Genomic DNA, 96909 nt, shown 5'->3' on the forward strand with positions numbered 1-96909 from the left:
CTTCTCTCCAATATCGATGATGCACTCCGCATTGCGGTTTTTCAGGTCGATTTGAATGAGGGACGTAATCCCGATCGGTCGATTGGTTTGGCTGTCTACGATCATGTAGCTCTTCGAGGAGCTTGCATGCAGGATGACTTGATTCACAAACCCGTTCGTATCGTCCCAAGTATAGACATCCATAGACGGACTCGTTGTCCGCATGACTTCCACGTCATTTCTCCACGTGTGGTAGACGTCCACATCCTCCCCCGTCATTTTTCTCAGATAGATTCTCTCTGATTGAAACAACATTCTTCTCCCTCCTTATTGCACCGGTCCCAGCATCGCTCTCAATGAAAACAACAGTGCTTCCATCTGCTCGGACACCTTCGTTTTCTCTGCCCCCAAATGCGCGGTATCCAGCATAAGTCCGTCGATAACCGAAATGAGATAGCGAGCGATTGCCTCCGGTGAAAGCTGTGGCTTGAACTCACCTGTCGCTGTCCCATGCGCGAAGAAAGCTGTCAGCACATCTACCATTTTTCATAACGAGTCGTGATGTATGGATAGCTCTGTTGCTTTTGCTGGTCTTTTAGGGACAGGAAAAACTCTGAGTTGGCTTGGGACAGTGTCTCTTCGATTTTCTCGATCTCGCCCTGCTGTTTGTTAACCCATTTGGTGATTTGGTGCCAAGACGTTTCGCCAGCAACAGGAGCGAAAAACTGTACATCCTGTTGATCCTCGAATTGCAGCAGTTCCAAATATAAGTGCTCCAGGTTATCAAAGTAGGCGTACAAGGCTCCCCGCGATACACCAGCCTCGTCCATAACGTCTTGCATGGTGGCCCGTGTATAGCCTTTTGTGATGAACACACGTTTTGCCGCGTGTAGCAGTTCGATTTTCTTTTTGGTTTTGTATTCGTCGCTTACTTTTGGGGCCATGGGGTTTGGGTCTACCTCCTTTGAACAAAATATACACGAATGTCGTTTTTGTTAGTTAGATTATTATAAACGACACTACTGTCGTTTTTCAACTCCTCATGATTTCTTTCAACGAGAATAGCCGCATGTCCAATCATTGGAAAAACCATGGCATATCCTGTGTTAGATTGTCATGAAAGGATGGGGCATTCTTGAAAAGAAAAAAATCGAAGGGTTTCAAGAAAGTCAACGGACGCTTGGTACACTATGGCACTTATCAGGATTATCGCATAGACCTAGACAATCGCCTTAGAGAGGAATGTAAGCAGATGAATCCAACTGATCCAAGTGGGGCTAATTGTTGTTACCATTGTTCTAAATGTGCCATCTATGGGAATCGCTATGGTGACTATGACTGTAGCGTCTGTAATAATTCCGTTGATTGTAGGGGCGGGTAAACAGCGTTCGAAGTATAAAAACGCGAAAAAAGCACCCTGCGTCACCAGTAACAGTGATCCATGGTGCTAAAATAGCAAACTTGCTCTATTGCGTCCGATCCGGTATGACAAACGACACCGTAGTTCCTTCGCCAGGCTTACTCGTGATGCGCAAGCCCTTCCCGTACATTTGCGTCAGTCTCCGATTCGTGTTGGACACGCCGATTCCGCCCCTTTCCTTCTTCGACAAGTCGAGAATTTGCCGCACAGTCGCTTCCTCCATCCCGATACCGTCATCCTTCACCTCAAAAAGGGTGGCGTTCTTTTGCCGGACGATGCGGATATAGAGAGTTCCCCCCTCTATTCGGGTAAGAAGACCGTGGTTGATGGCATTCTCAACCAACGGCTGAATGGTCAGTGGCAGGATGAGAAGATCGATATCAGACTCAACCTCCCACACGATCTGTAACCGCTCGCCAAATCGTTCCTTTTCAATGTAAAGATACGCTTGGACGAGCTCCAGCTCATGGGAGAGTGCAACTTGTTTTCCTGTATTCAAAAAGTCGAAACTGATATGCAAGAAGGCGATAAACGCATCCCCGAGTTTACGCATTTTCTCCATATCAATGTCACTCAACGCCATAATCGAGCTAAGTGTGTTGAACAAGAAGTGCGGGTGAATCTGCGCCTGCAAGTAGGCAGCCTCCATGCGCAGTCGTTCATCGACTGTTTGCTTCAGCGTCGTCAACGACCAGACACGATATTTCAGCTCCATGCCGTCGACTGGTTTGCATACATAGTCATTCGCACCAGACAAATACCCGGTGTATATATCCTCAGACTGGCTACGCGCCGTTAAGAGCAAGATCGGAAGCTCTGAAACAGAGAAATGCTCCCTGACCTTTTGCGTCAGCTCATAGCCCGACATATGCGGCATCATGACATCGATGATAAGCAAGTCCCACTGCTCTGTAAACAGCAGATCGAGCGCGTCTCTTGGCGATGTGCACGTAGTGATTTGATAATGGGAAGATGAGAGCATTCGATCCAGCACCCTTAGGTTAACCGGGTCGTCATCGATCGCTAATATGTTTGCCTTTCTATCAACAGATGCATGCGCAGCCGTTTGCTGAAAAGCCAAGATATCTGGGGCTTCACTATGCCTCATCTGGTTGATAGCCATTACTTGATTGTTCTTATCCATCTGCTCCACAAATTGACTCTCTGCTGCTCTCATCTCATCTGTACTAACCACGGGCAGCCAGAAGCTAAATACGGAACCTTTTCCCGGTTCAGAGTCGACTTTCAGCTCGCTATCATGCAGCTCTACCAGCTGTGTACAAATAGCAAGACCCAGGCCGATTCCTCCTCCATCGTTCGTTGCTTGTGCTCCCTGCTCATACGGCAAAAAGATACGTGCCTTGGTCTGCTCATCCATCCCGTTTCCTGTGTCGGATACATAGATTGCCACCTGTCCGTCCACGATCTCAGCAGAAACGACGACAGATCCTTCTTCCGTGAATTTTAGTGCATTGTGAACAAGATTGAACAGAATCTGGACTAACCGCTTTTCATCTGCCAAGATTGGCGGGATGGACTCTGGTATGTCCATTTTCAGTTGAACAGGCTTGCCTTCTACCATATAGGTGAGCATGCTGATGATGCCGGAAACAACCGATTGAATATGCAACGGCTTCTTCTGCAACACGATATGCTTGTCCTGCAACCGTACGACATCTAGTAAATCGTCCAGTAAATGCGACATTCTGCGGCTAATCGTGATTAAGAGCTCCATATCCTGCGTACTGCGACCGCCCATGACATGCCTTTCATTGTTAACGACAGTCTGGGCGATATTCATGATGCCGTGCAATGGTGTTCTCAGTTCGTGAGAAGTATGGGCGAGAAACTGGTCTTTGAGCTTGTCGGCTTCTTTCAATTGCTCCGTTAGCTTTGCCTTTTCCGCTGAATTGCGAAAGAATCGCTTGAACCAATAGGCAGAGAAACAAACAAGAGCCGCTATCAGATCGAGCGGATAATAAACGTACTTGATGTCTATGATTTGATATTCCATGATTGCTGACCAAATGACATTGGAAAAAATACTCGTTGCAGCAATGAGCAGAAACACAGCATCATTCTTGTTTTGCATGAGCATACTGCTGATCCGGAAAACAAACAGCAATAACGGACCTAAATAAAGAATGACCAAAAATGGCGTTCCAGCTAAAAAGTACACCCATTGTGCTGTTCCCAGTATGATGACTGCCGAATAAAGACTGAGCACGGAAAGATATGCCCGAAACGGCTTGGAGTATTCTTTCTCTTCCTGATCAGATAAACTTCTGACCAATAATATCATCAGCAAAGGCTGCCATATGTAGGCGAGCACTTCCACCTTGAATGCCCATGTATAATCGATCGGGAGCCAAAGTTGCAACAGATTGTCATAATCAGAAACAGTCTTTATCCCCACGCAGGAAAGTAACAGAAAAAACACCAGAAACTCTTTGTGGCGAGCATTCAATACATACAGAATGCCTGCATACAAGCCATGTAGCAATAAGATGAGGAAGGTTGTCATCTGAAAGCCGATAGAATACCACCGTTCGTTGTCAACAGCGGCCTGCGACCCGAAGTAAATCGATCTGACGATGCCCCCTTCGATTGGATTATGAAAGTTGGCCGTTCGGACAAGCACTTCAATGACCTTTGCATCACCTGCAATGTACGTAGCCGTGAAGGATGCCTTCCGCGGCGTGTACTCTTCCGCTGTTGTCGCAGGTACTCCGACTCTGGCTAATATCTCTCCGTTAACCTCTACGGTAGAAGATGCTTCCACTTCCGGAACCCATAAAGTGTATGGCTGATTTAGTGGTTGATCGACCAAAATCCGTAAACGGTATGTTCCATAGCCATACGGTGACGGAGCCTCCCGGGAAAAAGCGCTACTCCAATTGCCAGGCACTTGAACGTATTGTCGTTCGTCATTCGATGATTGCTTAAAATCTTCATGTGTGATGAAAGAATCGGGGAAAAACTCCCATTCCCCATCCAGTGAAATGGACGGGGAATTTTCAAAGTCCCACCCGCGCATATCAATAACCCCTTGAACCACAGGCGGATGTTCTGGAAACACATGAAACGAAAACCAGAACGTTCGAAGACCTAGAAGAAATGCTAGAAACAAGAGAAGAATCACAAGATGCTTACTAATGAGTGCTTTTGAATGACTCCGATTATAGATGCTTTGCTTTATCATAGTAAGATCATCTTTCGACACGATTCGTATTATCCCTTGTCAAATTACAGTTCACCTAATCCTATTTTTCTTACACAAACTGCCTGCTATCGTTATTCCGCCCAAACCGATAGATGGCGATCAAGGCAAAAACCGTAGCGAATGCGAGCAAAATAGCTATGTTCAAATACATGCTCCCCAGACTGTACCCTTGTTGAAGCTTATTCACCGTATCGAGCAACCAATGCTGGGGCAAGAATGTTGAAATTTTGCGCACGGTGTCCGGCATGATTTCCATGGGAAAGAAGCAGCCAGCCAAGAGGCACGTCGGTAATATGATCAGGTTGGAAATCGCTCCGGCACCTGCTCTACTCTTCGCAAAGGCAACAGTCATCAGAGAAAGTGCGATTGCCCCCAGTGCGAACACGAACAGCGGCAGAATCATTTGACCATACGAGACGCCTGCATCTATGCCAAAGACGTTTTTCATGACGAGCAAGGTCACGATGATTTGCAGCAGCAAAATAAACATGCTGACGATAATATTCGAGAATACATAGGATCTAGCCGACATTGGCGAAGAAAGGAGTCGCAAAAAAGTACGATTTTCTTTTTCTTTTAAAATGATCTCCGACATGTTCACCGCTGAAAACATCATGAACATAATGAGGAAACCAATCGATTGATTCGTCATACGCGTTACATTCGAGGTGTCTTGAAGCTCTACGGTATTGAGCTTGTAGCTTTGCTCGTGAAATGCCGTATACAGGTTCGTGAACTTAGCCTCATCCGCTTGTGCCGCTTTTCCAATCGCGGCAAGATTGCCGATATAACTGTGCAGCATGGCCTTCACGTAGGCAGTAACCTGTTCACCTTTTACTGAAACCATATTCAAGTGTGCTGGCGCCCCCTTCCGAACACTAGCAGCATACCCTGACTCGAAAACAATTCCGCTATCCAGCTCACCAGAAACGATTTGTTCACGCATCGTTTGTTCGTCGATGACTGTGACCTTGATATGATTCAATCTCTCGATAAACTGGATCGTGTCTTGCGTGATCACCTGGTTCCCATCTTGATTAATGATTCCGACATGGATCGTGCCGCTGCCTGCATTGCTGTAGAGGGTGAAAGACAGCAGAACCCCTGCGATCGGCAAACCCAAGTAGGTGAACCAGCTTTTTTTACTACGAAACGTCTCCATCAAGGTTTTCCGAATTAGCCAAAGCATTTCACTCATACAAAAGCCCCCTCCCTTCTGCGCATCGTAATTACAGAAATGATGATAAACGCCGTGGCAATGCTCACATTCATCGCAATCGCAAACCATGCGCCTCTCGGATTGTCCGTGTAAATGATTTGCATCAGACCTGTATTCGCCCATTGAAGGGGAGAGAATTTGGACAGAAGGCTGAAGATACCAGCTGATTGATCAACAGGAAAATAAGCACCGCCTACAAAGGAAGCGACTTGCGTAAAAATATTGTTGATTGCTCTTACCCCTTCACCTTTGAAAAGAAAGCTGATCCCCAGACCCAGACTGACCGCAAGCAACACCTCTGTCAAAAGTATGAGGATCACCATTCCGTAGTGGTTGCCCCAATCTGCTTGGAACACGAACTTGCTGACTAAGAACACGACGAGTACGAAAAACATATTGACGAACGTACTGCCGATAATTTTTCCGGTAAAAATGACACCTTTGCTGACAGGTGCTGCCATTAATCGTGTGGACGTTTTGTTTGTTCGCTCCTTGGTGAACAAATAACTTGCAGATAACATCGAGTAGAGCGCAATCATGGTCGTCATCGCAATCGCGTAATAGTCGATTGCCCCCGGTTTTTTATTTGGATTCAAGGTCGTTTCATGAATAAAATCATTGTGCTGTCCGTAACCCTTGACGATTGCCGAAGCAGATTCGGGATCTATCTGATAAGCTGCAGATGCGAGCGAGTACCGATCTGCAAAAACGGTTAGCATCCCCGCAAGGATGTTGCTTCCTATCGCATTCTTGCTGCTTCCATAAAACGCAATCCCCGTATCACTGACGACTGCGTACCCTGTATAGCGATCCGAGCGAACTTCCTCCTGCCCATCCATGCCTGAACTTACTGGAGCGACCTCCACTCCTTTATCACCCAATGCTTCTATAAACGAGTTCCACGCCGTAGTCATTTGCACATTCGTCCCGTTGCTTTTATACAGCAAGCGCATATCTCCTACGGTCCTCGTATCGTCGAATGCATTGGAAAGGGCGGAACCTAATATCAGCATCAAGATGATGGGAAGTGCTAACATAAACATAAACGTTCTCTTTTCGCGAAGGCTGGACTTGATTTCTTTTATAGCGATACTCCATATATTCATGGCAAAGCCCCTCCTCTAGTCTCGCAAGTTTCGACCGGTTAAGGTCAAGAACACCGTCTCCAGATTCGGCGCTTGCTCTTCAACGGAGCGGATTTCTACCTGATCCTTGATGAATTGCTGAATGATCCGGTTCAGGTTGTTGATCTCCGTTTTCGATACGATTTTGATCGTATTCTCTTCTTGAAGCACCGCATTCACACCAGGAATCGCCTTAATACCTTCGAGGTTTAACGGTTCATCTGCCCGGACGCCAATCCAAATTTCCTTTGCGTCAGTAATAATCGCTTTTAGCTCCTCCTTCGATCCTTCCGCGATGACTTTTCCATGGTCAACGATGGCAATACGGGTGCAGATTTCTTCGACTTCCTCCATATAATGGCTCGTATAAATGATCGTGCAGCCCATGTCGTTTAGCTTGCGTACCGAATTCAAGATATAATTGCGCGAATGAGGGTCAATCCCGACAGTAGGTTCGTCCATGATGATCAGCTTCGGCCGATGGGCAATGGCGCAAGCGATGTTTAATCGGCGCTTCATCCCGCCAGAAAAGTTTTTGGGAAAGCTAGTAGCTTTGTCACCGAGACCGACGAATTCAAGTGCCTCTTCCGTCCGTTCGCGAAGCAGTGATCCACGCAGTCCGTACAAACCAGCAAAAAACCTCACATTTTCATAAGCAGTCATATCCTCGTAGATGGCGATATCTTGTGGTACGATACCGATGTTCATTTTGGCGAATTTGCTGTGTTTCTCAATGTTTTTTCCCAGCAGGGTAATCTCACCCTTTGTTACGCGCAACAGAGACGCGATCATATTGATGGTCGTGCTCTTTCCCGCTCCGTTGGCCCCCAAGAAACCAAAAATTTCTCCCTCACGCACATTCAGAGACATATTGTCGACGGCGACGAAATCACCGAATTTTTTCGTTAACTGACGAATTTCCAATACATGACTCACGTAACTCACTCCCTTCGTGGCTATGTCTGCATTGTAATAAAAAAGGATGCCCCTATGTCAGTGCATAAGTTCATCCCTCGGCACATGAGAATTCTCATGTTGTTTCTCATGATCTTTTTCATTCGTTGCGATAAGGCAGCAGTGTGGTCACGCTAAAGCCTCGCGTACCATCTACAACCACCGTTCCACCAGCGGAAGCAGCTCTCTCCTCCATCCCGAGAATGCCAAGCCCTTTTACAACCTTTTCTGCGCCGGCCCCATTGTCTGTGACCACTGCTTTTATGAATGTATTCAGCACCCGTACCTCTAGGGAAATCACTGTCGCCTTCGCATATTTGAGTGCATTCGTGACCGCTTCCGTCGCATTTTGCTGGATGATTTTCCATTGAATCGGTGTAATGACGTCAATGTCCCCGTCAAAAGTAAGCGTGGCTGTCACTGTCTCTCTCGCAGACAGCTCATCGACAAACAACCGGAGTCGATTGATTCCGAGCTCCTCCGGCCGAGGCTTCACATCCTTAAGTGTCACTCTGATTCGCTCCAGCCCTTCCTTCGATATTGCGATCGCATTACGGAGCAGCTCGGATGCCTTGTCCGGATCAGTCGCCATCAGCAGTCGCGACGCTTCCATTTGTATCAGCGCACCTGCAACCGCATGCCCCACATCGTCGTGAATTTGTTGGGAAAGGCGATTGCGCTCTTCTAGTTGAATGGTATAGGCTGACTGTCGGAAATACTCATGATTTTCGTTTAAGGTACAGGTCAACCTGTATAGATCCTCTCTCTGCTTCTCCCGTTCCGCCTCCAGCCTGCCAAGCTTATTTGTCAACATACTGCCGCATCTGTACAGAAAAAAGCTGAGCAAAGCCGTTAATAGAAACAAGGGCACCCATTCAGGCGGTACGATGAAAAATGGCAACAACATACATAAAAATACAACCACCGGCTGCTTACCTGCTAAGAATGCTAGCTCCAAAATATTGATTGGCAAGAGAAGGAGAAACAACGGATCCAGTATGAGTCCACTCGCTATCACGAACAGGATGGATAGCCCAACAAACCATTGCTGATCATTCTTCTTTTTCATCTTTTTCATGATGAGAATAGTGAGATTAATAGCCAGATACAATAAGTACACAAGAATTTGCCACGGGTCAATTTCAGAAGTGGGATGAGCAAGAAAAGAAGTCACGATGATAAACCCAAGCACCGCTGCCTTATTAGCCATTGTCCATAACTCCATCGGTGGTAACTTCCTTTCAATCAGACATGTTCGTTTCGCCCGTCAAATAATAGATGGCGATCTGCGTGCGGTGTTCAAGCGCTGTTTTATTCAAGATGGAAGTTATGTAATTCGCAACTGTTCCCTCGGAAATAAACAGCTTCTTGGCGATTTCTTTGTTCGATAGCCCTTTAGCAATCTGCTTCATGACATCGAGCTCCCGTTCCGTAAATAAGCTTTGATCAATTTTACTTTCGGTAGGGTTGGCTGCTTTCGCTTTGGATGGAGCGGTAGCAGACACGGCATCCGTCGCATTCTTCTCTGTATTCAGGTTCATTTTGATCTTATCCAGAACGACATCCTGTAGGACATGATGGTTGTTATAGACACTCTTGATGGCATCTCGAATGCGGTTGGGATCATTGTTTTTCAATAAATAACCGCGTGCCCCCGCTTGAATGGCTTCAAGAACAAATTCGTCATCGTCGAATGTGGTCAAAATGAGCGGTTTGACCGTAGTCTCGGCAGTCAGCACACGAGTCGCTTCCACTCCATTCATGTTCGGCATCCGAACGTCCAAGAGCGCGACGTCTACCTCGTTCTGTTTACAAAACATCACCGCCTCGACCCCATCCTCCACAATTCCGACTACTTCAAACTCCTCGAAGCTCGTCAGGATGATTTTCATGCCTTCCCGTATAAACGAATTGTCGTCTGCGATCAACACTTTGATTTTCAAAGCAGCTTGCCTCCCGTCGAACAAACCCTCGACCGCATAAAGAGCGGACGTATATATTTTCCCCAATATTACCACTGTCTCGCTTTGCTTCACAATTGTAGAATCTCGCCCCCAATTGTTCTCGCTTTCAGGTCACATATGGAAAAATTAACACTTCGAAAATATATAGACACGAATGCGCTGCGTCAGTATGATAAATTACCTAAGCCCTCGTAACAACATACCGGGGCCAATTTTTTGAATGGAATACTCTATGGAGGGGAATTTGTGGAAACAGCACAACTAAATAAAACGGCTTGGAACACTGGAGCATATCAAGCGTGGCTAAAACGCTTTGGAACACCTGTTGAGGCAGCGGTCAAAATTAAAGAAGACCCCCAAAAGCGAATCGGTAAAGTATATGAGCACATGGGGGATATTCGCGGCAAAAAGATTATCAATTTACTCGGTTCAAATGGAAACAAAGCCGTTGCTCTTGCCTTGTTAGGTGCCGACGTGACCATCGCCGATTTCTCTTATGAGAATGAGCAGTACGCCAAAGAACTGGCTGCAGCTGCCGATGTTGACCTGACTTACATCGTTTCGGATGTATTGCAGCTACCTCCAGATGCATTGTCTGGTGAGTATGATCTCGTTTTTATGGAATTCGGTATTCTTCATTACTTTTTGGACTTAACCGAATTATTCCAGGTAGTCAACTCGCTCCTGCGAAAAGGCGGCATGATCGTCCTCCAAGATTTCCATCCGGTATCCACAAAACTCATCTCCTCCCGCGGAACGACTGCTACTATCCGCAAACATAAAGTAACAGGCGATTATTTCGACACCTCGCTTGAGGAAAAGGAGATTGCTTTCTCCAAATTCCTTTCGAACGGAATGAATAACACTGAATCAAAAGTAATGTTACGCAATTGGACATTAGGGGAAATTGTAACAGCCATTGCAAGCAAAGGGCTGTGCCTAAAAATGCTGGAAGAGCTCCCGAACCTTTCCTCGGAAGTTTTTGACAAAGGAATCCCGAAAACCTTCACGATTATCGCCGAGAAATTATAACGAAAGTTTGCCATCATCTTAATAAATTCCAAATACCGAACAGAGGAGACTTTCCCTCCTCTTTTCTTTTACTCACTTATAGACTGACGGTCAGTCATATGGTAATCTGTATCCAACCACTTACTGACAATCGAAGGAGGCGCCGATGAAAAGAATCGTGAAAGACCCCACAACACGGCGAGCAGAAATATTGGAAGCCGCCGGGGAGCTATTTCGAAATCAGGGTTATGTCCATACAACCGTAGATGCGATCATTCAAAAGGTGGGCGTAGCGAAAGGAACCTTTTATTACTACTTCAAATCGAAGGAAGAGATCCTCGAAGCATTTGTCCAGTCCATGGTCGATACGCTTTGCGAAGAATATAAAAAAATCTCAGATGACTCTGCCTTAAGTATCATGGAGAAGGTTCGCCAGATGCTGCGCAGTCAAAGACAACCTATCGACAAGCAAGCCGAATGGATGGAAAGCTTGCATCGCCCTGAAAATAGAGAGCTTCACGAGCGTCTGAACATCGCCATTATCTTGAAAATTGCCCCTGTCCTTGCGCAAGTCATTGAACAAGGAAATAAAGAAGGTGTCTTTCATGTCGAGAATGCCTTGGAGACCGTTCAATTTCTCCTCGCTGGCTCGCAATTTTTGTTGGAATCCGGCATTTTTCATTGGGAGCAAGAGGAACAGACCAAACGATTACAAGCCATGCAGGTGATTATTGAAAGGTCACTAGGAGCTGCGCCGGGGTCCTTCTCGTTTCTGTAGTGGATGAAAAGGAGGAAAGACAATGATCGCTCATGATAAAGCCTTTCGCAGATTCCTGATCATTTGGTCAGGGCAACTGTTTTCAGCTATCGGAAGTGGACTTACCGCTTTTGCCTTGGGTGTATTTGTTTTTCAGCAGACCCAGTCTACCATGAGCTATTCGTTAATCATTCTCTTTTCTTTTCTCCCTTCTTTCCTTTTACTTCCCTTTAGCGGTGTGCTGGCAGACAGATTTGACCGCAAGAAAATGATGATCATTGGCGATATTGGTTCCATAGCTGGTGTCTTGTTCATCTTGCTTGTCATGCTGTCCGGGCGTTTGGAATTATGGCACATCTATTTGGGCGTCGGCATCAGCTCGATCTCTGCCGCTATTCTAAACCCAGCCTTTAAAGCAGCCGTTTCTGATCTGGTTCCGGAAGAGATGTACTCACAAGCAAGCGGGCTTATCCAACTAGCCAGTTCAGCTCAATATCTTATTTCTCCACTGGTTGCAGGGTTTCTTCTCAGTGCTTTTGATATCCAGCTCGTCTTACTCATCGATATGATGACCTTCCTTCTAGCTATTGGCGCCGTGCTGATCATTATGAAACATGATGCCACTCCCCAGAAACATGAAAGACAAAGCTTTTTCCACGAAATGTCTGAGGCCTTCCGCTATCTCCTTTCAAAGAAAGGGGTTTTCTCGCTAGTGCTGTTAATGTCTGTCGTGTGCTTTTACATTGGGCTGCTTCAATCGCTTTTTGGGCCTATGATGCTGACATTAACTGATTCCAAGACGCTCGGTATTGCCCTCTCTGCATCTGCATCGGGTATGCTCATCAGCAGCCTTTTGATCGGACTTTTCGGTATGGGAAAGAGCAAGGTGTTCATGCTCGCCTTCTCTCTCGTATTTGCTGGGTTGTTTTATGCCCTGATGGGTGTGTTCACTTCCGTTTGGCTGATTATGGTTTTTGGCTTCCTCTTTTTTACAACGCTTCCCTTTGTAAACACGAGCCTTGAGGTTCTCATCCGAACGAATGTCGAGAATGAATGGCAAGGCAGAGTATGGTCGATGATCACGGCTATTTCGCAAATCGGGTTCGTACTGGCATTTGGATCGGCTGGATTTTTGGCGGATCATGTATTCAATCCGTTATTTGATCCAGATCGATTGCTTGGGCAAACGGTCGGGCCCATCATCGGAACGGGGCCTGGCAGGGGGATTGGTTTTGTGTTTATCGTCTCGGGGATACTTGTTTCGTTTCTTGGAATGATGATCGGGCGTGTGAGGAAGATTCATGAGCTGGAGCAACAAGCATTGGAAGTGAGAAGAACATAGACGAAAATAGATAGCATTTCTCATTCGCTCACGAAGCTATGGGATCTGCTATCTTTTTTGTGTTTTACCAGCACTTTTGCCCATGACTTTGTGGGAGGATAACGGCATTTGCCACTTTTCTGCGCCTGAAAACAAGCTTTTTTCCCCTATAGTTAGTCCAGTCATGTCCAAGCGATATTCATAAAATATAGTAACAAGCAACAAGGAGGTGGATGTATGTCTTGTGGTTGTAAAGATCGTGAAAAGGAACACGAGATTGAAAAGGATTGTGACAGAGACATAGAAAAGGACATCGACAGAGACTTTGACGAAGATTTTGACCACGACCATGATCGTTGTGGTTGTCGCCACCGCCGTCGTCGTCGCTGCCGTTTTTGTAACTTTTTCCGTCGCCGTCGTCGCCGCTGTCGTTTCTGTTTCTTCCGTTGTCGCCGTCGCCGTCACCGCCGTTGTTAGTAGTATCATTCAAATGAAAAAAGAAACGTCCGAATCGTATGACTCGGACGTTTTACTTCGTTACACTCCAAACCGCTGGCGATACCCACATCTCTTACATAATTCCTCGACAGCTTCCCTGCGAGAAAATCCTTCTACCAGATTATTGGCCCGCTCGCCATCCACAATATCAGTGAAAGAGGTCTGATTAATATTCCCTAGATTAATAACCCCTTCCCCATCGAGACAGCAAGGCACAACCGTTCCATTTTCGAGAATCGCCGCCTGCGTGCGTAGGCCATGGCAAAAGCCTTTTCCATCATCCTCAGGCGCTGTCAGACTCGGCCACTGGAATTCGTAATCTTGGTTCAAATAAACGCGGTCATCGATTTTTACCCCGCTGCCCGGCACTACTTTTTCTTCAATTCGATAGTCCAGCCCAAATTCTTTCTCAATCACTTCAAGCGTCTGGCGGTTTCTACTCTTTTGAATGTTCGTGGCGTTATCCTGTGTCAAATTCCACAGACGGAAAGAAAAAATCACTTGATGCTCCTGCGCTTCCCGAACAAAGGAGAGAATTTCCTGCAAATAACCTTCGCGGTCGGTTGAGCCGATATGTCCATCAAAGCTGTGAAGTGAGAAGTTCATTTGTCGGAGTGCAGGCTTACCCAGCAATTTATGCCGATTTTTCGCAATCAGCGTACCATTTGTGGTGATATTGACCTTGAAGCCTTTCTCATGACTGATATCGAGCAGCTCATCAATTTTGGGATGGAGAAGCGGTTCCCCTTTGACGTGCAAATAAATGTAATCGGTGTGCGGTTTGATCTCATCCAGCCTTTTCGCAAAGTCTTCTACTTTAATAAAACTTTTACTGCGCTCCGTTGGCGGACAAAAGGTACAGGCGAGATTGCAAACGCTGGTGATTTCTATATAGACTTTCTTAAATGTTTTCAAGATGTTTTCCCCATTCCAGATGCCTATGATTGATCATACCCATCATAGTAACATAGGAGGGCTTTTACGGGTAACGGTGTATTCTGGTGAAGGGGCAACATTCATCCCCTTCCTTTTTCATAGTCCTCTTTTAACATTCCGTAAATCTCCACATCCACAATCCCTTTGCCCGACCATAGCGTCGCTTGTCTAAGCGTTCCTTCCTTCATGAAGCCATTGTTCAACAATACTTTCTTGGAGCTCTCATTCGGAGGCATCACTTCCGCCTGTATTCGGTTGACGTTGACATCCATAAACAAAAAGTGGAGCAATATGTTTACTGCTTCCGTCGCAATCCCTTTTCCCCAATGCGCTTCGGACAAGAAGTAGCCAATCGTCACCATGCTTACCTTTTGATGAAAGTCGAAAGCTTCCATAATGCCAAGCAAATGATCGGGGGTATCATTGGCGAATATTCCCCATTTGATCTTCGATTTTTTCAAATAGTCTCTCTCAAAATGCCCGATCATGTTTTTCACTGTCGCTTTATTATGCTTGGGGATAATCCCACAGTAGGCAAATACACGGTCATTGCTGTAGATTTCAAATACTTCATCCAAATGCTGCTCTTCGATTTTCTTCAATGTGAAACGATCTGATTTTAAAATGGGAAACTGGTTAAAAAGTACGTCAGCGTTCATGGTTTCAACTCCATCCTTTTGAGATTACCTAACTTCTTAATTTTTCCAACATGACTCTTTTTCCTTCTTATGCACCTCATAGAAAAAAGGTATGGAAGCTTGCCCCCATACCTGCATCATTCATTTTAAGGAGGGCATGGATTACTCCAGCCCTCGTACTTCTTTCTACTATTTCCTCTAAATGAGCATCCCTGCAATCGCTGCGCTCAACAAATTCGCCAAGGTTGCTGCAACTACTGCACGTAAGCCCATCTCCGCAAGGTCTGATCTTCTTGACGGAGCAAAGCCACCCAAGCCGCCAATGACCATAGCCAGCGCAGCTAGATTGGCAAAGCCGCAAAGGGCGAAGCTGATGATCACAACGCTTTTTTGCGACAAATTCGCGATCTCAGGTGCAAAAGCCGTGTACGCGACAAATTCGTTGAGGACAATCTTTTGCCCGATGAAAGAACCGGCTTTTAGCGCTTCCTCCCATGGGACCCCGATCATAAAGGCAATTGGCGCGAACAGGTAGCCTAAAATGTGCTCGAGCGTCAACGCTTCGAATCCCACTAACCCGCCAAGCCAACCAATAATCGAGTTCAGCAAGAAAATCAACGAGATAAATGCGAGCAACAGTGCACCGACACCAGCAGCTACTTTTAACCCATCCGAAGCTCCACGAGCTGCCGCGTCAATAACGTTTCTGGACTCCGTATCTTTCATTACTTCTATACGTTCCACTCTGTGTGGCTGTTCCGTTTCCGGCATCATTAGTTTCGCAAGCAACAGACCACCCGGCGCTCCCATGAATGCTGCGGCTAGCAAATATTCAATCGGAACACCAAGCATCGCATACCCACCAATAACCGAGCCCGAAACGCACGCCAATCCACCTGTCATTACAGCAAACAGCTCGGACTTGGTCATTTTCTCAATATAAGGCCTTACGACAAGTGGTGCCTCAATCGGACCCAAGAAAATATTTGCAGAGGCTGACATGGATTCGGTTTCGCTCGTTTTGAGCACACGAGACAAAAATCCACCGATGATTTTCGTCGCCCACTGCATGATTCCGAGATAATACAGGACCGAGATCAGGGAAGAGAAGAAGATAATGATCGGCAAAACTTGCAGAGCAAACGTAAAGCCTGCGTTCTGTGCACCGAGTATCCCGCCAAACAAGAACTGAATTCCGGCATTCGTCGAGTCAATGATGCTTTGTACAATCGACGCCAAGTACTCCAGAAGCTTTTTCCCAAAATCCCATTTCAGTACGACTAAAGCAAAAATAAACTGAATCGCAAACGCACCAATGACCGTTCTCGGATTGATCGCTCTCCGATTTTTCGAAAACGCAATGGCTATCAAAAAAATTCCCAGGATGCCGAGAACTCCCCAAATGTATTGCATGAACATATCCTTTCCTTATCGCCAGCTGTGTCGATATCTAAGATGACTTGCTTTGTTCTAGTTCGCTTTTTTCGCTAATTCTGTTATGTAATCAAAAAATGCATCACGATTTACGTCATACACCACATGTACAGGGCGTCCATCAGCCGTCTCAACAGTTCGGCCTTGGCTTGCCCCTTCTGTAATCACGTTGCTGTTAACCGTTTGTACCTTTACAAGATCACTATTGCCAACAAACGCTGTGGTTAATACATCCCACAGGTAGTAAGTCGAGTTGGTCGAGAAATGTACAAGCGGCGGCACCATTGCATAGCATTGACCCAAGAAATCCACACCGATATGCTTGCGCGCTTTTGCCCAGCGCTCACGAACATCCAATGTCAGTGGGACTTGGTTCGTGCTCTCCAGTGCGACCAAATCAATCTCAATTCCGCTTTCCCATACACGAGCAGCTGCTTCCGGGTCCCAGAATACGTTCCACTCTGCTGTTCCATCGTGCTCAGGCTCATGCACGTTGCCTTCTTCGCGGAATGTTCCGCCCATCCACACTAGGCGCTCTACTTTTTCTTCGATGGTTGGATCGATATCCAATGCACGCGCAAGGTCAGTCAAAGGACCAGTAAACAGCAAGGTCGTTTTTCCTTCCGTTGCACGCAACGTTTCAATAATGTGAAGATGTGCAGGCTTGTCTGCTACTGGTGTAATCACTTCTCCTGATTCATTGAGCAAGGGTAGTGCGTCTACATAAAAGGCATGCATGCGCCAGTCCTTTGGAAAAGGATTTTTCCCGCGGGAATTGGACTCTGCTACATCCAAACCGCCTTTACCGAAACGATCAATGATTTTCCGGCTGGCAAACATCGCTGGTTCCAAGTAACAATCCGCTGGAATGACGGATACCCCCGTCAGATTCACATTGTCCATTTGGAGCAGCAAGAATAAAGAAATTAAATCATCAACGCCGCCATCATGGTTAAAGTAAATGTTTTTCTTCATCATTATTATCTCCAATCTCATACATGAACTTGTAAGAAGTACAATGAAACCACTATTATTTGGAACCCTTCAAAAAATAATACTAAAGTTTCACTAAAAAATATATAACCATTATGAACAGCACCGCTAATGAACGAAAAAGAGACTATCCTCTAGTAGAAAATCTACTTTCGCGATAGCCTCTAAACCACTTTATTTGTTTAACAGATGGAAAACTTGCTCGACGTCTTTGTCACCTCTTCCTGAAAGATTAACAATCAGAATCTGCTCTGGTGAAAGAGTGGGGGCCAACTGCAAGGCATAGGCAATGGCATGTGCGCTTTCCAAGGCGGGAATGATCCCTTCTGTTCTCGATAGTTCTTGAAAAGCCGCCAACACTTCTTCATTTGTCACCGTGTAATATTCCGCTCGTCCACTGACTTTTAGCTGGCTGTGCTCTGGACCAATACCAGGGTAATCCAACCCGGCCGCTATCGAATACGTTTTTTGAGGCTCTCCATTTTCGTCCAGCAATACGAGGCATTTAAAACCGTGAATGACGGCTGGAACCCCTTTGGTCAAGGTAGGTGCCTGATCAGGCTCAACACCAATCAGACGTACGGATGGTTCCTCTATATAATGGGCAAAAGCCCCAATCGCGTTGCTGCCACCGCCAACAGCAGCGATGACCGCATCCGGCAACCGACCTTCTTTTTCTACGATTTGTCGTTTGGATTCCTCACTGATAATCGCTTGGAAATACTTAACCATTGTAGGGAACGGATGCGGACCAACCGCAGATCCCAATAAGTAGAACGTGTTCTGATAGTTTTCAACCAAATCATTCAGCGCTTCATCCACCGCGTCCTTCAATCTTCCTTGCCCTTTGGACACCGCAATCACTTTTGCCCCTAAAAGCTCCATCCGAAACACATTTAACGCTTGTCTTTTCGTATCCTCTGCGCCCATATAGATCACGCAATCCATGCCAAACATCGCGCAAACAGTCGCGGTAGCAACTCCATGCTGTCCTGCACCCGTCTCGGCAATAATACGCTGTGCACCCATTCGTTTTGCCAGAAGGATTTGCCCGATGACATTATTGATTTTGTGGGCACCCGTATGGTTTAAATCTTCCCGCTTTAAATAAATTTTGGCACCGCCGAGTTTTGCGCTTAAATGACGAGCAAACGTCAACGGATTTTCCCGACCGATATATTCTTTCAGATAATACTTGTACTCTTCGATAAATTCCTCGTCGTCTTTATACCTTTCAAATTGTTCATCCAAATAGTCCAATACTTCCTGCAATTGTGGAGGTACAAAGCTTCCTCCGAACTCACCGAAATACCCCTTTTTTGTCTGTTCTGTCAACGACATTCTCATCTCTCCTCAACTATACTGGTCCTCAATCCTTCCTTGCATTTTATAAGATCAAAAGAACGTGTGTCAATTTAGTTTTATGATTATTCAGAATTCGCTGGTTTGTTGGTAACATTTACAAAACCATCATTTCAGCTTCATATTATCCCAATATAGATCGGGTAGTCTAACAAAAGTGATTCATTACGTCGTTTGTTCATTCGGAGGGATATGATGAAGATTCGTTTTCAAAAGAAAAGCTTGCTGGTCGCAACAATTGCGGCTCTATCCTTGATCGGCACACAAGGAGCAGGTGCAACTCAAAATGTAGCGGGAGCACCAGTAGTAGCAGAAATTCATGAATGGAAAAATCCTCCTGCGCTCACTGAGGGTATTAAGGAAGGCGGCTTCTCCGGTCTGGTGCATCTTCCTAACGATCCTCCTTCTATCTTTTATACATTGGCTGACCGTGGACCAAATGGGCAATTCGGCAAAGACGAGCTGCGTACGTTCCCTGACCCAAACTACACACCACGTATGTACAAAATCAAAGTAGAGAATGGAAACATTCACGTTTTGGAAACCATCAAGCTGCGTTTGCAACAGGGCAAGATCAACCCTTTTACGAAAACTGCCTATATCAGTGGATTGCCGAACCTCGCTGGCCCTGATGAAGTTCCTTACGATGTAACGGGAACCAAAAAGCTCAGTTACGATCCAGACGGTCTGGATTTGGAAGGCATCGCTTACAATCCGATCGACGATACTTTTTGGTTATCCGACGAATACCGCCCATCCATCATTCAAGTAAAGCGTGACGGCACAATCTTGGGCCGCTATGTACCAAAGGGCAGCAAAGAAGCCTTGCTTGCCTCAGGGGCAAAGATGGAGATTTTTGACACGCTGCCAGCCGTCTATTCCAAACGCATTGCAAACCGTGGCTTCGAAGGTGTCACCATCTCGCCAGACGGCAAGTTCTTGTATACTTCGATCCAAAGTCCGATGGCACTCCCTGATAAAAAGACAGGCGAAGCTTCCCGTAATTTGCGCATTTTGAAGATGGACCTCGCCACCAAAAAAGTTGTAGGCGAGTACATGTACATCGCAGAGAACGCAAAAGACTTCGTGAAAGTGAAACAAAAAGACGTCGTTATCAGCGACTTGGCCGCACTCAGTCAGGATGTTTTACTAATTGACGAGCGAGACAAAAATGCCGGTGCAGACGCACAGCTTAAGCGTATTTACAAAGCAGACTTTTCGAAAGCAACCAATTTACTTGGTACGTCAACAAGTGAGCATGACCTCGAAAAACTCACCGTTGCTCAAGTGAAAGAGAAAGGAATTGTGCCTGTTTCCAAGGAATTGCTGGTGGATGTAGCCAAGCTAAACTATCCGCATGAAAAGCTGGAAGGCTTGGCGATTGTGGATAAAAATACGATTGCCATTGTGAATGATAATGATTTCGGCGTCGATGGCTATGATGAGAAGGGTAAGATTAAAATTAATAGCAATCCAACGCAGATGTATGTGATTAAAGTTGGTAAGGATTTGAAATAAAAAGCAAAAGAAGAAGTCCTGCACTTTCAAAAAGTGGCAGGGCTTCTTTTTGTCATAAATCTAGGACTCTCAAAAAATGGACTACCTCGCTTGATACTTGTCTATTACCTTTCTCTTCCTTTCAGCATTATATATAGAACATGAAAGGAGGGAATGCGATGAGTAATAACAAGTGTGCAGAAAAAGCAATTGAGGAAACCACTGAGATTCTAGTAAAATTCCAATCCCGCCTAAAACATATAAGAAAAGAGAGCGAAGAAGAAGCAGAAGAATCAAACTCTCTTATCAATGAGATCCAGGCATTAATCGCACAAGCATTGCTTACGTAGATAAGAAAAGGGGGTACGGCCCATGAGTCCCAGTCTTTGCAAAGAATTAGAAGCAATAAAGAAAAACATTAAAACAGTCACGCATGAATTCCTGCACGAGGCAGACGAAATAGAAGATGACTTCGAGGATATTAACGAACAATTACGACAAACACTAGCCGTCATTCGACAGCTGTTGACATAAGGGGGGGAAACATTTTGCTCACTGATTTTCAAAAAAGCCTTTTGGTAGACATTTTTAATACAACAACAAGCATTCGGGCAACACAAAGAGCGATTATCGCTTTAGAAAGACAAGCTACTTTCGGTTTCGCGGTGCTACTCTCTATACTGACTAATCCAAATAAAGAGCCGAGCGAAAAAGAAGATGAACTAGTCGCCCTCACATTCGCCCTCAGTGGTCTGGTCAGTCAAATCAGATCATTACGCGAAGAATTAGAAGGACTCCAAGTAGACTTACAGCTAGAGACGAACGCACTGGCAAGGACCATTATGTTAGCTGACACACTTGATGTTCCTGATGTTGAAGTTCCTAATGTTCCTGAGTCAAATCAATAAGCCTAAAAAACAGATCCAACATTTTATGGATCTGTTTTTGTGGTTGAAAGCTATCTTCGTATCATCTTTCGAATATACATGGGCAAATACGCTGCCAGTATCATTGGGATAAACAGCTTTACTTGGAATATCATGATTAAAATCAATAATACGGCTAGTGGCTTTTGGAGTACTGCACTTGTGAGGGAAGTAGTGACGATAGCGACCGATGTTACTGGATCGATTGGAAATAGCATTGACATTGCGTATCCGATGCTTACCCCTGCAAAAATAACAGGAAAGATATGCCCTCCACGCCAACCAGTGGCTAAACAGATCTCTGTTAAGAACAATTTAACAATACCGATTGCCACTAACAAATAAATGGACATATCGCTCCACTCTGCAACTAAATCTGTCAACTGATGCTCCCCCGAAAATAAAGTAATCGGAAGAATAGTTCCGATTACTCCGAGTACTACCCCACCGATAACAGCTTTTATTAGCTTATACTTTTCAAGTGGTTGGAGTATCGTAGGGAGAACATATCCAAAAATCTCATATAGCTTTCCGAGCAAGATTCCTAAAAGGATCAATGGAATAATAGCTATGATTTCATGTCCGCCTAATGTTGCTGGACCAAAATCCGCTAACGAAAATTGTCTGTTATCGATTTTGGATAAAAGGATAAATACAAAAAAACCTGCAACAGTTGTCAATGAATAAACCAGTGTTTTTATCAGCTTAATACGTCTGGAATCTTCTCTATCTTCAAAGAATGTAGACGCTCCATATAGAGGTGTCCTAAAGATCATGCCAATGGTAGCCTCTATACTATACTCAATCATAATATCTCCATGTTCATTAAAGACTGTTTTTTTCTTGACGAAGGATTTAATGACATCTCCTGCCCATGTGGCAAGCCCTCCCACAATGCCAACCAAAGCCGCCTCGGGCCCCAGACTAGCCCCAAAAGAAAGGACACAAATTGCCGTTAGAGCGCTCTTATATCCTGAACGGTAATCAATCCTTTTTGTTTCCTTGAATTCTGCAACAACATCATCCATTTTACGTGGGTAATTACCAAAGTACTTTTGACATAAACCTACCAAAACACCTCCAACGATACATACGAGTAAGGTCCAATTTTCAACAGCCATCACATTCGGCAAATCAACCCATAAGAAGTGAGTCGTTAATGAAACAATCGCTAAAAAACTCCATGTTAGAAGCCCTGTAACGCCTCCTACTACAAGGCTATACAGAATCAAATTACGATATCCTACCAAGTTCATTTTTTCTATTGCCCCATTTCGAACTGAATTCTGCTCTTGACGCTTTTTTGGCGCATGTGTAGGGTCGATCCTGATTATTATTCCTTACTATTTTGATGTCATGCGAATCCACAGGACGGGCATTTTCCACCTTTGTACTAAGGTGTAAAAAGGGCCGTCCCACTATAGTGGAACAGCCCTATTCAACCCTTTGCTTCTTCTATAACGAGGTCCAAGTGCCTTCCAGCCACTGCTCAAAATCAGCACCTTTTTCGCCCTCATATGTATCATAGATATCGCTTCTCATTTTTTGCAGTTTCTCTTTGAACTCTTCAAACGTATGATCTTTTGGCAAGCTTTTCTTAATTCTTACCAAGGCTTTCGTTGCTCCCTTGATCAAGTCGCCTTTTTTCTGAGCAGGTAATCGAACACCTTCCCCAAAGGCTTTCAGTTTATGAAAAGCAGTCTCTTGCACTTTGTACACCGTATCATTTTCCACGATGCGCTTCAGTAATTGAATCGTTTGCTCATGCTTCCACTGCCCTAATTCTTCAACAGCCTCTAAGCGCTCTCTCCAATTCGATGTTCGATTAGCAGCTTTCTTTAAGTCCTCAAAGTTTAGGGGAAACTCGTTTTTGATTTCAGTATTATTCAATCGAATCTATCTCCTTCTGACTATCATCCTTCTATTATGACACTACGTCACGCGAATAACACCACCTGATCACATATAATTTCCTCGAAACTAGGTCTGTTCCCGTCATCCTATGAATAAAATGAACGGAATTTCGCCAGTTCACCTGTCTTCTATCCATCGAGAGGAAAATGGAGGGGCTTTTATGCAAAATGGGAAATGGATGTCGGCAGAGCAAGAGGATGCTCCTCGTTGTGCTGGGAGTATTTTTACTTCATCAACGATAAGCAGGTGGCAACAACTTTCCCAGACGGCGGAATAGATGCACTTACTTGCAGTAAAGATACATGTTTGACGTAACGGAAAATCGTATACGTTCAAAGTTAAATCAGCAAACGAACTGAAGATCAACGGTGGAAAGTTTATCAAGTATACACCCTCCACTGGGCTGAAGCTTCAGGGCAAGTACGAGTCTTTCAGCTATTCCTCCAACGTTCTTGGTACTGGATATGCAAGCTCGATCACCTATGTATTCAATAAAGACGGTACCTTTGTGGACAGCAGCTTCGTAGGCGTCACCACAGATGGTTCCAGTACAGGAGATAATTCGGGCGCTTCTACTCGCGTCGGATCAGAGTCCAAAACATCCGGAACCTATCAGATCGTAAACTATACTCTCTCTAACCTATAAGGATGGCAACACGAAAAAGCTTCTATTTTTCCTGCCTGAACAGCCAAATCCCAAAATGCTGCGCATTGGCGGTCGAGACTTTTTGCTTGCGGATGGTAGAGCCGCGAAACCTCAGCCTCCTGAACCGCCTTATGCAGATTTTCTCACCACCAAAAAGATGGCCAAGGAACAAGTACTCTTTTCCTTCAAGCCAAACAAAAGCGATCAGTACGACAACATCAAAATTACACTGCAAGGCTATCAATGGGCCAAGCTGACGATTGATTTGCCCGATTCCAAAGCCACTGTAAAAGCAGCAAACGGATTGACCCCCACAGTCAGGGATGAGTTAAAAACAGGTGAAAGTGTGGAGACTGTGGTTCGGTCCGTTGCTCAACCTCAAAGGCCAAGACGTGCTTCAAGAGGAATGGTTCGATTTCAACCTATGGAAAAAGTTATAGAAAAAAGCTTCTCGCCTCTCATGATGAAGGAGGCAAGAAGCTTTTCATTTTCAATCAGGCACGAACATCTCCATGATACGTCTTGCAGCTTCTTTGTATCCGCCAGCGTTACGCAAGGAGTCTCCTACCTGCATCGCACGCTCTTTATAGATAGATTGGTTCAACACTTGCAACAAAGCATCCTTCAAAGCTGTCGGTGTAAGCTGCCCTCTATCTAACATAATCCCCGCTCCCAGCTCCTCCACCCGCTTCGCCACAATCGGTTGATCGGAGCTTAATGGAATCATGACGAGTGGCACATGAAAATAGAGAGCCTCACTCGTACTGTTCATGCCAGCATGGGTAATAAAAGCATCGGCTTGCTGGAGTACTTCCAGTTGAGGAACGTAAGGCTCAATGATGAAGTTGGGTGGAATATGGTCTCCAAGCGACTCGAGCTCTGTATCTTTTCCGCAAGACAGTACGAATTGAGCCGGGATATCTTGAAAGGCTGCAAAGCACAGTTTGTACAATTCCACATCTTTGGTCAAAATACTGCCCATGGAAATGAATACGACCTTATCGTGTGGAGAGCGAAGCTTTTCAAACGGAAAAGAAGGAGCATCCGGACGCGAAGCAATCGAAGGTCCTGTAAAAATGTAGCTATCGTCCAGCTTGTCAGCATCTGGCTGGAATTCACGGCTGGTAAAGACAATCTTCATGTGCCCATACTGGCGGGTAATATCTTCAATGGCAGGTACAGCTACGTTGCATACACGAGCAATGCTCTGTGCTGTCTGCGTCACTCGTTCATAAAGTGCATCCACATCTACATCACTTGCATCAAACACTTCAACAATATGACTGAGCGGTTCAGCAAATGCCAGGTTGGTTACGGAGCAGATCGTCGGGATTCCTAACTTCTCCCCTAAAATCGCCCCTCCCCAACCGAACAAGGAGTCAAAAATCAGGTAATCAAATGAATCGTTTTCTATCTGCCGGAGAATCTCTGGAATGTGGGGTTCAATAATACCTCGCAGCATAAAATCGGTGAAATGAAGCGGGTGATTAAATTCTGTTGGGTTAAAACCTAAATCACGAGATACTTGTTCATCCAATTGATAAGCGCGAAATTGCGCTCCAGTCTGGGCAAGCCTATCCCGATATTCTTCTGAACACATATAGACGACTTCTTCTCCGTTGTCGACTAGCTGCTTCACTAATCCCAATGTAGGATTCACGTGACCATCTGCTGGAATCGTAACATACAATACGCGTGCCACTACCTCCACCTCCAAAAGAATATCTAATTAGAAAATGTTTCCATTTCATTATAGGCCAGATGGTTGGTGAAAATGGCTAAATTCCAAATATTTCATAATTTGTTCGATATTTTATATGAAGATGTTTAGTATTGTGGATAAACCCTTATATTCCAATGGTTTCGGAAACACAAAAATCCCTCCAGCCATCATTTCCATGTGAAGGGATTTCCATCCGTTTTATTAAATTTGGAAACCCCCGAAGGCCCGATGTCTACAAGGAGTTTAACTTCTGTACTTTTTTGAGATATTTAAAATATTCCTCTCGAAGCGGATGCTTTTTACTCAACCACGGTTTACTATCTTCCCCCGTGTAGTGAATAATGGCCGGGTCTATTCGCAGGTTGCTTTTATAAAGATGCTTGGACTGATAATTCCACTTCGTATCGAGTTGAAGCCAATTATCATGAAGAATCGCATTCATCGGATCTTGACTAGGATAACGAATAAGACTTTGGTTCTTTTTCATGTAATCCATAATCTTTTTTGTAATGTTATGCTCTCTCCATTTTTTCAAATTCATGACTAATACTCCCGCATTAAAGTAATCACAGTCATCCGGGATAGACAGGTCGACATGTCTTAATTTGTTTAGCCCTTGCCAAGAATCCATCACCGCTGCAAGGAAATGTCGATCGACTTTTGTGTTCCATAATGGAGTGATGTCCTTTTTAATAACGATATCACTGTCCAAATAAATCACTTTTTCAACTTCTTTGTCCAGCAGGTCTGGAATAGAAATTCGATGATAGGTTTCCTGCGTAAGATGATCACGGACGAGGAATCCATCATATAGGGTCGGATCAATAGTTACATAGTTGATTTGAGCATGGAATCGTTTAACAGTTTTCGTTAAGATGGATTTATTTTCCCCTGAGACTTGACTGTCAATAACGTGAACGATGACTGGGTTTTTAGAAACCTTATTTTCAAAAAGGGAATATAACATGACTGCGAGATGGATAGCAAAACCATCATTAACGGCTGTTACAATATGAATCGTGCCCACTATTCTCCCACCCCATATCCTTATTAAGCTATATATACACACTATTCATGGACAGCGTTGGTTTGTGTGATGAAAATACCTAATTATTTCTAGGTGGGAGCACAATTCACAGCTGTAACCCTCCGCTGATGCGGCTTTTTTCTGTGATCGATCAGAAAACCGTTATACGACTAGAGCATGTTCTATCCATCCCCATAAAATATATAAGCTGTGAGAACGACTCGAATTCGGCAATGACCTTATCTCATAAGTAACGGTATGAGGGTAATTTGTCCAAGCTCCAAACAGGGAACAAGAAAGTACCTATTTAAAAGGGTGATGAAATATGATCTCCTTTGTGGTTGGGAGAGGTATGGGCCATCTCGGTAGATGCATTAGCATAACGGAAAAATTGCAGCAACACCATCTTCCCATTCACGTGTTTGCCTTTCGGGAAACACATGGCTATTTATCGAAAAACCTGCACAATGACGTCCAGTTAAACGCCTTTAAATCTAAAAAATTCGAGGATGGTAAACAAACCACACTATTAATAAATGATTGGCGCTCCGATGTGCCTCGATTTCGCAGTGAGGGGAAAGTCGGTGGAAACACAAAGCTCGTGACCCTCTATCACAGTGACTTTATCATCGGTAAAAATGATTCTGCTCCCATGCAGGAATATAAAAATCGCATTGTAGAAATCGCCAATCAATCCGATATCTTTCTGCACATGAATCTTATACCGCCTAAGCAGATCCATCCGCAAATGAACTGCATCTATATCCCTATTCCTTTAATCACCAGGGAAATCAGCCAGTCACCGGAAGAAGTAAGACGCATGTTAGGCCTTCAGCGGAACGAGTCGTTTATTCTGGTTCACATGGGTGGCGGACTCGCTAACCGTTATGAACAGATCGTGAAGTGGTATGATCAAATAAACTCACTTGCCGGTCGTTATCGATTTGTTATAGCTGGGCAATTGGCAGATGAAGATTACCCATTCGATGAAAGAATCATCAAAGCCCCTCTCATCCCGAATGGCAAAAATCTTGTACAGGCGGCCAGTCTGGTCATTAGCAAACCGGGCATGGGCATTTTAGGAGATTGCATCTCTACAGGAACGCCATTGCTTTTCCTTCCGCCAGATGATGCGGAACGCGAGCAAAAAATAGATATGCTGCGAGAAATAGTCAATAGTGATCAGGTATCGATCCAGGAACCGGAAGAGATTGTACCAAAGATCGAGTATGCTTTAGCAAATAAAGAGGTCATTCAAAAAAGATTTCGTCTCATCCCTACCAACGGTGCTGAGGTCGCAAGCAAAATTATCGAAATGGCATACCGGATCCCGCTCTCGAAATTGACAAAAAGACGGGAAGATCTCTTGCGCTTGACTCCCTATCGCTCATTTGGAAATAAGGACTGATGACTTTGAAGCAAACAAGGAGGACTGTCTTAGGTAGAAGATCATTTTCTACTTAAGACAGTCCTCTTACTTTCGTTCATTTCCACGCTAAATTTGCTGAGATGGGAATCGCTCTACTCTCCTTCTAAGGTGCAGGGGCAGCGGTGCTGAATAATCACTTTGGTAGAGTTCTTAGTTTGGTAGCCGCTCTTTCGCGTTGTTCTGCGAGGGGGCGGCTTTTTCTAATAGAGCTTCAATGAATCTCTGTAATCATTTGCGTATACTCAATTCTAGCTCTCTGCCCATTGCTTAAAAAACTCAAGTATTTCATTCAAGTTTTTTTCGGACCACCAAATGCCTCAAAACATCCGTCTTTCAATCTGCAATGTATCCAATCATTCTCGGTTCTTTCTACAACATAATTCTGAAAGGGTCTCTTGTTCTCCAGGGGAGTATCTTGTAGATTAACCTTTATTGACCACCCCGGATTATCAATTGTACAGATCGTTATTCCGTAACCATGCTCCCAGTCTTCATCACAATTGGATGAGTAATAATTTTCTAACCATTTTATTAACTCCATTCCTAAATCCGTCCTTTATAGGATTATTTTGGTAAACTAAAAATAAATTACTAAAGGTCGTGATTTCTTGAACAGTGGATTTTTAAAACAATGGTGCCTCGAACATGATGTTGAAACCAGATCAATCAATGCATTTTGGTATTGTTTTAGGAACTACCAGTGTGAAGACACCGAAGAATTCAAATCAGTATTTGGTGAAGAGTTTAAAGAGGAAGATTTAACTGTCGCACTAAAGGAAGTAGCTCTGTTAATAGATAGATGGGACAATGACGCAACATATACGGCTATATCTTACGGATTTGATTACGTTGTCTCCTATGTCCCAATTGTCTTTAAAGAGAAGAAGCTTGGCTGGTATAGACTATTATTTAACCTTGAGGGAGAGATTTTTGATGATTTCTTCATCATTGATTAATTTACACAAAAACATCATCGACCCGGCCCTACACTGATTACCAATATATTTGTTAATGCTGAAGCATTTTCGCTTCGTTACCGTATTCTTCTATGAGGTGATTCCATTGCCATTATTCGCTACTATTTGGTTTCTATCAGTTGCTACATGTATTTATATGGCTCTCATAGAGGATATCCCTGGTCATGCAGAAAAGTGGATTGCATTGTTTGCAATCGCAACTTCAAAAATGATGTGGTCTGATCTTAAAAGATGGTTGGCATTAAGAAAAAGTGGTAAAACAGACTCTTCGAAAGGACCTGTCTAACATAATCAAGTCGTCCCTTCGGAATTTATAAAGATCGTTCTTAGTTTGTTAGCCGCTCTTCGCGCTGATCTGCGAGGAGTGATTTGAAGCGTAACAAATCCGTTTCATCTACAATATAATATGCCTAGAACAATCTAAAGAGGTGAGCCGATGGCAGTCGTAAAAGCCAGGAGCAGTGATATTGACATGTTGGCAAGGTTGCTTCGAGCCGAAGCTGTGGGTGAAGGCGAAATGGGTATGCTCCTTGTTGGAAATGTTGGCATTAACCGAATCAGAGCGAATTGCTCCGATTTTAAAGGAATACGGACCATTCCCCAAATGATCAACCAGCCGCATGCGTTTGAAGCTCTGCAACATGGTATGTACTACCAAAGATCTAGAGATAGAGAACGCCGTCTGGCACGACGGGCTGTGAATGGGGAGCGGCATTGGCCGGGCAAGTTCTCCCTCTGGTATTTTCGTCCGGGAACTGCGCAAAATCCCCTGCCTTGTCCGCCAACCTGGTATAATCAGCCGCACGTAGGACGATACAAACTTCATTGTTTTTATGAGCCGACCGCGCAAGAATGTGAAAATGTATATAATACTTTTTAATATTATGGGCGAAAACAGCCCAGCCATTACACTGCCCCAAGCGAAAAAAGGGGCAGTTTTTTTATAAGCTCGCGCAGGAATGTGATCATGCATGATTCGTGTGTAATACGCTGGTCACATTCATAGGTGTCGTCTGCCCAATCATTGTTTTTCGATTGAACATACACTGTTGAGAATTCATTGTAAAAGGAGTGATTAGTATATGGCATTTAGACCACCTTTAGGGCCACCTCCGGGTCAGCCGCCAGGAGCACAGCAACTACCACAGCCGTTAACTCCTCCCCCATCGTTCATCCCTCCACAACCCGCTCCCTTTAGAATTGATCCAGGAGCTATTGAAGGTTGTATGTTTCGTTTTACGTATCTTTGGCTGGTAAATGGAGAGCAATTCTGGTTTTTCCCCGTTTTTATAGGTTCTAGATCGGTTGCTGGGTTTAGATGGACGGGGAGGTCTTGGAGACAAACTGGCTTTGATTTACGGTTAATTATTGCATTTACATGCTAAGTCACGGCTCCCTTCTCTTTTACAACGATCCGCTCAACAGGATACGTATACTTTGAAATGGGCAACACAGACTAGGAATTTATTCAACCTGTCGCGCGATTTCATGGGCTGCACGATCTTTGTCTTTAACGTGCAGCCTATTTAAGCTGCGTACAGTAATTGTTGAATACGATTCTTCAAATCTTTATCTCCATAACTAGTTTGTTAATAAAAATAGTAAGAGATGACTTTTTATGGCCAATGACAACAGTCATTCAGGAAATAACAACAATCGTGGTGGTACAAGCATGCAACGCTGTCACATGTGTGGAGTAGACGGTATGAACAAACTGTAAGACATGCCCCACTATATACTTTTTCTGGATAAACCTAAAGATTATTTCCGAAACTGCCGATATAGTTAGTATTCCGGAAAATATTTACTGTGAGCATATATAATTGACGTCATGCTCACATCTCAAAGGAGGATATCTTATGAAGAAACGAAATCATACTAGCATTTTCAAATTAATCGCTAGTCTATCTGTTATTTTCGCTACTGCAAATTATCCAGTTGTCTCTTTTGCCGAAACAGCTGATTCTAGTTCAGTCAGTGAAACAAGCAACGCCGATGACATTAATACCGGTATTGCAGACTTAGACTATGATAATACCGAAGTTTTAGCAGTAAGTGGTGATGAGATTGATAGTTTTGTTCCAAAAGAAGGAATCAATCCAAAAGGTAAGTTTATCGTCATAGAACGTAAGAAAAAGTCACTTGCAACTTCTCCAGTCGATATTTCCATTATTGATTCTATGACTAATCGCACTTACCCAGGAGCATTACAACTTGCCAATCAAGCTTTTACAGAAAATAAACCTAGTGTATTACTGGTACCAAGAAAACCTTTGACTATTAGTATTGATTTACCAGGTTTGAAAAAGGAAAATTCAATTACTGTGGATAATCCAACATACGGTAATGTGTCTGGAGCAGTAGATGAGCTTGTTTCTAAATGGAGCGATGAGTATTCATCAACACATACTTTACCTGCGCGATTGCAGTATGCAGAATCAATGGTTTATAGCAAATCTCAAATCGGAAGTGCGCTGAATGTTAACGCGAAATATCTTGATTCTTCATTAGGAATTGACTTTAATGCGATTTCTAGTGGAGAGAAAAAAGTGATGGTGGCGGCATATAAACAAATTTTTTATACGGTAAGTGCGGAACTGCCTAACGATCCATCCGATCTTTTTGATGACAGTGTTACTTTTAAAGATTTAAAACGTAAAGGGGTAAGTGATCAATCCCCACCTGTTATGGTATCCAATGTAGCTTATGGTAGAACCATTTATGTAAAATTAGAAACAACCTCTAAGAGCAAAGACGTAAAAGCAGCATTTAAAGCCTTGCTTCAGAATAAAGGCAGTGTAGAAACGAATGCCGAGTACAAGGATATTTATGAAGACAGTTCCTTTACTGCTGTAGTATTAGGCGGAGATTCACAAGAGCATAACAAGGTTGTTACAAAAGACTTTAGTGAAATCCGTAATATCATTAAAGATAATGCGGAATTTAGCCTAAAGAACCCAGCATATCCAATTTCATATACAAGTGTTTTCTTAAAAGATAATTCAATTGCTGCCGTTCATAACAATACAGATTATATTGAGACTACAGCTACAGAATATTCGAAAGGTAAAATATCGCTTGGTCATTATGGCTGGTATGTCGCTCAATTTGATGTATCCTGGGATGAAGTTTCCTACGATGAAAACGGTGAAGAAGTACTCACACATAAAAAGTGGGAAGGAAGCAACCAAGACAGAACAGCTCCTTTCAATACAGTCATTCCTCTGCCACCTAATGCAAAAAATATAAGGATTTTTGCGAAAGAATGTACCGGCCTTGCTTGGGAATGGTGGAGAACCGTTATTGATGAACATAATGTTCCATTATCTAGTGAGATTAAAGTTGAAATTGGTGGAACGACATTAAACCCAACAGGTGGCATTACATTTAATTAGTTGTAAAAATAAACGGCTGAAACCCTTTTTATTAAGGACTTCAGCCGTTTTTCTTTTTCTTATTCCGATGCAGGGGAAAAGGGCAATATGCGCTACTGCCCTTTTCCCCCTCTTTTTGGTTATATGAAATCGCTTCGATACTTTGAGTTATAAAAAAACAGAGAGGGTTTCCCCTCTCTGTTCCCTTGTCCACAAAATATTTCATTATTTCGAAACGAACAGGGAGGGTAACAGTTGCATCATTTCATTCACATGCGGTGATTCTCCAAACATGAGATGCTTGTTCCAATCTTCCGTGCCAAGTTGCCTATCACCCATTTTGATAAAACACAAACCTCTCCGATAGTAAATATCTTGTTCGTCTGCATCAGAAAACGCTAAGGCCTCTGTATAATCGGAAATGGATAATTGCCACTCCTCCTGTGCTTCATAGACCCATGCACGGTTGTAAAGGACGGTTGCATTTTTCTCTAGTGCAATAGCTTCAGTTAGATCAGTTATGGCCCTGTCATACTCCCCCATCTCATAGTACAGGACAGCCCTATTTGTCCAAGCGGCCATCATTTCCCTATCCTTGTTTAGGGCAGCGGTAAACGTTTTTAGTGCTTGATCATTATTGCCATCCGACATTTCAATTAACCCTAGTGTACACAGGAGCCGCGCATGATCAGGCTCTATTTCTAAACCGAATTCAGCATCTTTTCGGGCCATTTCGAATTTCTCCACTTGATACAATAATGTAGCTCTGTTAAGTAATCCATCAAGATTTTCGGGGTCTATATCAAGCAAGTAGTCATAGTCCGCCATTGCTTTCTCCACATCTCCAAGACGATTGAAGGCAGTAGCTCGATTGAAATAAACCTCTGGAAACGGAGGACTAAGCTTTATCGCTTGGTTATAATCTTCAATGGCTTCATCCAGTCGCCCCATTCGGCTATAAAGGTTTCCACGATCAAAGTAATATTCTGGATAATTGGAATCAATCTGTATCACTTGGCTAAATGTTTCAGCTGCTTCTTCAAACCTTTTTAAAGCTACGTAAATCAGCCCTTTATTATGAAGCAACACCGAGCGATGCAACATATGTTCATCAGGAGCAAGATCCTGATTTAACCTTTGCCATCCTTCCGTAACCAATCGAAGCGCTTCTTCAGGATTATCCATATGTAACTCTACTAAAGCCAATCCATTTTGGTTAAATACTTGTTGAAATGCACGTTCTTTTTCATCTTCAATCAATTCTGCAAAATCAATGGCTTTTTGTATCCATTCTTTCGCCTTCTCGTGTTCTCGTTCTCGGTGATGCCTCGTATAGTACATCGAAAATCCATATGAAATTTGCATATGAACTCTAAAATCATCAGTGTTTGCGTACACTTCTCCTAAAAGCGTCGGTATATCATCAGTTTCACCCAATGCAGCCAGAGACGTAGCCATTTTCATTGTAAAATACCGGCTATTATCAAATTCGCTGCTCCAATTCGTCAGTTTCCGGCCACGTAGGCTCATATCGATAGTCGCATCGTAAAAACCCATGTTAATGCTATAACTAACTGCTTTAAACAACGCTTCGCTTGCTGATTTCTCAGAAGTACCTCGCTCCAGATGAAACGGAATGGCGCCTAAGTGCAGTGACCACTGCTCTTCTTTTATAAGAGATTCTGCCCGCTCTTCGTGAAGGCTCTGACGAATTTCAATAGGAGTTGCTTCATAGGCGATCAATTCCTGCTCACAATCTGATGTGCAGTCAGAAATTATGTATCGTTTCGTTAGCTCAAGTCGCTGTTCGTCAGATAGACTTACTATCCCCATATCTTGTTCGATGTCAGAAAGAATAGTAGTAGGCTCCGTATACGTTTGTAACGCCTTTTTCAGAGCTTCATTTTCCGCTATTTCACTTGAACTTACGATCACCTGAATCAGGTCAGACTTCGCACGACGCAGAAGTGTACTTATAAATTCTGCATCAAGTTGATCACAGGCCTGCACATTTTCAAAAACCAGGGTCAATTTTCCCATTCGTTCCCGATTCGCTAATGCCAATAAAAGATCGATCAAACCATTCGACATGCGAAGTGTACGCAATTTCGAATAATAACGTGTTCTCTCTTTCGGAATAGCAAGAGAGGTAAGTGTTTCTACACTAACAGGAATGACTGCTTTCAGTTCTGGAGCTATGGATAAGATCTCGATGCCGTGTGATAAAATCAGGTCTGGCCATTTCGAATAAGCTTCTGGAATAATCTGGCGCAGGAGGTCACCAGTACCTGTATAGGGTCCTCTAAGATTGCAATGACAATTGCTGACATAACATGCGGAGTATTGCTCTTCGAAGTACTTCTTTTCTCGGTCGCTGCGTCGAGATCCAATCAGCCATTGGTGTGTAATCGATTGTTTCATTTCGACTCATCCCCTCTGTTCCATTGATAAATTCCGAATTTCCCTTTTGTTTCTACGCTCCTTTAGGTATAGATAAAATACAATTCCATACTGGACTCCCGTTATAGTCAAGAAAACAACGGAATCCCAGAATTTCATATCTTCTCCTGTAAATATGGAGAGAAAAATATTCGTTAAAAGTTGAATAGCGACCGGAATCATATAGAGCATCATTCCTGTCATCATCATCCAGCCAGTTGCGTAAAAAAAGCTGTACCATCTCGCTACCTGATGATCCCGTTCCGTATACTTGGACATATCGACCATCTTGTTCTTTTTTCCAATTAGTCCATACCATATATTTTTCAAATAGGAACGTGTAGCCTCCTGAAGATTTACACATCCCAACATCGTAATCATTAAATAATAGATATCTGTTTGAAGATGAAAATAAAATTGCCAGAGGAAACGCAGCAGTGTTGTAAATGCTAGTCCCATACAATATGCAGCTATGATTGTCTTCTCACCTGTATTTATCCAAATTGCACCAGCAACGATCACCAATAAGGAATACCACAAAATATCACCGAACATTCCAACTAAAAATGGAAGAATACGCTTTCGTTTTGGGAATCCCCAAATACCTGGCATGGAAGAAGTGAAGACCAAAAAGTACATTCTTCTGCCTATACTTAGTTCTGACGGGATACCCAGTCTTCGTCCGGCAAGCATGTGCATCCATTCATGAAACAAGATCCCTGGAATCTGACCGATCGTCATGCCAAGAAAAATCACCATAGCGTATTCGGAAAATAAGATGCTTTGTCGACCCGGACGAATCTGTGGATATTGGTATAACAACCACAAGGCACAGGTTATGATGGCACCATAAATCAGCCAACCAAGTGGAGAGAAAGCTAGCTTACCCAACCATTGCCCCGATACTTTCTGCGCTTTCGTTTCCTTTTCCTCAACATCACAAATAAATGTCAGGTCACGTAATGTCTGCAAAAAATCATCCATGTCCACTTCATCCTGATAGGTATCTTGATACCAGGAACGCGCTTCGGCAACCCCCATGCCCTCTTGCAGTTTTCGTACAAGTGCTGCTCCATCCTCAGGAAAAACAGCAAACGTATCCGTCCCAAACCGCCCAATCAGGACTCCTTGCTTATCCTCCAGAAATGTTAACGGGTGTAATTGGATCATGCGATTTTCGTTCATGACTTTCCTCCCGGATGTTGTCATGCTATCTTCATAATTGAAAAAGAGGGGCAAATGCCCCACTTTTTCAATGTTACTGACATATCTTTATGCCTGCTCGCAAGTGCAGTCGTACATTGTGTTAGCTACTGAAGTCAATTTTACAGGCTCGGTTTTTTGCACAGTAATTTTTTTCATAATAATGCCTCCGATAAATTGTTATTTATACCATATTCGCGAATGTATGGTATATACTGGTAATGATAGACTGGAATTTTCTGACTGTCAATAATTTTTTGATTTTTTTGAATATATTGTGATTTTATCCTTTTTTTATTAGGCAGTACCTAAAAAATCCCCTAAGAGAAAACTCCTAAGTATGATACGAAAACGCGATGAAATGGCGTTTAAATTACATTTCTTGAGTTTATTTCATGAGGGTGAAAAGCATGAATGATGAGTTATTAATAGAGGAGTGTAGAAAAGTTTTAAGAAGGATCGCTTGGCGGTTGCAGTATCAAGCAAAGAAGATTTCCACCCGAGAGCTTCCGATCATAGAAAATATCTGTGGGCAGAATCAGATGTCTTCTGTAGATTCTAAGTTACACTTAGAAGAAATAGTTGCACAGCATTTAGGCATTATCTCAACAAGGCGTAAACAAATACAAACGGAAATATTTAGGGATACTTCGAAAAAAACTAGAGTCTAACCCGCAAGCAGTTAAGTCATAGGCCCTCCCAAATGGAGGGTTTTTTAAAGGCAGATTCTTTTTTTACTAGTGATACTGCAAAGGCTGTAAAGGCTGTAAATGATTTAGAACTTCCTACAGGTTGTCAATTTACACAATCTTAGTTTGATGCACTTGTTTCGTTAGCTTTTAATGCAGGTCCTGGGGTGCTAACAACCGATGATGTAAAAGCTATGCTTGCCCATGGGCTTATATATTCTTTTGTTGGCCCACTTACACCAGCTGAAAGTGATACTTGTTCAAAATTAGTCAGCAAAGCATTTTCATATGATACAAAATTAAAACCAAGAAGAAATGAAGAAGCAACTTGATTTTGTAAAGGCATGCCATATACTCACAAATATCCAGTATATACACTATAGTTTAATCGTTTTACGACATAAACAAGAAAGGTCAGCCTAAAGGTTGACCTTTCTTGTTTAAAAAATGATATTCACAGGCATTTTCAGAATCGCTTATAGGATATCCTTACCTTCCTGGATATTTTCTATTCTATTAGCACAGAACTTATTAATTCATTTAATCAGTAATTTTTTTAAGCTCAAAAATAGTTGCCTCTGATAACAAGATAAGCCTATCGTTATTAACAACAAAAAAACCTACACTTACAGGTATACTCATTTTTGTAGAAGGGTCACTTATATCTATTACTTTTACTACATCATTTTCATTTAAGTCTGGGATATGTATTTTATATAATCTATAAAAAGAGAGAGAGTTATAGCATGTCGCTGTAATCTCATATAATGGATTTTTTAGTTCATATTGATATTTCTCATAGTTTTTAAGTCCTTTTGATGAAAAAAAGTCTTTTTTGATTATAATTTCATCTCCAATAAATTTTTGCCCTGTTGGATATTCAGAAGCATCATTATATGAATTTGCAAATCCTAAAAGCTTCTCAACTTTCCAAGTTCCATAGAAATATTTTTCAGTTTCACTATCCAAATTTATACGTTCTACAGTACAATATTCGGATGTGTTTTTTGGAATAATAGACTCATCCGTTTCAGGTTTAGGCTCACTAGAAGTATCTGGATTTGATGTCATTTCAACATTTCCACAAGCCGATGCTAGCATCAACATGATCATGATACAAACCAATAATATTTTTTTCATATTTCACACTCTTTTTTATTTTTTTGCGGTGATAGTAGGATTCAATATGCCAAATCACTGCCGTACGCACTTCATTCTAAACATCCTTTGATAATCGTTTGAGCACTATCGGCTCACTACGTTTATTATATTCACCTGTTATGACGTTTTGTCATACCAAAAAGTTCGAGGGATTTTCCCCTAAATATTTTCGGGTTCTCAAACTCCGTCTCTGCTATTCCTTCGCATTCATTCGCTACTGCTTACGCAAGCACACAAAAAAAGCCCTCTCATTAGCGAAGGCTATGTATTTCAACCAGATTTTTTAGCATTTTTAATATTTGTTACGAGGCGAGCGTAGGGGAATTAGGTTATATTTTTCAAGCAATTTTTGTCGCAAAAAGGACTATAGAAAATTTCTCACCGAGCAAACGAGGGTTATATCCGATTAAGAAAAACAAATCATTTCATTCGTCACCCACCCCATATAAATAAAAAACCTCAGAATTATTTCTGAGGTCTAGTCACTAAATCATTATTTTTCATCAGTATAGAGGTAAGAAGCGTTTTCTAGCCTTCTTTTTAAGTTATCATCCTCATCTATTTTGCTATGGAGTAATCCTTCAGGTATATTTATTGTCACAATGTACTAAGCCGTAATTCATAAAAATACTGCACAATTGGATGCTTTACCTTCATCTTATCGGCCATGTTTAAAATTCGCTTTTTTCCAACCCTTCTGTCCACCAAAGCTAGAATGTTCAACAAGATATCATTACTCTCTATGCTTTCCTCTATAGAACTAGATAAAAACGTATTAGCCACAACGGTAAAATTTGATTTACTTAATGAGGTCTGCGCTGACAAAAGCTCCTTTGCATATTCCGATATCTTTCTATTTCTTGCAATTACTTTTAGACGGTCCTCCGGAACGATCCCCTTCGTATCTTTTCTGACCGCTTCAATTTCTTCATCGCTGATAGGAATTTGGATATCTGAATCATTCTTAATTTCCTGCTCCGTCTGATACCATCTGATCGAGCTTGTTATATCACTCATATTAAGTACGTTCTTTTTATCTACGGCAATATAACATATTCCTGATTTATCAGGTAAATAACGGTAACCAGTTGCACTGTATTCAAACCTTCCATCTAACGCAGGACAGAGAAAGCTCTCCAGTTGTTTCTTCAATTTGCTCCAGGACATGTATCCTCCTATGTTCTCAAGGCCTTCTACCAGTATTTGCGGCAGTTAGGCCTATGGCTTTGTTAAATGCCTTTTTCTCATTGATACAGTATACTCCATTAAAAGCAAATAACATCCTTTAATAGTTTTGGAGACGGCAGAGGATTGGTGGTTGAATTACCGAAAATAACCGTAAAAAAGGACTGTCATTCAACTGGCAGTCCTTAATTTTCACTGGAGGATGTGATCGCGTGAGTAATCCTTTTGAAACCCTCATTAGTAAGATCAAGGGGAGTAGGACATCTATAGAAGGAAACGTGCACATTACAAACGAAGAACATAAATTTGTGCTTTACCCATCGAACGAATCTATCACGGACATAAAGGCGAAACTAAAATCGTTTGAGCTGCCAGAGGATTACATCAGCTTTTTAAACTGCTACAGCAGTGCAGCCCTGTTTAAAGATGCAAATTACAACGCTGGGGGCTACGATGTATTAAGTACCAAACTCGTCAATGAATACTGGAAAGGATATAGTATCGACCATCCGTACTATCCTATCGTTTGGAGCAGCCACTCAGTAGGCTGTGTATGCGTTGATCAGGACAGACTCCACAGCGGGCGCGGATACCTCACATGGATTCAAACGATTGACCCCGACAACTCGATAGACATAGACCTGACGTTTACTGAGTGGTTAGTTCAACTCATCGAACACGAGGGCAAGGAATTCTGGATTCCGTTCCAGGAGGAGGAAGAATAAGAAAAAAGGACGCCTTTTATAGTGCGTCTTCAGGATGAATTGGACGATTAATGCATGACTGCCAAAAAGCTGGGACTAAGCTCTCAGCTTTTTTTCTGTAAGTTGGGGGTAATCCCAGAGCCACTTTTGGCTCTTGTACGGAAATATTTAAAATTTCTTAATAGCAATAGTTTATACTTTCTCTCCTATGCACAGCCATATTATTTGTCCCTTCTGTCTCTTTTGCAAAGGAATCTCAGGCTCAATTCGCCGCAAAGTATCCCGTTGACGCAAACGCCAAAAACGTAGAAACCATAGTAGATACTACGTGGAAAAATAGCCCCGACATTCTAGAAGATTCAGTAATAACATGGTTGTACCAACCAAGGTAGACTGCGGTTGTGATGAAGTTATTAAAGATTTACTTTGACAACACAATGCCCATAGTCTTGTTAATCTAGTATCAGAAGAACAGAGGGGGATTTTTTATTCAACGAAAACGCTATTCACTCGAATTCAAACAATACATGGATAAAACAAACAAGAAGAAACAGGGAGTTTTGATGATCGTCGGGGGAAGCTCTTGCAATTGTAGGAGCAGGGTACGGGCTACTGTCAGATGAACAAGTCCAATCGCTCCAAAAGGCTTTTGAGTTAATCTTAACTGCATTCTAAAAGTCGAAGCCCCCCTTCGGAATAACCCGAGGAGAGCTTTTTTACGTGATGCGTTCAATTTTAGAGTCGCCTCTTCCTTCGCTTCATGTAGTACAACGTTCATACTGAATTAAATTCGAGATTATTTTTCCAACTCGTATTCCCACGATCCATTATCATACTTGATTTTAAAAGACAAGGTTTCCCCATCTTTTCTGCTAAATGCGAAATAGCCTTCTTTTAATGCTTCATCCAAAACAATAGTCGGAATGGAATCGCCGGGTTTAGCGTGCGCTTGCATAATCTCGTCCTGTACGCTAATAAACGCACCAGCAACATCCTCTTCATATTTTTCTTCCATTGCTTCTATAAGCCTTGTACTTTTTGTAAACTCATTGAAGACCCATTTCTTACCGTTGTCATCGGTTATGGTTTTCATTACTCCCAGATCTTTAGCTTTCGCTTCAATTCCTACTGCTTCCAGTGCCTTTATGTGATTACCTTTTACATACGACTTAGTATCTTCACTCGCATATAGACTGCCACCTGCGAAAATTGCACCAGCTAAAACAAGACCCGAAATTGCTATACTGCGTTTTTTCATAACCTCAAATACCTCCTATAATCTTACCACCCTGGGTCAGTGCCATAGGAAACTATTATAGAATGGTTTGGAATGGCTTGAACCTCAGTTGCTTGAATAGTTTGAGGTGCAGCAACTAAGAACACCGTTATTAATATATACAAGAGAAGCTTGTTCATCACTTTCCCCTCCTAGCTATCTGGATATTATAAGCTCATTATACACTTTTTGGATTTTGTTTATTACGAAATAGTCCATCTCTTTATTGTTTTTTGTGTAATAATTTAAAATTTGATTTACACATTCATATCCTTTTTCATGAGCGCTAACTTTAGCGTACTCGAAGGTAGCTTTTAAATAACTATCTACTGCATCTCTAATTAGACCGAGACGCATTTTATAATCTCCTTTTAACCTAAAGTAATAGGCTAATTCTGCTTTTTTGAATGGAGTTCGTATATTTACATTGTTCATCTGACCTTCATACTTTAGAAGATTTTCTATGGAATGAGAATCATTTCTTTTTAGGTATATCTCAAATAATTCATTAACAATGTGAATGATATTATTGCCCGTAGCCTCTGAAAGACAAGCTTGTAGCTGAGTGATAGCTAAGTTAAGATTGCCCTTCTTCCCATTAATAGCCCCTTCCATTACTTTTACGGTTTCAGTTACGTGTGGGTATGAATATTGACTAAACAATTCAAGGTATTTTTCTGACAGTCCATAATCCCCCAAATAATAATACGAGTTGCATATTGCCAATGTTGAATCAGCTTTGATTCTGCTTTCCGTCCCATCTTCTTTTAAAACATGTTTACAAAGTTTGATGCAATCATCAAATAATCCGAGATTATAGGCATGTACTCCCAGTTTATAATGCAAAAGTATCCGTTCATCAGGAGATAAAAATTCCGCATAATGCAAGATTTGCTCCCCAGACTGATACGTTTGAGGTAATTTAGTAAAATCATCTCGTTCAATTAGATATTTCTTAAATAAAGCTTTTGCAATGTATATCGGCTCACCACATTGTCGTGCATAATTTGCGATGACCTTATAGAGAGCTAAGCGTATTTCGTTATTTATTACTATTACAGCAGTCGAATCAGAGAAGTTATACAGTCGCTCCAATGCCTTCTCAATCTTTTCATTAGGAGATTGAAGAAATTTCAATGAAACTCTTTCGACTAGTGAAGTATGATCACATTGAATGACTTCTTGAAGAATTTCAAATAACGTTTCACTCCTAGTCTCATCTTCAAGGTATCCTTCAATAATTTCTTCATACGGGTACGGAAATAGAGCGGCTATCGACTTCACTGTTTTAAATTCAGGGCGTTTTGTCTCTCCACTCTCAATCTTTTGTAGTACGCCCCTACTTACACCAGTTCTATCTTCTAACTCAGAAAAAGACAAGCCGTTATTTCTTCGGCTCTCAGACAACATGTCCCCAATCGTTTTCTTTTGCACTATATCCCCCCATAACACAAACTTCCATTTTTTTACAATTAAATCAAGTAGGATTATAGCAAGTTGATGTTATGTGAATCAACAAAAACAAACAGACATATTTCGACTGAAATTTACGGAAATTATCGAATAATGTCAAATGTATCAAGGTAAATTTTTCCATGGTTTTTTGATATAGGTGCTATAGTGAAAAAAGAGGGGGTGAGACTATGGGGGACAGATAACAATGGCTGAATGGCAAGAAGTAAGCAACGAAGACCTTACACAAATCATCAAGAATCTACAATATCAGCTTAAAGAAGTCTTCAAACAACAGGGCAAACTGACAGACTACGATGTGTTGAAGATAAGTCAAGAACTAGACGAGTACATCTTAGAGTGCCACCGAAGAAATCTTACTAATCAGAAAGGAGGTAAATTGTAAAAGTGAATGGACTTGTTTTAAACAAGAAAGGACGTTCCCCCTTTGCTTCCCGGCAACAGGAACGCCCTTAATAGGAGCCTCTTGAAACTCCTATATTTAACTCTATCACGAGATGTTTAGATTAGGAAGAAAGAGATTCTTACGAAATAGACCTAAAAAACATAGCTGAGCATTTGCTCGTTCTGGTAATTCAATCAAAAATGATGAAGAAAGAATGTGAGCAAGTGTAGTAAGGGAAAAATCTAGCGTCATCCCCCTTGGTAGATTCAAAGAAGAAAAACATGAAAAGAACGCACTAAATTAAATGTTAGGAGGATTATTAAGTGAAGAAATACTTACTATCTTTACTCGCTTTCGCTGTGCTCTTAATAAGTCCATCGGGTGCATATGCGGAAGATTCTACAGACAACATTGAAGAAAGAATAGAAAGAGGTGAATTAAAAGAACTTTCTTCAACCACATACGAAATTTTTTACGACTCTACAGGAGAAATCTTAAGTACAAAAGAAGTTAACGCAAAACATCTGGAGGCAATTGAAGAGCTCGAAGTAGAAATTGGCGAAGAGCTTGACAAGGATTTTGATTTATCATCAGAACAAGACCATGAGGAAATGCCTGTTGAAGAAAACACAGACAAAGAAATAACTGAGGAAAACCAGATACTAAACCGAGCAGATAGTGTCAGAATAGAAAGTGGTTTATTAATTGACGAATCAAATCGAGAAATAGTTTCGTTTGCTAAAATCGATAGAATTCGTGGTGCTGCACCGATTGCTATCAGCGGAAAAGTTACACTGCAAACTTCAACTAATCGTAATAAAAGGTATAGTGATGAAGATTCATTCAACTATACCTTTACTGGGGTAGAAATAAGAGTAAATAAAAGAAAAACAAGCGAACCAGTCAGTATTGTAGATACCAATTTTTGGCGAACCACTAACTCAACTGTATCGACATGGAGTAACGGATATTCCGATTCAGACTATGATGTAGGAAAAGAATTTTTGCTTAACAAAAAGGGTATCGAATATCCTAAGTATAGAGACTCGCATAGCAGAATAAAAATGTTTGAGCCTGATGAAGCCGATCTCTCTTGGGTTCCTAATAATCAAAGAGAGCCTAGAGAATCTGGCATGAGAGGCTTATATATTGATTGGTATGAGAATAAATATGGCACCCCGGATTTCAGTTGGGATGACGTAGATATTCATCACATTATTCCCCTTGCATATGGTGGGGATAACAGCTATGATAATTTAATTCCGTTACCAAAAGACTTCCACCGAAAAGATGTTACTCCTTGGTGGGCTAGTTATGGAAAGTATGTACCTTCTGGTGATGACTATTAAAGAATAGTAGGTGATTCTCCTTGAAGAACAATTTATCTGAATTGGTATTGGAAGGGTTAAAAAAAAGACTCGATAATAGTAATCGATTATTATTGCAAAATAGAAATGGAAAAGTTGATACAGCCCAGTTTACATTTAATCCTCCTGCTAATGTAGAAGAAATTGAGGAGTTTTTAAGGAGCACTCACTGGCACTTACCAACTGACTATAAGAATTTTCTCCTAATCCATAATGGAGCATGGCTGTTCAAGAGTGTAAGATATGGTGGAGGATATGAGTTACTGAGTCTAGATGAAATTAAAGACAATCATCTCGATTATATGCCTAAACATTGGTATCCTATCTCGATTAACAATGGTGATTACATCTTTATTGATTCTAACCGAGTCAAGGATGGTCAAAACAACTATTTAGTTTGTTTTAATCATGATGATGTTTCAGTCTCAGAAGGTTATTACTTAAATATGAATTTTGAAACTTGGTTGGAAAGATTAATCATTGCTCAAGGTACAGAATTTTGGACTTGGTAAGTAGAAATAAAGAAGGGGCTGTTTCAAAAGTCGATTTTTCCGACTTAGAGACACCCCATTTTTAATATCGAAACTCTTGATACATCAGCGTTTCAGAGGGACTTCTCAAGTTGTCTAGTTGTAAGGAAGATGTGGAAGCACTCATTCAAGCTTACTCTAAACAGATTGAATCTGCCCCCTACTTTCACATAGAGTACAATGCCAACGGGAAAGCAAATTTTATGGAAGTTACCTCGGATACAGAAAATTGTTATACGTGCTCATTTAAAGGGTTGGATGTTTTTAATATCAGGGTAGAAAAATTGAACTGTCATTCAATTGACAGTCCCTATTCTCATTGAAGGATGTGATCCTGTGAGTAATCCTTTTGAAGCCCTCATTAGTAAGATCAGGGGAAGTAAGACAAGTGTAGACGGGAACGTTCATATCCAAAACGAAAAATATCAATTTACATTCTACTTCTCGAACGAGTCTATCACAGACACAAAGGAGAAATTAAAATCGTTTGAGTTACCAGAGGATTACGTCAGTTTTTTAAGCCGCTACAAAAGTGCAACACTATTCAAGAGCGCCATGCATAACTCTGGGGGTTATGATGTGCTAAGTACCGAACTCGTCATTGGGTACTGGAAAGGCTACAGCATCGACCATCCTTACTATCCTATCGTTTGGAGCGATATCTCAAATAGCTGTATATGTGTGGATCAAGACAGAATACATAGTGGCAAAGGTTACCTCACATGGGTTGGATCGATACTACCAGACGATACTATCGACATAGACCTGACGTTCACAGGATTGCTGGAACAACTTATTGAGCATGACGGAATTGAGTTTTGGGATCGACCCATTGAGGAGGAAGAGTAAGAAAAAAGGGGGCCGTCTAAAAAGTCCCTAAAAAAGTAAAGAAGGTGGGGGGAAACCGTTTCGTTTTCCTCACCTTCTTTTTTGGTTTTGAAGAAAGTGGGTAGACGGATACCCGGCACTTTCAACAGGTTATGTACTAATGCCACAATTCCAAACTCAACATACACTTTGTCGAGCCCTCGAAGTGAAAATCGGCGGCCGTTTCGTAGTGAGTGCCGAATGGCCGTGTGAGTGTCAATCAAAATGTTTACCACCATGGGAAAATATTCTATGTAATGAACTACAGAAAAGAGGCGTCGCGTTTAGTAATGCACATGTTATGTTCAAAAGTGTTGCCTTATTTAAGTGACATAAAGAAGGAAAATATCGGTAGGAGGGTAGTAAAAGAATATGAGCGAATCTGTCTTTAATTTCATAGAGCTGCTTGAAATTGCTGGAGGCATATTCTTTTTCAGTTTGTTTAAGTATGGATTAAGTAAGCATAATGCTACTTGGAAATTTATTATTCTTGAATACTTTGCTATTGTTATGATCATTTGGATTATTAAATCGTTTGTGAATCTTATTTTTAGTTAGGGAACATGTCTGGTGGTAAACCAGATACATACAAGACATACCGAATAGATGCACCTATTCAGCCACTTTGGTAGCAGCCATGACCCACTCTCTACTTTCAACTGATAGTGTTTCATTTGTAGTAGATAGCACATTAGCACAAAAAAGAGGGGTTCTCCGCCCCTCTTTTTCAGTCCGCCAATCCATCTCCGCTTACTTTTCGTGTCATGCTTGGCATACCCAAGAGTGGACTCAATCTCTCCCTCGAGCATTTCTTGGATCGTTTCTGCAATCAATTCCTTTAACGCTGATTGCACGTCGTCTACCGACTTCATATTCTTCTCTTTGATCCACTGCTTTATCTGCTCTTTTGACATCACAAAAACTCCCAACCTTTCTAAAACTAATTGTAGTTTAGAGGTTGAGAGTTTACACAGAATACTCTACAGACTCCAATTATTCATTGGAGCAATCCCTTAATTGAGGGGGAAGAGTAAAAAAGGACGCCTTTTATAGTGCGTCTTCAGGATGAATCGGACGAATAATTGATGGTTCTATTGAAATTAATTGCATTTCCTAAAATTAACCAAATAAATGGCATTTGCTCACTTTCGGGGCGGCTGAGACAGCCGTCCTTTTTATTTTATCATGTAGCCCCCTACTTTAGAGATTATTTAATGATTAGCAAAAGAGAGTTTAACTTCAGAATAGACTTGATAAAAAAGAGGCTAAGTCTGTAGGCCATGGAAGTCAACCTAAAAACGGAGCCTCTTGAGTTTCAGATTATCTAATATCTAAGCGTGCTCTTATCAAAAGATATTCTTTCTGAGCCATTTTTCATAAATATCCAAATCTTCTTCTGTGTGAAAATAATGCTCGGAAGCATTTGAAACAGCAAGATTGCAATTAAACTTTGTGATAAATGTTGATAAGACATCATACTCGCACAGTTCGTCTTTTTTTCCATATAAAATTGAAGTTGGAGAATCCCATTTTATAATTGGATTCTTGATAACATACTGGTAATAATCCCAATATAGGATTTGACCAATTGGTGTAGATATTTCTTTTTCTCTGCACAGATGTTCTTCTGTAATATCAAACCATTTCATCATATTTTGAATCATTCGGCTCATGTCTAAAACAGGAGAAAGAAATAGGCTTTGCTTTAAAACTTCATCTTTATAAGCTAACAAGCTAAAATATGCTCCCATACTATTTGCCCATAGGCTGATAGTATTTGATTTCGTGTGTGCAAATTCTAAAACCTTCTTCAAATCAGAAACGCAGTTTTGCACTTTACAAAGCTTAGAACTATTTTTTCTATCGCCGTGTTCAGGCAAATCAAAACTGAGCACTTGATATCCCAATGGAACAACCTCTTCGGCTAGAATACGAATCGGAATATCTGATTTTGAAGACATATTGCCATGTACAGCAATAAATATTTCCGTGCTGTCGTTTCCCCACAAAATAGCAGGAATATCATCTATTAAAATATTTTCTTTTAACATGCATCCTCCAATTTATTGAGGTGTTACTTTCCATAGGTAGTTGTATATTATTTTGTTACGCATATCCTCAATTTTCAACCCAACTTTTTCTACAAAAACAGGGGAACGGCTTGATGGCTCTGGGTTTTCCCCTTTATCCATTCCCGGATTTTATCACGTCTTTATTCAATTTTTAGCACGAGTTTATTATGAATAGCATGGGTTTATTTGGGGCCTACACGTCCCTCACCAGTAAAGCCACAGATTCCACATGCCCCGTATGCGGGAACATATCCACCGGCTGCACTTCCTTCACCTCATACCTCTCCGCAAGCACCTTCAAATCCCTCGCCAACGTAGAAGGATTACACGACACATAAACCACTCTCTCCGGCTGCATCTCCAAAATCGTCGTCAACAACGCCTCATCACAGCCTTTACGCGGCGGGTCAACGACAATCACATCCGCCCATATGCCCTTCTCTTTCCAAGCAGGAATGACAACCTCCGCAGGCCCTGCTTCAAACGTCGCATTCTCCACGCCATTCAACTGCGCATTCCGATTCGCATCTTCAATCGCTTCCGGCACAATCTCTACTCCATACACATGCTTGGACTTCTGCGCCAAAAACAGCGAAATCGTCCCGATGCCGCAGTACGCATCAATCACCGTCTCCGTACCAGTCGCACCCGCGTACTCCAACGTCTTGTTGTACAGCACCTCGGTCTGAGCAGGATTGACCTGATAAAACGACCGCGCCGAAATGGCAAACTTAATCGAACCGATATAATCGTAAATAACATCGCTGCCCCAGAGCGTCACGGTCTTTTTGCCAAAAATAACGTTGGTCTTGTCCGAGTTGATGTTCTGCACGATACTCGTCACGCCAGGTACCTGTGCACGAATCGCTTCCACCAGCTGATCGCGCTGTGGAATCTGCTCCTCTGTCGTTACGAGCACGACCATGACTTCCCCCGTCTTGACGCCTACCTTCACAACGACATGACGCAACAAGCCTGAATTTCGCACCTCGTCATACGCTTTAATATTCAACTTGGTCGCCGCCTGCTTCACAGCCGCCACTGCTTCATCATTCATCTGATGCTGGATGAGGCATTCGTTCATGTCGATGATCGAGTGGGATTTCTCCGCGTAAAAACCGCCGACCAACGCCCCGTTTTCCTCGCCGATTGGTACTTGAGCCTTGTTGCGATAGCGCCATGGATCGCTCATGCCGAGTGTCGGGTGAACGGTAATCGCGCCTTCCCCTTCGACTTGGAAACCGCCGATGCGCCGCAGGTTGTCCCGCACGATTTGCTGCTTGTGACGCAGTTGCTCCTCGTATGCGAGATGCTGCAACGAACAGCCTCCGCAACGGTCGTACAGCGGACAGGGCGGCTGGAAGCGATGGGTACTTGCTTCTACTACTTCCGTCATCTTTGCAAAGCCGAAGTTTTTCTTCACATGATCGACACGCGCATGAACCCGCTCTCCTGCAAGTGCGCCATCCACGAACAGCGTATATCCTTCAATTCGGCCGCTCCTGCTCCTTCGTGGTTCAGTCCGGTTATCTCCACTTCCACGGTTTGTCCGACACGTACTGGGACATCCAGCTCCACTTTGGCTGTCGGGTGCGGACCGCGCCGCTTCTTTGTTGTCTTCGCCACTATCTATTGCTCCTTTTATCTTGCTCTATAGGTTTTCGTTTTCGCTCCAGGAAACATGCAGGGATGCACAGCGAAAAGCGGCATCCCCACGGCTATTGCTATTCATTTTACTATCTTCTTACGGGACGAACAACTCGATATGCCCCGGCAACGCTTCCACCACGCAAGGCAGCTGTCCGCCCAGCTCACCGTCCAGATTGAGCTGAACCGTCTCTCCGCCCGGTGAAGTGGCCTTGATGTAATCTGCCTGGAAATACAGGATGTTCGGGTCCTTCAGGTGCTCGCCGCGAACTGCTTGTGTCGCCAAGCGAATAAACTCTGCTATATTCAGCTTTTTCACGACGATGACATCCAGCTTGCCGTCCGTCAAGTCCGCATCTGGGGCGAGCCTGTCGAAGCCGCCTACAGATCGGCTATTGGCGATGAGGAACACCATGATTTCTTCATCCAACAGCACCTCTTTGCGGCTCTCCAGACGAACACGGATCGGGTGCAGCGACGGCAGCTTCTCCAAACCCTTGACGTAATACGCCATTTGTCCAATCAGCGTTTTCAGCTTGCTCGGGACCTCATAGGTCAAATTCGTCAGCGAGCCGCCACCCGCGATGTTCATAAAATAGCGGTTGTTGATGCGCCCCAGGTCAATGCGTTTTTTCTTGCCCTTCGTAATGATCTGCGTCGCCTGTGTGATCGATTTCGGTATACCGACCGCCCGGGCAAAATCATTGCTTGTTCCGCAGGGGATTATTCCAAGAGATGGACGCGCTTTATGCTCTGCCATCCCATTGACTACTTCATATATGGTTCCATCTCCACCAGCGGCCAGGATGACGTCAAAACCGCGAGCTACTGCACGAGCAGCTTCTTCTGTCGCATCATCTTCCCCTTTGGTCGCATAGCATGAAGTTTCATATCCGGCCGACTCCATTAAATCGAGGATTTCCGGCAATCGCCGACGCACGATCTCCCGGCCGGAGCTTGGATTGTAGATTAATCTGGCTCGTTTCAAGGCAGATCCCTTCTTCCTTCCCTCGCTCACGGGGGTACTCTCTTCCATCATATCCTGTATAGCCATTTTTGGGAATCGCTATGCTCCATATAGCGTGATAAGATAGAAAAAGATGGAAATCAAGGAGATAGGGGAGACGCTTGTGAAGAAGATCATCGTGGGAGTAGATGTGGGTGGCACTGCAATCAAGATGGCTTTGATTACGCCAGACGGCGAGCTGGTTACAAAAATGCAAGAACCGACGCCTGTTGCGGACGGCGAGGATGGTATTTGCAAAAATCGTAGACATGTCTCATGATCTTCTTGCGCAGTACGACTATTCTCTTTCACAAGTCTGTGGAATCGGTGTAGGAGTACCCGGACCCGTCGATGGCGAAAAGGGAATTGTCTTCCAAGCGGTGAATCTTCACTGGCGCCAACCCGTTTTATTAAAGGAAAAGTTGGAAGCCCTTACAGGTCTGCCAGTCGCGGTCGACAACGATGCCAATGTCGCAGCCCTCGGGGAAATGTGGCAAGGTGCAGGCCAAGGTGCACAAGACCTCGTTCTCATCACGCTCGGCACAGGTGTAGGTGGAGGCGTCATTTTGAATGGAAAGGTCATCCATGGTATCAACGGTGTTGGCGGCGAAATCGGTCACATCACTATGACCCCGGATAGCGGAGCTCCTTGCAATTGCGGCAAAACAGGTTGTCTCGAAACATATACGTCTGCGACCGCCATCATTCGTGAAGGGCGTTTTGCCGCTACAAACGGATCAAGCCCTGCGCTTGCCGCTGTACTAGCCACCAAAGGAAACATTGCCGCCAAGGATGTCCTTGAGGCAGCCGTAGCAGGAGACACAGCGGCTCTCGCGATTATCGATCAAGTGGCGCTCTATCTCGGTCTCGCTCTCTCTCATTTGGCGAATGTACTGAATCCTGCGAAGTTTATGATCGGTGGAGGCGTGGCCGCAGCAGGTGACTTCCTCTTTTCCCGAATCCGTGAATCATTCAAACGCTTTGTTCCCTTCACCTACGTCGTCGAGTCCACAGAGATCGTTCCTGCTCGACTCGGCAATAATGCGGGTGTGTACGGTGCGGGCTGGTTAATCCGTTCACAGATGAACGAATCCTGATCAGGCCACATAAAAAGAATCGACGCTCCTGCACGTGAATCCTCACAGCAAGAGCGTCTTTTTGGTATAGCCTTATGAAGAAGCCTGCCTGGGTGCCAGCTCTGTCTCGCCGCCTTTCCCCGAAACAATCAGCGCAGCACCGACGAGCACTGCACATCCCCCCAACAACTGGAGCAGGCTAAAAGCTTCGCCAAACAACAACGCCGAAAACCCAAACGTGACAACAGGCTCCAGCGTACTTAGCACCGATGCTTTGGTTGATCCAATCAATTGCAAGCCACGGAAGAAAAAGCTGATAGCGACCACCGTAGAAAAAACGACGATCCCCAGCAGCGCCCACCACCCTTGTACCGCAAAAGACAGATCGACACCTCCGTCTTTTAACGCAATGAAAAAGGTAGAAATGGCAGCAAACAGGGCGATGTACGCAGACGTTACATAGGACGAGACGCCTTTTACCACTCGATTCCCCACTACAATATAAACGGAATAAAACAACGCCGCTGCTAGAGCCAACAGCACGCCAATCGGCTGAATCCCACCAAATGACAAGCCGAGTACCAGTCCCAGACCAGCGAGTGTGATCAACATGGCGAGGACAGTCTTTTTCGTCAATCGCTCCTTCTCGACGAAGTAGCTCAGTATGGCAACAAACACCGGAAATGTGTACAGCAGTAAGGCCGCCATTGAGGTCGGTATGTACTGAACCGCAGAGAAAAAGCTAAGGGATTGCAGGGTGTACAAAATCCCGCCGAGACAAAACATAGCGAGCACCTGTCTTTTATCTAAGCGAAGCGATTCCTTGCGCCAAAGTAACAAACCAAAGAACAGAGCAGTCGCCAATAAAAACCGCAAAAACAAGAGCGTCGAAACAGACACACCCACTTCGTAGGCGTACACAGCAAAAATAGACATGACGCCAAAGCCAGCAGCCGATCCGAAAATATATAACACACCGACATACAGCGGATTCACAACATTTCACCAGCTTTCTCGAAATGACAGCGACGAGTGATGCGACAGGGCTGAAAATTTTACGATCAGTGCTTCAACCCCGCCCCTTCTCTGCGAAATATGCGCGACGCGAGAAAAATAGTGAAAATCACATAGACAAGCAAGGAGCCAATCCCCAGGAGTGCATGCATCGGGTCGACCTTGCCATAAAACACTTCCTTGGACAGTGCGACACCGTTGAACACGGGCATCACGTAGTAATGCGTAGGGATGTCGACCGGACTGACTGGCATCAGCATGTACGAGGGAACCATCGCCAAAAATATGACAGCACTCATGTACGTCTGCCCCTCTTTAAAAGACTTGGCAACCGTACTCAAAACAAGCTCCAACCCTGCAAAGAGCGCCGCCAACAACAAAATCGTCACGATGAGCACCAACAAAGTGACAGGCGAGAAGAAGGTGAGTGTAAAATGATCTCCTTCCGTCCCCATTGGTCCCAGACGCATGGCCAGCGTGACAGAAATCAGTGACGCTACTGCCCCCATGGTACTCATAGTCATGACAGCCAACAGCTTTGCCGTGAGGATGTGCTGGGCTGCAATCGGCGCCGTCAACAGCGATTCGAGCGTTCCCCGTTCTTTTTCACCGGCGACGAGATCATTCGCTGCGGCCATTCCCGCGGATGCAAGTGAGACTACCAGCATCAACGGAATGATGCCAGCCAGCATCCCTCCCGACTTCCTTTCCTCAGAGGCTGTATTTTGAAAGGTGGAGACAATCGGTTGAATGGTCTGCTCGGACAAGCCCGCTTGGTTCAACCTTTTCGCTACGACGTCTTTGCTGTACGCCTCTACTGTCTGCTCGATCAACGTACGGGCATAGACAGACTTTTGATTGGTGGAGTCATAGGCAACCGATAGCTGTGCTGTTTTTCCCGCCGCAATCTCTTCATCGAAGCCCGTAGGAATCGTCAAAATAGCGCGTAGCTGACCTGCTTGCAGTGCTTGCTCCGGATTGGATGGCTCCAGGATTTGAACGGCAGGATTTTTTTGCAAAACCGTAATCAATGAGGATGATCCTTGAACAGCTAACGGGATGTACTCCCTCGCTTCTTTTTCCACATTGCTATAGGACGTTCCCAGCAAAAAGAAGACGAACGGAATGACGAGCAATGGCACCAGGAGCGTCCCCATCCATGCCTTGCGATCGCGAAACAAGTCCATCAGTTCTTTTTTCAATACGGTCCAAACGACATGCGCGCCCATCAGCCTTCGCTCCCTTCCACGACAGCCATGAAAATGTCGTCCAGATCCTCTGTCCCAAACTGCTCGCGCAACGTATCCAATCCTCCGGCGAATCGCAGCTTACCCTTGTGCATGAGCGCAACCCTTTTGCACAGCTTGTTAATCTCGCCCATGTTGTGACTAGAGAACAGAATCGTCTTCCCCTCTTCTTGCAGCTTTCTGACCATTCTTCGAAAGATTGTAGCGGCTGTTACATCCAGTCCTGTCGTCGGTTCATCCAACAAAATGACATCCGGATCGTGTACCAGCGTCCGGGCAATTGCTACCTTTTGCTTCATTCCACGGGAAAAGGCCCCTACTCGCCGGTCGATAAAATCATCCATCTCAAGCATCCGGCTCAGACTGTGAATCCGCTCCTCAAGCCTTGCTTGCTCCAATCCGTATAGACGACCGAAGTACGCGATATTTTCTCGTGCTGTTAAACGGCTGTAAAGACCCACATCTCCCCCGAACAAGATGCCGATTCTGCGGCGCACTTCAAGCGGTTGCTGCCGAACGGAAAACCCACTAATCTCGATGTCTCCCTCGGTCGGGGTCAAAACCGTCGCCATCATGCGCATTGTTGTTGTCTTACCCGCACCGTTTTCGCCAAGAAGTCCGTAAACCTCGCCTGCCTCGACGCGAAACGATACATGCTGGACCGCTGCGATTTCCTTGAATTGCTTACTAACTTCCTTGACCTCAATCAACAGCAGCCCCTCCTCTCCCTTTTTTTCACTAGAATTGTACCTTCAGTAAGTACGACGCCCGCTTTTCTCCCGTAAACGTCACCTGTACGACACCCGTCCGCCCACGTAAAATCCTCGGTATAGCGCCAGTGACATGAAATTCCCGCCGCTTCTCATCGACTCGCGCGACTGACACGGAGCCTGGGGGCGAAAAGACCTTGTCGCCTTCCAGCGTGTAGAACGAAAGGGTGATTTCTCCGGGTTGCCCGTGTGCCTCTCCCGAAAAACGGATGATCTCTATCATTCCTGACACCGCTGACACTCCCGTGAGGTCAAAAAGCGGATGACGCAGGTTCGCAAACGTCTGCCCTTTTTCCAGTCCTGCAAAAACGCATCAAACTCCTGCACAGCAACCATCCACGCTACCGAGGAAGTCGTAGTCGTAGAGCCATGCGAAGGTATGGCACCAAACACAAGCGCAGAAGACGTCATCAAAAGTGGCAGCCAAATAGAAAACATGCTAATTCCCTCCAATAATTGGTTGCCCTTAGCATGCCCTATCAAAAGTTACTCGTATGTGTCTTTGGCGATCAGAATCTTTTGACTTTAAAAGCTGTAACTCTCCTATCCTACAGCGGATAACGCTCTTTCCACTTTGTCAGGGAAAAGCCTTCAAACAGCGCGACGAAATCCTCCGTATCGTTAATATAATGACGGGTTTCTTTTGCCTCTGGATGTTTTTCTAGATACAGCGGCGCTACCAAATGGCTGACAGGAACACCTTCTGCCTCTTGATCGTAAATGCCCCGCTCAGCGAGCACTTTGCCAAAATAACGCACATAGGTGACGGTTATGGTTTTTTCTTGACCATTTTCTTGCCACGTAGAAATGGAACGATCAAATGTATCAGACGGTGAACCACCTTTTCCAGGTGCCACACTTTCTCCTGCGACAGAAATGAGCTTCATGGACTTCCATCCTCCTTTTTCTTCCTGTACGTTCATTATAGGGGAGAGTGGAAATTGTTACAAATCCCCTTGCGTCATCGAAAACCCGCTGCGTTTATTTCTCTGTTACACTAAACAAAACGGTTAAAAAAACTCCGAAATTTTTTCGTATTCCGTGTCAGATATTCCGTGAACCAGAAGTCTACATAGTAAATCAACAAATCACGAGGAGTTTTTGCGATGGAACACTTGGTTATCAAACCTAAGACTCAAGAGGAACAAGACCTGACAGACGACGAGACTTTGGTTGAGCAGGCAAAAACCGGAGATCAGGAGGCGTTTAGCGAGCTGGTCAGGCGTCATCGCGCCAAAGTATACGGCTATGCACGGTCGTATACACAAGAAGCCTTTCTTGCCGAAGACATCGTTCAGGATGCTCTCATTCGCGCCTTTTTGCACCTTGGAACACTGGTGGACAGCCGCCGTTTCCTTCCTTGGCTGCATCGGATTGTGCGCAATCAAGCGTACACGCGTCTAACGAAGGGTCCGCAAAAAAGGGAAACCGTCTTCTCGAGTCTGGGCAAACAAACACATGAGCAGGAACCGACTGATTGGGAGGACCTCGACAGTATCCTGCACAGGCTGGGTCGGTCTTGGTCACACTCTTCGCAGAACACCGATCCCGAAGAGGTCATGGTGCGGCGTGAGCTGTTTGGGACGATCAGGAGCCTGCTGTATTGCCTCAATCCTCGGGAGAAACGCATTGTGGAATCTCATTTTTTTGACCATTTAGCCCCTCATGAGATCGCCCACATGTTCCAGATGTCACAGGCGAATGTCTACCAAGTGCTATCGCGTTCTCGCAAAAAACTGATTCAGGAAAAAACTCGTGTCGTTGTTGATCAATACATGAAGACGAGAAAGGTTGCGGGGAGTATGAAACAAGCAGTATTAAATAAACCAGAAGCATTCACTATGTCTACTTGGGTTACTTGCGCAGCAGCACTATACGGATTGGTAGAATCGACTGAAAGAAAAATGTCTTTGCCGATGATCCTTGGACTGAGCGGTCATGCCTTTCGCCTAACAATCGTTCCTGAAAATATTCATATTGCTGGCCCGACGATGTTTCACTTTCAGCGAGTTTTGCAGCAGGGTTTGAAAAATATGGGCTTTGAATCGCGTGCCGTCACCTCATATCATCTTTCCTGCGAACCAAACATGAATGCCAATCAAGTAGAACCTTCGCTGCTCAGCCCGGAAGCACGCCAGAAACGTCAGCTGTCTGTCCTCTTGCCAGAGGCATTGGAGCTGGTTCACCGCTCCATCGACAAAGGGCACCCTGTGCTTACTTGGGACCTGTTCATGCCAGAGTTCGGATTGATCTACGGCTATGATGATGAAAAAAGAGTCTTTTACGCAGGAGACAACTGCCAAAACGACAGCACCATTCCTTATGAAAACTTGGGGCGAGGTATCCTCGAGGAGCTATTTATCCTTGCCATCGACCGTGCGATTCCGATCGATCAACGCACGATGCTCGCAAATGCCCTCCAGTCTGCACTCGTTCATTATCGGGGAGAAGAGCCGCAGGACGAGAGCTGCGTCAATGGTCTAGCCGCCTATGCTGCTTGGCAGGAAGCCTATGAAAAAGGAACGGTTGAGCCGAATGGCAACGCATATACGACCGTTGTGAACGGGGATGCACGTCGCTACGCCTCTCTTTTCTGGAGCGAAATCGTTGATACGTGGACAGATTCTGTGTTTGATGAGGTTCGCCCACTGATGAAAGAAGCCGCTGGCTTGTACGGGGCGATTGCTGATGACTTTGACACGTTAAGCAAGCTCTTCCCGTTCCCGGCTGGGGGCGAGCCGAACGATGCGGAGCAGGGTAGGCAGGCTATTACGTTGTTGCAGGCGATAGAGCGAAATGAGCGTGCTGCCGTATCGGTACTGGAACAAATACAGACGGGACTCACTGCAAATCAGACACGCGCATAAAAGGGACAGAAAAAAGAACGCAGTCAGAAACGCTGCGTTCTTTTTCGTTCGAATTATTCCTCGTATTCGCCCCATTCAAGTGTGCCTTTTACAGCATCTACGTAAGGCCAGCCCTTGCTCTTGTCAACCGTATAGACAAGGGTGAGAAAAGGAGCTTGCTTGCCTTTGTAGGTTGGCCAGAAGTAAGACAGCTTTACAGGGAGATTTTTGGCTACGATTTCAGCAGCTTGTTGCTCTGTTACGGATAGCTTCAGGATGGGAAGAGTACCCTCTTTTTCCGGCAAATTCACAATAAAAGTAAATACTTGTCCATTCTCTATATCAATCTTCATCCAATAGTAACGGTCGAACACAGGCAACCCATCGTGCAGTTCATAAAAAATGAAGGTATACGTTCCTGTTCCTGTATCCTCCTCCTCTTTACCCTCTCCTTCATTCAACTTGATCATCCAATCGGCCAATTTCGGCTGTTTATATGGATCAAATATCTCAACCTGCCATTCAGTAGAGGATTTGGCGACATATGGCTCCATGAAGGAAATTGCTTTTTTCAAGGCTTCTTCTTTCGATAAGGGAACGGGCAAGCTCTTTGTTTCCATCGAAATGCTCGCACCAGTGACCTCTCCCGTAGAAGCATCCACCGAAATGGATACGTCTTCATACCCAAACTCATCGCTCCAGGAATGTATGAACTCACCATCAACTTCTCCTGTGTTGTATTCTGTGAACATCTTCTTCGTATCTACGTCAAACAGGCTCGCCACAACTTTTTCTCCATCTGCCCTGCTTTTGACAATAAGCGGCTCGCCTTTTGGCGATAGCGTAATATTCTTCAGGTTGTCAGGATTTCTTTTTCCATTCCCGGCTAATTCTGTTCCATGAGTGAAGTCAATCTGCTTTCCTGTCACGGCATCGATGTAAGCGTTATTCATCCATACATATTGCAAGCCCGGCTTGGCATCTTTCCCTTCCAGCACATAGCCCAAATCAAGACGCTCAGGAGTGAAATACTGGTTTTTGACAGCTTCTGGTGTCAGTGCCGTTTTCGGATCTGGGACCTTGGTCTCTTTCAAATCAAGTAGCTCACTGGATACACCCAAGATATGACCAGCATAATCCGTCGACACGAATATGCCCATACTATTCCCCAATATCTCCAGCCCATTTAGTTCAACTGGATAATAAACGGAGCGGTATCTTGTTGAGTTATCAGTCAAATCTTCAGGGTCTTCCTTTTTAACAGCTTTGGATAATTTAGGCGAGCCTGCTTGTTTTCTTTTGTCTGCCCCTAATAACTCAAGCACTGCTTTTTCTGCCCGTTGCAAAATAATCTCGTCTGTCGCAATTTCACCTTGCTTCCAAATATGCAAACTGGCGCTGTACATGAACAACTCACCTGTTTTTCTGTCAAAGACAACAGTGGCACTCATGTCATTGGATTCGGGACTTTCCAGATTGAGATTTAACAGATTTTCATCCATCTCACTTTTCACAATCGTTCGTTTCGTCAACGTTTTCAATGCAGGCTCCAGCTTTTCTAAAGCAGCTACGATTTGAGTGGCCCTCTCCGGGAGCTTTTCCTCGCTTTTTGTTGCAGATGCAGTGTGGCTAGGATGGATTTCAGGACTTGCAGCCAAGGCTGTTCCACTTGTTCCTGGCAACAGCATTGCTATTGTCAATGCGATTGCTGTACGTTTTCCATTTCGTTTCATAAAATCTCCTCCTTCTTTCTTAATCCTCTATCTCGTCCCACGTAAACGATCCATTTACGGCATCTACAGTTGGCCAGCCTTTGCTAGTATCGAGTTTATAAACAAGAATGGGTGCATTCTTCTCTCCAGATCTCGGCCAGATGTAAGTCAGCCTTACCGGTACATTTTGGGCGAAAATTTCAGCAACCTGCTGGTCTGTTACGGATGGTTTGAGCACAGGATATTTGCGATCCTCTGCGGGAACTGAGGCTAGGAATTCTGCGACTTGTCCTTTAATTGGATCAATAACTACTCCATAGGAATACTCCATGACTGGTATACCGTTTTGTTTCTCAAAAAATAAAAAGCCATACTGCTCGATGGATTTCTTTTCCTCAGTCTCTTGCTTGTTATCCTTATTCGAAAGAATCTTCAAAGCCAGTGGATCTTCTGGTTTGATTCGTTCGTACATTTCGACTTGCCATTCGGATTTTTTAGCATAAGGCTCCAAGAAAGAAATCGCCTTTTGTAACGACTGTTCTTTGGTGAGCGGAGCAGGAAGGTCTGCGATATGTGTCCAATTCAGGTAACCGCCAATCTCTCCTGTCATTTTGTCCTCCACTACCGAAGCGTAATTCACTTCAACATAGTTGGCCCAATAATGATTGATTATGCCGTCCTGCTCCTCCTTTCGATAGGTCGAATACGTCTTCTTCGTATCAATTCCTAACAAACGCTCTAAAATTTGTGTATCCGTTGCATTTTTCTCAATGAATGGCTTTGCTTGGGGCTTCAAGGAAATATTTTTCAGATCGGCAGCATTTAGCTTGCCTTCCCCGTTTTCTTCCCCCCATCCATCAACGATCTGCTTGCCTGTCATTGCATCAAATACTGGTGATGTTCTTAGCTTATACGCTATTCCAGGTTTACCTTCACTGCCTTCCCATACATAACCATGCTGGATCCGGTCAGGTGTAAAAATCTGCTTCTGGATCGCCTCTTTTGCGACAGCTTTTTTCGGGTCAGCAACCTGAACCCCCTTCAAATCGAGCGGTTCAAACGAGACTCCGATTAAATGACCAGCGGAATCCAAGTCTATATCTATGCCAAAACGCATTCCTTCTACTTCCAGTCCTTTCAACAGAATCGGATAATAGACATTTCGGAATTCAATCGAGTCTTCCTGTTCTTCCACGAATGTTGACAATTGTGGGGCATCCGTCATGCTCCGCTTCTTCGATCCAAGCAACTCCTCAACTGCTTTATCGGCTTTTTTCAAAATGGCCTCATCTGTTGCTTTTTCTGTCTGGTCCCAATTAATAGTGGCAGCCTCGTAACCAACCATTTCACCACTTTCGCGATCAAAAAGGATATACGCATCCTCGTGTATGTTGTCTGGATGATGCATAGTCAAGACCACTTGATTTTCATCTTGCTCGGAAATGAAGACTTCCCGCACCGTCAAAGTTTTCAAAGCAGGCTCCAACTTCTCCAGCAAAGCGACAATCTCTACCGCACGAGCAGGCAACTTGACTTGTTCTTCAGATGGGTTTTCAGCATTTTTCAAGATCATTTCCGGACTTGCAGCAAATGCCTGGGCACCCGTTCCCAGCAGCATGGTTGTCACTGCAAAAGCTGCCGCCGCACTTTTCCAATTTTGTGTCATGAACATTTCCCCTAATCAATTATGATGATAGCTACTTATTCTATCTTACTTTTTTCCCACTATTTAGCATAGATCACAGCACAAAAAACAGCACTCTCCCCTTACAGAGAAAGTGCTGTCGTATGTTTTGCCTACAGGCTGTTCAATACTTCCTGAATCAACTTGTTTACCATTCCCGGGTTTGCCTTACCTTTGGTTTGCTTCATGACTTGGCCTACAAAGAAAGCAGCTGCTTTTTCGTTTCCAGACTTGAAGTCTGCCACGGCTTGCGGGTTGGAATTGACCGCATCAACGACAACTTGACGCAGAGCGCCTTCATCGCTAATTTGGACAAGTCCTTTTTCTTCGACGATCTGCTTCGGCTCTTTGCCGGTCTCGACCATCTCTTTGAAGACGGTTTTGGCGATTTTGGAGGAAATGGTTGCGTCCTCGATCAGCTTGATCATCTCACCCAAGCCTTTTGGTGTCATTTTCACATCAGCAAACACCAGGTTGTTGGCGTTGAGGTGTGCCAACAGGTCAACCATCAGCCAGTTCGCTACTGACTTCGGCTCTGCTCCTGTTTTCACAGTCTCATCAAAGAAGTCAGCTGTCTCTTTGGAGATTGTAATGACTCCGGCATCATCCTTAGACAAGCCAAACTCGTTCACATAGCGTGCCTGACGAGCATCTGGCAGCTCTGGAATGGTTGCGCGAACCGCTTCAATCCACTCCTCGGAAATCTGCATGCGAACCAGATCAGGGTCTGGGAAGTAACGATAGTCGTGCGCTTCTTCTTTCGAACGCATCGTCAACGTCTTCTTGTTCGCTTCATCCCAACGGCGTGTTTCCTGAACGACTGTACCACCAGAAGAGAGGATCTCTGACTGACGCAACACCTCGTACTCTAGCCCCATTTGTACATTGCGGAAGGAGTTCATGTTTTTCAGCTCTGCTCTGGTTCCGAATTCCTCTTGATCGTATGGACGGATCGAAACGTTGGCGTCGCAGCGCAAGGAGCCTTGTTCCATACGGACGTCAGATACTTCCGTGTATTGAATGATTGCTTTCAGCTTTTCCAAATACGCACGCGCTTCTTCTGGCGTACGGATGTCTGGCTCGGAGACGATCTCTAAGAGCGGCACGCCTACACGGTTGAAGTCAATCAAGGATTCTGCGCCAAAATCACTGTGCGTCAGCTTGCCAGCATCTTCTTCCAAATGCAGACGAGTGATCCCAATGCGCTTCGTCTCACCGTTTACTTCGATGTCGATCCAGCCATTGTAGCCGATCGGCTGGTCAAACTGCGAGATTTGGTACGCTTTTGGCGAGTCTGGATAAAAGTAGTTCTTACGGTCGAACTTGGTCTCGCGGGAAATCTCGCAGTTGAGGGCGAGTGCTGCTTTCATCGCGAATTCTACCGCTTGCTTGTTCGTTACAGGCAAGACACCTGGATGTCCCAAGCAGATCGGGCATGTATGAGTATTCGGCGGTGCACCAAATTCAGTCGGGCAGCCGCAAAAGATTTTACTGTTGGTCGATAGCTCGGCGTGAACCTCCAAGCCGATGACGGTTTCGTACTTGCTCATGCTCTTACCCCCTCACCCATTCCGGTTTGCGTCCGTAGAAGCCTGCGGTTTGCTCATACGCATGGGCTACGCGCAATACAGTGGATTCGTCAAATGCACGACCTACGATCTGCAAACCGATCGGCAAACCGTTTTTGGAGAATCCGCACGGCACGCTGATTGCTGGCAGACCAGCCAGGTTTACAGGAACGGTACAAATATCTTCCAGATACATTTTCACCGGATCATCTACGTTTTCGCCTACTTTGAAAGCCGTAGAAGGCGTGGTTGGGTGCAGGATTACATCGTAGTCCGCAAAAATGTTGTTGAAGTCCTGAATGATCAGGGTACGCACCTGCTGCGCCTTTTTGTAGTAAGCATCGTAATAACCAGACGAGAGCGCGTAGGTTCCGAGCATGATGCGGCGCTTCACTTCTGGTCCAAAGCCTTGGCTGCGGGATTCCTTGTACAGCTCGATCAGGTTTGCCGCATTGTCTGCGCGCACACCATAACGAACGCCGTCAAAACGAGCCAGGTTGGACGAAGCTTCAGACGAAGACAAGAGGTAGTAAGCTGGCACTGCATATTCCGTGTGCGGCATGGAAACCTCGCTCCATGTAGCACCCATGCTCTCCAACTGCTTCAATGCTGCCAGAACAGCATCGCGAACCTCAGGGTCAATCCCTTCTCCGATCAACTCTTTCGGTACCCCGATACGCAGTCCCTTTACATCTCCAGTCAATGCGGACAAGTAATCCGGTACGTCCACATTGGCAGAGGTAGAATCGTATTCATCATGTCCCGCAATCGCTTGCAGCACATATGCAGAATCCTCAACGTTTTTCGTCACAGGTCCGATTTGATCCAGCGAGGACGCGAACGCAACCAGCCCGAAACGGGAGACGCGTCCGTACGTAGGCTTCAAGCCGACAACGCCACAAAAAGCAGCAGGCTGACGGATGGAGCCACCTGTATCAGAGCCGAGTGTGAAGTAAAAATGACGCGCAGCCATTGCTGCCGCCGAGCCACCGGAAGAGCCTCCCGGAACGTAGTCGGTGTTCCACGGGTTTTTCGCTGGGAAAAAGCCGGAATTTTCGTTGGAGCCGCCCATCGCAAACTCGTCCATGTTCAGCTTCGCAACGATGACCGCATCGGCATCTTTCACCTTTTTAGAAACAGTCCCGTCATGAACAGGATCGTAGTTTACCAAAAATTTGCTCGCGCAAGTCGTGCGAACGTCTTTTGTAACCAGGTTGTCCTTCAGTCCGGCAGGCAAGCCGTAGAGAAGACCCGGCTCCTCATTTCCCTTGACCAGACGCTCGTCCAATTGACGGGCATGAGCCAAGGCTCCCTCTTCATCTACATGCAGGACGGATTTGATTTCTCCGTCATGCTCCTTGATGCTAGCGATGGAAGCCTGCACCAGATCCGTTACCGAAATCTCTTTTGCGCGCAGGGCGCTATGTATCTCAGACAATCGCTTGTCAAACAGCGACACAGTGGGTTCCTCCCTTCTCATTATCCAGTAGGTTATTCGAATACTGCCGGTACTTTAAACTGCCCGTCTTCGTGATCCGGTGCGTTTTTCAGCACGTCCTCACGCGGCAAGGACGGTCTGTTTACGTCTTCGCGCATAACATTTTTCACATCTGTAGCATGACTGGTTGGCTCAATATTGGATGTATCGAGTTCATTCAGCTTAGCTGCAAAATCAAGAATCGCATTCAGGTCTTTGGTGTACCGCTCGGCTTCTTCCTCAGTAAGCTGCAAACGGGCCAAATTAGCTACGTGTTCTACTTCTTTGCGAGTAATGGCACTCATTCTTTCCACCTCCGAATCGTATCACATAACTTTGATCTTACTTGAAAAGAGCAGGTTCAGTCAATTTTCACGGGGATTTCAACAGTGCAAACAAATAATGTTCTCGACAAAAAAATATTGATCGATTATTAATCAATAAAAACTTTGTCTGGCTGTTGTGGTGGTGAGGAAACAGGAGAAAACGCTCAGCTTCTAGGTCCACCCGCTGTGGGATTGACTGCCCGGCTCCATGAAAAAAAGCGAAACCCGCGTCCAAAGTCGTCCTTTCAGGGGGTATCTCAGAGGTGGACGCTAAGGGCTTGTTTCTCTTTTTTTCATTGCGCCTCGGTCGGTGTCCCTAAGATCTTCGCTTATTTCTCCTGTTTCCTCTACGAGCTTTCCATGTTAACCGGGTCTTACATGCCTTAAAAGAATGAAGAATGCTGTACATTACGATAGAGAAGAATATTTCCAGACGTAGCGACTTGTGGAGTCCTCCCTTCGGAGCGGACAGTCTCAGCCCTCAGCGGGACGGAGCCTGGAGCCTAGTCTGGAAATATTCTTCTCCCCACCGCAGCCACATCTTCAACTACTAAGAAAAACAAGCCCAAGGCATTTGCCCTGGACTGTGTGTCTTCTATCTCTTGCTATTCCGCCTTCTTTTTCGCCAAGGCCTGCCCCATCAAGAGAGACTTCCCTTTTTCAACGCCTGTTGCCCATTCGAGCTCGTTGGACTCCAACAGCAAAATGACGGTTGATCCAAATTCGAACCAGCCCAGCTCCGCCCCTTTTTCATAACGAGGTGTCCCAGCAATCTTCTCGTGGGTTTGGCGACCGTGTTTGATATTCGTCGTAGCTGTGTTGTAGCAGACCTTCACGCTCCCTACAAACAAGGCTCCTACTTTAATCAAGGCCATATCGCTCAGGTTATCTGTTTTGATATGAGTTACCAAGCGTTCATTGCGGGCAAACAAACGGTCTACGTTTTCTATCCCGAGCTGGTTGACTGGATAGAGTCTGCCAGGCAAATAGCAGTAACAGCTCAAATCGCCCGTTACTGGCATATGAATCCGGTGGTAGTCCCTTGGACTCAAATAAATGGTGATAAATTTACCACCATAGTAACGCTTGGCCTCTTCCTCCGAACCGCCCAACAGCTCAGTCACACTGAAATCTTTTCCCTTTGCTTGAATCAAGGTACCTTCACAAATATCACCTAGCTGTGAAACAGTTCCATCTACCGGGCTGACGATGGTATCTGGGCCAGGTGCAATCGGTCTCGCTGCGGGCTTCAGGCGTCGGGAAAAAAACTCCTTCAGCGTACGGTATTCCGAAGCCGGCTTTTCTATGATCGACGTATCAATTTGATAGTGCTTTATGTATCGTTGAATAGCTAATCGACTAAAGGGAGTAGCGGTAATTTTGCCCATAGTCCGTGACATCGCGTTTTGTGGCAAGCGATGAATGAGACCTGGGAGCAGCTTTTTGCCCATAAGAAATGCTCCTTCGTAAAACAACAATACCCTTACTTTACCACTTCTGCTAACAGCCAGTAAACCCCGCACTATTACCAGAGGTTCATCATTTTCTTCGACGGTCTTGCTATACTATAATCATTCTAACAAGCCAACTATCAGTGGTTGTTCAAAAAGTCGACTTTTTGAACGCACATTATCAGGAGATATCGGTTATGGTGAAGAAGATCGATTTTACTACACTTGTCAGTCAACATGGTGATATCCTAACCAGTCTGTTCGATCATATGTCGGACATGTTCTTTCTCATGGCTGTCGAACAAGCTGCGGAAGGAGAGTATCTGTTCCGCTATGTCTTGATGAATCCATCCGCTATGCACAATGCTCAATTGAACGAGGAAGCATACGGAAAAACGTTTGAGGACGTGTATCCTCATGAAAAAACCTGCTTATTACAGCATATGTACACACAAGCGGTAAAAAGCGGGAGTCCGATCCACTTTACTGCGAATGGTGACATCATTGGCGAATCCATTCTTTCTCCTGTCTACGATAGTAATGGCGTATGTACGCATGTCTTTTCCATTACCCGCGATGTAACCGAGCGCACAAACCTGGAATCACAATTGGCCTATATGGCGTATCATGATGTGCTCACGGGATTGCCGAACAGACGCCTCCTCTCCGAAAAGCTCCAGCAAGCTCTACGTGCAGCCCAATCAAAAGAGGAGATGGTCGCTGCCCTCTATTTGGACTGTGACCGCTTTAAAGAAATTAACGATACGTGGGGGCATGACACCGGAGATTTGTTTTTGCAAATGCTGGCTACACGCCTTAAGTCATCCGTTCGCGATGGAGATATCGTCGCACGTCTGGGTGGAGACGAGTTTGTCATCATTCTGACCGGCATTCACTCCGAACGTCAGGTTGAAAAAATTGCGAACCGTATCCTGCTTGCGACTCAAGAGCCGTGGATGATCGGAGACCGGGCCGTACCGTTCTCTACAAGCATTGGCATTGCCCTCTACCCGGCATCTGCAAGCGAAGCGGAACAACTGTTGAGCAATGCAGACAAAGCACTTTATAAGGCCAAAAAGACAGGACGCAATCGTTTCTTTTTCTTTGACCCCCATTGATTATTGACTGTAAAACAAAAACACTGCCAAGACAGAAAACAGCAAACTCACCACATACAGAATGATGACCGTCTGCTTCGTAGACAACCCCCGGGACATGAGCCGATGATGAACATGTCGACGATCCGCTTGGTACATGGGGGAGCCTGCCAAAAGCCGACTGATCATGACCTGTACAGTGTCTATGATGGGCAAGCCTACTGCCAGCACAGTCACGACTAATGAAATGAGCGTAGCCCCTTTCATCGTTCCTTCCAAGGAGATCACGCCGAGAGCGAATCCCAAAAACATCGATCCTGCGTCACCCATAAAAATTTTCGCCGGATAAAAATTAAAGCGTAGAAAAGCGAGTGCAGCACCTGCCAGTGCGACAGCCAATAATGCCGTTAATTCTTGACCTTTGAGCATCGACAAAAAGAACAAGGTCACTGCTGAGATCACAGTAGCACCTGCTGCGAGTCCGTCCACCCCATCCAAAAAATTCACCATATTGATCAAGCCTACGATCCACAGCACGGTCATCAGCAGGGAAACCAGGATTGGAAATGAGACATACATCCCTTCCTCTCCCCCCAGCCACATGAAATTGATTCCCCGAAAGCGAATATCCATGAGGAATGTCAGCGTCGCTACCAATAACTGCACCATCAGCTTCGGCAGTGCCGGAAACTCTTTTTTCTTCGACTTGTATGTATCGTCTACCCATCCAATGGCTACTAGCATAGCCCCTCCAACTGCCAAAACTGCAACGGTTTTTTGCGCCCCTGCAAAAAAAGTTGACACCAACAAGAGACCGACGAACATCGCCAAACCACCAGATAATGGGATCGGTCTGCTATGTCCCTTTCTCCCCTTTGGCATATCCAGCAGCTTTGTTTTCCAAGCCAGCCAATTTGCTACTGGCATTAACAAATACACAACAAAAAACGAGGAGAGTCCTGACACGATATAAGTAAACAGTTACCCTCACCTGCTTTGCCCTTCATTTTGTCTTTAGTGTGGACAAAATGGGAACAAAAAAGCCGCCCCTGTAAAAGAGGCAGCCTTTTTTATTGCGAAGCTTACAGTTTTTCGGAAACCATTTTTGCTTGTGTGAAGAGCAAGAGGTAGTCTGGTCCACCCGCTTTGGAGTCTGTACCGGACATGTTGAATCCTCCGAATGGATGTACACCTACCAAAGCGCCTGTGCACTTGCGGTTGAAGTACAGGTTACCAGCATGGAACTCTTCGCGTGCACGCTCCAGGTTTTCACGGTTGCGGCTGATGACAGCGCCAGTCAAACCGTACTCGGTGTTATTCGCGATTTCCAGTGCATGATCGAAATCGTTCGCTTTCGTGAAAGCTACCACTGGGCCGAAGATTTCTTCTTGCATGATGCGAGCTTGTGGATCTACATCTGCAAATACAGTTGGCATGATGAAGTAGCCGGATTCTGGACCTTTTTCGCCACCTGCAACCAGTTTGCCTTCTGTTTTACCAATCTCGATGTACTCGAGGATTTTGTTGTATGCTTTCTCGTCAACTACAGGACCTGTGTAGAACTCGTTGGTTCTGATGTCGCCGACAGTCAGTTGTTTGGTCAGCTCTACTACGCGACCCAGTACTTGATCGTACACATCTTGGTGAACGATAGCACGGGAGCAAGCGGAACATTTTTGACCGGAGAAGCCGAATGCAGAAGCCACGATGGACTGTGCAGCCAACTCGGTGTCGCAGTCGTTGTCAACCACGATGGAGTCTTTACCGCCCATTTCGGCAACCAGACGCTTCATCCATTTTTGACCTGGACGATGTTTCGCAGCCAGTTCGTTGATACGCAGACCTACGTCACGGGAACCTGTGAAGCTGATGAAACGAGTCAGCTTGTGCTCTACGAGGTAATCGCCGATTTCGCTACCGGAACCTGGTACGAAGTTCACAACACCAGCTGGTACGCCAGCGTCTTCGAGGATTTCCATGAATTTCGCAGCGATAACTGGAGTGGTAGAAGCAGGCTTCAATACAACAGTGTTACCCGCTACGAGAGCTGCTGTCGTCATACCAGCCATGATCGCCAAAGGGAAGTTCCAAGGCGGGATAACGATACCTACGCCAAGTGGAATGTAGTACAGTTCGTTGTCCTCATCCGGGATACGTGGCAAGTCATGGCGCTGAGACAGCTTATCCATTTGACGTGCATAGTATTCCATGAAGTCGATTGCTTCTGCTGTGTCAGCATCAGCTTCTGGCCAGCTTTTTCCTGCTTCTTTTACGAGCCAAGCAGAGAACTCATGCTTGCGGCGACGCAGGATTGCTGCTGCTTTATACAGATAGCGGGAACGTGATTGTGCAGGTACTTTTTTCCATGTTTCGAAAGTGCTAGCAGCTGTTTGGATCGCTTTTTCAGCCAGTGCTTGATCAGCCTGGGAAACAACGCCCACTACTTGTTCTTTATTAGAAGGGTTGAAGGAGCTGGATTTCTTTTCAGTTGTGATGCGTTCTCCGCCGATGATAAGCGCATACTCACGGCCAAGCTCACTTTCTACCTTAGCGAGCGCTTCTTCAAATGCCTTTTTATTTTCTGGCAGACTAAAATTGGTAAACGCCTCGTTTTTGAATTCCACTTGCATCTGTGACGCCTCCTTATCGATATCTTCCATGCTTCGGATCACTCATAAAACACATGCAAGGATCATACCAACCAAACAATTAAAAGCTCGACTCTATTAGTGTTTGCATTTCTGCCGAAAAATCACCGACAAGATTCAAGAAGTATTTTGAACAATTTTGTGCATACTCTACACATCATTTTACACCTTTGTTCAATTCACTATCTTTTGTGTACAAAAAAACACCCGACTTCCTCACCTTTTCAGGCGATCATTCGGGTGCTTGTTGCTTTTCCTTATTGTCTGTAAATATGCATATACGGCTCACCACTTGTCGGTCGAATGTAGAGCGACAATGGTTTGTTCATCGACTGCACGTACATGTTAACATGGACGCTCTTATCGAAGAGTTGGTTAATAATGCCCGCTGCAAACTGAGTAAACTGCAATACCTCTGTCCTGGAGTCATACTCTGCCGTAGCTGTGATTGTCATTTCCGTCAGCCTGCCATCCATGAAGCGCCCCAGACCAGTCATCCCGATGTACTCACCGAAATAACCCTTGGACTGGCGCATGAGCTTATCGTACTGCAAGGCCACCTCTGGGTACTTCTTCTCAGCCTCAGAGCTTGGAAATAGTAAAAACTCCTCTTCGATCTGCAGCCACTTGGATACAGCCGCTTCATTCGCCCCTACAGTTCCTGACATGATAAAGTGACCTGGCACCAGAGAAGAATTCGCTTCCGGTACTTGATACATCAAAATCAATATCGGAACCTGCGGGCTGTTGGCACGTACAGACTGCACAATACGAGCTGCGACCTGCTGGCCTTTTGCTTGCAGTTCTTGAGTCGTGTATACCTTGTCCTGACCGGTTGCATCCTGGTAGTTCGGCGAAAGCGACAAGCCCAACACCATGCCAGCCAAGCTCTTATCCTTTTTGCTCAGATAATCATGCTCCAACACGTGCACGAGAATTCCGTTTTTCTTTTTCCCGTTGGCTCCAGCCGTCTTTTCTTGTGCGATCCACTGGGTGACTTGCTCTTTTTTCACCACTTGACCTTCTTGGAAATAATAATCGGACGTTGGGAATGTCTCCCGAGCAAACTCCATCAGGCCTAATTCAAGATGATTGAAATCGATGCGATATTTCGTATCCCCGAGCATACCTCGCGTCTGGTTCGGCTGATATGGCGTAATACTGCCGTAGTAATCCTCGGATACTTCCACTACCTCCGACAAGGACGGTGTAGTAGGCTCAGGAGCTTTGTCCTTGCCCCCAGGTATCAACGAGCAGCCAGTCAATGCCATCACAAGAAGTACAGCTGTCAAGAACCTGCATCCTGTCAAAAACTTCACTTTCATAGATTACTCCTTTTCGTATCCAAAAGTGGGCGCTGTACAAATCATTCGTTCCACTTGATCCATCGATTCTCTTCGAGCTTATAGATCAATGCCGATTCGCCAATTCCCACCCATTTTGTATCCTCGCCACCTGAAGCAATGACAATCAGCTTTTCTGGTGAGCGAGCATCAAGCAAACGCCATTCGCCCTTGATTTTCTCATAGATACCTTTTTCGGTTGCGACAGCGAGAGTGCCAGTTCGTCTGTTAATGGCGAGCGAATAAATCTGCTGTGCTCCGGGAATCTCCTCTGTCTTCCACTGCCCCTCTTCATTATAGAGCAAGCTGAATTGGGCCGCTACATAGAGTCGGTCTTGTTCGTGATCAAAGTCCATGGCAAATACTTCCTGATCCATCGGCTGCCACAGGCTCCAAGATTGGGCCTCGTCCGTCGATTGATAAATGCCTTCACCCGAGACAAAGGCAAACAGACGTACTTCGCCTCCTTGGCGACTCCCTACAAAGCTGCTGATATTCGCAAGCTCTGGCAACCCCTTGTTGACAGAAGCCCACTTCTTACCGCCATCTGTCGAATGAAGAACCCCATCAATCCCGCCAACAAATATTTGATTCGGATCATCCGGGTCCACAAACCAACCTTCGATCGCATACTGTTCTAAATCTGCTGAGAGAGATCCCCACGATCCACCCCCAACCGAGCTATACAGCCCTGCATTGGTGCCAACCCATATTTGCTTGGCATCATCGGTCATCATCAGATTGTGAATGGTTGCTCCCTGCTCCAATACGTCCTGATAGGTCAAGTTCCCTTGTAGAGCAGCAGCTGTAACTGTTCGAGGATTCGTATTGGTTTGTTCACTGCCAGTACTGCTGTTACTTCCACAGCCAACCAATTGCAGCATGGCTATTACACCGATTCCCCATTTCAGAAAGCTATTCATGCTCTTCACGTCCCTTCCCTTACTCATCCGTTGTCGCCACCGTTTTCTTAGGCGTTGCTCTCCAATACTTGGAGGAAACCTGCTTCGTCCATAACAGCCACGCCTAGTTTTTCTGCCTTCTCCAGCTTGGAGCCCGCTTTTTCACCTGCAATCACCAGGTCTGTCTTCTTGCTGACGCTGCCTGTTACCTTCCCACCCAAGCGCGCAATCGCTTCCTCTGCTTCCTGTCGCGACATTTGCGTCAAGGTGCCGGTCAAAACGATTGTTTTGCCTGAGAACGGGAGGTCTGCGCCACTTTCAATGCGGATTCCTTTGTACTCCATGTTCACTCCAGCCGCACGCAGTCTCTCAATAACTGCCTGAGCCTGCGGCTGTGTGAAGTAGTTCACGAGACTCGCAGCCATTTTCGGCCCAATCTCATCGATTTGTGTAATCTCTTCTTCGGATGCCTGCATAATGGCATCGATATTGCCAAAATGCTCCGCGAGAACACGTGCCGCCTTGGCTCCGACCAAGCGTATACCAAGACCAAATAGTACGCGCTCCAGCGAGTTCTCCTTGCTCGCTTCAATCGCCGCGAGTAAATTATCTACGGACTTTTCACCCATGCGCTCCATGCCCAGTAGAACATCGCGCTGTTGGTGCAAATAATACAGGTCAGCGACACTGTGGATAATACCGTCGTGATACAGCTGTGCGACCACTTTTTCTCCCAAGCCGTCAATGTTCATGGCTGTTCGAGACACGAAATGAATCATACCTTCACGGATCAGTGCTGGACACATCGGATTGATGCAGCGCAGGGCCACTTCTTCCTCCAAGCGAACCAGCTCACTGCCGCATTCTGGGCAATGCGTTGGCATGGCAAACGGCACTTCATTTCCAGTACGACGCTCAGGCAAGACTGCGATAATCTCCGGGATAATGTCCCCGGCTTTTTTGACGACAACATGATCACCGATAAGGAGACCTTTTTCCCGAATAATATCTTCGTTGTGCAAGGAAGCACGCTTCACAGTCGTACCTGCCAAACTGACTGGCTTCAACAAAGCAGTCGGGGTAACATTCCCAGTACGACCCACAGATACTTCAATACCTTCGAGAATCGTAACCGCTTCTTCGGCAGGGAACTTGTATGCGATAGCCCAACGCGGACTTTTCGCAGTAAATCCGAGCTCCTCCTGCTGCGCGTAACTGTCGACCTTGATCACCATGCCGTCGATTTCATAAGGCAAATGTGGACGCTTCTCTGTCCAGCCGGCAATAAAAGCGAGCAGTTCATCGACGTCGTCAAATACACGTCGCTCCTGATTCACCATGAAGCCGAGCGTCTCCAGCAAATCAAGCCCTTCACTGTGCGATTCCACTGTCTCCCCTTGCAAATCGCCAATGCCGTAAACAAACGTATCCAATTGACGGGATGCGGCAATCTTCGGATCGAGCTGTCGAAGCGAGCCTGCTGCGGAATTGCGCGGATTGGCAAATAACGCTTCTCCACGCTCCTCGCGTTCTTTGTTCAGCTTTTCAAATGCTCCTTTGGACATGTAAGCCTCACCGCGAACCTCAAGGGTTATCGGTTTCGTCAGCCGCAAAGGAATGGAACGAATCGTTTTCAGGTTTTGTGTGATGTCTTCGCCTGTTGTTCCATCTCCACGGGTAGCCCCGCGGACGAACAGCCCATTTTCATAATGAAGCGATACGGCCAGACCATCAATTTTCAGTTCAGCTACATATCGGACAGCCTGACTGCCAACGGCCTGACGCACCCGGCGGTCAAAATCCCTGATGTCCTCCTCATTAAAGGCGTTACCGAGACTGAGCATCGGTGTTTTATGAACGACCTTTTCAAAGAAGGGCAGCGGTTCTCCCCCTACACGCAAGGAAGGAGAATCAGGTGACTGCAAATCAGGGAAGCTGGTTTCAAGCTCCTTTAGCTCCCGCATCAATTGATCGTATTCCTGGTCAGAAATCTCAGGTCGATCCTCTTCATGGTAAAGACGATTATGCCGCTCAATTCGTTTCGCTAATTCTTTAATTTTTGTTTCCGCCGTCAATCGATCCATTTCGTTCATCCTTTACTTTTGCGATTGGCTTGTATTTGCACACTATCCCTTTTGAATAGGAGCGAACTTCGCTAATAGCTTTTTAATGCCAGTCGGGCTTGGGAAAGCAATGTCGAGCTCCATGTCGTCGCCCGTTCCTTTTACTTTGACGACCGTACCGTTGCCCCATTTGCCATGCGCCACTCTGTCGCCAACCTTCCAATCAACGCTTGCCCCTTGACCGTGTCCAGGCAGTTTTTCGCCCGCCGGACGAGTAAACGTAGCAGGTGTGCTGCTTGCAGTTCGTTGACCCATGCCAAATTTCGGAGCGGAGCCTGCTTGTGAGGAGGACGCGCCAAACGGTCTCGCACCCGTATCACGTCCGAACGGACTGCCATCACGCTGTCCAAATGCACTACTGCGTCCTCCGCCGAAGCTTCGGTCCGCTGTCGCTGGATTTCCTTCCAACAACTCAGCCGGAATTTCTTGCAGGAAGCGAGACGGTGCATTCACATTGGTCCGTCCAAACAACGTCCGCATACGAGCACATGTCATGTACAGACGTTCCTCCGCCCGTGTAATTCCCACGTAAGCCAGTCGGCGCTCTTCCTCCATTTCGGTATCGTCAAACAAAGAGCGGCTATGCGGGAAGACACCCTCCTCGCAACCAACCAGGAACACGACAGGGAACTCCAGCCCTTTGGCACTGTGCAAGGTCATTAATACAACCTGCCCCTCTGCCGATACTTCCTCTTGGGCACCATCATCTCCCAAAGAATCGATGTCTGCCACCAGCGCGAGGTCGGTCAGGAAGGCAAGTAAGCTCTTGTCTTCATTTTTGCGCTCGAACTCCTGGGTTACAGACAAGAACTCCTCGATATTCTCCAGACGAGCCTGTGCTTCCAGCGTTTTTTCTTCTTTTAAAGAATCGCGGTATCCAGAGCGCTTCAGCACTTCTTCCACCAGCTCAGTCACACTCAAGTAATCGGTCATTTGCATCAAATTCGAGATGAGATCATTAAAGGACAGGATCGCATTCGTCGTGCGTGAAGGCAGCCCCATATAAGCCGTCTCCTGAATCGCTTGGAAAAGGGACTGACCATTTGCATTCGCATACGCTTGTAGCTTATCTACTGTCGTATCCCCGATATTACGCTTCGGTACGTTGATAATGCGCTGCAAGCTGATATCGTCATCCGGATTGGAGATGAGACGCAAATAAGCCAAGATGTCCTTGATCTCTTTGCGATCGTAGAACTTGGTTCCGCCGACGATGGTGTACGGCATGTTCGACTTGATGAAAACTTCCTCGACCACACGGGATTGTGCATTCGTCCGATACAAGATCGCGAACTTGTCGTAGCGCTTGTACTCTGCCATCTGCTTGCGAATCGTATCGACGATAAAATACGCCTCGTCGTGCTCGGAATCACCCTGGAAGCACATGATCTTGTCTCCGCCCGCATTCTCTGTCCAGAGCTTCTTTTCCTTGCGCAGCTTGTTGTTGGCAATAACCTGATTCGCCGCCTGCAAAATCGTTTTGGTAGAGCGATAGTTTTGCTCGAGCTTAATAAGCTTGGCTTCGGGATAGTCTTTTTCAAAGTTTAAAATGATCGAGATGTCGGCACCGCGCCATTTATAAATACTTTGGTCAGCATCCCCCACGCAGCATACATTTCGAGACTTGTCTGCCAGCATGGAAATCAAAAGATATTGCGCCCGGTTTGTATCCTGATACTCGTCAACATGTATGTAACGGAATTTCTTTTGATAAAACTCCAATACTTCCGGCACTTCTTTAAACAGACGAACCGTCGTCATGATCAGATCGTCGAAGTCCAGCGACTGGTTATTTCTCAGCTTTTTCTGATATGCCGTGTAAACCTTTGCTGCCACTTGTGCAAATGGATCGCCCGCAAGACGCGTATAAGTCTCTGGATCCGTCAGCTCGTTTTTCGCTCCACTGATCGCTGCCAAGATCGAACGCGGCTCATACTGCTTTGGATCGATGTTCAATTCTTTTAAACACTGCTTGACGACAGACAACTGATCACCGGCATCCAAAATGGAAAAGCTGCGATTGATGCCGAGTCGGTCGATATCCCTGCGCAAAATCCGCACACACAAGGAGTGAAACGTCGACAGCCATGCATCCTGCGCTGCCGCACCGCCAATAATGGCAGCCACACGGTTTTGCATCTCCCGTGCTGCTTTGTTGGTGAAGGTGATCGCCAAAATGCTCCATGGTGCTACCTGTTTGGCACTGATCAAGTATGCGATACGTTGTGTCAGTACCTTGGTCTTGCCGCTACCCGCACCGGCCAAAATCAAGACAGGGCCTTCTGTTGTAAGGACTGCTTCCCGCTGCTCCGGGTTCAGCCCTGCTGTGATACGATCTGCAAAAGACATATGTATAAATCCACCTTTCCACGTTCCCTAGACGAAAGCATATGTTCCTATTTTCGCACAGATCGCAGTGGAGTTCCAGTTCGTATCCCGAACAGGAAACATCATCCTTTCGGCAGCAATGGCTCGTACATCAAATAAGCCCGATTCTGCGTCAGCCATTCTTGCTCCACCCATTCACCTTCCAGCGAATAAACATCACGATACAATTCATTCTTCCGTTCATACCCTCCCCAAATCGAAGGATGGATCTCATGTTCTTTTTCGATAATGACATACGTCCGTGTCGGTGGCATGTCTGAACGCCACTCCCCTACCAAATGTGTATCGGTCAGATAGACATGCAGTTGAAAGGGCTGATGCGTGTTGTTGGCGATTTGCAAATCCAGATAGTTATAGAAACAAGTCGCTCCACTTCCGAACGGCTGTGTCCGATTCGAATCGGGAAAAACATCGTAGCTATGACGATGTCGTTCCGTTACTGTCAATGGCGTGTGCAGGGTCATCCAGTACAGCAGATTGGAGAGCTGACAAAGCCCTCCGCCAACTCCGGCTGTGACGCGTCCCTGTGAGAGCAGCATTCCCTCAACATAGCCTTTGCTACGGGTCGGCTTGCCAATCTGCTTCCAGTACGAAAAGGTTTCCCCGGGATGGATGAGCAATCCGTTCAGTCGTGCAATCGCCAGACGCAAATTGATCACTTTGTTGTGCTGCATCCACATTTCCACGTTCTGCAATGGGCGTAACAAAATCGTTTGATGAGAATAATGGACATAACGCAACCATTCGCTTCTTTTCTCATGAGCGAACCTCGTTTGACCAAATGTCCATTGTACATACCTTTTCCAACGAAAATAAGCCATGCCTGCTGTCAGACGCCACTTTCCCCGTGCGATCGGTTTCATTGTGCACCCCGACTTCCTGATTATTACAATAGACGCAGGAATTTGGTGTGAAGTTGCGGTCGAATACGGGAGAGCCCTCACTTCTTACACTTTTGTAAGCGAGACGTAAGTAAAAGCCATTTCTCCTCCATCCCCGGATGAGCTAGGATAGGAAAAGTGCGCGATCGGAGCACGAACAACGAGAGAAGGAAGTGATGGGATTGAATGAAAACGCACCTACCATGAACCAACGAATTGATACATTAGATACCGTACGGGGCTTCGCCTTAATAGGCATTCTCCTCGTCAACATCGTGGCCTTGCTGTATGCGCAAACACCTGAGTTAGGAAGTGTGGACTACTGGCTGTTCCAGTTTTTCAATTTCTTTGTGGAATCTCGCTTCTTCGTGATCTTTTCCTTCTTGTTTGGCGTGGGCTTCTATATTTTCATCAGTCGAGCAAAAGCGAAAGGGGCCAATAGTACCGTTTTGTTCATTCGGCGTCTGATTGCGCTGCTCGCTCTTGGCTTTGTTCATAAAATGTTCCACCCTGGTGAAGCACTCTTCATCTACGCCATCTTCGGCTTCATCTTACTGCCTTTTTATCGTTTGAAGGCACGAACCAATCTGATCATCGGCCTTATTCTGTCTATCGTTGTCTGCGCAATTGGCTTTAAAGCGCTTTTGGTGCTTCCCTTATTTATTTTGGGACTCGCTGTCGGGCAATACGGGGTCTTTCAAGATATTCCGAAATTTTTACCCGTGATTAAAAGAGTGCAGGCCGTGACCTTCGTCCTTTCGTTAATTGGCTTGTTCGTACAATACCGACTGACTCCAGCTGATCCAGCAATGGGCGGGGCGAATCTGGTTGTAGACGATACCATGTCAGAAGAAACCCTGCAGCAGTTGATGAACTACACGATTGCCTTGACCTCCACAGGTCTTGTCATGGCTGCCTTTTATACGACGACCTTGATTCGGCTACTGCAAAATAAAACTGTCCAGACCTTTCTCTCTCCACTAACCAGCTACGGTCGCATGGCTTTGACAAACTACGTCGGACAAACCGTATTGATCCTTGTGGGAAGCTATTTGTTCGATTGGTTCGGCAATCTGGGTTACCTGCAAACGACACTGATTTGTCTCGGCATCTACGCGATCCAAATGGTATTTAGTGTACTCTGGCTGTCTGTCTTCCGCATGGGGCCACTTGAGTGGGTATGGCGATTATTTACATACATGAAAATCACACCGCTGCGAAAATAAACAAGCAAAGACCCCAGAAAAGCTGCCTGACAGCTAGTCCGGGGTCTCTTTTTATTTTTTCGCCAAGTATTTGCGAATGTCAAAAGCAACGGCTGCTACAATGATAAGCCCTTTTATGATGAGCTGCCAGTATGGGTTGACTCCGATAAACGTAAGCCCATAGTTGATGACGCCAAAAATAAGGACACCGGCAAGCACACCTGGAACGGTACCAATTCCACCAGACGTCGAGACTCCACCTACCACACAGGCTGCAATGGCGTCCAGCTCGTACATGTTGCCGTAGTTGTTCGTCGCGCCACCTGTCCGGGCTGACTCCAGAACACCTCCGAGTCCATACAGGGCACCAGCAATGGCATAAATAATCATGAGGTTGAAAGCGACGTTGATCCCAGAAACAGTTGCGGCCTGCATGTTACCTCCGATGGCATACATGTTTTTTCCAAGTCGCGTCTTGTTGAAGATCACCCAGACGATGAACGCAACCATGATTGCAATGATGACGATATACGGAATCGAATACGGGCCACTTGGGCCGATGTACCCTGTCCCAATCTGATTGAAGTCACTACGCAGTCCAGCTATTGGCTGAGATTGATTGGGCTCCATATCAAAATAGATAGAGTTGAACCCGTACACAATGACCATCATGCCCAACGTGGCGATAAAAGGGGGCACACTAAAACGAGACACTATGATGCCATTGATCAGGCCAACCAGCAAGCCCGCAGTAATTGCGATGAGAATGGGGATAAGCAACGGCAAATCGGGTAAATCCGGGAAAAACCTCCGCGGATAGTCTTGGCTTTGGAGCATCGAGGCGGAGATGACGGCAGTCAATCCAACCACTCGCCCCGCTGAAAGATCCGTTCCTCCTGTGATTAGAACAAACGCAGCACCCAAGGCAATAATGGCACGAGTGGAGGATTGCATCAAAATATCCCGAAGCGTTGTAATGGAAAGAAAATTGGGATCGTAAATCGCGATTCCCGCTATCAACAAAACCAGAACGATATAGATGGCATTTTGCGTAACAAAGCCTTGCACCTGTTTAGCAGACAACTGAGACATACCTGTTCCCCTCCTTTCTCATGCAAGATGTTTGGTAGCTAGCCGCATGATCTCTTCTTCGGTTGCCGCTGGGCCAGACAAAAAACCCGAGAGCCTCCCCTCGCACATGACCATGATCCGATCTGACATCCCAAGCAACTCCGGCATTTCCGAGGAAATCATGATGATGCCTTTTCCCTGACTCGCCAGTTCCGCGATGATGGTATAGATTTCGTATTTGGCGCCGACATCGACTCCACGCGTAGGTTCGTCCAGCAATAAAATGTCCGGATCAGTCAAAAGCCATCGCGCCAGCAGAACCTTTTGCTGATTGCCTCCGGACAGGTTTTTGATCAGTGCTTTCATAGAGGGAGTCTTGACGCGGAGCATCTCGATGCTGCGGCTGACATCGGCTCTACGCTTTCGTTCATTGAGGAGCAGAAAAGGGGTCTGGTAACTGGACAAATTCGCAATGACCGTATTTTCCAGAATCGATAAGACAGGGATGATGCCGGTGACGCGCCGCTCCTCCGTCAAGAGCGCCATTTTGTACTTCTTCGCATCCTTCGGTGATTTGATCCGTACCTCCTGACCGTTGATCGACACTTTTCCTGCTGACACCGTGCGCAGTCCAAACAATGCCTCAATCAGCTCTGTTCGTTGTGCACCCACGAGGCCGCCTATGCCCAAGATTTCGCCTTTGCGTAATTCAAACGACACATGCTGAAATGACTGGGGAAATGGGGAGGTCAGTCCCTCTATCTTCAAAATCGGTTCCCCTGGCGTATTGGATCGACTCGGGAAACGCTGCGTTAGGTCCCGTCCGACCATTTTGGAGATGATCAGATCTGTCGTCAGCTCAGCTGCCCGCCAAGTTCCAATGAGCTTGCCATCTCGCATGATCGTCACGTCATCCGCAATCCGTAAAATTTCTTCCATCTTGTGTGAAATATAGATGATGGCGACACCTCTACTCTTCAGTTCGCGGATGATCGCAAATAACTGCTCCACCTCGTTTCCCGTCAAAGATGACGTCGGTTCGTCCATAATGATCACTTTGGATTGGTAGGAGACAGCTTTGGCAATTTCAAGCGACTGTACTTTGGATACAGACAAGTCACGGACTACAGCGTGCGGATTCAGGTCCATTCCCAGATCAGCAAATAGCTTCTCCGTATCCGAAAGCATTTTTTTCTCATCCACAAACGGAAAAGGACCGATTCTTTTGACCGGAAAACGTCCTAGCCATATGTTTTCCATGACATTGCGAAAGGGTACCGGATGCAGCTCTTGATGAATCATGGAGATGCCATGTATCAGCGCGTCCTTTGAGCTGTTCATCGTCACCTGCTGATTGTTTAACACGATTTCTCCCGCATCTGGTCTATAAATTCCGAAGAGACACTTCATCAGGGTCGATTTGCCTGCTCCATTCTCTCCCATCAATGCATGGACTGTTCCGGGACGGACTTTTAGCGTGACATCATCGAGTGCCTTGACCCCTGGAAATTCTTTATGAATGTGGTTCATCTCCAACAAAAACGCATGCTGGCCCATGCGAATGCCCTCCTTTTTGCAAATTCATCCCATCACCGAAACAGGAGAGTCGGATTCGTCTCTTCACCGACTCTCCTGCTTTTTTTATTTTGCGTCGTTCATATTTTCCTTGGTGATTTTTTTGTAAGGCACCCACACGTACTTGCCGTCTGTAATGTCAAAGCCTGTGGAATCTTTCGTTGGCGTTTCACCCTTCGCCAAAGACGCCGCGATGCTAAGGGTGGCTTTTCCTTGGTTATTCGCATCATTGAGTACCGTTCCGAGCAAGGTTCCGGCCTCCAGCTCCTTCAGTGCAGGCGCTGTGGCATCCACGCCAACAACGGGCATATACTTGCCATTCGTAAAAAAGCCGGATGCCTTCAGCGCTTCGATTGCCCCCAGTGCCATATCGTCATTGTTGGCAAGAACGGCTTCGATCTTGTCACCGGAAGCTGCGAGGAAGGCTGCCATCTTTTCCTGCCCTTTTACGCGATCCCACATGGCCGTATCTTCTGCGACCTTCTCTACTTTAATCCCTGCATCTTCTATCGCCTTCACCGAAAACTTCGTCCGCAGCTCAGCATCCTGATGCCCTGGTTCGCCTTTTAACATGACGTATTGGAGGACGCCGTCCTTGTTTTTATCTGCTTCCGGATTTGCCTTCCAGTAATCGACGATCAGCTGCCCGGAGATCGTGCCGGATTCCTCCGCTTTTGCTCCCACGTAGTAGACCTTATCCCACTTCTGCATATCCTCTGGCATCGGTTCACGGTTGAAGAAGACGACAGGAATATTGGCTTGCTTCGCCTTGTCGATAAGGACGCCAGCAGCTGTGCGATCCACCGGATTGATAGCGAGGGCATTTACCTTTTTGTTAATGAACAAATCCACTTTGTCATTTTGCGTAGGCTGGGCATTTTGGCTGTCTACAATGTCCACTTCGGCTTTGCCCTCCGCGGCTTTCGAAATCGCATTGCGCACTCCTGTCATGAACGTATCATCGAACTTATAGATGGCGACTCCGATTTTTGGATTCCCCGCAGGAGCCGATCCTCCCCCCGACGTTGCCGGCTGCGATCCGCCAGATTGTGAGCATCCAACCACCGAGAGTGTAACAGCAGCTACCAGTGTAGTGGCAATCAGTTTTCTCATTCGATAATCCCCCTTTATCCCCTAGTTACATCTGATATACACCAAATGTAAGCGTTTTCCAAAATGTGTTCCATCGAAAATCCTGCGCATTTCTATCAAAATTCTCATCTGTTTTTCGGTGGCCTATTTAACGAAGGGGAAGAGGAGCTTTTGGTTTTCCGACCAGAACATATTCTCCCGATCGATTACTTTTGTTCCGGTGTCGACCAGACTAGGCACTGCTTCTCCGTTGCTCGCATCGACTGCGTACTTGACGCCGAGATATCCCATCGATAGTGGCTTCTGGATGATCGTCGCGGAAATGATTCCTTCCTGCAAATACTCCAGTACTTCCGGCGGACTATCGATTGCTACGATTTTGACTTTGTCCCGCAGTCCACTGTTTTCTATTTCCTCGGCCACACCGATCGCTGTACTGGCATCGAGTGCAATCACTCCTTTCAACTGCGGATGCTTGCGAATCAGTTCGCGCGTCCACTCACCGATCTGCTTTTTATCCAAGGGAACATTTTCGTTGGCAACCAGTTCAACCTGCGTTTCCCTTGGGAGCAAGTCGAGGGCGCCCTGTTCTCTTCGTTTGGCATTTGCCTTTACCCGATCTGTACCGAGCAATGCGATTTGTCCCTTTTTTTCGATCAGGAACACCATTTTTTCGAATGACTTCATGCCCATATCGTAGTTATCCGTCCCAATGTAGCTTTTGACGGCTGAATCTGTTCCAACTGTGTCGAGTATAAGGATCGGGATGGCCCGCTCTCTTGTCAGCTTGATGGCTTCTCGTAAAACTTGTTCGTCACTAGGTGCCACCACGATGGTCTCGGAGCCATCTGCGATAGCCTGCTGCACTAGTTCCATTTGCCTCTGGGCATCCTCCTCATAGTCCGGCGCGTAAAAATTCAGGTTTCGCTCATATTCCTTGGCAGCCATCTCCGCCCCGAGCTTGACCGTTCGCCAATAATCGCCGTGCTTCATACGAACGATCAGCGCCACTGTCTTTTTCTTGTCTACTTCCCCATTCGTAAGCGGAGCACTACACGAGTAAAGAAGCGTCACCGCTACCAAAACGAACAGTCCGTATACGCTAAGTCGTTTCACCGCTGCTGTCCTCATAAACGATCTCGCTCCTCTGCCACCTGGCGCGGAATCCATACACGCACAACGGTCCCCTCTTCCTGTTCGCTCGCAATTTCCAAACCATATTCTTCACCGAAGGTCAAGCGGATGCGCTCTTGCACGTTTTGAATCCCAACGCCCGAGCCTTCTTCGCTTTTGTAAAAGCCAGCTTTTACTTGTGCAAGAACATCAGGGGACATGCCCAAGCCATTGTCGCTTACTTGAAGTAACACCTTATCGTCGATGAGTGCTACAAATATGCGAATCCGGCCCGGATCAGCCAAATGCTCAATCCCGTGGTAAATGGCGTTTTCCACAATCGGCTGGAGCAGTAACTTCAGCGTCAGACAGTTGAGCACTTCATCCTCATCCTCGACCACGATCTCGTATTCAAATTTTTGCTTGTATCTCATTTTTTGAATAATAAGATAATGACGCGCGTGCTCCAGCTCTTCCCGAACCGTGATAATGTTCTTGCCTCTGCTCAGGCTAATCCGAAACAGCTTTGACAACGAAGTAATCGTGGTGATGACATCCTCGTTTTTTCCGTTGCCGACCATCCTGACCACAGAGTTCAACGTGTTGTACAGAAAATGTGGATTGATCTGTGCCTGTAGCACCTCCAGCTCGCTTTTTCGTTTGGCTTCCTGTTCCCGAATGATCTGGTGCATCAATTCCCTGACCTTCGCGACCATCAGATGAAAACGCAAGGAAAGCTGTTCGACCTCATGGCTTCCCCGAATCGGTTCACTCTCTGAAAAGTCTCCTTGCTCCACCTTTTCCATGGATTGCTCCAGCAGCTTGATCGGTCGTGATATTTTCGCAGAGAGATAGTGCAACACGAACAACACAATGACAATCACAAAGATGAGCAGCCAAAAAATGAAGCGACTGATTTCGTTTTTGGTTGTCACAATCTCGTCCATATAGGAAACCCCAATGATTTTCCATCCTAGCTGATCAATCGTCTTGATGGTAATTAAGCGCGTTTCGTCCTGTGTCTCTTCTACATAGCTGCCATAGGAATGCTTCAGCGGCAAGGAACGGTTTTCATTTTTCAATCCGGCGTAAATCAACTGTTGCTGCGGATGGTAGACGATGTTCCCGACCAAATCGATGATGTAGACGTACCCCTTTTTCCCCAAGCCCACACTCTGGCACAGGTCATCGATCTCTTTGAAATTCACATCGACTAAAAGTACGGCAGGAATTTCTCCGTCAGGTCCGTGGAGAAGAATTTCCCGACTCATCGAGACGACCCAGGTGTACTCCCCTTTAAACAAGTTCTGGATATGTGGGAGCGAAATGGACAGGTTTGTCGGGTCCTCGATCGCCTTTTGGAACCAGCTCTGTTCGGTCAAACGAGTGTTTCTCCTCAGTACTTTGGAAGGAGTTGTGGATAATAATGTCCCGTCTCGTGTAAAAACCGCGATAGACACAATGTCCTTTCTCGTTTCTACGATTGTCTCCAGCTGTTCGCTCAGCTTGTCTGCCGTGAGTCCCTTGCTCCTTCTGATCTTGTCATCGACGAGTTCGAAAATTTGCGTCATCCCATTTAAATAGCTGTCCAGATTGTATTTCACCTGCTCCAGGATTTGCTGCGTGTGCAGATAAGCGTTTTGCTCTGCTGTCTGCGCAAATTTTCCGTACAGCATCACCCCGACAAACAGCATGACGAGCACCGTCACGAGCGTAAAGGAAGTGGTAATGATAAATTGAATGCCTTTGACCTTGATCACCGCGAGCAATCTTTTCATCGGTTAGCCTTCCTGCTCGCTCTGACTTCGGTACTCTTTAGCGGACATGCCTGCATACTTGCGAAAGCTGAAACTAAAGTAATTGGGATCGGTATATCCTACTTTCTCCGCGATTTCAAAGGACTTCAAATCGGTCGTTCGTAAAAGCTCCTTGGCCTTTTCCATGCGCAATGACAGGAGATAGGACACAAAGGTGGTTTTCGTCTCTTTCTTGAAAATACTGCTAAAATAACCGAGGCTGATGTGCAGATGATCGCACACCTTGTGGATGGATATGTCGGGAGAATGATAATGCGTGTGAGTGTAGTCCAATGCCTGGGTGATCAATCTCCTGTACGTCGTTTGCCGTCCGCTTGCGATACTTCCCATGATACGCTCACAGATTTCTGTGATCTGTCCGCGGGCATCCTCCATACCGGTAAAAGTCGTCATGACCTGCAACAGGTGGCATTGCCCACCAAACAACTGATCCATGTCGACCTCTGCTCGATGGGCCGTCTTCAAAATCGTCGTCATAATCTCCAACAAAAAAATTCGATAATCCTCAATTGATATAGGTACACCCGCCATTTGATCAAACATTTCATCGATTACGGTCCGAAGCTCCGTACTCGTCCCCATTTTGATGCACCGAACAAATTTATGCTCCCTTCTCTCATCGAGTCGTATCTGCTCACTCGCTTGCTTTTCCACGTCATTGATCACAATCATCCTGTTGCAGCCAAGGATACTTTTGTAGTCGAGTGCCTGCCTGGCGTCCTCATACGAGTAAGGGAGTGCTGCTACATCTGTCACGACGTTGCCAATTCCGATTGTTACCGTGATGCTCATATATTTTTCAATCGTGCGCCTGATTTCTTCTGCGATGTTTTGTGCTCGCACTCCGATTCGCTGCGTGTCGTCTGCCATTGTTTGCATGAGCAGCACGACCTGATCTTCATGGAGAAAAACAATTCCCGTCTGTTTGCCTGCGTTCAGCTGCTCTTCTGCAATATTTTTCACAGCAAAAAGAAACAGCTGCTGCTCCTCCTGCTTGGGCTGGTCCACACAGATGACCGCCACGAGATATTCAGGACTCCTGAGCTCTATTCCGTATTCGCAGGCTGTTGAAAAAACATCGTTCTGTACGAGTTGACGACTCAACAAGGATGATAAAAAAACCTCCCGCAAAACCGGCAAGCTTTTTCGATAGCTATCGCGCAGCAGCTGAACGTTTTCCCGATGGGCCGCCTCTTCGTCCATCCGTCGCTTGACCTTGTCCAGCGCTTCCATCAGCTCACTCGCGGAAAACGGCTTGAGCACATATTCATCAATTTGCAGCTTCACGGCCTTTTGCGCGTACTCGAACTCATCAAACCCAGTCAGGATAATGATGCGAATGGCAGGATACTCGCGCCCGATGGACTCCGCCAGCTGAAGTCCGTTCATAAAGGGCATCTTGATGTCGGTTACGACGACATCCGGTCGCAGTCTCTCGACCAGTTCCAATGCCTCTCTGCCGTTCTCTGCTTTGGCAACCACCTCGTATCCGTGGCTATGCCAGTCAATTTCTTGGCTAACCCCTTCTCTTACATCTTCTTCGTCATCTACCAATATCAGCTTATACATAGGCACCTCCCGCTGTTGTACTTGTACAACGGGAGGCGATTGTTTTCCTGCCAATGGAAAATGGTATGGTGCTACCACGTCTTGTTCAGATCATCTGCATAGAATAAAATCGCATTTTGATAGGCCAAAATCGTAGGATCGCTTGAGGTTTCTGCGAGGTTTTTCAGGAGGAGAGTCATGGCTTCGTGGTGGTTCCCGAGATTGTAATACGCCATGGAAAGAAAAATCGGAAAGGAACGGTCCTCGGGGAACTGTTGCATCCCCTTTGCGAGCGTATCTGCTGCCTGTTCGTATTGTCCCAGCGTGCGATACGTACTGCCCAGACCCAGTAATGCCCCTTGCAAGTCGTCATCGACAGACAACCCAAGCTCAATCGCTTTTTCGTAAAATGGAACGGCTTCTTTCTCCAATCCAGCTGCGTCGTGGCACCACGCACATTGATAGTGGGCGACAGGATCAGTCGGGGATTGGCTGACGAGCTGAAGGGCAAGCTGGATCGCTTCGTCCAGACGCCCTTCTTTTCGCAGATGAATGATCGTTTGGATCATCGGATTCATGTGAGCACTTCCTTTGCCTGAGTATCTCTCTTTCCCCTAGCGTAACAGGGCAACTAGGCAAGGTGAAGACACAACTTATGTGCCCTGCAAGGATTTTGCCCGCTCTCTTTCGCTTCTCCTTTGTCGGTACGCTCTCATCCACGACCAGCCCAAAATGAGAAACGGAACCAGAACCAACAGGATCAACAGAATGCCGTCCCAAAACTCCCACGAGTGAAGCGGAGCATTTTTCATGTCGTCGGCGATGATCCAGATAAAATCGACCGCCATGCGCAGCTGATACTGGACAAAGAACCAGATTCCCCACACCGATCCAATCAAGTAGACCCAGCTATACCAGCGGATGACTCTTTTCTCATGGTCGGCTACGTACTCCCATTCCTCTTGCTCATCCTGCCTCAAGGAACGGAATTTCCCTTTTAGAAACAGGCGTGTATTCACCATCAAATTGGAGCATTGGAACTTGGTTGCCAACACGTAATACAAGTCGGTCTGCATGAAAACCATGAACTGAAAGGCCAAAGCCATGAGCAGGATCACATTCAGCATACGAATGAATGCTTCCATGAAGGGCACAAGCGTCAGCCAGCCTTGATCATTGGCAAACAACAGAATGACACCGATTCCCATAAACATCGCATCCCAGGACATTCCCGCCAAAAACGCCCTGTATCTGCGCTGTGGCTCAACGAGAACAATATTGGACATATTCGTCTCTGCTACAGCAAAAACAAGTCGATGCCCCAGACCGATACGACTGCCGATCCCCAATGATCGGGCCGCCATTAAGTGGGCCATCTCGTGGAAAAAGAGAAAAACCCAAGTGGCCACGAAAGAAACCACAACCGAAATCGTCACGGAAGAAGAAACAAAAATATCGGAATAGACCGGGATATACTTGCCTGTAAACATACAAATCAAAAGACCTGTGAAAAATAAGAGACCGTATAATCCAAAGGCAACACGATTAAAGAAAAACTGACCTGTACCCTGCTTAATCCAAGAGAAATGATCCTCAACTGGAACTGGCTCGTCGACAACTTTCCCATCTACCCTGTACACAAATTGATAGGAACCAATTAAATCCTGCGCAAAGTCAAGCACATCCACTGGTTCGCCCAACTGTTCTTCCATGATCGTCGCGACTTCATTGATGCTCTTCCCTTCATCCAGCATATCGATGATCTCAACACCAATGGCCGGAAGCACAATAAAGTTGCTGATATCCGTTCGTCCAATGAGGATCTCTTCCTCGTTTTCCGCCCGACGCGCAAGCGGGTGCATCTTGAGAATGCTATCTCCTGAGATGTTCAATTGACAGACACCTTCCTCTCTTACAGGAACGACTCCTTACTTTGCGAGCACTTCATTTCTCTTGATATGAAAAATCGGCTCCGTTCCACTGCCGCCTCCGCAAGTCGGGCATTCGGCTTCATTTCGCTCCCACTCAAAAAACACGCTCTTTTCCAACGTGTTGAAATCGAAAATGATAAATTTGCCCGCCGATTGTACCGGAGCGATTCCTGTCAAATACCTGATAGCATCGGAAGCCATCATTCCCGTAATCATCATGGTGTTGGGTGCAATCGTAGCGGTAGGTAGAATAAAGTTGGTATCGAGCAGCCTTTGGATCAACTGCGGATAGTCTTCTATCTGTCCGGAACGATGCAAATGCATGCAGTCGATACAGCCTGTCTTGCCCGGTTCTACCATAAAGAACTGTCCTTCGATCAGGTTGAATCCCCCGGCAATGAACGGGATTTGCAGCTTCGTGCAGGCATGATTCACCCATCTCTGCAAAAAGAAAAAGGGCTGATCGGCTGCGAGCATCACAAGGTCACTTCCGGCAATAACCCGCTCCACGTCTTCGCTGGACTTGATTTGCAGCGTCTCCGTTTCAATCAATACCTCAGAATGAAGCCTTCCGATGAAATCACGCGCCGCTTCCACCTTCAGGCGACCAATATCATGCTCGTTAAAGACCATTTGTCTGTTCAAATTACTGAGCTCTACTCTATCAAAATCCACGAGCTTGATATGCTGGATTCCCGCTCCTACCAGATTGACTAGTAGTGTGGAACCAAAGGCACCCATTCCCAGGATCGTCACTTTTTTACTACTTACCTGTTCTTGTAGCCCGCTTGGACTTTGATTGAGATCGGTAAACAAGGAGAAGTAGCGGATATTCGCTTTATATCTTTCCTTTTGTTCTGAAGTCAGAACGGAAGCCTCTTCCTTCGCCTGATCCATCAGGAAGCCCAATCCACTCAGTGATTCCACTGCTTCCGATATTTCTTCATACGTAATTTCGGGGTAATCCTCAACCAATAATGTATGTATTTCACCGATAGTACGAGTGCCATCCATCAGTTTGATCATCTTGCGGATGGACCCATTCTCGTCTTCCAATTCGAAGGTATAGCCAGGAGCCTCTCCCAAGCGGATCATTTGCTCTGTCACTTCATAAACAGGATGCACTGGTTTAAATAAAGGACGACGTTCCATACAAAACACCTCCCAATAATGGGGTTCGCTAACCCGGCTCATTTTAGATGAAAAAAGGGAATAGCTCGTGTGCTATTCCCCCTCTTCTTAAGAGAATTAAGCTGCTACTGCAGTAGTGCGAACGCTTTCAACTTTTTTCGCTTGGATTTTCATGGATAGTTCCTCCTCCCTAAGATCGAAAATTAAGACAAGTTCATTATATTTCATAAATTTACAGAAATCTACAAATATTAGCAAAAAATTATATATTCTGGTAATATTCGACTATTTATTTCGTAAGCAATAGGATTTTCCTTCCATTTTCTATGAATATTCTCAGAATTCCTTCTTTCAGGGAAATACTTTTCATTCTTTTCGGAAAATACCCCTGATTTTGGGGCCTTCCATTAGACATGAAAAACCACCTCGCCCAATCATAAGTTGGGGAGGTGGTTTCTTAGTTGCTATTTCTCTTAACGGCCTTCACAGTAGCCAATGCAGCAGCTAGATCATCATAAATAACATTCCCTACGACAACCGTATCTGCAATCGCAGCCATTTCTGCCGCTTGCTCCGGGTTACGAATCCCGCCGCCATAAAAGAGGTGGGCTTCTCCCGCGCCTGCTTTGGCAGCCTTTACAATTGCCGGATCACCATATGTACCGCTGTACTCCATGTAGATAATCGGCAAACGACAAATGTTCGTCGCTACCTGTGCGTACGCTTTGGCCTGCGAGGCATCCGTAATCGGACGTGCTTTCGTCAGCTGTGCTACGCCCGCGTCTGGATTGGCGATGATATAACCTTCTGTAATGATCTCATCCCAATGAATATAAGCGCCAAACGCTTGAAGCCCCGAGACATGCGGAGCAAAAATCCAGTCTGGATCGCCAGCGTTCAGTACGAGCGGGATCAAGTACGAATCAAATCCTGGCACAACTGCATCCAGTGAGGAAATCTCCAAGACAGCCGGTACTGCGTAACGACGCAATCGCGACATCAATTCGAGCGTATTGTCATAGGTCACACCGTACGTGCCGCCTACAATGATCGCATCTGTTCCGGACTCGCAAATCGCCTCCAAGGCCTCGTCATCGATTGTTTTATCCGGGTCTAGTTTAAATGTATGGCGCCAGCCACGATAGTCAATCAACGTTGCCTGCCTCCTAGCTATTTTCCGATCCGCTCAAGCGCCATCTGGTATCCGTCATTTCCATAGTTCAAACAGCGTTTGACGCGGGAAATGGTCGCCGTACTTGCGCCAGTCTCTGCTTCAATCTGATTGTAAGTAAAGCCTTTGCGGAGCATTCTCGCTACTTCCAGGCGCTGTGCGAGCGACTGCATTTCGTTCACCGTGCACAGATCATCAAAAAACTGATAGCATTCTTCCATCGTTTCCAGGGAAAGAACAGCTTCAAACAACTGTTCGAGCCCTTTTCCTTTTAATTTTTCCAATTGCATGTCTGTCACCTCTGTTATATAGTCCGTCTTTCGAACGGTTTCTCACTGTACAATTTTTAAGCACTAAAGCTTCAACAATTATCTTAGAAGAAACCGCCTACATCCGCAAGCCCTAATCCTTACTGGAACTTGAGCGACTTCGGCAGACCCGGTGAGGTCGACAATATCGCCACCCATGTATTTCCTGGCAAAAGCGGTGCCTCTTGCGTCAAAGCCGCGTCCTCATAGGCACGGATGACACCATTGCTGCGCTTCCATTTGACCTTGCGTGCTTTTCCCTGCTGGAATAAATAACCGTCCCCCGGCCCGATTACATCGACCGATAGACGCCCTTCTTTATCCAGCACGCGGTGTTTGGCAGAGATGACCAACAGATTGGTCGTAGACAACTGTTTCTTGTCGCTCAAGTCCAAATGTGGCTTGCCTGCCGTAAAGCGCATGTATTTCTTTTGTTCGGCATCATAGGTAAAAGCAGCTTTATTCAATGAGTGGAAAGTCAGATCTACCTGTGTTGCAGGCTCGCCTTCCTTGATCTCGGCGTCCTCCTTCAGGAAGGTGAAGTGAGGCACCTCTGCCGTTTGTCTCATCCCTTTATCCTGCATCGCTTTTTCCAAGAGCTCTGGCTTGGTGTACAGGTTATGTGGCATTTTCCGGAACTTTTCTCGCCAAAAGTATTTGCCGTTCGGAATTTCATCCAGATGGCTGTAGTCTTTTCTCGCCAAGGTTTCTAGCGCATCCGGACTGCCTCCCGCGTGAACGAGGACCGCATCAAAGCCGTTCCCGATCTGGATAAAATAAGGGCGGATACTGCGGACAGGTCCAATTACTTCTGGTTTTTGGCTTTGGAATATCGCAAGAAAACGGGTCATTTCCCCTTCTGACAATACCTCATAAATCATGTCCGCTTTGTTGACGCCTGTTTGTGGACGGGCGGGCGGAGCGTTGTTGATCATTACCATGATCGGGCGTTTGCTTGCCAGGTTTTCATGACTACCAAGGCCTGTCATCGGTGCCTTATACGCATACTCGATGGGCTGATTCGTTTCCGGTGGCGTTTGCACAAGCGGATCAGGTATTTGCGGACTTGGTTGGGTGTCCACCGGCTTTTGAGCGCAGGCCGTCGTTAAGAGCATGAAGGCTAGTACCATGAGAGACGATTTGACTGTTCGTTTCATATGAATCGCTCCTTTCCATCTCTCGTTGTCTTTTTTTCCCTGTTTCTTTTTCCAGAAGGATACAAGGGAATCCTGCTTCCACACGTTTTCCACGATTCTCATACGCCCGTGCCACACATCTTGTTTTTGGCTATGCTACAATAATGAAAAACAGATGCAAAGCGAGGCTACAATCTATGAATACCCCCTACCTCGTCTATCTGGTGGACGATGAAACGAACCTGTTGGAGTTGCTGCAATCGTATTTGCAAAGTGCCGGATTGCAGGTGAAAGCGTTTTCTAGTGGCAAGGACGTCTTGCCGTTACTTGATGAAGAAACACAGCCACATTTGTGGATATTGGACATCATGATGCCCGACATCGACGGCTATGAGCTCTTGCGTCTCATCCGTGAAAAATCAAATGTCCCGATCATCTTCATCTCCGCTCGCGATCAAGATGTCGATAAAATCATCGGACTGGAACTGGGCAGCGACGACTACTTGGCGAAGCCATTTCTCCCTCGCGAACTAGTCATCCGTGCGAAAAAGCTGCTACAACGCACCTATGAAAAGCCCGGTGCCACTGCTTCCTCTACCCAAACTTTCCAAGATTGGGTAACGGTTGATCCTTATATGATCTCAGAAAAAGGCAGACAAGTAAAAGAAGGCGACGAACTTATTGATTTAACCACAAAAGAATTCGAGCTCATCGTCTACCTTTTGCACAATCAAGGCCTGGCCTTAAATCGCGAGCAGATTCTGACCTCCATCTGGGGAGAAGACTACATCGGCTCAGACAGGGCTGTCGATGACTTGGTGAAGCGCATCCGCAAGAAAATGCCCAAGTTTCCATTGGAGACGGTCTATGGCTTCGGCTACCGAATGACACGTATATGAGCAAATTCCGGCTGAAAAACCTGCCGATATCTAGGCAAATCCTCATTTTGTTCATGATCCTGACAAGCGTTCTCGGAGTTGGCCTTGGTATCGGGTACCCACTGGCTGTCAAACAGTATCTGGTATCCAACACTTACACGCTCTTGGAAGAAGAGTTTAACACATTATCTCAGCATATCTCTTTCAATGAGCATAATGAGCTGCTGCCTGTTCCGGCTGCGGCCCCTTACTTTTTACAGCTCTTGCTCCAACGCTATGAGTACTCATTTGATATGATCGTCTATGCTGAAAACGGACGAGAGCTGGGCAGCCGAAGCAATGGCCGTATTCCATACGAGGATGCCAAGGAGCTGTTCCAACAAGCCGCCTCGTATCCAAGCAACAAGCTCCAGCATGGTTCGCTGGACCGTGGAGACGAGAGTTATTTGTTCGTCAGCAAAAAAATGGATTACCACGGCTTCCCTTACTACATGGTGCTCTTCTCCAAGGAAAAGGAGCTCAACCAGATCAACTCGATTTTGACACGTCAGTTTTTGTTCGTGTTTGGTCTGCTGCTTCTCGTAAGCTGGCTACTGGCCGTCTGGTTTAGCGGGTATTTGAGCAGGCCGCTGCGCACACTGGAAGAGCTATGTAAAAAAATCGCTCGTCGTCAGTTCGATATCCCGCTTACGATGGATCGCGGAGATGAGATCGGACAGCTCGCTCGCTCATTCGATATGATGAAAAACCAACTGAAGGAATACGATGAGTCACAGCAACATTTTGTCCAAAATATTTCCCATGAGCTCAAAACACCGATCATGGCGATTCAAGGATACACGCAAGGACTCATAGAAGGCGTCTTTCAGGGGCCTCAGGCTGAAAAAGGGCTTTCCATCATCATGGAAGAGAGCAAGCGCCTCGAAAAGGTCGTCGGACAGCTCTTGTATATCACGAAGATCGAGTCTGTCTCCCAAATGATGCAAGTCGACCGCGTCGACCTGTCTGAGATGATGCACCTGTTGAAGCAGCGACTCTCCGTGCTCAACCCACAAATCGAGTGGGAGTTAAATCTGGCAGCCGACTTGATCGTAGAGGGAGACGGTGAGCAATTGAGCACCGCGTTCGTGAATATCATGGAAAATCAACTGCGCTACGCCAAAAGCCGACTTACCATCACAGGAAGACACGCCGGAAAAAGCGTCGTTGTCGCGATTTCCAATGATGGACCACCCATTGAGGAGGCGCTGCTGCCGAATTTGTTCCAGCGATTCCGCAAAGGAAAGTCGGGCAAGCATGGGCTTGGACTCGCGATTGCCCGTGCCGTCTTGGAAGCACATAAAGGAACGATCGATGCTCGCAACGATCCAGATGGACCTTGCTTTACAATGATTGTACCCATTGAGTTTAAAGGCCGATTGAGCTGATACGAGTTGTTCAAAAGAACACGCACTGGGAGGGGACACTTGTCCTCTCTTTTTCTATTCTAAAGGAGAAATTCGATAAAAGCGTAGGAAGAAACCGTGACAAAACCGAGCTTCTCATACACGTGTACCGCCGTGGGATTATCTGCAAAGACCATCAAATAAACATTCGCAGACTTCTCCAAGCCAATCCGGGAAATATCTGAGCTGATTTGCGTACCCAACCCTTTTTGCCGTTGATGGACAGACGTTCCAATGTTCCCGATTTCTACAAAGGCTTCGTTATAGACATGAAAGCCAGCTACGGCCACTGGCTCTCCTCCCTCCGAAAAGAGCGCGATATGTGGCATTTCCGCTACTTCCTCTGCTCGAAAACTAATCATGCCGAGCTCTGCCGCCATATTCTCCACGATCTGTGCTTCGGATAACTCCAATATTCGCGATTGTCCCACAGGTAAAAGACGCTCGGGATATTTTAGCTTCATCAGATGCATGGTACGTGTGGCGAGTATATTCGGAATCTGCACGCGCGTCAGACAAGGCTCTGCGAGTGCAATCACACCCTTTTGTCCATCTGGCAGGCTGCCGTCCAGCACTTCTTTCATATAGGAGAGCATTGGTCCCACCTCGTAATTTTCCTCCCCCTCTACCACATGGAGAGAAAATGCGTGAAACGGCATCCCTTTTAAGTAAGACCCGATGGCGGTTACTTCTCCTTGGTCGCTGTCCGTTACGACGACGCTCCTATCCGTTCGCAAGTACATATTCCCGTATAAAATATACGAATCTTCTAACGAAATCTGTTCCAAAAGCTGGCGTTGTTCATGACCTGTTCGCAATTTTAGCAAAGAAATCACTCCTTCTAACGATTCCCTATTGACGTTGTCGTACTTCACGGTTAACATGGTAAAAATTTCTCTATTAAAGAGGCAGTTCAAAAAAAGACAAACTTCACCTAGGAGGAGAGAATCGTGGCTTTTTATTACACAGAACCATCTCGGACGTTTAATGAGTTTTTGTTGTTGCCAAATCTCACCACAAAAGAATGCACTCCGAACAATGTGGACTTATCCACTCCGATTACCAAGTATAAAAAAGGTGAAAAGCCTGCCATCTCACTAAACATACCGTTCTCATCCGCAGTCATGCAAGCAGTTTCCGACCATCATATGGCGGTCGCATTGGCTAGATGTGGCGGTATTTCGTTTATTTTTGGCTCCCAGTCCATCGAGAGCCAGGCAACCATGGTTCGCAAAGCAAAAGGCTACAAGGCTGGTTTCGTCGTGAGCCGCTCCAACCTGACACCAAGCCATACGCTGAAAGACATTTTGGAATTGAAAGAAGCATCAGGCCACTCCACCGTTGCCATTACGGAAGATGGTACGGCAAAAGGCAAGCTGCTCGGAATCGTAACGGGTCGCGATTATCGCATCAGCCGCGACTCCCAGGACAAACTTGTCAGCGATATCATGACACCATTTTCGAAGCTGATCTATGGAAAATCCGGCATCACGCTCTCCGAAGCCAACGACCTGATCTGGGAGCACAAGCTCAACTGCTTGCCAATCGTAGACGAAAATCAAAAGCTCGACTTCCTCGTTTTCCGCAAGGACTACGATTCCCGCAAAAACAATCCGCTGTCCCTCTTGGACGCGAACAAAAGCTATATCGTAGGTGCCGGTATCAATACAAAGGACTACAAGGAGCGCGTCCCTGCGTTGGTGGAAGCAGGCGTTGATATTCTGGTCATCGACTCCTCCGACGGCTTCAGCGAATGGCAGCGCGAGACAGTTCAATTTGTAAAAGAAAACTTCAATGTTCCTATCGGTGCAGGTAACGTCGTCGATAAGGAAGGCTTCCGCTACCTCGTGGAATCGGGCGCAGATTTCATAAAAGTAGGGATTGGCGGCGGCTCCATCTGCATTACCCGCGAACAAAAAGGAATCGGACGCGGTCAAGCCTCTTCCCTCATTGAAGTGGCAGCAGCTCGCGACGAGTACTTCAAGGAAACAGGCATTTACGTTCCGCTCTGCTCCGACGGCGGTATCGTACATGACTACCACGTGACACTGGCTTTGGCTATGGGTGCAGACTTTGTCATGCTGGGACGTTACTTCGCTCGCTTCGACGAAAGCCCGACCAAAAAAGTGAAGATCGGCAATAACTTCGTGAAAGAATACTGGGGAGAAGGCTCCAACCGCGCTCGCAACTGGCAGCGCTATGACACTGGCGGCAAAAGCAGTCTCGTCTTTGAAGAAGGCGTAGACTCCTATGTTCCATACGCGGGAACCCTGCGCGAAAACATAGACCGTACCTTAAGCAAAATCAAATCGACCATGTGCAATTGCGGGTCGCTCTCCATCTCAGAGCTTCAGCAAAAAGCGCGAATCACCGTCATCTCTGCTACTAGCTTGGTAGAAGGCGGCGCACATGACGTTATCTTGAAAGAAAGCAGCATGGCTGCTGAGTAATACAATCGACGCGTAATCACAAAAAACCAGTCTGCAGCTGTGAAGTGACCCCATAAAGTTGGACACGTATTATATTTAAGCAATCTGAAGGGTTTGAGTTCGGTATTGTACTGGACTCAAGCCTTTTAATTTTGT

84 protein-coding genes and 4 pseudogenes (1 of these 88 cut by a window edge) are annotated in these 96909 nt (G+C 45.6%); 25 read left to right on the forward strand and 63 right to left on the reverse strand.

What is annotated here, in order from left to right; all coding sequences use genetic code 11:
• The 8 genes and pseudogenes from ACQ5DJ_RS16080 to ACQ5DJ_RS16115 all read right to left on the reverse strand — a co-directional run.
• Positions 1–294, reverse strand: the 5' portion of a protein-coding gene (locus ACQ5DJ_RS16080; RefSeq protein ID WP_429843353.1) for a GNAT family N-acetyltransferase. The gene continues 240 nt to the left of window position 1, outside the view; 294 of the gene's 534 nt are visible here — the first part of the coding sequence; its start codon is at positions 292–294; the stop codon falls past the left edge of the window.
• A gap of 12 nt (positions 295–306) precedes the next feature.
• Positions 307–923 (reverse strand): annotated as a pseudogene (locus ACQ5DJ_RS16085) (TetR family transcriptional regulator).
• Between the two features lie 522 nt (positions 924–1445).
• The gene (locus tag ACQ5DJ_RS16090) at positions 1446–4601 is read right to left on the reverse strand and encodes an ATP-binding protein (RefSeq protein WP_429843354.1); all 3156 of its coding nucleotides are present in this window, start codon (positions 4599–4601) and stop codon (positions 1446–1448) included.
• 70 nt (positions 4602–4671) lie between these two features.
• Complete coding sequence (locus ACQ5DJ_RS16095; protein ID WP_429843355.1) at positions 4672–5820, reverse strand: ABC transporter permease; 1149 nt, start codon at positions 5818–5820, stop codon at positions 4672–4674.
• Complete coding sequence (locus ACQ5DJ_RS16100; protein ID WP_429843356.1) at positions 5817–6947, reverse strand: ABC transporter permease; 1131 nt, start codon at positions 6945–6947, stop codon at positions 5817–5819. Before ACQ5DJ_RS16100 ends, ACQ5DJ_RS16095 begins: the two co-directional genes overlap by 4 nt.
• A gap of 15 nt (positions 6948–6962) precedes the next feature.
• Positions 6963–7901 carry an ABC transporter ATP-binding protein gene (locus tag ACQ5DJ_RS16105; RefSeq protein ID WP_048031181.1) on the reverse strand — a complete coding sequence of 313 codons (939 nt, stop codon included), beginning with the start codon at positions 7899–7901 and terminating at the stop codon, positions 6963–6965.
• Positions 7902–8019: 118 nt separating this feature from the next.
• Positions 8020–9144, reverse strand: coding sequence for a sensor histidine kinase (locus tag ACQ5DJ_RS16110; RefSeq protein ID WP_429843357.1), 1125 nt, complete (start codon positions 9142–9144; stop codon positions 8020–8022).
• 16 nt (positions 9145–9160) lie between these two features.
• Positions 9161–9862 (reverse strand): response regulator, encoded by a 702-nt coding sequence (locus ACQ5DJ_RS16115; RefSeq protein WP_429843358.1) that lies wholly within the window; start codon positions 9860–9862, stop codon positions 9161–9163.
• A 267-nt stretch (positions 9863–10129) separates the two neighbouring features.
• Between ACQ5DJ_RS16115 and ACQ5DJ_RS16120 the strand changes: the two genes are divergently transcribed.
• The 3 genes from ACQ5DJ_RS16120 to ACQ5DJ_RS16130 all read left to right on the forward strand — a co-directional run bounded on the left by ACQ5DJ_RS16120 (position 10130) and on the right by ACQ5DJ_RS16130 (position 12993).
• On the forward strand, positions 10130–10915 hold the full coding sequence (locus tag ACQ5DJ_RS16120; protein ID WP_429843359.1) for a class I SAM-dependent methyltransferase: 786 nt from the start codon (positions 10130–10132) through the stop codon (positions 10913–10915).
• Positions 10916–11060: 145 nt separating this feature from the next.
• Complete coding sequence (locus ACQ5DJ_RS16125; protein WP_429843360.1) at positions 11061–11672, forward strand: TetR/AcrR family transcriptional regulator; 612 nt, start codon at positions 11061–11063, stop codon at positions 11670–11672.
• 22 nt (positions 11673–11694) lie between these two features.
• On the forward strand, positions 11695–12993 hold the full coding sequence (locus tag ACQ5DJ_RS16130; protein WP_429843361.1) for an MFS transporter: 1299 nt from the start codon (positions 11695–11697) through the stop codon (positions 12991–12993).
• A 48-nt stretch (positions 12994–13041) separates the two neighbouring features.
• On the opposite strand, the gene ACQ5DJ_RS16135 is transcribed toward ACQ5DJ_RS16130, so the two are convergent.
• The 6 genes from ACQ5DJ_RS16135 to trpB all read right to left on the reverse strand — a co-directional run bounded on the left by ACQ5DJ_RS16135 (position 13042) and on the right by trpB (position 18812).
• The gene (locus ACQ5DJ_RS16135; RefSeq protein WP_429843362.1) at positions 13042–13458 is read right to left on the reverse strand and encodes a hypothetical protein; all 417 of its coding nucleotides are present in this window, start codon (positions 13456–13458) and stop codon (positions 13042–13044) included.
• A gap of 51 nt (positions 13459–13509) precedes the next feature.
• Entirely contained in the window at positions 13510–14385 is an 876-nt protein-coding gene (locus tag ACQ5DJ_RS16140; RefSeq protein ID WP_429843363.1) for a radical SAM/SPASM domain-containing protein, read from the reverse strand.
• 101 nt (positions 14386–14486) lie between these two features.
• A complete protein-coding gene (locus ACQ5DJ_RS16145) occupies positions 14487–15065 on the reverse strand; it encodes a GNAT family N-acetyltransferase (RefSeq protein ID WP_429843364.1) in 579 nt (192 codons plus the stop codon).
• 177 nt (positions 15066–15242) lie between these two features.
• Positions 15243–16457, reverse strand: coding sequence for a NupC/NupG family nucleoside CNT transporter (locus ACQ5DJ_RS16150; RefSeq protein ID WP_429843365.1), 1215 nt, complete (start codon positions 16455–16457; stop codon positions 15243–15245).
• 57 nt (positions 16458–16514) lie between these two features.
• Positions 16515–17453, reverse strand: a complete 939-nt coding sequence (locus ACQ5DJ_RS16155) for a nucleoside hydrolase (protein ID WP_429843432.1) — start codon at positions 17451–17453, stop codon at positions 16515–16517.
• A 192-nt stretch (positions 17454–17645) separates the two neighbouring features.
• A complete protein-coding gene (gene trpB, locus ACQ5DJ_RS16160; protein ID WP_429843366.1) occupies positions 17646–18812 on the reverse strand; it encodes a tryptophan synthase subunit beta in 1167 nt (388 codons plus the stop codon).
• A 213-nt stretch (positions 18813–19025) separates the two neighbouring features.
• Between trpB and ACQ5DJ_RS16165 the strand changes: the two genes are divergently transcribed.
• From ACQ5DJ_RS16165 to ACQ5DJ_RS16180, 4 genes are all read left to right on the forward strand, one after another.
• Positions 19026–20351 carry an esterase-like activity of phytase family protein gene (locus ACQ5DJ_RS16165; protein WP_429843367.1) on the forward strand — a complete coding sequence of 442 codons (1326 nt, stop codon included), beginning with the start codon at positions 19026–19028 and terminating at the stop codon, positions 20349–20351.
• Between the two features lie 158 nt (positions 20352–20509).
• The gene (locus tag ACQ5DJ_RS16170; RefSeq protein WP_429843368.1) at positions 20510–20680 is read left to right on the forward strand and encodes a hypothetical protein; all 171 of its coding nucleotides are present in this window, start codon (positions 20510–20512) and stop codon (positions 20678–20680) included.
• Positions 20681–20702: 22 nt separating this feature from the next.
• Complete coding sequence (locus ACQ5DJ_RS16175) at positions 20703–20864, forward strand: hypothetical protein (protein ID WP_429843369.1); 162 nt, start codon at positions 20703–20705, stop codon at positions 20862–20864.
• A 14-nt stretch (positions 20865–20878) separates the two neighbouring features.
• Positions 20879–21238: a hypothetical protein gene (locus ACQ5DJ_RS16180; protein WP_429843370.1), complete on the forward strand. Its 360-nt coding sequence runs from the start codon at positions 20879–20881 to the stop codon at positions 21236–21238.
• Positions 21239–21288: 50 nt separating this feature from the next.
• On the opposite strand, the gene ACQ5DJ_RS16185 is transcribed toward ACQ5DJ_RS16180, so the two are convergent.
• The 4 genes from ACQ5DJ_RS16185 to ACQ5DJ_RS16200 form a co-directional block, all read right to left on the reverse strand.
• A complete protein-coding gene (locus ACQ5DJ_RS16185; RefSeq protein ID WP_429843371.1) occupies positions 21289–22512 on the reverse strand; it encodes a chloride channel protein in 1224 nt (407 codons plus the stop codon).
• A 199-nt stretch (positions 22513–22711) separates the two neighbouring features.
• The gene (locus ACQ5DJ_RS16190; RefSeq protein WP_429843372.1) at positions 22712–23146 is read right to left on the reverse strand and encodes a HEAT repeat domain-containing protein; all 435 of its coding nucleotides are present in this window, start codon (positions 23144–23146) and stop codon (positions 22712–22714) included.
• A gap of 1160 nt (positions 23147–24306) precedes the next feature.
• The gene (locus ACQ5DJ_RS16195; protein WP_429843373.1) at positions 24307–25518 is read right to left on the reverse strand and encodes a macrolide family glycosyltransferase; all 1212 of its coding nucleotides are present in this window, start codon (positions 25516–25518) and stop codon (positions 24307–24309) included.
• A 253-nt stretch (positions 25519–25771) separates the two neighbouring features.
• Positions 25772–26566, reverse strand: coding sequence for a glycosyltransferase family 8 protein (locus ACQ5DJ_RS16200; RefSeq protein ID WP_429843374.1), 795 nt, complete (start codon positions 26564–26566; stop codon positions 25772–25774).
• A gap of 325 nt (positions 26567–26891) precedes the next feature.
• Here ACQ5DJ_RS16200 and ACQ5DJ_RS16205 point away from each other — a divergent pair, with 325 nt between their 5' ends.
• On the forward strand, positions 26892–27974 hold the full coding sequence (locus ACQ5DJ_RS16205) for a hypothetical protein (protein WP_429843375.1): 1083 nt from the start codon (positions 26892–26894) through the stop codon (positions 27972–27974).
• Between the two features lie 310 nt (positions 27975–28284).
• On the opposite strand, the gene ACQ5DJ_RS16210 is transcribed toward ACQ5DJ_RS16205, so the two are convergent.
• Positions 28285–28536: an immunity 53 family protein gene (locus tag ACQ5DJ_RS16210; protein WP_429843376.1), complete on the reverse strand. Its 252-nt coding sequence runs from the start codon at positions 28534–28536 to the stop codon at positions 28285–28287.
• Positions 28537–28603: 67 nt separating this feature from the next.
• Here ACQ5DJ_RS16210 and ACQ5DJ_RS16215 point away from each other — a divergent pair, with 67 nt between their 5' ends.
• From ACQ5DJ_RS16215 to ACQ5DJ_RS16230, 4 genes are all read left to right on the forward strand, one after another.
• The gene (locus tag ACQ5DJ_RS16215; RefSeq protein WP_429843377.1) at positions 28604–28951 is read left to right on the forward strand and encodes a hypothetical protein; all 348 of its coding nucleotides are present in this window, start codon (positions 28604–28606) and stop codon (positions 28949–28951) included.
• A 457-nt stretch (positions 28952–29408) separates the two neighbouring features.
• Positions 29409–29852, forward strand: coding sequence for a cell wall hydrolase (locus ACQ5DJ_RS16220; protein ID WP_429843378.1), 444 nt, complete (start codon positions 29409–29411; stop codon positions 29850–29852).
• A 202-nt stretch (positions 29853–30054) separates the two neighbouring features.
• Positions 30055–30357, forward strand: coding sequence for a transporter (locus tag ACQ5DJ_RS16225; protein WP_429843379.1), 303 nt, complete (start codon positions 30055–30057; stop codon positions 30355–30357).
• 474 nt (positions 30358–30831) lie between these two features.
• Complete coding sequence (locus ACQ5DJ_RS16230; RefSeq protein ID WP_429843381.1) at positions 30832–32367, forward strand: thiol-activated cytolysin family protein; 1536 nt, start codon at positions 30832–30834, stop codon at positions 32365–32367.
• Between the two features lie 204 nt (positions 32368–32571).
• Here ACQ5DJ_RS16230 and ACQ5DJ_RS16235 read toward each other — a convergent pair whose 3' ends face one another.
• Positions 32572–34767, reverse strand: coding sequence for a tetratricopeptide repeat protein (locus tag ACQ5DJ_RS16235; protein ID WP_429843382.1), 2196 nt, complete (start codon positions 34765–34767; stop codon positions 32572–32574).
• A 6-nt stretch (positions 34768–34773) separates the two neighbouring features.
• A complete protein-coding gene (locus ACQ5DJ_RS16240) occupies positions 34774–35970 on the reverse strand; it encodes a hypothetical protein (RefSeq protein WP_429843383.1) in 1197 nt (398 codons plus the stop codon).
• Between the two features lie 428 nt (positions 35971–36398).
• Here ACQ5DJ_RS16240 and ACQ5DJ_RS16245 point away from each other — a divergent pair, with 428 nt between their 5' ends.
• Positions 36399–36659: a hypothetical protein gene (locus tag ACQ5DJ_RS16245; protein ID WP_429843384.1), complete on the forward strand. Its 261-nt coding sequence runs from the start codon at positions 36399–36401 to the stop codon at positions 36657–36659.
• A 139-nt stretch (positions 36660–36798) separates the two neighbouring features.
• Here the strand turns inward: ACQ5DJ_RS16245 and ACQ5DJ_RS16250 are convergent, their stop codons facing one another.
• From ACQ5DJ_RS16250 to ACQ5DJ_RS16260, 3 genes are all read right to left on the reverse strand, one after another.
• Positions 36799–37023, reverse strand: coding sequence for a hypothetical protein (locus ACQ5DJ_RS16250; RefSeq protein ID WP_429843385.1), 225 nt, complete (start codon positions 37021–37023; stop codon positions 36799–36801).
• A 194-nt stretch (positions 37024–37217) separates the two neighbouring features.
• Positions 37218–37817, reverse strand: a complete 600-nt coding sequence (locus ACQ5DJ_RS16255) for a hypothetical protein (protein ID WP_429843386.1) — start codon at positions 37815–37817, stop codon at positions 37218–37220.
• A gap of 618 nt (positions 37818–38435) precedes the next feature.
• Positions 38436–39005, reverse strand: a complete 570-nt coding sequence (locus ACQ5DJ_RS16260; RefSeq protein WP_429843387.1) for an SF0329 family protein — start codon at positions 39003–39005, stop codon at positions 38436–38438.
• A gap of 296 nt (positions 39006–39301) precedes the next feature.
• Here ACQ5DJ_RS16260 and ACQ5DJ_RS16265 point away from each other — a divergent pair, with 296 nt between their 5' ends.
• Complete coding sequence (locus tag ACQ5DJ_RS16265; protein ID WP_429843388.1) at positions 39302–39748, forward strand: SMI1/KNR4 family protein; 447 nt, start codon at positions 39302–39304, stop codon at positions 39746–39748.
• Between the two features lie 775 nt (positions 39749–40523).
• Here ACQ5DJ_RS16265 and ACQ5DJ_RS16270 read toward each other — a convergent pair.
• On the reverse strand, positions 40524–40985 hold the full coding sequence (locus tag ACQ5DJ_RS16270; protein ID WP_429843389.1) for a hypothetical protein: 462 nt from the start codon (positions 40983–40985) through the stop codon (positions 40524–40526).
• A 174-nt stretch (positions 40986–41159) separates the two neighbouring features.
• Complete coding sequence (locus tag ACQ5DJ_RS16275) at positions 41160–42437, reverse strand: helix-turn-helix domain-containing protein (RefSeq protein WP_429843390.1); 1278 nt, start codon at positions 42435–42437, stop codon at positions 41160–41162.
• 226 nt (positions 42438–42663) lie between these two features.
• Here ACQ5DJ_RS16275 and ACQ5DJ_RS16280 point away from each other — a divergent pair, with 226 nt between their 5' ends.
• The 4 genes from ACQ5DJ_RS16280 (at position 42664) to ACQ5DJ_RS16295 (ending at position 45607) form a co-directional block, all read left to right on the forward strand.
• Entirely contained in the window at positions 42664–42861 is a 198-nt protein-coding gene (locus tag ACQ5DJ_RS16280) for a Spo0E family sporulation regulatory protein-aspartic acid phosphatase (protein WP_429843391.1), read from the forward strand.
• A 323-nt stretch (positions 42862–43184) separates the two neighbouring features.
• On the forward strand, positions 43185–44210 hold the full coding sequence (locus ACQ5DJ_RS16285; protein ID WP_429843392.1) for an HNH endonuclease signature motif containing protein: 1026 nt from the start codon (positions 43185–43187) through the stop codon (positions 44208–44210).
• A 20-nt stretch (positions 44211–44230) separates the two neighbouring features.
• Positions 44231–44740: an SMI1/KNR4 family protein gene (locus ACQ5DJ_RS16290; protein WP_429843393.1), complete on the forward strand. Its 510-nt coding sequence runs from the start codon at positions 44231–44233 to the stop codon at positions 44738–44740.
• A gap of 354 nt (positions 44741–45094) precedes the next feature.
• A complete protein-coding gene (locus ACQ5DJ_RS16295; protein WP_429843394.1) occupies positions 45095–45607 on the forward strand; it encodes an SMI1/KNR4 family protein in 513 nt (170 codons plus the stop codon).
• A 764-nt stretch (positions 45608–46371) separates the two neighbouring features.
• Here the strand turns inward: ACQ5DJ_RS16295 and ACQ5DJ_RS16300 are convergent.
• From ACQ5DJ_RS16300 to ACQ5DJ_RS16315, 4 genes and pseudogenes are all read right to left on the reverse strand, one after another.
• Positions 46372–46539: pseudogene (locus ACQ5DJ_RS16300) on the reverse strand (IS256 family transposase); the annotation flags it as partial.
• A gap of 432 nt (positions 46540–46971) precedes the next feature.
• Positions 46972–47676 carry an alpha/beta hydrolase gene (locus tag ACQ5DJ_RS16305; RefSeq protein WP_429843395.1) on the reverse strand — a complete coding sequence of 235 codons (705 nt, stop codon included), beginning with the start codon at positions 47674–47676 and terminating at the stop codon, positions 46972–46974.
• A gap of 214 nt (positions 47677–47890) precedes the next feature.
• A pseudogene (rlmD, locus tag ACQ5DJ_RS16310) lies at positions 47891–49323 on the reverse strand (23S rRNA (uracil(1939)-C(5))-methyltransferase RlmD).
• A gap of 118 nt (positions 49324–49441) precedes the next feature.
• Positions 49442–50332, reverse strand: a complete 891-nt coding sequence (locus ACQ5DJ_RS16315) for a diacylglycerol kinase (RefSeq protein WP_429843396.1) — start codon at positions 50330–50332, stop codon at positions 49442–49444.
• A 112-nt stretch (positions 50333–50444) separates the two neighbouring features.
• On the opposite strand from ACQ5DJ_RS16315, the pseudogene ACQ5DJ_RS16320 reads away from it, so the two are divergent.
• Positions 50445–51447: pseudogene (locus ACQ5DJ_RS16320) on the forward strand (ROK family glucokinase).
• 72 nt (positions 51448–51519) lie between these two features.
• On the opposite strand, the gene ACQ5DJ_RS16325 reads toward ACQ5DJ_RS16320, so the two are convergent.
• The 6 genes from ACQ5DJ_RS16325 to ACQ5DJ_RS16350 form a co-directional block, all read right to left on the reverse strand.
• On the reverse strand, positions 51520–52422 hold the full coding sequence (locus ACQ5DJ_RS16325; protein WP_429843397.1) for a DMT family transporter: 903 nt from the start codon (positions 52420–52422) through the stop codon (positions 51520–51522).
• 65 nt (positions 52423–52487) lie between these two features.
• The gene (locus ACQ5DJ_RS16330) at positions 52488–53669 is read right to left on the reverse strand and encodes an ABC transporter permease (protein ID WP_429843398.1); all 1182 of its coding nucleotides are present in this window, start codon (positions 53667–53669) and stop codon (positions 52488–52490) included.
• A complete protein-coding gene (locus ACQ5DJ_RS16335; protein ID WP_429843399.1) occupies positions 53669–54397 on the reverse strand; it encodes an ATP-binding cassette domain-containing protein in 729 nt (242 codons plus the stop codon). Before ACQ5DJ_RS16335 ends, ACQ5DJ_RS16330 begins: the two co-directional genes overlap by 1 nt.
• A gap of 28 nt (positions 54398–54425) precedes the next feature.
• On the reverse strand, positions 54426–54689 hold the full coding sequence (locus ACQ5DJ_RS16340; protein ID WP_429843400.1) for a hypothetical protein: 264 nt from the start codon (positions 54687–54689) through the stop codon (positions 54426–54428).
• Positions 54677–54895, reverse strand: coding sequence for a hypothetical protein (locus tag ACQ5DJ_RS16345; protein WP_429843401.1), 219 nt, complete (start codon positions 54893–54895; stop codon positions 54677–54679). The genes ACQ5DJ_RS16340 and ACQ5DJ_RS16345 overlap by 13 nt, the downstream gene beginning before the upstream one ends.
• 110 nt (positions 54896–55005) lie before the next feature.
• On the reverse strand, positions 55006–55344 hold the full coding sequence (locus tag ACQ5DJ_RS16350; RefSeq protein WP_429843402.1) for a hypothetical protein: 339 nt from the start codon (positions 55342–55344) through the stop codon (positions 55006–55008).
• A gap of 219 nt (positions 55345–55563) precedes the next feature.
• On the opposite strand from ACQ5DJ_RS16350, the gene ACQ5DJ_RS16355 reads away from it, so the two are divergent.
• Positions 55564–57324 carry an RNA polymerase sigma factor gene (locus ACQ5DJ_RS16355; RefSeq protein ID WP_429843403.1) on the forward strand — a complete coding sequence of 587 codons (1761 nt, stop codon included), beginning with the start codon at positions 55564–55566 and terminating at the stop codon, positions 57322–57324.
• A gap of 53 nt (positions 57325–57377) precedes the next feature.
• Here the strand turns inward: ACQ5DJ_RS16355 and ACQ5DJ_RS16360 are convergent, their stop codons facing one another.
• The 6 genes from ACQ5DJ_RS16360 to asd all read right to left on the reverse strand — a co-directional run bounded on the left by ACQ5DJ_RS16360 (position 57378) and on the right by asd (position 65521).
• Positions 57378–59036, reverse strand: a complete 1659-nt coding sequence (locus ACQ5DJ_RS16360; protein WP_429843404.1) for a YcdB/YcdC domain-containing protein — start codon at positions 59034–59036, stop codon at positions 57378–57380.
• Between the two features lie 19 nt (positions 59037–59055).
• On the reverse strand, positions 59056–60681 hold the full coding sequence (locus ACQ5DJ_RS16365; protein ID WP_429843405.1) for a hypothetical protein: 1626 nt from the start codon (positions 60679–60681) through the stop codon (positions 59056–59058).
• Positions 60682–60812: 131 nt separating this feature from the next.
• Positions 60813–62249, reverse strand: a complete 1437-nt coding sequence (gene gatB, locus ACQ5DJ_RS16370; RefSeq protein WP_429843406.1) for an Asp-tRNA(Asn)/Glu-tRNA(Gln) amidotransferase subunit GatB — start codon at positions 62247–62249, stop codon at positions 60813–60815.
• A 4-nt stretch (positions 62250–62253) separates the two neighbouring features.
• Positions 62254–63726: an Asp-tRNA(Asn)/Glu-tRNA(Gln) amidotransferase subunit GatA gene (gene gatA / locus ACQ5DJ_RS16375; RefSeq protein ID WP_429843407.1), complete on the reverse strand. Its 1473-nt coding sequence runs from the start codon at positions 63724–63726 to the stop codon at positions 62254–62256.
• 32 nt (positions 63727–63758) lie between these two features.
• Positions 63759–64049 carry an Asp-tRNA(Asn)/Glu-tRNA(Gln) amidotransferase subunit GatC gene (gatC, locus tag ACQ5DJ_RS16380; protein WP_007717539.1) on the reverse strand — a complete coding sequence of 97 codons (291 nt, stop codon included), beginning with the start codon at positions 64047–64049 and terminating at the stop codon, positions 63759–63761.
• 626 nt (positions 64050–64675) lie between these two features.
• A complete protein-coding gene (gene asd, locus ACQ5DJ_RS16385) occupies positions 64676–65521 on the reverse strand; it encodes an archaetidylserine decarboxylase (protein ID WP_429843408.1) in 846 nt (281 codons plus the stop codon).
• A 197-nt stretch (positions 65522–65718) separates the two neighbouring features.
• Here asd and ACQ5DJ_RS16390 point away from each other — a divergent pair, with 197 nt between their 5' ends.
• Entirely contained in the window at positions 65719–66639 is a 921-nt protein-coding gene (locus tag ACQ5DJ_RS16390; RefSeq protein WP_429843409.1) for a diguanylate cyclase domain-containing protein, read from the forward strand.
• On the opposite strand, the gene ACQ5DJ_RS16395 is transcribed toward ACQ5DJ_RS16390, so the two are convergent.
• From ACQ5DJ_RS16395 to ACQ5DJ_RS16425, 7 genes are all read right to left on the reverse strand, one after another.
• Complete coding sequence (locus ACQ5DJ_RS16395) at positions 66640–67443, reverse strand: MraY family glycosyltransferase (RefSeq protein ID WP_144619629.1); 804 nt, start codon at positions 67441–67443, stop codon at positions 66640–66642.
• A gap of 257 nt (positions 67444–67700) precedes the next feature.
• Positions 67701–69248 (reverse strand): L-glutamate gamma-semialdehyde dehydrogenase, encoded by a 1548-nt coding sequence (pruA, locus tag ACQ5DJ_RS16400; RefSeq protein ID WP_429843410.1) that lies wholly within the window; start codon positions 69246–69248, stop codon positions 67701–67703.
• A 275-nt stretch (positions 69249–69523) separates the two neighbouring features.
• Positions 69524–70591: a CamS family sex pheromone protein gene (locus ACQ5DJ_RS16405; RefSeq protein ID WP_429843411.1), complete on the reverse strand. Its 1068-nt coding sequence runs from the start codon at positions 70589–70591 to the stop codon at positions 69524–69526.
• Positions 70592–70632: 41 nt separating this feature from the next.
• The gene (locus tag ACQ5DJ_RS16410; RefSeq protein WP_429843412.1) at positions 70633–71532 is read right to left on the reverse strand and encodes a WD40/YVTN/BNR-like repeat-containing protein; all 900 of its coding nucleotides are present in this window, start codon (positions 71530–71532) and stop codon (positions 70633–70635) included.
• Positions 71533–71579: 47 nt separating this feature from the next.
• Positions 71580–73595 carry an NAD-dependent DNA ligase LigA gene (gene ligA, locus ACQ5DJ_RS16415; protein WP_429843413.1) on the reverse strand — a complete coding sequence of 672 codons (2016 nt, stop codon included), beginning with the start codon at positions 73593–73595 and terminating at the stop codon, positions 71580–71582.
• 42 nt (positions 73596–73637) lie between these two features.
• The gene (pcrA, locus tag ACQ5DJ_RS16420) at positions 73638–75983 is read right to left on the reverse strand and encodes a DNA helicase PcrA (RefSeq protein WP_429843414.1); all 2346 of its coding nucleotides are present in this window, start codon (positions 75981–75983) and stop codon (positions 73638–73640) included.
• Between the two features lie 101 nt (positions 75984–76084).
• On the reverse strand, positions 76085–76885 hold the full coding sequence (locus ACQ5DJ_RS16425; RefSeq protein ID WP_429843415.1) for a VanW family protein: 801 nt from the start codon (positions 76883–76885) through the stop codon (positions 76085–76087).
• 194 nt (positions 76886–77079) lie between these two features.
• On the opposite strand from ACQ5DJ_RS16425, the gene ACQ5DJ_RS16430 reads away from it, so the two are divergent.
• Positions 77080–78129, forward strand: a complete 1050-nt coding sequence (locus ACQ5DJ_RS16430; protein WP_429843416.1) for a DUF418 domain-containing protein — start codon at positions 77080–77082, stop codon at positions 78127–78129.
• Between the two features lie 51 nt (positions 78130–78180).
• On the opposite strand, the gene mglC is transcribed toward ACQ5DJ_RS16430, so the two are convergent.
• The 12 genes from mglC to ACQ5DJ_RS16490 form a co-directional block, all read right to left on the reverse strand.
• A complete protein-coding gene (gene mglC, locus ACQ5DJ_RS16435; RefSeq protein WP_429843417.1) occupies positions 78181–79200 on the reverse strand; it encodes a galactose/methyl galactoside ABC transporter permease MglC in 1020 nt (339 codons plus the stop codon).
• Positions 79201–79218: 18 nt separating this feature from the next.
• Entirely contained in the window at positions 79219–80736 is a 1518-nt protein-coding gene (locus ACQ5DJ_RS16440; RefSeq protein WP_429843418.1) for a sugar ABC transporter ATP-binding protein, read from the reverse strand.
• Positions 80737–80820: 84 nt separating this feature from the next.
• Complete coding sequence (locus tag ACQ5DJ_RS16445) at positions 80821–81867, reverse strand: galactose ABC transporter substrate-binding protein (protein WP_429843419.1); 1047 nt, start codon at positions 81865–81867, stop codon at positions 80821–80823.
• A 123-nt stretch (positions 81868–81990) separates the two neighbouring features.
• Positions 81991–82977, reverse strand: coding sequence for a substrate-binding domain-containing protein (locus ACQ5DJ_RS16450; protein WP_429843420.1), 987 nt, complete (start codon positions 82975–82977; stop codon positions 81991–81993).
• On the reverse strand, positions 82974–84737 hold the full coding sequence (locus ACQ5DJ_RS16455; RefSeq protein ID WP_429843421.1) for a cache domain-containing sensor histidine kinase: 1764 nt from the start codon (positions 84735–84737) through the stop codon (positions 82974–82976). Before ACQ5DJ_RS16455 ends, ACQ5DJ_RS16450 begins: the two co-directional genes overlap by 4 nt.
• 3 nt (positions 84738–84740) lie before the next feature.
• On the reverse strand, positions 84741–86345 hold the full coding sequence (locus ACQ5DJ_RS16460) for a response regulator (protein ID WP_429843422.1): 1605 nt from the start codon (positions 86343–86345) through the stop codon (positions 84741–84743).
• 71 nt (positions 86346–86416) lie between these two features.
• The gene (locus ACQ5DJ_RS16465) at positions 86417–86902 is read right to left on the reverse strand and encodes a tetratricopeptide repeat protein (RefSeq protein WP_429843423.1); all 486 of its coding nucleotides are present in this window, start codon (positions 86900–86902) and stop codon (positions 86417–86419) included.
• 75 nt (positions 86903–86977) lie between these two features.
• Entirely contained in the window at positions 86978–88216 is a 1239-nt protein-coding gene (locus ACQ5DJ_RS16470; protein WP_429843424.1) for a PqqD family protein, read from the reverse strand.
• Between the two features lie 36 nt (positions 88217–88252).
• Positions 88253–89407, reverse strand: coding sequence for a HesA/MoeB/ThiF family protein (locus ACQ5DJ_RS16475; RefSeq protein WP_429843425.1), 1155 nt, complete (start codon positions 89405–89407; stop codon positions 88253–88255).
• A gap of 436 nt (positions 89408–89843) precedes the next feature.
• Positions 89844–90539 carry a heptaprenylglyceryl phosphate synthase gene (locus ACQ5DJ_RS16480; protein ID WP_429843426.1) on the reverse strand — a complete coding sequence of 232 codons (696 nt, stop codon included), beginning with the start codon at positions 90537–90539 and terminating at the stop codon, positions 89844–89846.
• Between the two features lie 17 nt (positions 90540–90556).
• Positions 90557–90847, reverse strand: a complete 291-nt coding sequence (locus ACQ5DJ_RS16485; protein ID WP_007717484.1) for a YerC/YecD family TrpR-related protein — start codon at positions 90845–90847, stop codon at positions 90557–90559.
• A gap of 119 nt (positions 90848–90966) precedes the next feature.
• Positions 90967–92022 (reverse strand): DUF3048 domain-containing protein, encoded by a 1056-nt coding sequence (locus tag ACQ5DJ_RS16490; RefSeq protein WP_429843427.1) that lies wholly within the window; start codon positions 92020–92022, stop codon positions 90967–90969.
• Between the two features lie 176 nt (positions 92023–92198).
• On the opposite strand from ACQ5DJ_RS16490, the gene ACQ5DJ_RS16495 reads away from it, so the two are divergent.
• Positions 92199–92900: a response regulator transcription factor gene (locus ACQ5DJ_RS16495; protein WP_007717481.1), complete on the forward strand. Its 702-nt coding sequence runs from the start codon at positions 92199–92201 to the stop codon at positions 92898–92900.
• Positions 92897–94306: a HAMP domain-containing sensor histidine kinase gene (locus ACQ5DJ_RS16500; protein ID WP_429843428.1), complete on the forward strand. Its 1410-nt coding sequence runs from the start codon at positions 92897–92899 to the stop codon at positions 94304–94306. Before ACQ5DJ_RS16495 ends, ACQ5DJ_RS16500 begins: the two co-directional genes overlap by 4 nt.
• A gap of 59 nt (positions 94307–94365) precedes the next feature.
• Here ACQ5DJ_RS16500 and ACQ5DJ_RS16505 read toward each other — a convergent pair whose 3' ends face one another.
• On the reverse strand, positions 94366–95160 hold the full coding sequence (locus ACQ5DJ_RS16505) for a GNAT family N-acetyltransferase (protein WP_429843433.1): 795 nt from the start codon (positions 95158–95160) through the stop codon (positions 94366–94368).
• Positions 95161–95274: 114 nt separating this feature from the next.
• Between ACQ5DJ_RS16505 and ACQ5DJ_RS16510 the strand changes: the two genes are divergently transcribed.
• On the forward strand, positions 95275–96774 hold the full coding sequence (locus ACQ5DJ_RS16510; RefSeq protein WP_429843429.1) for an IMP dehydrogenase: 1500 nt from the start codon (positions 95275–95277) through the stop codon (positions 96772–96774).
• Between the two features lie 75 nt (positions 96775–96849).
• Here ACQ5DJ_RS16510 and ACQ5DJ_RS16515 read toward each other — a convergent pair.
• The coding region (locus tag ACQ5DJ_RS16515; RefSeq protein ID WP_429843434.1) for an IS3 family transposase at positions 96850–96909 on the reverse strand (60 nt) is incomplete at its 5' end.

Source organism: Brevibacillus sp. FIR094 (assembly GCF_050477165.1).
Lineage (GTDB): Bacteria > Bacillota > Bacilli > Brevibacillales > Brevibacillaceae > Brevibacillus.

What these genes read in the sequence shown, in the direction of transcription:
- ACQ5DJ_RS16090 (WP_429843354.1), bottom strand. Translation starts at nt 4,601, where the DNA reads ATGATAAAGCAAAGCATCTATAATCGGAGTCATTCAAAAGCACTCATT.
- ACQ5DJ_RS16095 (WP_429843355.1), bottom strand. Translation starts at nt 5,820, where the DNA reads ATGAGTGAAATGCTTTGGCTAATTCGGAAAACCTTGATGGAGACGTTT.
- ACQ5DJ_RS16100 (WP_429843356.1), bottom strand. Translation starts at nt 6,947, where the DNA reads ATGAATATATGGAGTATCGCTATAAAAGAAATCAAGTCCAGCCTTCGC.
- ACQ5DJ_RS16110 (WP_429843357.1), bottom strand. Translation starts at nt 9,144, where the DNA reads ATGGAGTTATGGACAATGGCTAATAAGGCAGCGGTGCTTGGGTTTATC.
- ACQ5DJ_RS16125 (WP_429843360.1), top strand. Translation starts at nt 11,061, where the DNA reads ATGAAAAGAATCGTGAAAGACCCCACAACACGGCGAGCAGAAATATTG.
- ACQ5DJ_RS16130 (WP_429843361.1), top strand. Translation starts at nt 11,695, where the DNA reads ATGATCGCTCATGATAAAGCCTTTCGCAGATTCCTGATCATTTGGTCA.
- ACQ5DJ_RS16135 (WP_429843362.1), bottom strand. Translation starts at nt 13,458, where the DNA reads ATGATACTACTAACAACGGCGGTGACGGCGACGGCGACAACGGAAGAA.
- ACQ5DJ_RS16145 (WP_429843364.1), bottom strand. Translation starts at nt 15,065, where the DNA reads ATGAACGCTGACGTACTTTTTAACCAGTTTCCCATTTTAAAATCAGAT.
- ACQ5DJ_RS16150 (WP_429843365.1), bottom strand. Translation starts at nt 16,457, where the DNA reads ATGCAATACATTTGGGGAGTTCTCGGCATCCTGGGAATTTTTTTGATA.
- ACQ5DJ_RS16155 (WP_429843432.1), bottom strand. Translation starts at nt 17,453, where the DNA reads ATGAAGAAAAACATTTACTTTAACCATGATGGCGGCGTTGATGATTTA.
- trpB (WP_429843366.1), bottom strand. Translation starts at nt 18,812, where the DNA reads ATGTCGTTGACAGAACAGACAAAAAAGGGGTATTTCGGTGAGTTCGGA.
- ACQ5DJ_RS16165 (WP_429843367.1), top strand. Translation starts at nt 19,026, where the DNA reads ATGATGAAGATTCGTTTTCAAAAGAAAAGCTTGCTGGTCGCAACAATT.
- ACQ5DJ_RS16170 (WP_429843368.1), top strand. Translation starts at nt 20,510, where the DNA reads ATGAGTAATAACAAGTGTGCAGAAAAAGCAATTGAGGAAACCACTGAG.
- ACQ5DJ_RS16175 (WP_429843369.1), top strand. Translation starts at nt 20,703, where the DNA reads ATGAGTCCCAGTCTTTGCAAAGAATTAGAAGCAATAAAGAAAAACATT.
- ACQ5DJ_RS16185 (WP_429843371.1), bottom strand. Translation starts at nt 22,512, where the DNA reads ATGAACTTGGTAGGATATCGTAATTTGATTCTGTATAGCCTTGTAGTA.
- ACQ5DJ_RS16205 (WP_429843375.1), top strand. Translation starts at nt 26,892, where the DNA reads ATGATCTCCTTTGTGGTTGGGAGAGGTATGGGCCATCTCGGTAGATGC.
- ACQ5DJ_RS16210 (WP_429843376.1), bottom strand. Translation starts at nt 28,536, where the DNA reads ATGGAGTTAATAAAATGGTTAGAAAATTATTACTCATCCAATTGTGAT.
- ACQ5DJ_RS16220 (WP_429843378.1), top strand. Translation starts at nt 29,409, where the DNA reads ATGGCAGTCGTAAAAGCCAGGAGCAGTGATATTGACATGTTGGCAAGG.
- ACQ5DJ_RS16225 (WP_429843379.1), top strand. Translation starts at nt 30,055, where the DNA reads ATGGCATTTAGACCACCTTTAGGGCCACCTCCGGGTCAGCCGCCAGGA.
- ACQ5DJ_RS16230 (WP_429843381.1), top strand. Translation starts at nt 30,832, where the DNA reads ATGAAGAAACGAAATCATACTAGCATTTTCAAATTAATCGCTAGTCTA.
- ACQ5DJ_RS16235 (WP_429843382.1), bottom strand. Translation starts at nt 34,767, where the DNA reads ATGAAACAATCGATTACACACCAATGGCTGATTGGATCTCGACGCAGC.
- ACQ5DJ_RS16240 (WP_429843383.1), bottom strand. Translation starts at nt 35,970, where the DNA reads ATGAACGAAAATCGCATGATCCAATTACACCCGTTAACATTTCTGGAG.
- ACQ5DJ_RS16245 (WP_429843384.1), top strand. Translation starts at nt 36,399, where the DNA reads ATGAATGATGAGTTATTAATAGAGGAGTGTAGAAAAGTTTTAAGAAGG.
- ACQ5DJ_RS16250 (WP_429843385.1), bottom strand. Translation starts at nt 37,023, where the DNA reads ATGCCTTTACAAAATCAAGTTGCTTCTTCATTTCTTCTTGGTTTTAAT.
- ACQ5DJ_RS16255 (WP_429843386.1), bottom strand. Translation starts at nt 37,817, where the DNA reads ATGAAAAAAATATTATTGGTTTGTATCATGATCATGTTGATGCTAGCA.
- ACQ5DJ_RS16260 (WP_429843387.1), bottom strand. Translation starts at nt 39,005, where the DNA reads ATGTCCTGGAGCAAATTGAAGAAACAACTGGAGAGCTTTCTCTGTCCT.
- ACQ5DJ_RS16270 (WP_429843389.1), bottom strand. Translation starts at nt 40,985, where the DNA reads ATGAAAAAACGCAGTATAGCAATTTCGGGTCTTGTTTTAGCTGGTGCA.
- ACQ5DJ_RS16280 (WP_429843391.1), top strand. Translation starts at nt 42,664, where the DNA reads ATGGCTGAATGGCAAGAAGTAAGCAACGAAGACCTTACACAAATCATC.
- ACQ5DJ_RS16305 (WP_429843395.1), bottom strand. Translation starts at nt 47,676, where the DNA reads ATGTTAAAAGAAAATATTTTAATAGATGATATTCCTGCTATTTTGTGG.
- ACQ5DJ_RS16330 (WP_429843398.1), bottom strand. Translation starts at nt 53,669, where the DNA reads ATGGGCGCGCATGTCGTTTGGACCGTATTGAAAAAAGAACTGATGGAC.
- ACQ5DJ_RS16345 (WP_429843401.1), bottom strand. Translation starts at nt 54,895, where the DNA reads ATGTTTTCTATTTGGCTGCCACTTTTGATGACGTCTTCTGCGCTTGTG.
- ACQ5DJ_RS16350 (WP_429843402.1), bottom strand. Translation starts at nt 55,344, where the DNA reads ATGAAGCTCATTTCTGTCGCAGGAGAAAGTGTGGCACCTGGAAAAGGT.
- ACQ5DJ_RS16355 (WP_429843403.1), top strand. Translation starts at nt 55,564, where the DNA reads ATGGAACACTTGGTTATCAAACCTAAGACTCAAGAGGAACAAGACCTG.
- ACQ5DJ_RS16360 (WP_429843404.1), bottom strand. Translation starts at nt 59,036, where the DNA reads ATGAAACGAAATGGAAAACGTACAGCAATCGCATTGACAATAGCAATG.
- ACQ5DJ_RS16365 (WP_429843405.1), bottom strand. Translation starts at nt 60,681, where the DNA reads ATGACACAAAATTGGAAAAGTGCGGCGGCAGCTTTTGCAGTGACAACC.
- gatB (WP_429843406.1), bottom strand. Translation starts at nt 62,249, where the DNA reads ATGAGCAAGTACGAAACCGTCATCGGCTTGGAGGTTCACGCCGAGCTA.
- gatC (WP_007717539.1), bottom strand. Translation starts at nt 64,049, where the DNA reads ATGAGTGCCATTACTCGCAAAGAAGTAGAACACGTAGCTAATTTGGCC.
- asd (WP_429843408.1), bottom strand. Translation starts at nt 65,521, where the DNA reads ATGGGCAAAAAGCTGCTCCCAGGTCTCATTCATCGCTTGCCACAAAAC.
- ACQ5DJ_RS16390 (WP_429843409.1), top strand. Translation starts at nt 65,719, where the DNA reads ATGGTGAAGAAGATCGATTTTACTACACTTGTCAGTCAACATGGTGAT.
- ACQ5DJ_RS16395 (WP_144619629.1), bottom strand. Translation starts at nt 67,443, where the DNA reads ATGTTCGTCGGTCTCTTGTTGGTGTCAACTTTTTTTGCAGGGGCGCAA.
- pruA (WP_429843410.1), bottom strand. Translation starts at nt 69,248, where the DNA reads ATGCAAGTGGAATTCAAAAACGAGGCGTTTACCAATTTTAGTCTGCCA.
- ACQ5DJ_RS16405 (WP_429843411.1), bottom strand. Translation starts at nt 70,591, where the DNA reads ATGAAAGTGAAGTTTTTGACAGGATGCAGGTTCTTGACAGCTGTACTT.
- ACQ5DJ_RS16410 (WP_429843412.1), bottom strand. Translation starts at nt 71,532, where the DNA reads ATGAATAGCTTTCTGAAATGGGGAATCGGTGTAATAGCCATGCTGCAA.
- ligA (WP_429843413.1), bottom strand. Translation starts at nt 73,595, where the DNA reads ATGGATCGATTGACGGCGGAAACAAAAATTAAAGAATTAGCGAAACGA.
- pcrA (WP_429843414.1), bottom strand. Translation starts at nt 75,983, where the DNA reads ATGTCTTTTGCAGATCGTATCACAGCAGGGCTGAACCCGGAGCAGCGG.
- ACQ5DJ_RS16425 (WP_429843415.1), bottom strand. Translation starts at nt 76,885, where the DNA reads ATGAAACCGATCGCACGGGGAAAGTGGCGTCTGACAGCAGGCATGGCT.
- ACQ5DJ_RS16430 (WP_429843416.1), top strand. Translation starts at nt 77,080, where the DNA reads ATGGGATTGAATGAAAACGCACCTACCATGAACCAACGAATTGATACA.
- mglC (WP_429843417.1), bottom strand. Translation starts at nt 79,200, where the DNA reads ATGTCTCAGTTGTCTGCTAAACAGGTGCAAGGCTTTGTTACGCAAAAT.
- ACQ5DJ_RS16440 (WP_429843418.1), bottom strand. Translation starts at nt 80,736, where the DNA reads ATGGGCCAGCATGCGTTTTTGTTGGAGATGAACCACATTCATAAAGAA.
- ACQ5DJ_RS16445 (WP_429843419.1), bottom strand. Translation starts at nt 81,867, where the DNA reads ATGAGAAAACTGATTGCCACTACACTGGTAGCTGCTGTTACACTCTCG.
- ACQ5DJ_RS16450 (WP_429843420.1), bottom strand. Translation starts at nt 82,977, where the DNA reads ATGAGGACAGCAGCGGTGAAACGACTTAGCGTATACGGACTGTTCGTT.
- ACQ5DJ_RS16455 (WP_429843421.1), bottom strand. Translation starts at nt 84,737, where the DNA reads ATGAAAAGATTGCTCGCGGTGATCAAGGTCAAAGGCATTCAATTTATC.
- ACQ5DJ_RS16460 (WP_429843422.1), bottom strand. Translation starts at nt 86,345, where the DNA reads ATGTATAAGCTGATATTGGTAGATGACGAAGAAGATGTAAGAGAAGGG.
- ACQ5DJ_RS16465 (WP_429843423.1), bottom strand. Translation starts at nt 86,902, where the DNA reads ATGAATCCGATGATCCAAACGATCATTCATCTGCGAAAAGAAGGGCGT.
- ACQ5DJ_RS16475 (WP_429843425.1), bottom strand. Translation starts at nt 89,407, where the DNA reads ATGGAACGTCGTCCTTTATTTAAACCAGTGCATCCTGTTTATGAAGTG.
- ACQ5DJ_RS16485 (WP_007717484.1), bottom strand. Translation starts at nt 90,847, where the DNA reads ATGCAATTGGAAAAATTAAAAGGAAAAGGGCTCGAACAGTTGTTTGAA.
- ACQ5DJ_RS16490 (WP_429843427.1), bottom strand. Translation starts at nt 92,022, where the DNA reads ATGAAACGAACAGTCAAATCGTCTCTCATGGTACTAGCCTTCATGCTC.
- ACQ5DJ_RS16495 (WP_007717481.1), top strand. Translation starts at nt 92,199, where the DNA reads ATGAATACCCCCTACCTCGTCTATCTGGTGGACGATGAAACGAACCTG.
- ACQ5DJ_RS16500 (WP_429843428.1), top strand. Translation starts at nt 92,897, where the DNA reads ATGAGCAAATTCCGGCTGAAAAACCTGCCGATATCTAGGCAAATCCTC.